Genomic DNA, 93,911 nt, shown 5'->3' on the forward strand with positions numbered 1-93,911 from the left:
ACCGGCCGTCATCACTGACCGGCTTCACGTAATTGAAAGCGACAACGATCAGACAAAAGAAAAAGACGATCAGGCAGCTGGTTAATCCGGCTGCTTTTTTTGAATCCAAAAACAGAATAGGAGAGATTTTTTATGACAATTGCAGTGAAAAAGAGATTAGTTCCGAGTAACAAATACGCCCTGAAATGTCCGAACCCGATGGAGCCGGAGTATATCACCATTCATAACACGGCAAACGATGCATCAGCCGCCAATGAAATCAGTTATATGACCGGTAACAGCGAATCGACGAGCTATCATTTTGCCGTCGATGATAAAGAAGTGATTCAGGGGATTCCGCTGGACCGGAATGCTTGGCATTCAGGTGACGGTACAAACGGAACCGGGAACCGTAAGTCTATCGGCGTGGAAATCTGCTACAGCAAGTCAGGCGGAGCGCGATACCAAGCAGCGGAGGCGCTGGCTATCAAGTTTGTCGCTCAGTTACTTCAAGAGCGCGGATGGGGCGTTGACAAAATCAGAAAGCATCAGGACTGGAATGGGAAATACTGCCCGCACCGTATTTTAGATGCGGGGCGCTGGGATGAAGTGAAAGCAGCCATTGCTACAGAACTTGAACGTCTTGGAGGTAAAAAAGCATCCAAACCACAAAAAACAGAATCAAAGACTAGCGGGGCGACGTACACCGTCAAGAAAGGCGATGTCCTTTCTGTAATCGCAGAGAAAACAGGCGTAAGCATGAAAACCCTACAAAGCTTGAACGGCATTAAGAATCCGAATCTAATCAGAGTCGGCCAGGTAATAAAGCTGACGGATTCGGCCGGCTCTTCAACCAACGGAAAGAAATCATCCTTCCGCCTGCCTGCGGGTATTTTTAAAGTCACAAGCCCGTTGACCCGAGGAGAGGCCGTAAAACAGATTCAAACGGCGCTGGCGGCTCTTCATTACTACTCGGATAAGAGCGCAAAGAACTTTGGAATCGACGGCGCATACGGGCCGAAAACAGCAAATGCAGTCAAACGGTTCCAGTCCATGTATGGACTGTCTGCTGATGGCATTTACGGGCCAAAGACGAAAGCAAAACTTGAAAAGCTATTGAAATGATAAAGCCTCGTCCATTGGACGAGGCTTTTTTGTTGTAAATGGGAGAAATACATAACTTTTAAGCTAGTATTATTCGAAAAATACACTTTTATTGGTGAATATATGGTAAATTCTTTTATGTATGTTATTTCTAATGAAATGAGGGAATTTATTTGGACGAAGCAAAAGGAAAAAGAACAGGGACGGTTGCCAAACCATTACCCCAACCAGCAGTTGACGAACAGCTTAAATCAGTTTTTCAAATCATGACATCGGTCTTAAATGATTCAAATCGAACATACAATTCCGAGAGAAAACTTGATAATGTAGCCATTTTTGTTGATTATGATAACGTTTACTGGTCTCTAATGAATAATTATAGTCATGATCCAGATCATGAATCTGAGGAAAAGAATTTATTTTCAAGGTTATGGGAACGATATGGTCAAGATAATGTACGTTCATTTAGAGTGTATGCAGATTTTCAAAAGTTAAAGAGTAACATGACAAGTCTACAAAAAAAACGTGTTCAAATAAGGCATGTTTATTCAAACGGGAAAGATGGGGATCATCGTAAAAACGCATCAGATATTGAACTTTGTATTGATGCTATTGAAAATACATACAAAGATCCTTCGATAAGTTGTTATGTTTTTGTAACTGCTGATAGTGACATGATTCCTATTATGAGTAGATTAATGTACAAAGGAAAAAGAGTTGAGCTTTTTTATTTATCTAAAACAGCTCCTAAGCATATTGAATTTAAAGAATATGTTCATTTCGCTGAAGATTTAGTGAAGTTACTTGGAATAGAAGAGAAGCAGTATGACCGAAATAAATTATCTATACAACTTCTTAAATGGATAAAGAATTGGCATGCTGAAAATGAAAGGAAAGAACATATATTTTTGGGAGGACCTGCTTTAAGAAGAGATGCTATGAAAGATTTAGCAGCTCCGGGGCAGATAATCAGTGAACTAATAGAACAACTTAAACAGGAGGGGCTAATTTTAGAAAAAGCGAAGAAATTAACACAAGGAACACTCGCTGGGAAAGCAAGAAATGAATTCATTTGCTCTGAGGCAGGATTGAAAAAAATAGATGAGTCCAGCCAAGAACAAGCTAAGGCTTGACATTAATATACATTGGGTATATTATGAATATACATTAGAAACACATACACTTTTGAAATACTTACACTTAAATTACACTTGTATTTTTTTTCACTTTTTATTCACTGAAAAAGCAGGGCTGTTCCCCTGCTTTTTCTTTTTTTATTTAGTTGAAAATCCACCTTTCTTTTTTCTTGTCCCACTTCAAAATGCGCTGCCTCATCAAATTCTTCACAGCAGCACGTATTGCTTGCTCATCTTTCCCGGTTTTCCTTTTCAATTGTTCCATGGAGGGATTTTTCCCGAAGCGGGTCATATTAAAAATAATCCGATACACTTTACGTTCAAAATCGGTCATTGTGTTTCATCTCCTCGGAGACGATTATAAAGAACGTGCGTTCGTGATGCAAACAAACCTGTTATTTTTTAAAAAATAACACAAAAATAACGAAAGTTGCGTCAGAGTCTGAAACAATGCGGTTTTTGTTTCTTTTCTATTCATGATCTCATTAAAAAAATAACGCCGATCGAAAGGATGCGTAAGCGAGCGAAAACCGTGGTAATTATGGGCGGCATGATGTAAAAAATTATGATCCCTGTTTAACATAAGGGTTTTCCAGAGTAACGCCATATCGAAGTCTCTCACAAGTTCAATGAATTTGTGAGGGGCTTTTTTTTATTTCTATCATTCATCTCAAATTACGAATAAATTATTCTCATTTATTCAAGTTAGCATCAAGGCATATGACTTTGTTACAAATCTTTTAAAAGGATTTATGTTCATAGGCGATTTGCTGATTTTTATTCTTTGCATCTTTTGAAGTAAGAGCAGATATTCTTATTTTGTCATACGTTTGCCACCTTTAAATGAAAGTACTTTACTAGCAAAAAATAAGGAGTGGAAACAATGGATGAAATGGTACGAAAAGTACAACAATGGGTAAATCTTGTTTACTTAAACAAGCCAGGTTATGTAAAAATCGATGAAAATGGAAAAACAGGGTGGCCTGTGATTGAGGCTTTGATTACAGGATTACAAATTGAAGAAGGAATTACGTCAACTACTGGAACATTTGGACCAGCTACTATGGCAAAATGCCCCACATTATCAACTGAATCTAATTCTTCGAATGAAAAAACAAGAAATGAAATTATGATTCTTCAAGGTGCATTGTATTGCAAGGGATATAATCCAACTGGTTTTACAGGAACCTATGGTGATGGTACAAAGGCTGCTATAAAAAAATTTCAAACTGATGCAGGGTTGTCTAATCAAGATGGAATTGCAACTCCCATAATCTTTAAAGCGTTATTAAATATGGACGCTTTTGTAAACGTAGGAGATGCCAAAATTCGTAATATTCAACAAGAGTTGAATCGGAAATATTATAAGGTTACTGGCCTTAATCCATGTGATGGTAGATACTCCCGACAAACTAATGAGGCTTTAATTTATGCACTCCAGGTCGAAGAAGGAATAGCAGAACCAACTGGAACATTTGGACCTGCTACAAAATCAAAATGCCCAACAATTTCAATGGGGAGCACAAAAGCTAATTTTGTAAAGCTCTTACAATATGCTTTGTACTGTAATAATCGTAATCCAGGAAGATTTGATGGTATCTTCGATGAAAATATGAGAACAGCACTTATTAACTTTCAAAAATTTTCAGCATTACCTGCCGATGGAGTAGCTGGAATGCAGACCTGGGCATCTCTTTTAGTAAGCAAAGGTGACGAAGATAGGAAAGGAACAGCTTGTGATTGTGCCACACCAATTAATGCTGCCAGAGCAGCAACTTTGAAAGCCAACGGGTATACAACGGTTGGGAGATACCTTACTGGATCGTATCAGATGACGTTGCCTGAATTAGAGACTATATTTGCTGCAGGGCTTAGCGTATTTCCAATTTACGAGAGAAATTCAATTCAAGCTTCTTATTTTACAGAAACTCAAGGGGTATTCGATGCCAGAGCAGCTGTTGGTGCGGCTAAGGGATTTGGTTTTAAAGAAAATACTATTATTTATTTTACAGTAGATTATGACGCTGTTGACGGTGAGGTTACCAGTCGCATACTCCCTTATTTTAAAGCAATTAAAAGGACATTTGCCCAACTCAATAGTGGTTATCAAATTGGTATTTATGGCGCGAGAAATGTTTGTAGTCGCGTGGCCGCAGCCGGTTACTCGGTCAGTAGTTTTGTATGTGATATGTCTTCAGGATTTAGCGGTAACCGCGGCTATTCACTTCCCACTGATTGGGCATTTGACCAAATAAAGACAAGGAGTATAGGTGACGGGCCTGGGAAAATAGAGATTGATAATAATATCTCATCGGGCAAGGATAAAGGCGTTAATTCTATAGTTTATAATAAAGAAAATAGTAACAATTTTGTTTCGACTACAAATAATAAGTTCTTCGATCAATTAAAAGTTTTATATAATACAGCAGTAGATTATGTTACTGAAAAGGAAGTAAATAAACCTAATCCGGTCGGCAATATTACTCAACAGGCAAATGAATTAGTTGCCCAGTATCTAAGAAAAGATGAATATGATGGTTTATTGTGGATTTTAACAGCGGATTTTATTGACTCAGATTTTGTTAAAATAGCTGATAACGTATTGAAGGGACAAGAAAAGAGAATCCTGATAGATCCATTTTCTAAACTGACACTAGATGTCGCACATATGATGGCCACTTTTAATGCAATAATTCATAGTTCTGTAGGAATGATACAAGATCTTGCAGGATGGGCAGGTGATTTAATTACAGTAGGGGGAGACACTGTCCGTTATAATGCTAATTATAAAACAACTTATGATGCTGCAATAGATTTAATAGGAGGTCAAATTGGTACATTTGGAATTCAAGATTTACTAGGAGATGTAGACGCTGTTAACCTTGCTATGAATACAAGTACAGGGATTACCTCACAACCAGTTTACAAGGTATTTGAAGAATACTATAATACCGGCTATAGTAGAAGATACTCTCAATTTTTTAAAAACAGATTTAATAATTCATTTGAAGCAGTTATTAAGGATGCAGAGTACTATTTAAACACCAACAATCCTGTATGTTTGGAATTTAAACATCATTTTAATGTTAAGAATTATACCCAAGAGGATGGTCAAGTAATTGCACAAGCTTTTGCAGATTGCCTTAAACAAAAAATAAAATTTGAATAATTAATTCTTCCCAAAAGTAAATCGCTGTTTTGATTTACTTTTGGGAAAAGCGTTATAATGCATATTGAGGGGGCGCATATCATTGTGATACAGTTAAAGATTATATATAAGGCAGTATTAGTAATTTTAATAAGTGCCTTTTTTTTATTGTTTAATGGATGGTATTTTCATAAATGTATTATTGATCCTCATTACTACCAATTAACAGATTTTTCGGAAGAAGATATTCAAATTTTTGAGCATTTTTATAATATTGATCTACCTTCAAACACGAAGTTTATTAAAGCTGAGCAATTTGAAACAGGGATAGGTAATTATTCTGCGATTTTGTACGTATCATTACCTGCCAAAAAGGTAAAGCCTTTAGTTTCTGACTATTCTTATATGCCTATCTTTTATAACAATAGGTATACAGTATTTTATGGTGTTAATATTACAAGCAGCAATAAGGAAACAGCACAAATTACATTTGGAGCGGACGATGGCTCGCTGAATGGTTCTTTATGGGGTAAGCAAGTAAGGAATCTCTTAGAATCGAAAGGGAAGTATATTGGCGTTTCAGATGAAACTTATGTTATTTCTGCGTTTATAATTAACATCGTTTTTATTGCATTACTTGTTTGGATCTTGAAAAAGGGAAGAAGAACTAGAGTTTGAATTAAGAAATATTTGAACTCACCAGCCATAGAATGTTGATTAGAAATAATTAAGGGGTTTGTGCGTAATTTAAATTTGTAAAGGGGAGAGTTGAGTACTCTGCCAAAAATCGCTTACCCTTAGTTTTTTGTGTGGTAATTGTACTGACACAGGGAACATTAGATCATTTTGTAAATACTTAAGGTTATCTCGGACAAAAAGAGTTTTCATCGCACAGATCTTATTAAATAATAAAACTAAGTCAATTTTAAATGCAGTTCAAGAGTATTATAATAGTCTTGTTTTTTCAGGATATAAGCTATTTTATAAAAATAAATTTAATAGTAATGAAATAATTCGAGACTTCATGCGAGTAATATTATGATTGGAGATAATCCTGATATTACAGCGGCAAGGGTAGCCCTAAGGAGTTCAATGCAAATGGAAGTCCCTTATTATACGGAAGAAAAGGGAGAAATTATTGCAAATGCTTTTGCTGATAAAATATTAGACCTTGTAGCAAGTGAATAGAAAAGTTAGAGTAGAGCACCATACATTTCAAAGCTATGAAACAAACAAGATTTTTTTCAAAAGAATCTTAAATTTGCATTAATATTAATAAATTTCTATCAAACGTATTCGTTTTTCAGGAGAAATATATGGAAAAACCTCTGTTTTTTTAGGAGAATATGTTATTATAACTGTGGATTTAAAATATTAAAAAGAAAAGAGGAATTCTAAAGATGAAAAAGTTAGTAATGACCCTGTTTACAGCAGCACTTTTGGGAGTTGCCATTTTCGCAGGTGGGTCAGAAGCATTAGCTATGGATTCGAAAGGTACAATTAAATTTAAAACAGATGCTAATACATATACGAAAAGCGCTACTTCCATTGTGGTTACTGGTACTTTGGCTAGGGATTTAGATAATGGTTTTTCAGTAATTATATTAAATAAAAAAGGTAAAGTAATTGCCAGAAAAGATATTTTGCATCGTATTGGTTCACGTAATTTTCGTGTGAGTTTTTCAACGAAAAATCTTCCTGCAGGTAAGTATGATGTGCAAGTTGGACAGGAATGGGGAGGAAGATATTGGTCAGGTGAACTAAAACATTATATTACAGTACAGCACTAATACGGCTGTATAAGTATTAACCTCTTGTTGTTAAAAAGTTTAACTTTAGAAATTTGTTTTCTGTGAAATATTAATTTTTCAATAAAGGTATCTTAATCAATTTACTGTACTGATAAAGATACCTTTTTATCTTTAAAAACAACAAGGTCATGAGTGTTTTTCAAAGCTCGTACCGCTAGCCGCAATGTAGTTGTCTTTTAAATGAGAATATCCATTTGCTCCACCTCACCCCGAATCCCAATCCCAGGCTCCCACGAATCAATCAAACGGATTGCTTTCTGATTCGATTCCATCGCTTTCTTATTTTCTCCTTTACGATACAAGAGCTGTGCCATTCCGTAATAGTAATAGATCAACTCAACTTGATTGGCGTTGTGTTTGTCATAGAGCATTTGTTCAAAGGCTTTTTCCGCTTTTTCGAGCTGATCACACTTTACGTAAGCCATGCCTAGGTTGAAATAGGCTTCTATCGTTTTTTCGCCGCCGTATGCGGCGCTGGTTGTGTTTGCCGCTTCGTATAATGTGATGGCTTCTTCGTAGTGAGAGCGGGCGAAACTCAGGTCGCCGCGGACCAGAAGAACCCTGTGCCGGATAATGGGCGAGACGGGCTGATCTTTGATGCCGTCCAGCATTGCTGCCGCTTTGTCCGGTTCTCCGATTTTTAACAGCAGCCTCGATTGCAGGGCGGTTCCCCATACTTTCAAGTCGTCGTGATCCGGCGCGCCTGATTGTTCGAGTATTTTCAGGCCGGCTTCTATCTGCCTGAGAGCTCCGTCTGAATCGTTGACTTCCATCAGCGCCCAGCCTGCTGTGTCGATCCGAAAGTAAGCTTCCCGCGTGTGTTCGCCTGATTGATGGGCGGCATCGGCGGCTTTTAATCCGTATTCGATCCGCAGGGGCAGGTTGATTCTGCTTAGAAAATGGCTGATGCGGATGATGAGTTTGATCAGGATGTCATGTTGTCCGGTTTCACTCGACCATTCGATGACCTTTAGGATGTTCGGCCATTCCTTTTTCATTTGCTCTAAATTCCGTCCCAGCAAGTAGCTCCAATAGACAGAATTGGGCTGTTCCCGCTTTATATGGGTTTCCGCATAATCAATATAATAATGCGCCCAGCGGCTGCGGGCTTCTTTTGCTAATTCGTGATTTTCGGATAAGTGCTGTTCTCCGTAAGCGACAACGGTTTGATGGGCTGCATATTGAATACTTCCTGCGCTTCGTTCCGGCTGTATTAAAGCATATGACCGCATTTGCTCAATCGCGTAATGAAACCGCCGGACGTCTAATCCGGCCGCTTGAGCCAAGCTTTTCTCATCAGGGGGCTTAGCGAAAAAGCAAAGCGTCTGCCATAGTTTTCGTGTGTCTTCATGACATCTGTCCCATGTGCGGCCAAAGAGAACCTCAAACAATTCCAATAATGAGTAGCCTGCTTGTTTAAGTTCTTGAATGAGCTGCGGAGCGGGGATGTCGTCGTCTGACATGTATGCAATGCTCAGTGCCATGGCCTTCGGGTTGCCGGCGGCTGCCGAGATGAATTCATTCTTAAGGTCAGGCGATAGCTCCAGCAGCTGCTCCAGCTTTTCCCGTTTATGCGGGAGGTTGCATGTTTGCAGACAGCGGTGCACTTCTTGATGATAAAAATCAAGGGCATCCGTTTGTTCAAGGCCGCTCAGCTGGATGGCCGCCAGTTCCCCGAGGCCGTCCCGGTATGTCTGTTTTACGTTTTCCCGTGCCGTAAGGAGGACTTTTACGCCTTGCGGAAGGCCGATAATAAATTCGTGAATGTCACGTTCCGCTGTATCGATGCTGTCAACGATCAGCAATACCGGTTTTTCATTTGAATGAGCGGCTAATGCATTGCGGACGACGAACCGTTTTTCGTTGATTGATTTATCGATTTGTTCGGTGCGTCCGAGCTGATAGGCGATCGTGTTTAAAAAATCGCTGAAGCTCAATCCTTTCCAGTCAGCGCTGATCCAGATGATGCTGTTGAATGCCGGCCAGTCTGGTGAACTGCCGGCACAAAGGTAGGCTGCTTCAAGAGCGATCGTTGTTTTCCCCATGCCGGCCCAGCCTGTGATTAAACAGACCGGTGACGGAGACAGCATCCATTGTCGAATCGCCTCTATATCAAAGCCGCGGCCGATAAAGTTTCCCGTCCGGCGTGACGGTAAGTTATGCGTGACGGAGTTTCTTGTAAGCGCATTCGTTTCGTGGCTTGGTCTGTCATGAAACAGCCGCTTTACTGCTTTTTCAACATCGTCATCACTCGGCGCTCCGAATGATCCGTCTTTCCGGAGTATTTTTGCTTTTTTTAGACAAGACGCCGTCCAAACGGGCAATGCGGGTTTGATGACGGGAATGGTGGTGGTTTCCAGAAGGCCGGTCAGCCATTCAGGATCCATATCAGTCTTTTCTATAATGATCCAGACCATGCCGAACAACTTTCCGTCGTCAATTCGTCCGGGAATGTAGTTTGCGCCCATCTGTCCGATCCAGCTTTTGATCGTGTTAGAGGAAACGCCTATTCGGAGTGCGATTTGATCTATATAAGACTGTCCGGATTTTACGTTCTTTGTCCTTTTAATTTTGAAATCAGGATGATGTTTCAGCGATTTGACGGCAGGTGCCAGCAGTTCTGCAAATTGTGCCCGGTTTTCAAGTTCAGCCATTAGCCTGCACCTCCTATTAGTACTATTTTATCAATTCAGTGTTTTTTGTATATGAAAAAATAAAAAGTACAGTGCGGCTGTCCTTTTATACAGCAGGAAAGGCTGTTGTACGTATGGAAAAGCAGATAAAATAGGGGCAGTAATAGAGAAAATAAAAATGTATGCACTTACATTTCAAAGCAGAGAAAGGATTTTGCCAAATGACTCACACAGTGCCTCAAAATATGAAAGCGGCGGTTATGCACAACACGAGAGAAATCAAAATCGAAACATTGCCCGTGCCTGACATCAATCATGATGAAGTGTTAATTAAGGTGATGGCTGTCGGAATTTGCGGATCTGATCTGCATTACTATACAAATGGCAGAATAGGCAATTATGTAGTGGAAAAACCATTTATCCTCGGTCATGAATGCGCGGGAGAAATTGCCGCCGTCGGATCGTCTGTCGATCAATTCAAGGTGGGAGACCGTGTCGCCGTCGAACCCGGTGTCACATGCGGACGCTGTGAGGCGTGCAAGGAGGGGCGTTATAACCTTTGCCCGGATGTACAGTTTTTGGCGACACCGCCGGTTGACGGCGCGTTTGTCCAATATATCAAAATGCGCCAGGACTTTGTTTTCTCGATTCCGGATTCACTATCCTATGAAGATGCGGCTTTGATTGAACCGTTTTCTGTCGGCATTCATGCGGCCTCGAGAACGAAGCTTCAGCCCGGTTCAACGGTTGCGATCATGGGAATGGGCCCTGTGGGGCTGATGGCCGTTGCGGCAGCGAAAGCATACGGGGCAGGCACAATCATTGTGACCGACTTGGAGCCGCTGCGGCTAGATGCCGCGAAAAAAATGGGCGCGACGCATGTCATCAATGTCCGGGAACAGGATGCCGGTGAAGAAATCAAAACGATCACGAATGGCAGAGGCGTTGATGCTGCCTGGGAAACAGCGGGGAATCCGGCGGCATTGCAATCCGCACTGGCTTCCGTGCGCCGGGGCGGAAAACTGGCGATTGTCGGTTTGCCTTCTCAGAACGAGATCCCGCTCAATGTGCCGTTTATTGCAGATAACGAGATTGATATATACGGAATCTTCCGTTATGCGAATACGTATCCGAAGGGAATTGAATTTCTCGCTTCCGGCATTGTGGACACGAAGCATCTTGTAACGGACCAATATCCGCTGGAGCAGACGCAAGAGGCGATGGAACGGGCCTTTCAATACAAAAATGAATGCTTAAAAGTGATGGTGTATCCAAATCGCTGAGTGAACGGGGAGGATCTTTGCATTCTCCCTCTTGCTTATCAAAAATGAAAACGGATTCTTGGGGTGGGAAATAATGATTGAAACAGAAAAAGCAGCGGCAGTAAAGACGAAATATCGCGGCCTGTCCTGGATGGAACGGATCGGCTACGGATTCGGCGATATGTCGTACAATATTATCTTTCAGTTTGTAAACGCATACTTATTATTCTACTATACAGACGTCGGCGGCATTAAGCCTGCGGTCATTGCAGCTTTGTTTCTTATCGTAAGGGTGCTGGACGCTGTTTTTGACCCGATTATGGGCGTGATTTTAGACAAGACGAATACAAGATGGGGAAAGGCAAGGCCGTATCTTTTGTGGGTGGCGTTTCCTTTTGCGCTATTTACGTTCTTATGCTTCACGACCCCTCATTTCGGCGAGACGGGGAATATGGTTTATGCGTACATCACTTATATTCTGCTTGGGATGTCCTTCAGCATGCAGACGATTCCGGTCAACAGCTTAACGGGGCGGATGACGAATTCCGTGGAGGAACGGACGGTTCTGACGACGACCCGGATGATTTTGGTTTATATCGGAATTCTGTTATCGATTTCCTGTGCGACACCGCTTGCGGACGCCATCGGCGGGAAAGATCAGGCGTTTGGATTTCAGATGACGGCGCTCATCTATGCGGCGGTGAGCATCGCATTGAATTTGTTCAGTTTCTTTACTGTGCGGGAACGGATTCAGCCTGAAAAAAGAAAAAAACAAGGAATGAAAAAAACGTTGTCCGTTTTATTCCGAAACAAGCCTTTGCTCATTTTGGTTTCTGCATTTTTGGCGTTTGCGATTGGATTTAACATTAAGCTCAGCACGATGGTGTACTATTTTACGTATAACGTCAGCCATAAGGAATTTGTGTTTTTAGGAACTGTATTATTTTTCGGAGCGGCGCTGATCAGCAATCTGTTTATTCCTTTCTTTTCTGAGAAGCGGGGCCGGAAGCAGGTTATGATCATCACGGCGGCGCTATCGCTGATTTCTTATGCGGGCCTTCAGTTTACATCGTATTCTTCGCTGCCGCTTATTTTCTTTTGGCTTTTCGTTTCGGGATTTTTCACAACGCCTTTAAATACGCTTGCTTGGGGAATGGTTGCCGATTGTGTCGATTATGCGGAATGGAAAACCGGAGTCCGGGCTGATGGCGTGGTGATTTCGAGCATGAGTTTCATCAATAAGCTCGGAGTTGCGTTAGCCGGGTCATTTTCGGCCGTTTATCTCGGAATCGCCGGATATGCCGCGAATACCGATCAGACGGCCTCGTCATTGAATGCGATTAAAAATATGAATGCGCTCATTCCGGGATTGTTCATTCTGCTGTCTATTATTCTTATTTCTTTTTATCCTTTAACTGAAAAAAAATATCAGCAGATGATGTCTGATCTGGAACAAAGGGCTGCCAGATAAGTATACGTAAAATTTAAAATATTCTATGTAAACGGTTGTATTTATGACAGAAAGCACTATACTGAAACTATAATCGAGAATTGATAAATGAGTGTGATAATGTGGGAAGCCAATCTGTTATTTGTATTGGAGAATTGTTAATTGATTTCTTTTGTACCGATGTGGATGTTGATTTGACGGAAGGGCGTAATTTCTTAAAAAGTGCCGGCGGCGCACCGGCGAATGTGTCGGCAGCCATTGCTAAGCTGGGCGGAGACGCGGCTTTCAGCGGAAAAACAGGCAAAGATCCGTTCGGGTATTTTCTGAAGCAGACATTGGACGCCGCACATGTCGATACCTCTATGCTCGTCATGGATGAGAGAGCGCCTACAACGCTTGCGTTTGTTTCATTAAAACAAAATGGGGAGCGCGACTTTGTGTTTAACAGAGGAGCGGACGCTTTGTTCACGCTGGATGATATTGATCTGGAAAAGGTAAACGATGCCAAAATCCTTCATTTCGGGTCAGCGACGGCATTGTTATCTGATCCGTTTTGCTCAGCCTATTTACGGCTGATGTCGATTGCGAAAGACAATGGACAGTTTATTTCCTTCGATCCTAACTACCGTGAGGATTTATGGAAAGGAAGAGTTTCAGAGTTTATAAACACCGCAAAAAAAGCCGTTGCCGTAAGTGATTTTGTGAAAGTCAGTGACGAAGAGCTTGAGATCATCAGCGGTGCGAAGGATCATAAAGAAGGTGTTGCGGTTCTTCATGAGCTCGGGGCCGGCATTGTTGCGGTGACACTCGGGAAAAGCGGTACCCTTCTTTCAAATGGGAAGGATATTGACATCATTCCGAGCATTCCGGTGACATCAATAGACTCAACGGGAGCGGGAGATGCGTTTGTCGGCGCGGCGCTGTATCAGCTGGCGCGCACGGATGAGATTCAGACGGCAGCCGAAGATTTTGCGAAGCTGCGTGATATTGTCTCATTTGCCAATAAGGTGGGGGCGCTCGTGTGCACTAAAATCGGTGCGATTGATGCTTTGCCGAGCTTAAAAGAGGTTGGAGTGACTCTGTAAAATATCGAGGATGCTTCTTGAAAGTCATCGGACTTCGGGAAGCATCCTCTTTATTTAGGTCTGAAACCCTTTTCGATATACGGTATACTTTAGAAAAGCATCCAGTAAATTGAACCGATGTGAAGTACATACAATCACGTTTTTATCAGTTCTGAGTAAAACCAAGTTTCTGCTGCTGCCGTCATGTATAGTGTGACGGCCCATGATATTGAACCGCGGAGGAATGTTTTTCATGAAACATGTTTTTCTTATTGTGCAATGCGCGTTTTCTGTTTTTTGTTTTTTATGTCTCGCCGCTGTGAATTGGTATCAGGGGAGTGAGCTTGTTTCTGATTCGTTTGATTGGAATGATACGGCGAAATTTTCAAAGCTTTTGAATGGGACGGATACGATTACAAGTCCTGAACAGATTTCGCAGCTTGATTTCTTTGTGTATGCTGCGAAACATTATCCGTTAATGAGCGGGTTGATGATCGGGCTGTTTGTTTATTTTTTGTTCTCACTGTATCTGGTCATAAAGAATTTCCGCCGGCACAAATGGGCTGAATGAGACTATTTTCATATAAAAATACATAAATTAAAGAGAAAATGAAACTTTTTTTGAAAAAAACAGTATAGATAACTGTGAACTTGTTACTATTTAATTTTGGGAGGAAAATGAAAAATGAGTATTTTAGGAAGATTTAAAGACATCATGTCAAGCAATATCAATGCGCTGCTGGATAAAGCTGAAAACCCTGAAAAAATGGTTGATCAATATTTGCGGAATCTGAACAGTGATTTAGGAAAAGTGAAAGCGGAGACGGCTTCTGTCATGGCTGAGGAACAGCGGGCGAAAAGAGCGTTAACAGAATGCCAGGCTGATGCCGAAAAGATGGAAAATTATGCGATGAAAGCATTGCAGGCCGGCAATGAAGCTGATGCGCGGACATTTTTGGAAAGGAAAGCGGCTGTTGAATCAAGACTGACCGAGCTGCAGACGGCTTATCAGCTCGCTTCTTCCAACGCGTCTCAAATGCGCAAAATGCATGACAAGCTTGTCGCTGATATCGGAGAGCTTGAGTCGCGAAGAAATGCCATCAAAGCGAAGTGGTCTGTGGCAAAAACGCAGGAGAGAATGAACAAATTGGGGTCCTCTGTGTCAAATGCGGGCCAATCGATGACAGCTTTCGGCAGAATGGAAGACAAGGTCAACCAAGCGCTTGATCATGCCAATGCGATGGCTGAGCTGAACGCGTCTCCGAAAGACGATATTGACGATCTGACGGCTAAATATGACAGCAATCAAAGCAGTGTCGATGATGAATTGGCGGCGCTTAAGCAGAAAATGCTTTTCAGTAAAGATCAATAGACAGCGGGCTGCAGCTTTGTCCGATATAAAGAGAAAGTGAGAGAAACAGAATGATCATTTCTTATAAATGCCCGAACTGCGGCGATGATATGGTCTTTGACAGTTCATCCGGCATGCTGACATGTCACAGCTGCGGGCGGCAGGATCAGATTGAAAGCCTGCCAAAGGAGTATATAACGACGAGATTTTCCGAAAATGAGGCGAACGAGTACCGCTGTGAAAATTGCGGCGCGGTATTAATGACTGAGGCGGAAACGACGGCCACGACGTGCGGGTTTTGCGGAGGAGCCGCCGTTCTCGCCGACCGATTATCGGGAAATCTCGCGCCTTCGATGGTGATCCCTTTTACGATCAGCAAGGAAGAAGCCATGAGCGCTTTTAAAAAGTGGTGCCGAAACGGCCGTCTGACACCGAAAGGGTTTATGACTGCCGATCGGGTGAAGAGCATAACCGGCATGTACGTGCCGTTTTGGATGTTTGACTTAAACAGCAAGGTTCAGGTCAATGCCGTTTGTACGAGAGTGCATCACTATGAAGATGGAGAATACCGGGTGACGGAGACCGAGTATTACAACGCGTACCGCGATATCAATCTTGATTATCTCAAAATTCCGGTCGACGCTTCAGAAAAAATGAATGATGAATTAATGGACAAATTGGAGCCTTACTCATACAGTGAGCTGAAGGAGTTTAATACGGCCTATTTAGCGGGATATATTGCGGAAAAGTACAATTATACCGATGACGATCTCTTTCCGCGGGCGAAGGATAAAATCAGCCATTATATTGATTCTTATATCAGATCCACCTTCTCCGGATATACGACGGCTGACATTACGGATGAGCAGATTCAGACCGATAAAATCAGCAGCTTTTACGTACTGCTTCCGGTCTGGATGGTCAGCTACGACTATGAGCGGGCTGAGCACATTTTTGCGATGAACGGGCAGACGGGCAAGGTTGTCGGCAAACCGCCGATCAGTGCCGGAAAAGTGGCCGCGTGGTTCGGCGGCATAACCGCCGGTGCGTTTTTAGCATTAAGACTCGTCTCACTTATGATAGGAGGCGGTTTTTGATGAAAGTATCGATAAAAAAAGCGTGTCTCTTCTGTTTCGTCCTTTTTCTGATGATGTCTTTTTCTTTACATACATCGGCGTCTGCCGCGGAACAGAAGCAATATGTTTATGACAATGCTCATTTATTAACGAAGGATGAAACGAAGAAACTTGAGGAATTGGCCGGGAAGCTCGGGGCAAAGCGCCATACCGATTTTATCATTCTTACCGCAAACGGAACGGGCGGTAAGGACATCGAGCAGTACGCCGGTGATTTTTATGACAGTCATTTTAGCGGAAGCACGGCGATTTTGACCATTGATATGAAAAAGCGGGAAGTATTTATCTCCGGATATAAAAAGGCGGAGACGTATTTGAATAACAGCCGGCTGAATACGATCAGAAATACGATCTCGTCAGATATTTCCGCAGGCCATTATGAAAAGGCGTTTCAGACCTACATCAAGATGGCTTATAAAGATATGGGGAAAAGCCCGGACGACAAGTCTGACAATCTGCTGCTCACATGGTGGTTTCAGCTCATTATTGCCGCAGCCGCGGCCGGAATCGCCGTCACTGTGATGGTGTACAATTCCGGCGGCAAGGTCACCGTCACCGGCAGCACGTATATGGATCACGATACGTCTGAAGTGCTGAGCCAGCACGACACATATATCCGAACCGACGTTACAAGAGAAAAAAAGCCTGATAAAGATAATGACAATGACGGCGGAGTCACGAGGGGCGGCACGAGTTACAGCGGAAGCAAGGGAAGTTTTTAAATTATATGTAAAGGATTTGAGCATACATGGGTTTTTTCAGAAATCAGTTAGCAAATGTGGTGGAATGGGAAGAATTCAGAGATGACATGGTTTTCTATAAATGGAACAACCGTGAAATTAAAAAAGGCAGCCGTCTGATCATCCGGCCGGGACAGGATGCCATCTTTTTATACAACGGGAAGATTGAAGGGATTTTCCGTGATGACGGCGATTATGATATCGAATCAGAAATCATTCCGTTTCTATCTACACTAAAAGGGTTTAAGTTTGGCTTTAACAGCGGCATGCGGGCTGAAGTGCTGTTTGTGAATACGAAGGAGTTCACCGTGAAGTGGGGCACAAAAAACGCTATCAACATTCCGGCGGCAGGTATGCCGGGCGGTATGCCGATCCGCGCAAACGGCACATTTAACTTCAAGGTCATTGACTACATCGGATTGATTGATAAGGTTGCGGGTGTCAAAGACAGCTATTTAGTGGAGGACATTAAAATCCGGATTACGTCTATTCTCGATCAGCTTTTGATGAAATGGATCACCAGAGAAGGAAAAGACATGTTCAATCTGCAGTCGAATTCCTTTGAAATCGGAAAAGGGATTCAAGAAGATCTTGATATGCAGCTGATCGGAGACGGCATGTCGATTACGGGCTTCAATATTATGAGCTTTAATTATCCGCAGGAAGTTCAGGATATGATTACGAAAAACGCTTCTTACGGCATGGTGGGCGATGTGAACCGCTATCAGCAGATTTCCATGACGGACGGAATGTCATCCGGCAAAATGAGCGGAAGCGGCGCCGCCTCAGACATGGCGGGCATGATGATGGGAATGAATGCGGCAAATCAAATGATGAACCAAATGAACCAAAATCAGCAGAACCAGCCGCAGCAAAATCAAAGTCAGCAGAATCAGGGGACGGCACCGGCGAACGGCTCGGAAGGAGCGGCTAAGCCGAAATTTTGTCCGAACTGCGGAACGAAAACGGAAGGCGCGAATTTTTGCCCGAATTGCGGACAGAAGCTTGCCTGACGATATACGAAAAAGAGGCCTTTTTGGGGCCTCTTTTTTTTGTCATGATTTCATTGTTTGAACGATGAGGGATGTCAGCGCTTTAGACCCCTCAGGTATGAGATGGACGCCGTCCGGTGTGAAGTATTCAGGGTGCTGCAATGCTTTTGCGTGCCAATCGACAAGCGTCACATTTTTCCGTGACTCGGCCTGCCGGCGCAATGATTCGTTTACTTTGCTTTCCCACTGCCGCGGCACACGTGTGTTGACAAGATAGATATCGGCTTTTGAAAAGGAGCTGATCAGTGATTCAATTTGGCTGTTTGTGAAATAGCCGTTCGTCCCTAACTCGATGATGACCGCTTTGTCCGGCTGATTAAATGACGCATATTCCGAAGTGAGCTGGAGTGCTTGAGAGACTTGTCTTCCTACCTTTCCGTCGATGGTGACATGAGGGAGGGACTGCCGCAGGTATGACGCAATGTCCAGCATCACCGAGTCACCGATGGCCAGCACGTCTTGCTGAGGCTGTGTTTGTTTTGGATCAGCCGTTTTTTGAGATGACTGTTCCTTTTTCTCTTCGTTTTTCTTTGTATTTGATTTGTCTGTTGGTTCTTTCTTGTTTTTGTCTGACGCGGTATCCGTTTTTTCGCCGCCGTGTTTTTTCTTGCTGTCATCTTCTTTTGCCGGTTGATCGTGATCGGCCGTCTTGTGCGAAGAGGCGGCGGTTTCTTGCTGATCATTTTGCGCGTACGTCCATTGCGGCTGTTTTTTCTCTTCGGCTATTCCTGACAGCCCGCCCGCAAATACGAGAATGGCGGCAAGAATGAGGCCGAGCGACATTCTGCTGATGACAGAGGACGTCTTCCATTCCAAAAAGCGGTTCAGAAACACGCGGCGTAAAAATGGCCGGAAGCCCGCAGTGCGGATCGGCTGTTCAATGAAATGGTAAGACAGCTCGGCAAGAATGAAAGTGGCGCCGATTCTGACGGCGCAGTGCCAATAAACCGGATTTCCGATTTCCTGCACGGGTGTGCTCAGTACGAAAACCGGGTAATGCCAAAGATAGATTCCGTATGATCTCGTTCCGATCCAGCGAAGCGGCTTCCATGAAAGAACATGTCCCAAAAAGCTGCTCGGATGGCATAAACATGCGACAAGAACCGCTGCGGTGATGCTGATCAAAAGCATGCCGCCCTTGTACAGGAAGGGTTCATATTCATCCGTGTAAAAGACGCAAAGCAGCAGCGCGGCAAAAGCGGCAAGCTCCGTCCCGTGAAGCAGGTGTTTCATGCTGCTCGGCAGCCGTTTGGAAGATAATCGTTTCATCGGCCACACTAAAGCTAAAGCGCAGCCGATCAGCAATTCAAATGAGCGGGTATCCGTCCCGTAATAAACGCGGCTCGGATCTCCGCCGGGCACATACATCATACTCATTACGACTGCCGAACATAACGCGAGGAACATGACCGCGGCCGCAAGCCGGGCCCGTGTTTTACATATGTACATTCCCGCAAGCAGCAGGAAGGGCCATATGATATAAAACTGTTCTTCAATCGCCAGCGACCAAAGGTTTTTTAATGGCGAAGGGGAGCCGAAGCTGTCGAAATAAGAAAGCTGATGAAAGATAAACCACCAATTGCTTATGTAAAAAAGTGAGGAGACCGCATCCCCGCGTACGGTATGCAGGAGCTCGCTGTTAAACAATACGACCCAAATGACCGTCGTGATAATCATGAGATAAGCCGCCGGCAGAAGCCGCCTGATCCGGCGCACCCAAAAATCACGCAAATCAAGGGTGATGGCATTGCCTTGGGCAGGCAATATAATAGATGTAATTAAATACCCCGATAAAACAAAAAAGATATCAACACCAATGAAACCGCCGTCGGCCCAGTTAAAATTCAGATGATATGCGATAACTGCGAGGACGGCAAAGGCGCGAAGTCCATCCAGTCCGGGAATATAGCGGTGATGCAGTGACTTGTCTGACATGGTATTCCTCCAATAATGTGTGCGGAAATTCTCGCTGTTTTGCGGATGGCTATGGCAGATTTCTGTACAGTCTTCCATTTGTTCCGTTAATTAGACGCATTCGGAAGGGGATTTTGTTTCAGAAAAAATGAATGAAATGCTGTGATTTTCTTAAACTTTTCAGCCCCCGTCCGGCGTCTGATATATGAAAAGGGTCCCTTGTGCATCTTGGCTGTTGCGGGACGAAAGAAAAAATCCATGATCTGCGGATATCATGGATTTTTTTCTTTCTTTATCTGATGTAGCGGTCTCCGACAAGCAGCTTGGAGATGACGGAGGTCGGTATTGTAAACTCTGTAACGCCCATATATCCGGGTGCCGCTTCGTATTCATCAAATGAGATGACAAGTTTGTGCTTATCTGTAATATAAAAATTCTGGTCGGCGCGGATGGCTTTAAAAGGCTCCGACATATCATCTTCTTCGACCCAGTATATTTTATTCGGATCTTCTTTCATCTGTTTTTTCATTTGTTCTTTAATATTTTCGCTGATGACTTTAATATAACGGTCATCTTTAAATAAGCTCTTTAACGTAAGCACGGCCTCATTCTTTTTATCAATCGTGATGTAACGGCTTTGCGTATAAGAGGAAGCTTGCGTTTTTTCGATATCACGGCGGATTGAGATCAAATCCGCTGTGTCAGTAACGGTTTCATAATCGCTGTAAATACTGAGGTGGCCTTTTTTGCTTTTTGAGGTCGCCTTCATAAATTCCTGATACAGCTCTTTGCTTTCTTTCATATAATGCCGGTTGATGCTGTCTTCGAGTTTATGATCGGAAAGGCCGGACAGAGCGGGCGTTTTCACATCAATGCTTGATTGGTTCTTTTCTTCCTTCATCTCCGTGAATGTGATGGCTTGGACGACTTTGCCGATGACGGGGATTTTAGACATGGCTTGTGCGGCATCCGGGTTGATATTGACAACGGCGGTAAATAAGACGGCCGCAGCGACTGCCGCGGATGTCGGCCACATCACGATTCGTTTTTTCTTCGGTTTCTGCTGAAGGGCTTTTTCGACAATGCTGTCCAGTTCCTTAGGAATGGGCACACTTTTATACTCTTCTCTTAATTGTTCTAATCTCTTTTCCATTAAGAAAGATCCTCCTTCGTCAGCTGAATGCGCATGAGCTTCAGCCCCCTGTAAAGGCGTGTTTTGACGGTGTTGATGTTTTCCCCCGTGATGTCCGCGATTTCTTCTAATTTCAGGTCTTCAAAGAAACGCAGAATGATAATGGTTTTATATTGATGCGGCAGGTCATCAAGCGCTTCGTGAAGGTCTGTGTCCTTGTAGTGATCTTCCTTTCCTCGGCTTAAAAACTCGATCGTTTCATCATCCATCACTTTCAGTTTTTTCTGTTTGCGGAGAAAATCAATGGCCGTGCGCACTAAAATTTTATAAAACCAGCTTTTGATCACATCGGGGTTTTTGACGGATTCGACCGATGTCAGCGCTTTTTGAATTGATTCTTGAACAATATCTAACGCGTCATCCTTGTTCTTTACGTAACTGTACGCCAGCCGGTAAAAGTCTTCCTTGCGCTCAGTTATGCACGTCACAAGCGACGCTTTGGCTGTTTCGTTCTTCATTGCTTCAAAGGGCTCCTTTTTTTAAAATACGTATCATAGGCTGTTGCCTAAGGATAGACGGGACAGGGTAAAAAATAGTTTGCGCAGAGGGGATCATTTTTAAAAGGAAAAGGAAGGAAAGACGATGAGATGAAAAAAAGAGCCGGAACGGCTCTTTTTTTTCGGATGTGTCTGATATTCAGCTGAACGGTTTAGTTTGGTTTGACTAAGATTTTCACTTGGTTTTTCTCTTTGATTAAAGCGCCGAAGCCTTCTTCAATCAGATCGTCGAGCACGATTTTTTTCGTGACGAGCTTATCTGCTGAGAAGTAGCCCTCTTTCATCAGTGCAAGAACGGAAGGGAAGATGTCACGGTATCCGATAATGCCTTTTACGGTCCGTTCTTTGATGACGATATCGTTCGGATGAATTTCCGCTCCTTTTTCCCAGATGCTGACGATAACCGTTTCACCGGCAATGTTTGTTGACTGGATCGCCTGGCGGAGAACGACAGGAACGCCTGTTACTTCATAAGAAACATCAACGCCGCCGTTTGTGCGTTTAGCGATTTCTTCAACGACATCGTCCGTTTTTGACGGATCAATGATGATAGCGCCGAGTTCTTTCGCTTTTTCCTGACGTTCCGGTGAAAGTTCAACCGCGTAAATATCTGTGGCGCCGGCCGCTTTCAGGGCTTCAATCACAAGCAGCCCGATCGGTCCGCAGCCAAAAACCGCCGCCTTGTCGCCCGCTTTTAATTTGCTTTGGCGGACGGCGTAAAGCGCTACCGCTGACGGCTCAACAAGCGCGCCCTGTTCGTAAGAAAGCTCTTCAGGAAGCTTAAACAGCAATTCTTCGTCAACGGATACATATTCAGAAAATCCGCCGCCGCCTCCAGCTAAGCCTAAGAATCCCATTTGTTCATCAAGGTTATAGGCTCCCTGATGTCCGTGTGTGGCAAAAATCGGTTCCACGACGACACGGTCGCCGACGCTGTAATTTTTGACGCCTTCGCCCACTTCAACGACTTCTCCTGAGAATTCGTGACCCATCGTGACGGGCGCCATTTCGTTTGTTAACGGATGAGGTTTGCCGACCGGAATAAAGATCGGGCCTCCCAAATATTCATGAAGGTCGCTTCCGCAAATCCCGCACCATTTGACTTTAATTTTGACTTTACCCGGTTCTGCTTTAGGTTCATCAATGTTTTCGATTCGAATGTCTTTTTGATTGTGCCATCTTGCCGCTTTCATTGATTATCACTCCTAGTCTGATTGAAACGAGTATAGGTACATGATCAATATGAACCACGGTTAAAAGGAATAAAGTGCCTGCTTCCTAAAGCCTGATTTCTCAAAATATATCATATTATGCAACTATCAATAGGCCTTATAAAAAGTCCATATTGAATGCAGAAATACTCTATGAATATTATAACGCTAATGAATTAAATTTTGTAGTATAATTTACCATGGAATTATATAGAACAGGTAATTGTGCCGTCGTTATGTGCATGTCTCATCACGTTGTAATGAACATGTAAAGTGATTGAAATATTATAATCGTCTTCTTGGTGTATAATTTTGCCTAGAATAAAGAATCAGGAGGACGAAAGCTTGAAGAAGTTATTCTTAGCCTTATTGATTTTAGCAGGAAGCACGCTGGGAGCGATCAGTTACTCTTCTGATGCAAGTGCTAAAAAAGTGAACGGAAATATTACATGGTATAATGGAGTCGGTAAAAAAGGATCTTCCGGTAAAAAACTGGGACACTGGGATTGCGCGACAAAATTAGGATTTGACGTTCCGAGAAACGGAACGAAAATCAGAGCTTATGCGAAAGCAAAACCGAAAAAGGTTATCACCGTATACAAAAATGATGTAGGCCGTCTGCCGAATGCCGTATTGGATGTCAGCCCGAAAGCGTTCAAAGCGCTCGGATATCCATTAAGCAAAGGAAGAGTATCCGGACACTACAGCTATTAAAATAGACCATCTTAAAAAGCAAGGACACTGATTCTTGCTTTTTCTGATTGACGGAGAGATTGATAATGAAGAAGAAACGATGGATCTGGATGTTGCTGGCCGCCGTTTTGGCGGCGGCGGTCATCGCGTCCGTTTTACTGATTAAAGGAAAAAGCGACGGCGGCGGGAAAGCCGTTGTCTCCGGCGGCCATGACAAGCTGCTTGTTTCCATTACAGACAAAGATCTGATGACGAAATATTACGAGGACGGCCGCGTGCTGTACGAGGAAAAGCTTTCGGCATATCCGGCGTTTGCGCTGGATGACGCCCATCAGGTGCTCTATTTTGTCGGGAATAATGACCAAAATGAGATGCGTCTCTATAAGCTTGATCTGAAGACGAAAAAGAAGACGGTGCTTTATAAAGGAACGGCAAGCGCTGACAGTCTGTTTTTATCAAAGGATCTGACGCACATTTATTTCCGTCTCGGAAAAGCGGATGAAGATATTTTCCGTCTCGCATCTTTTGATTTGAAAACGAAACGTTATGAAAATCTGTATCCCGCCGCCGATGAGAAAGACGACAGTGTGAGCAGCTTCTTTTATAACCGCAGCCAAAACGATTTTGCGCTTCTGCATTATTCCGTAAAAGAGGATTATCAAAAAACGGATGAGGCAAATGAGAAGGGGATTGACCCTGAACCGACGAATATCCGGTTTGCAGCAGGAGCGGGCGAACACCTTCAGGATTTGACAAACCTTGAACAGTTTATCAGCGACGTGGCGGTGTCACCGGACGGAAAGAACCTTGTCTTTACATCTTATACACAAAAAGGGACGGAACAAAAAGCGTCCATCCGTCTGATGAATGTCAAAACGAAAAAAGATGAAACGATTATCTCAAACGGGAAGGACTTCGCTCCGCTGATTGATGCCCAGCCTCAGTTTTCTAAAGACGGCAGCATCATTTATTTCATGGCGGAAGCAAAAGGCGCTAAGCGTCTGAAGGATGAAACGGGGCGGAATGCGAAGGTCCGGACCATTTATGCTTATCATTTGGATACGAAAAAATGCGAAAAAGTCTGGGAAAATGACAACGGCATTATCAACAGTTTTTCCGTCATCCAATCATGAAAAAAAACACTCAGCGCCCGCTGGGTGTTTTTTAATGAACAAAGCTGGCTGCGGCTGAGGCGAGCCATTTGAAAAAACGGAGAATCGGAACGGCAAAATGAAGCGTTTCGATGAATGACTGTGCGGCAAGGTTCATTTTCCGCCGTTTTGCCATTTCCTTCAGATCTTTCTGCTGCCGATCGTTTTTCATGTTCAATGCTCCTTTGCATCATAAAAGGACATGATAACGCAAAGGCCTCTCATGAGACATGGAGGCCTTCTCTATGTTGAGACTCGTAAAAGGGAGGTCTAACTTGATGCCGTTTGGTTATTGTTTTGGAGATTTACCAACGAACGGACGCCGTCGATCATTTTACTGCCGCAAAGGGGGCAAGTCGGGGTATCACTGCCGGCAAAATTCTTTCTGCTCCAGCCGATACAGTCCTCTTTTGTGCATTCCCACGTACTGACATCTTCTTTAGGCAGCGGTTCCTGATTACGTTTGTTGTAGTAAGACATAAAGTCACTTCTTCCCTTATGAATTTTCGTGCACTCCTTCATTGTCTCATACTTTTCCCTAATCTCCTAATTCCTTTTTCTATCCAGATTTCCAATGAGGGTGCATCGTCTTCCTGTTATTACAGTATATGCAAATAAGTGTCTTCTTATTTTTTCTTTTTGGATAAATAAAAAAGCCCCTTCTCTAAAAGGGGTGATATTTGTTTACTGCTTATCCGTGACGTCCATCGGTCTCATCATGTCGTAATCTTCATGTTCTAAAATATGACAGTGCCATACGTAGCGTCCGCTGTAAGGAGCGAAGGTCGCCGCGATTCTGATGACCTCTCCCGAGTGCGCCTGCACGGTATCTTTCCAGCCTTTCTCACTTGGAGGAGGCGGGACGGCGGGGCCTGTATACACAATGTCGCCGAATTTGTTATAACGCTCTAAGTCAAAAGGGCGCCGGTCAAGGATTTGGAAGGAAACAAGGTGCAGGTGTATCGGATGTGTTCCCCCCATCGGATTGATAATCGACCAGATTTCCGTTGTGCCGAGCTTCGGCGCTTCTGTCACAGGATCATGCCATCGCTTGTTATTCAGCGTCAAAACGGGCCGGCCGTATTTGTCTTGCGTATTTGTGAGTTTAAGCGTCCTGATATTGTGTATTCTCTTTGATGTCACATTAGGCATTGTTGAAAGATATTTAGGCTTCCGGCTTGTGTCTGCTCCCTTCAGCGGTTTTGTGACGCGGAATTGCATCACATTGGCGTCTGTATCCGGATCGGCGTCGCCCCCGCAGCCGGTGCCGTTCGTTAAAATGATATGTTCTCCGTCAAAGGCGGAGAAATCGATGAGCACATCATACCGCTCTGCCGGGGCTAAGCTGATAGATTGTGTTTTGACAGAGCGGGGAAGCAGTCCGCCGTCAGAACCGATTTGGATAAACTTCCCGCCGTTATTGAGCGAGAGAGAAAATGTTCTCGTATTGGAGGCATTAAGGATGCGGAAACGATATGTCCGAGGTTCAACTTCCATATACGGCCACGCTTTACCATTGACGAGAATGGTATTTCCGCAAAAAAACGGGACGATGGAAGGGTCGGGCAGCGTTTCGGAAGGGTTAGCAGGTCCGCTCGGATAAGACAAGGAACCGTCGTCATTTAATGTGCGGTCCAAAATCATAAGCGGTACGTCATACTCTCCGGAGGGAAGCTTCAGCTGCTTTTCTTTTCGCTCGCGAATGATATACATCCCGGCAAGCCCGGCGTACACATTGAGCCTCGTAATCGCCATGGCGTGATCGTGATACCATAACAGAGCCCCGCGCTGTTTGTTTGGATAATGGTATACCTCTCTCTCAAAATAAGGACCCGTTTCCTTAAAATCCTTTGTGAACCATGCTTCCGGGTAGCCGTCGCTGTCCGGCGGCGTTGCTCCTCCGTGTAAATGGACGACGGTTTTGACATCGGGTTCCTGATGGCCGCTTTCTGAATGGTGAATGGTATGATCCACTGGCAGAAAATGCTTATCCGGAAGGTCATTCATCCATTTAATATAGACGTTCTCATCTTGGTTCACGTCGATCGTCGGGCCGGGAAATAAACCGTTATACCCCCACAGCCGGGTCGGCGGGAGATCGCGGTGCAGCTTGTGAAAGCATTCCTTCATGGTGACTTCATAATACGTGCTGCCGTCTGATTTCTTCTGCGGCTGGAGTGTTTCGATAATCGGCAGTTCATCTGCAAATTTTTCTAGTGCCATTTTTCATCCTGTCCTTATCATTTATTGAAATCCTGTACTACAGTTAATGCTTCCTGGAACAGGTTGGTTAAAAAAACACCCGCCCTTTTTTGAGGGGGGTGTCTGCGGTTATTGCGCAATCCGGCTTTCGGAAGCGCTCTCTTTCGGTTTTTGTTTTTTGCGGAATACATATGAGGCAAGTACCAGCAGAGTAATAAATCCTGTCAGCAGAAATTCAGACCGCATTGAACTGATAAACAGCATAGATAACAAGATGGCGCAAATGGCGATGATCGTCAGGTAGGTTAAGTACGGATAAAACCACATTTTGATTTTAAGAGATTCAGGGTTTGTCCGTTCGATTTTCTTTCTCATTCTCAGATGTGAGACGGCGATGACGAGATAGACGAGCAGTGCGATCGCCCCTGATGAATTGACCAGGAACAAAAATACGGAGTCGGGAGAAAAGTAGTTCATAACAACGGCAATATAGGAGAAAAAGGTGCCGGCGATAATGGCTTGAACCGGTACGCCTCTTTTGCTCAGTTTCATAAAACGCCGCGGCGCTTCATTTCGCTCCGCCAGTGAATACAGCATCCGTGACGTCGTATAAAGCCCGGAGTTCAGGCAGGACAGAACGGCTGTCAGGACGATAAAATTCATGATTTGAGCGGCTGCGGGAACCCCGATATGGCTCAAAACGGCAACGAAGGGGCTTTCCAAAATATTGGCTGAATCCCACGGCAGCAGTGTGACCACAACCGCAATGGAACCGACGTAAAAAATAATGATCCGCCAAACGACTGAGCGGGTCGCCTTTGTGACGGATTCGACCGGATTTGACGTTTCTCCCGCTGCGATTGCGACGATTTCAGATCCCATGAAAGAAAAAATGACAACGACGATGCCGAGCAGAACGGAACTTGGACCTTTAGGGAAAAATCCGCCGCTGCCCGCCAGATTTTCCAGCCCGACCGGTTTGCTGCCGGGAACGATTCCGAAAATGAACGCAAATCCCGCGATTAAGAAGACAACGATCGTCGCTACCTTCACTAAGGAAAGCCAGTATTCAAATTCGCCGAACGATTTAACTGAATAAATATTCGTCAGTGTTAACAGCACGGTCAGAAGCAGACTCGTCAGCCATAACGGAATGCCCGGGAACCAGTACTGTATGATTCCGGCGCCTGCAATGGCTTCAATGGCAATGACGATGACCCAGAAAAACCAATACAGCCATCCGATCGTAAAACCGGCCCAAGGACCGATGGCGTCATGCGCGTACTGTGAAAACGAACCGCTTGTCGGGTTGACGGAGGACATTTCCCCCAGCATTCTCATAATAAAAATCACTAATAATCCTGCTAAAGCGTAGGAGACAATCGCTCCGGGTCCAGTGGAATGAATGACTGATCCGCTTCCGACAAATAATCCGGCGCCGATCACGCCGGCAATTGAAATCATAGTCATATGCCGGGTTTTTAATCCCTTTGATAAAGAGTTAGGCTGATTCATTCTTTGCCTCCTTTTGGTTTGTTTATGCTGAATATTCAGACAAGTATTATTCTATCATAAATGCCACAGGCAGTTGAAAATGATGTAAGAAAATATGACATTTTTTCTCGTCCGTACAGCAGAAAGTGCCGGAAGGAAAAGAAATAATTTTCTGTTATTTCTGTGTTTTAATGGTTTTGAAAGTAATTCCATGAACATGGGTTGGCGAGAATCCTTGATACGATTGGGATGAGAGGGGTTTTGTGAATGAAAATAAGTTTCCTGAGCGCATAAATGTTCTATGCTTACTATTTTTCTGTGGAAAGTGAATCATGTTTCTATAGACCCACTGTGTCCTCGCTTTGTATGATAATGAAGGAAAAATTGAACGGGAAGGAGGATTTTCAGTGGAGAGATATCATGAATTGAAAAAAGGCGAAACCGGAGCGATTGTCAGTATTGGCGCATATGCGGCATTGTCGGCTGTGAAGCTTGTGATCGGTTATTTGTTTCACTCAGAAGCGCTTCAGGCCGACGGTTTAAATAATACGACTGATATCGTGGCATCTGCGGCTGTTTTCATCGGTTTGCGCATCTCTCAGAAACCTCCTGACGAAGATCATCCTTACGGCCATTTTCGGGCGGAGACCGTCGCGTCCCTCATCGCTTCCATTATTATGATGCTTGTCGGAATGCAAGTGCTGTTCAGCGCCGCGCATTTTATTTTTTCCGTTAAAGAGGAAACGCCGGATATGATAGCCGCCTGGACGGCCGCGGGGAGCGCCGTCGTGATGCTGATGGTCTACCGCTATACGAAAGGGCTTGCGAAAAAGGTAAACAGCCAGGCCCTTTCAGCTGCGGCCGCTGATAATAAATCAGATGCGCTCGTCAGTATCGGCACGTTTATCGGAATTTTTGCTTCACAGTTCCATTTGGCTTGGGTGGATACGGTTACCGCGTTTATCATCGGGCTCATCATCTGCAAAACCGCGTGGGATATTTTTAAGGAATCCTCTCATTCGCTGACTGACGGTTTTGATGTCAAACATATTTCTGATTATAAAAAGACGATTGAACAGATTGCGGGCGTCAGCCGTTTAAAAGATATTAAAGCGAGATATCTGGGCAGCTCCGTTCATATTGATGTCGTCATTGAAGTGCCGTCAGATCTGAACATTAAAGAGAGTCATGAGATCGCAAATGAGGTAGAACGCAAGATGAAAGAGGAACATGCCATTGACCATTCACACGTTCATATGGAGCCTCTCCAGCTGAAATAAAGCTTCCTTTCTAAAGGGAGCTTTTTCCTTTTTCAGACTGGAAACAATTCGCTGGAAACGTTTTTTTATACTGTTTATATTTTGTGGTAAAGTTAGGTTACGATAATTGAAATTTGAGAGATGACTAGGAGGAGAAGAATGGCTTATAAAGAAGAGCTGCATCCGCTGCTGGAGAAAGCCGTTGAGCATATTGAAAACATCATCATAGGAAAACGGGATATCGCCATACTCAGTCTGGCCGCCATTCTCGCAAAAGGGCATGTGCTGCTGGAAGACGTGCCGGGAGTCGGAAAAACGATGATGGTCCGCGCTTTGGCCAAGCTGATCGGAGCTGACTTTAAGAGGATTCAGTTCACGCCGGATCTTCTGCCGTCAGATGTGACGGGTGTCTCTATTTATAATACGAAAACGATGGAATTTGAATACCGCCCGGGACCGATCATGGGGAATATCGTGCTGGCTGATGAAATTAACAGAACCTCTCCGAAAACGCAGTCTTCCCTGCTTGAGGCAATGGAGGAAGGGAATGTCACGATTGACGGAAAGACAATGCGGCTGGCTGAGCCGTTTTTCGTCATGGCCACACAAAACCCGGTTGAATATGAAGGAACGTATCCGCTTCCCGAAGCTCAGCTTGACCGGTTTTTATTTAAGCTGCGCATGGGCTATCCGACTGCCGAGGAAGAGCTTCAAGTTCTGTCTTTGCAGGAAGGGCGCAATCCGCTTGAAACAATCGAGCCCGTCATTTCTAAAGAACAGTTTATCAGCCTTCAGCAAAAACTGGAGCAGGTGCGGGTGGATGATGGAATTAAAGCGTATATCGTCGGCATTACTCAGCATACCCGCCGGCATCCGTCCGTACATCTGGGCGTAAGTCCGCGCGGTTCAATCTCATTAATGAAAGCCGCGCAGGCGTACGCGCTGCTTCATGACCGCGATTACGTCATTCCTGATGACGTCCAGTATTTGGCTCCGTATACGCTGCCGCACAGAATGATCTTGACCGCCGAGGCGAAATTTAACGATGTGACCCCGGAAGCGGTTATAGAAGACATCATGCAAACGGAAAAAGTGCCCGTCCAAAGGATGTCGGTCCGCTAATGAGAAGGAAGATGCATTGGCTTCTATATGGCTGGAAGCTGCTTATGTTGGCCGTACTGACGGCGGCTGTCTTTTCTTATGCCATGTTTCAGGGCGGATTTGTGAGCTGGTTTTTATTTTATGCGTTTTTGCCGTTTACCGTTTACGCCGGGCTGGTCGCTGTGTACCCGCTGCGGGCGTTTCAGGTGACGCGTGACGTGTCCTCCGCCCAGTTAACCTCAGGCGACAGGCTGTCTGTCACCATCAGGCTGACGAGGCGCCTGCCGTTTCCGCTGACATATATGGTCATTGAAGATGTGATGCCGGAAACGCTTGGCGAGAGGCGCAGTGCGAAACAGCTCGTGTTTCCGTGGTTTCAAAGGAAGCTGACGTTACAATATGAGCTGCCGCAGGTGCCGCGCGGAGAGCATCATTTACATACGATAAGAGTGCGGACGGGAGATGTTCTCGGGCTTTTGGACAAGACGGCGTCGTTTTCCGTTATGGATACGGTTCTGGTTTTCCCGGCGTACGGGTCTGTTCACTATAAGCCGCAGGCCGCATCCGGAGAAGAGGGTGCGGCTGCCGGCGCTCCGTTTCAGGTACACCGCTCCGCAATGGCTGCGAGCGTCAGAAATTATCAGCCGGGCGACCGGTTTTCCGCACTTGACTGGAAAACATCGGCGCGGCGAAATGAGCTGATGACGAAGGAATTTGACCCGCTGCAGAGTGTGAATATGATTCTCCTTTTGGACTGCAGGCCGTCCCCATCGTTTGAAGCCGCGGTATCAGCTTCGGCATCCCTGCTTTACACGGCGCTTGTGAAGGGCTCTCCCGCAGGATTTATTTCATTGGGGAGCGACCGGACCGTATTTCCCGTCCGGGAGGGAGACCGGCACTTCAGAAAGATGCTGCGTTACCTGGCATCAGCTTCAGAATCGGAAGAAGCCGATGCAGGCGGGCGTTTAGGAAAAGAGCTGGCGGAGCCGCGCGTCCGTAAAGCTTCCATTGCCGTCGTGACGGGCAGTCTTACAGAAGACCTTCTCAAACAGGCTGAGCCCGGCCGTGCTGACATGACGGTGTTTTTGGCGAAAGAAACGAATGCCGCGCTTTCTGAGAAAGAACGGAAACTCGCTCTCATCTTCGCTCAAAAAAATATTAAGGTGCAAATGATCAGGGACAAACGGGTGTCCCATGTTGTTTAGAAAGAGAGGTGGCGCGCCATGCCGCATGACGAGAACCAGGGAAGCAGGCTGAGTCTGCTGCTGTTTTATTTTCTCGCTTTTTTATTGTTATGGGAATGGCTCAGGCCGCTGCACAATTTTACAGATACAAAACATACCGGTTTTTTCATCGTTTTTATCGGTTTGGCATTTCTGCTGTCATTCTTCCGGATGAGGTGGTACGTCACCGTGCCGTCCTGCATTCTGTTTACGTTGATCAGTATTTACATCCTGTTTTATAAAGGTTCGGTTTTTCAGCCGGAATGGCTCGTTTCTTTTTTGCGGGACGTGATGCAAAATGCCCGCCACATCGGGTCCGGAAGATGGAATGACATGAATCCGTCATTCCGCACATTGCTGTTTTTTGTGCTTTTATGGCTGCTCGTGTATTTGCTGCATTACTGGGTGATCTATCAGCGGAAAATATTATTCTTTTTTATCATGACGGTGGCGTATATCACCGTGCTTGATACGTTTACTCCTTATGATGCCGCGTACGCCGTCATCCGGATCGTCTTTATCGGCTTTTTGATGATGGGGCTTTTGTATATGGAGCGCATCCGGCTTACGGAACACATAGCGTTTAAAAAAAGATTGATACTCAAATGGTTTCTGCCGCTGATGCTGTTTATCTGCGCTTCCGTCGTGTTCGGTCTGGCGGCTCCGAAATCAGACCCGAACTGGCCGGACCCCGTGCCGTTTCTTAAAAAAATAACAAACCACAAAGAAGTGCCCGCCGCCGAAAGCAAAATCGGCTACGGCAATCATGATGAAACATTGGGCGGCCCTTTTCAGCAGGATGATACGCCGGTTTTCACATGGAAGGGAAAAGAACGGGCGTACTTCCGGGTGGAAACGAAGGATACATACACGGGGAAAGGCTGGGTGGAGACCGATCAGGGCATGTCCTATAAACTGAACGGCGGCAACGTGGAAGATATATGGTTTGACCGGAGTGTGCAGACGAGACGGTATACGGCACAGGTGTCCATTGATGAAAATTATCTCTATAATCACGTCATGTATCCGATCGGCGTCTCCAATATTAAACCGAAGCACTCGATTCAGCTTGAAATGAACGGAAACACCGAGCAAATTACGCCGGTCAGTGAACAAGTGGGCAACATCCGCAATATGGGACGGTACACGGTGACTTTTCAGGCGCCCGTCTTTAAGCTGAATGATCTCAGAAAAGTGAAAGTGAAACGATACCGTGAGCAGAATCAATTCAATGACCGGTATTTACAGGTCCCCGACAGCCTTCCGAAAAGAGTGAGACAGCTTGCGGACAGACTGACGCGGGATCACCATAATATGTTCGATAAAGCGAAGGCGATCGAGGATTATCTCGGATCTTCCGCATTTTCGTATAATACACAGGATGTCGCGGTTCCGGAGCACAATCAGGATTATGTCGATCAATTTCTGTTTGAAACGAAAAGAGGATATTGTGATAACTTTTCATCGGCAATGGCCGTGCTGCTCCGCTCTGCGGGAATCCCCGCCCGTTGGGTGAAGGGCTATACATCCGGCGAATATAAAGGGGCAGGCGACCATAACGGCCACATTTATGAAGTCACAAACAACAACGCCCATTCGTGGGTAGAAGTGTATTTTCCCGATCAGGGCTGGGTGACGTTTGAGCCGACAAAAGGCTTCACCAATCCGACGGAGTTTACGTCAGAGCAAAATCATACGGCGGCAAAAGACAGCGGAGGCTCAGCGGGAAATTCGGATGAACCGTCTGACAAGCAGCGTCAGGAAACAAAGCCGGAAAAAGAGGAAAAGCCGAAAAAGCGGGATCACAGCGCGGCACCGCAGCCTGTGATCCGCAACAAAACCGCGGCACAGCTATGGCCGTATGCAGCCATCGTCATCGTGATTTCAGCCGCGGCGGCACTCGCCTGGGTGCTCCGGGCGCGCTGGATTCCGCACGTTACAGCAGCCAGATTGAAGCGGCGTACGGATGAAGACGTCTTTTTCGACGCATATGCCGCGCTGCTCCGCCAGCTGAAACGAAAAGGATTCAGCAGGGGAGACGGAGAAACACTGCGCGATTTTGCCGCGAGGATTGACGAGGCGTACCATACAAACGACATGTCCGAGCTGACGCTGCTCTATGAGCGGGCCTTATACCGCAGGGATAATGCAGCGGAGCTTTGGAATGAATCGGGACAGTTGTGGGAAAATATAATTAAAACAAGATAGTCTTGACCGCATATCGTCCTGTTGTTAGAATAAATGAATGTTAAATGGGAGCCCGGGAGCGTTAAAAAGCCGGGCTTCCGGACAAGTCTTGCGCGACAGAGGGCTGAACGTTTGTCCTCCGTTTTTTCTGTGTCAAAAACTTAGAGGAGATTAGGTGACAACCATGACGAAGTTAGTGAATGAAATGATTCTTGTTCTTGATTTCGGCAGTCAGTATAACCAGCTGATTACCCGCCGGATCCGTGAATTTGGCGTATATAGCGAGCTGCACCCCCATACGTTGACAGCTGAGGAAATCAAAGAAATGAATCCAAAAGGAATTATCCTTTCAGGCGGACCGAACAGTGTATATGATGAAGGATCTTTCCGCTGTGACGAAAAAATCTTTGAACTAGATATTCCTGTATTAGGCATCTGCTACGGCATGCAGCTGATGACTCATTATCTCGGAGGAAAAGTCGAGGCGGCAAGCCAGCGCGAATACGGAAAAGCCAACATTCAGATTCAAGGAACTCCTGACTTGTTCAAAGATCTTCCGGAAGAACAAGTTGTCTGGATGAGCCACGGCGATTTGGTTGTAGAAGTTCCAGAAGGCTTCACTGTTGACGCAACAAGCCATCACTGTCCGAATTCAGCGATGAGCAAAGCGGACAAGAATTGGTACGGCGTTCAGTTCCACCCGGAAGTGCGCCACTCTGAATACGGCAATGATCTTCTGAAAAACTTTGTATTCGGCGTTTGCGATTGTGAAGGCAAATGGTCAATGGAAAACTTTATCGAAATCGAAATGCAAAAAATCCGTGAAACAGTCGGAGACAAGCAGGTTCTTTGCGCGCTAAGCGGCGGTGTTGATTCCTCTGTTGTGGCTGCTTTAATTCATAAAGCGATCGGCGACCAGCTGACTTGTATTTTCGTCGATCACGGCCTGCTTCGTAAAGGCGAAGCGGAAGGCGTCATGAAAACGTTCAGCGAAGGCTTTAATATGAATGTCATTAAAGTTGATGCGAAAGACAGATTCTTAAACAAGCTGAAAGGTGTTTCTGATCCTGAGCAAAAACGCAAAATCATCGGCAACGAATTCATTTACGTATTTGATGATGAAGCGGACAAGCTTAAAGGCATCGATTATCTAGCGCAAGGAACGCTTTACACGGATATTATCGAGAGCGGTACTGCAACGGCGCAAACGATCAAATCGCATCACAATGTCGGCGGACTTCCTGAAGATATGCAGTTTGAACTGATCGAGCCGCTGAACACCCTTTTCAAAGACGAAGTGCGCGCGCTTGGCACAGAGCTCGGCCTTCCGGATGATATCGTATGGCGTCAGCCGTTCCCGGGCCCTGGACTTGGCATCCGCGTACTCGGCGAAGTAACGGAAGAAAAACTTGAGATCGTTCGTGAATCAGACGCGATTCTGCGTGAAGAAGTGGCGAACCACGGCCTTGAGCGCGACATCTGGCAGTACTTCACGGTTCTTCCTGACATCCGCAGCGTCGGCGTCATGGGAGATGCGAGAACGTATGATTACACAATCGGTATCCGTGCCGTAACATCAATTGACGGCATGACATCTGACTGGGCGCGTATCCCTTGGGATGTGCTTGAAGTGATTTCAACACGGATCGTCAACGAAGTGAAACACATCAACCGCGTCGTGTATGACATTACGAGCAAGCCGCCTGCAACGATTGAGTGGGAATAGTCAAAAGAAGCTTAGAATCCTTGGTTTATAAGGGTTCTAAGCTCTTTTTTCTTTTATAGCAACAATTGATCCAATATTATTAATTGAACCGTGAATTTTAAAGAAAAAGTATTCCACAATGGGATAATAATTAATGTTGTTTTAGAATAAAGTTTGTTCAAATTAAGCAAATTAAAGAAACCCTCTATTCAAATACAACCATTTCTCCGACATCTATAAATTCAAATCGCTTATAGATATTTTTTCCATCCTCTGAAGCCTGTAATACAACTGGTTTTTGTTTATCCTTTGTTTGCTTTAGAAGAAATTGAAACATTTCACTGCCAATTCCTTTACCTCTAAATGTTTCTTTTGTCATCACATCATAAATACCATAGCTATCTTTGGTTTCTATTAATAAACCGGTAGTTACAGGCATTTCATCTATGCATCCAATAAACATCTGAACTTCTGAACCTAATTTTACTTGTGAAAACGTATTAAAATAACTTTCTAGTGCATCTTTTTCTGGTGTACCCTCAAATAAGCTCGTGAATATGTCTATATATTTTAAAAGTTCTTCATCATTTTTCACAGCAGTAATCATAAGCTGATGGGAAATTCTTTGCCCAACATTAAGAGTATTTTCAAGTTTCATCATTACATTACGTTCCGCTTCTTTTAGATCATATTCTTGTATAAGTTTTGTCCAATCCTCAGTTAAATACTGAGCATCAATCCAAATACTAAAGGGATATTTTTTATATGAAAAATTATCGATTCCATGTCTGATCTTAACTGTATTTTTGATATTTGGAGATTTCGGTAATATTACATTGAATGTATCAGTGGGGATTTTTGTATTTGCTATGATGAAATCTTCTTCCTTTGTAAGCTCTCCGCTAACTGTATGGGTAAATGATTTTAATTTTTCTTCCAAATTGTTTATGACTAATTGTTGATTTGTAATCATGTTTTTGCACCTTTCAATTCGATTTAGTGCGCTTTTTTTATTATAAGGTCAACTAAAACACTAAATCACAGTATTTACCCCCTCCCATAATATTCAGAACACGGGGGAGCAATATTTTTAATGGTAACTTCTAAATCAAGGAACTACAAACCCCAAAAGGCTTGATATTCAATAAATTAATTCTTATAATGTTTAGAAAGCATTGAATGGGAATAAATCAAGATAAAAAAACGTCTCTTTTAAAAAAGAGGCGTTTTTTTTCATCTTTTTGAAACCGTTTTGCCCTGATTCATATCTAACAGCATAGGAGGTGGATAAGGTGAAGGAAGAACGATTGATCAAAAAGGCGAAAAAAGGTGATGCCGCAGCCTTTGAAAAACTAATCACAGCTCATCAGGAGACTTTATATAAAACAGCTTATCTCTATTTGCATCACAAAGAAGATACGTTGGATGCAGTGCAGGAAACGGCTTACAAGGCTTTTCTTCATATCGCGCAGCTGAAGGAGCCGAAATATTTTAAAACGTGGCTGATCCGGATTTTGCTTCATACGATTTTTGCGATGAGGAAAAAGCACGGAGACGTCATCCCGTTTGAGCCGCAACATGATACGCGCGCGGAGAATAAGAACATTGAAGAATACATAGATCTTCGGAATGCCCTGGAAACGCTTGACGAACATATACAGCTGACCATTCAGCTTTATTATTTTCAAGATTTCTCGATTGCTATGATCGCTGAACAGACCGGTATGGCGGAAGGCACTGTAAAAACGCATCTGCACAGGGCGAGAAAAGCATTGAAGCAGGAGCTGGAAAAGGAGGATAAACATATATGGAAAAGCATCAAATGAAGCAATTGTATCAGGACATTGACGTGCCGAAAGCTGAATTGAAAAACGTGATACACAGCGCCGCTGTCCGTGCCGGAAAAGAAGGCGCCGTCAGACGGAGATGGGGACGAAAAGTGATAAACGGACTCGCGGTTGCTGCTGCTTTGTTTATTCTGTATCTGTCCTCAGGTTTATTCATGCCCTCCGTTAACACGGCTATGGGAAACATTCCTGTTGCCGGACAAATTTACAGTCTGTTTCAGGATAAGGCAGGTTCTGCGCTGTTTAAAAGCAATTTGGTGACAAAACTGAATGAGAAAGCGGAATCACGCGGGATTACGGTGACAGTGAAAAGTGTGTATTACGACAGCGGACAGCTCGTTTACAATTTTACCGTTGACAATTTGAAATCAGATGAGGAGAGCATCTCTTTTCAAGTTGATTATAAAGATCCACGGAATATGTTAGCAGAGGATTATGACAGCAGTGATATGAAAAAAATGAAAGACGGGCGGTACGCTGGGCAGCTTCGCCTGTTCACGGACGGCTCAAAGCTGAAAGACGGTGATAAGCTTCCGCTTGTCATTACACAAATCAAGGATATCCCCGGAAACTGGCGCTTTACACTACCTATTAAAAAACAAAAGTCCGTTTCTCTTGAAGGGACGAAAGCTGTGAATGTAAATCACGGATTATACCGCTTTTTCGATATCCGGGCGGAAAACGGAGCGATGGGATCGGCTCTCCTGTATTCTATCGACTTCTCTGATGCAGCTAAAAATGATACCATCTCGATTGATGAGGCAACGGATGATGCCGGAAACCATTATGAAATGAAGGCGTCGAATATTGAACTTGGCGGCAGAAAGAATCTTCGTGGCGGCGGGAAAAGAATACGCGGCCAAACTCAATTCAGCAAACCGATAGACCCGAAAGCGAAAACACTTTTCATAAAGGGTGATATAAAATCAGAATCAGAGCCTGGAGAAATTGTCCCTTTGAAAACAAAACTGCCTGTCAGTTATGAAACGAAACATCATCATGTCGGCATTACCGTCAAAAAGATCAAACAGCAAGGCAGACGGGTGATCGTCGATTATCAATTCACAGGAATTAATTACAGCAAAGCGGATAAAGATCAGCTGATGAATGTCGGTGAATCAATCGGTCTCGGCAATACGAAAAAAATGAAAACCTGGCCATCACTTGATGAGTATGAAAAAGGCTATTATCTGAAAGGGAATAAGGCGAAAGTCACGAATCTTAAAACGGGTGAAATGGAATCCGTTTTTGAATTAGATGATTCATCCGATAAAGACTATTCATTGCGCGGTTTCTCATTCGATTCATATGCTTTGTACGTCAATCAAACGGTTATGAACTTGCTGGCGGATGACAAGGGGATCACATTCGCGGTGCCGGTTCGGCCTGCGGACGGAAAATGATGTCTGGAAGGCGGCTTTTGCTGTCTTCCATTTTTGGTCAATTAACGAATAAACCAAATTTTTTTAACGGGATTGTTCGTTTTTTTATTGAGTTTTCAAAATTGAATTGATACAATAGACTCAGAAATCAAATATGCAGATATCGTATAATGGCGGGGATATGGCCCGCAAGTTTCTACCAAGCTACCGTAAATGGCTTGACTACGGATCAATCTCAATCGTTTGATATAAATAATCCATTCTTATTTATTCAGACTGAACGTATGTAGTCAAGCGTCCCAAATATATTTGGGGCGTTTTTTATTTGGCGGATAACGGGCAGAATAAATGGGAGAGAATGAAGGAGGCAATTGGCTTGAAGCAATTTTTTCAGTTTGATGAGCTGGGGACAAGCTATCGTAATGAAATCATCGGCGGTTTAACGACCTTTTTGTCAATGGCGTACATTCTGTTCGTCAATCCGCTGACATTGTCTTTAAACGGTGTGAAAGGATTTCCCGAAGCATTAAAAATTGATCAGGGCGCGGTGTTCACCGCTACAGCCTTGGCGTCTGCGGCCGGCTGTATTTTAATGGGGCTCATTGCAAAGTATCCGATCGCGATTGCGCCGGGTATGGGATTAAATGCGTTTTTTGCTTTCTCTGTCGTCCTCGGCATGGGGATTTCATGGCAGGCTGCGCTTTCCGGCGTCTTAATTTCCGGAATTATCTTCGTGGCGCTTTCGCTGACGGGATTGCGGGAAAAAATCATTAATGCGATTCCGCCTGAGCTGAAATTAGCGGTCGGCGCGGGTATCGGTTTGTTTATCACATTTGTCGGTTTGCAGGGTTCGGGCATTATTGAAGCAAACTCATCGACTTTGGTGTCTATCGGCAATATTCACAGCGGCCCTGTGCTGCTGACGGTTTTCGGTGTTATTGTGACGGTCATTCTGATGGTGCTTCGCGTAAACGGCGGCGTATTTATCGGAATGCTTCTGACGGCGGTTGCCGGCATGGTCTGCGGACTGATTCCGGTTCCGACGCACATTGTCGGCAGCGTGCCGAGTCTTGCGCCGACTTTCGGACAGGCGTGGATGCATCTTCCGGATATCTTCTCCGTCCAAATGCTGATTGTCATTTTAACTTTCTTGTTCGTCGGGTTTTTCGATACGGCCGGAACGCTGGTGGCTGTAGCGACACAGGCCGGGCTGATGAAGGAAAACAAACTTCCGCGTGCGGGAAGAGCGCTTCTGGCAGATTCGACATCAATCGTTATCGGAGCCGTACTCGGTACGTCTACAACGACTTCTTATGTTGAATCCAGCTCAGGCGTTGCGGCGGGGGCGCGCTCCGGCTTCGCGGCTGTTGTGACGGGCATTCTCTTTTTGCTGGCGATGTTTTTCTCGCCGCTTCTGTCAGTTGTCACCACGAATGTGACGGCTCCAGCTTTAATTATTGTCGGCGCGCTGATGGTGGCGCCGCTCGGTAAGATCGCCTGGGATAAATTCGAGGTGGCTGTGCCGGCATTCTTAACGATGATTATGATGCCGCTGACGTACAGCATTGCGACGGGGATTGCGATCGGTTTTATATTCTACCCGATTACAATGATCTGCAAAGGAAAAGGAAAAAGCGTTCACCCGATTATGTACGGGCTGTTCGTCATCTTTATCCTGTATTTCATCTTCTTGAAATAACGGAAAAACCGGCTGAGTTAAGCCGGTTTTTTGTTTTTGTCCTATTCCGTAAAACCAATACATACTATAAAACGTCATGTGGGTGTCCGGGTGAAGAAAATCGCTTGACTGTTTAAGGACGCTTCGGTACCTTATATAAGTGTTTTATTTTCTTGTTTAACAAATTCCGCCGTATTTTTTTGATAGGAGTTGCTGACATGACGGAAGAAAGAAAAGAAACGTTGGAAGAAGAAAAACAGCATCAGGGAACTGATGAAGAACCGCTGTCGAGAATGTCCAGAAAAGCGGGACGTTATCAAAAGCAAAAGAAAAAAGAAAAAGAACGGCGCCCGGCTCCGGCTTTTACGGAAAAACTCGCTTCTGCATGGGCCGCGGTCAAACGTTATTGCCGTTTCGCGCTGCGCATTTTGACATCACCGGTGAAGGTCGTTGGGGAAGACGGCTTTTCCCGCTTTAAATATGCTCTTATTTCAATGCTTGTATTCAGTATCTTTTTCTCAATCGGAAATTGGTTTCAGCTGAGGGCAAGCCAGCAAAGGCCTCTCGGATACGGGGAGCGGCATCATACGTTTTTTGACGGCTTTACCGTCGTTCTCGTGTATACGCTCGTCTTTTTTGCCGCTGCGGCGGGCGCGGTCTGGCTTGTATCACGCTATATGATGAAACAGAAAATCACGATGCGGGATGCGGCCGCGGGGGTCGGATCGCTTTTGGTTCCGGCTGTCGCCTGCTCTATCGTGTGGATGATTTTCGCGATATTGAATCTGCCGGTCATCACCGTGGTGTTTACGGCGCTGACCTTGTTTCTGGCCGCCTCGGCGATGGTGCAGTTTGTGCAGATTCTATACAAATCGGCTGAAAAGCCTGCGGCTGACGTGATGTACTGTATTTCCGCGGCGGTTATCATCATGCTCGTTTTTACGGCTGTGACATGGCCGCTTATTTCAGAGTACTTTACTGCTTCGCTGATCCCTTTATAAGTCGAAATTTGTCTTTCACAATGTTTACAAATTTTTCTAATAAAGCGTGTTGTTTTGAGGACCCGGCCGAGATATGATGAGAGCAACAGCAATTCGAAAGCGGCACTACTCTTTATGATTCGGAAAGGGATGATGAAGATGGCCCCGTTGTTGCGAGAAGCCATTAATCGGAAAAAACAGCACCTGAGGACAAAACTGATCCGCTCAGGGTTTTATCAAGACCATGTTCAGGAACTGTCCGGGTACACGCTGAGTGAACTTGAGAAGGAATATGAAGCCGTCAAACGATTGAAAAAAGCCGAGCTTCACTGATAAGAGCTTGAAAGTCTGCCTTGCGGGGCGGGCTTTTTTTTCTTTTGAAAATGATGAAAAGAGGGTAAACTATCCTTAATTGAAGGATTGATGCTTTTCAAAGTATCAGAGGAGGGGAATCAGTGATGCAGACGATTTTATCCAACAGTATAGGTATGGTTCTCATTATTCTCATCATTAACATTATATATGTCTCTTTCTTTACGATCAGGATGATTCTGACATTAAAGGGACAGCGCTATTTCGCCGCAGGCATCAGTACGATTGAAATCCTTGTGTATGTGACCGGCCTGAGTCTTGTGCTCGGCAATCTGAATCAAATTCAAAACGTCATTGCCTATGCGCTCGGCTACGGCCTCGGCGTCATAGTGGGAATGAAAATTGAAGAAAAACTGGCGCTCGGCTACATAACAGTCAACGTCATTACGAAAGAGCTTGATCTGGACCTGCCGAAACAGCTCCGGGAAAAAGGATACGGGGTTACAAGCTGGGTTGCGGGCGGACTTGAAGGAGACCGGACCGCCATGCAGATTCTGACGCCGCGCAAATATGAGCTTCAGCTTTATGATACGATTAAAACGCTTGATGAAAAAGCGTTTATCATCGCTTTTGAGCCGAAAGCGATCCACGGCGGATTCTGGGTGAAAGCAGTGAAAAAGAGGAGAATTAAGGAATGACAAAGCCAAAGAAGAAACGGTTTGAAGTAACGGAACATGAAACGATTGATACCATTCTCACTTTAATGAAGGAAGAGGGCTATATGCCCGTCCGGCGGATGGAAGAGCCGATCTTTACAGAAAAGAAAGAAAATGGATCAATTCAAGTCGTTCCTTGCGGGAAAAAAATCGTATTTGAAGGGAAATTGATCTAAACACGAACATTAAAAGAAAGAATTTTTATATCGTTCGATAATGTCGTTGACATTATCCAAGTCCGTTGTTAAGATAAACATGAAATCAAAACACGACCTCATATAATCTTGGGAATATGGCCCATAAGTTTCTACCCGGCTGCCGTAAACGGCCGGACTATGCAGGAAAGTGATAAACAGCTGACATGGATATCGCAGAAGCGAACGACTGACGATACGCGCGCCATGCCCGGTTTGTATTGCTTCCTCATAGTTGCAATATAAGCCGGGCTTTTTTTTCTGAAAAACAAAGCATGAGAAGGTGGGAACAGAATGCAGCCGCTAGCAGGAATCATCATGGGAAGCACCTCCGATTGGGAGACAATGAAACATGCATGCGACATACTTGACGAACTTCACATTCCTTATGAAAAACAGGTGGTATCCGCGCACCGGACGCCTGATTTGATGTTTGAATATGCAGAAAGTGCCAGAGACAGGGGCTTAAAAGTCATTATTGCCGGAGCCGGAGGAGCGGCGCATCTGCCGGGAATGACGGCGGCCAAAACGACGCTGCCGGTGATCGGCGTACCGGTTCAGACAAAATCGCTTAACGGGCTTGATTCTCTTCTGTCTATCGTACAGATGCCAGGCGGCGTGCCGGTCGCGACGACTGCGATCGGGAAAGCGGGCGCAGTGAACGCGGGTCTGTTAGCCGCGCAAATTTTGTCGGCATTTGACGATGCCATTGCGGATAAACTAGAGGCGAGAAGAAATGCGACAAAACAAACGGTGCTGGAAAGCAGTGATCAGCTTGTCTGATAAAAAAACGATTTATCCCGGCGCCGTCATCGGCATTATCGGAGGCGGACAGCTCGGAAAAATGATGGCTGTCGCCGCAAAACAGATGGGCTATAAAGTTGCTGTCGTCGATCCCGTGAAAGACTCGCCATGCGGACAGATCGCCGATATTGAGATTACCGCCCAGTACAATAACCGTGAAGCGATTCAAAAATTGGCCGGAGTCAGTGACATCATTACGTACGAATTTGAAAATATCGATTACGAGGCGCTCAACTGGCTCAAAGAACATGCATATCTTCCCCAGGGAAGCGAGCTGCTGCTCATCACCCAAAACAGGGAAACGGAAAAAAAGGCGATCCAGTCAGCAGGCTGTCAAGTCGCGCCTTATCGGATCGTAAACAGCGGACGGGAGCTTGAGGAAGCCGTTCAGGCACTGGGGCTCCCGGCGGTGCTGAAAACATGCCGCGGCGGATATGACGGCAAAGGCCAATTTGTCATTAAGGAAGAAGGACAGACAGATGAAGCGGCTGTGCTGTTAGAAAACGGCACGTGCATACTTGAAAGCTGGGTATCGTTCCGGATGGAGCTTTCCGTTATCGTGACGAGATCGGTGCACGGTGAGATTTCAACCTTTCCGGCTGCTGAAAATATCCACAAAAATAATATTCTGTTCCAAAGCATCGTGCCCGCGAGAGCGGAGGAAACGGTTCAAAAGCGGGCAGAGGCGCTTGCCGTTCAGCTCGCGGAGAAATTGGAGCTTGTCGGGCCGCTTGCGGTGGAAATGTTCGTCACGGAAGACGGAGACCTTTTGATCAATGAACTGGCGCCGCGTCCTCACAACTCCGGGCATTATACGCTCGACCTTTGTGAAACGAGCCAATTCGAACAGCACATCAGAGCGGTCTGCGGACTTCCTCTCGGCAGAACCGATCTTCTCAAACCGGGAATGATGGTGAATCTGCTCGATGATGAAGTGAAGCTTGCAGAGGAGCATACGGAGCTTTTAAAGGAAGCCAAACTGTACCTGTACGGAAAACATGAGATTAAAAAAGGCCGCAAAATGGGGCATATGACATTTTTGCGGAAGCCTGATGAAACATGGATTCAGGACATCACGAACATATGGATGAAAAGAGACGGAGGACGAGCATAATGATCGAACGTTATTCAAGACCTGAAATGTCCGCGATCTGGACGGACGAAAACAGATACCAGGCATGGCTGGAAGTCGAGATTTTAGCCTGTGAAGCCTGGGCTGAGCTTGGCGTCATTCCGAAAGAAGACGTCAAAGTCATGCGCGAAAACGCGTCTTTCGACATCAACCGCATTTTGGAAATCGAGCAGGATACGCGTCATGACGTCGTTGCATTCACCCGCGCGGTTTCAGAATCATTAGGCGAAGAAAGAAAATGGGTTCACTACGGCCTGACGTCAACAGATGTCGTGGATACCGCTCTTTCCTATCTATTAAAACAGGCGAATGAAATCTTGCTCAAGGACATTGAGAGATTTGTTGACATTATAAAAGAAAAAGCGAAAGAACATAAATACACGGTCATGATGGGCCGCACGCACGGCGTACACGCGGAACCGACGACATTCGGCCTGAAACTCGCGCTTTGGCATGAAGAAATGAAACGCAACCTTGAACGTTTCAAGCAGGCAAAAGAAGGGATCGAAGTCGGGAAGCTTTCCGGCGCGGTCGGCACATATGCAAATATTGATCCGTTCGTAGAACAGTATGTCTGTGAAAAACTCGGCCTGAAAGCGGCGCCGATTTCCACTCAGACATTACAGCGCGACCGTCATGCGGATTACATGGCGGCACTGGCTTTGATCGCGACGAGCATTGAAAAATTCGCAGTGGAAATCCGCGGTCTGCAAAAGAGTGAAACACGTGAAGTGGAAGAGTTTTTTGCAAAAGGACAAAAAGGTTCATCGGCTATGCCTCATAAACGGAATCCGATCGGGTCGGAAAATATGACGGGCATGGCGCGCGTGATCCGCGGGTACATGCTGACGGCATACGAAAATGTACCGTTATGGCATGAGCGTGATATTTCTCATTCATCAGCTGAGCGCATCATTCTTCCTGACGCGACAATCGCGCTGAATTACATGCTGAACCGATTCAGCAATATCGTCAAAAACTTAACGGTATTCCCGGAAAATATGAAACGCAACATGGACCGCACACTCGGTTTGATCTATTCTCAGCGCGTGCTGCTTGCTTTAATCGACACGGGTCTGCCTCGTGAAGAAGCATATGACACGGTTCAGCCGAAAGCGATGGAAGCATGGGAAAAACAAGTGCCGTTCCGCCAGCTTGTCGAAGCGGAGGAAAAAATCACGTCCCGTCTCACACCGGAACAGATTGCCGATTGCTTTGACTACAATTATCATTTGAAAAATGTCGACTTGATCTTTGAGCGTTTAGGTTTATAGAAGAAGCCAGCCGGAGGCGGCTTCTTCAGCCGCCATAGATTGAATATTCCCAACATTCGGGTTAGGAGGCCTTCCGTGAATATTGTGAACAATAATCTTCTTTATGAAGGAAAAGCGAAACGGATTTATCAAACTGAAGACGAACAGATTCTCCGCGTGGTCTACAAGGATTCCGCAACAGCCTTTAACGGTGAGAAAAAAGCGGAGATCAGCGGAAAGGGCCGTCTGAACAATGAAATTTCAAGCCTGATTTTCAAACATCTGCACGCCAAAGGAATTGACAACCACTTTGTGGAGCGTGTTTCAGAATCAGAGCAGCTTATCAAAAAAGTGAGCATCATTCCCCTTGAAGTCGTGGTCAGAAACATTGCCGCCGGAAGCATGTCGAAACGTCTCGGCATCCCGGAAGGAACTGAGCTTCCGCAGCCGATTATCGAATTTTACTATAAAGATGACGCACTCGGCGATCCGCTCATCACAGAAGATCATATCTGGCTTTTAAAAGCGGCGGCTCCTGAGCAGGTGGAAACGATCAAATCGATTACAAAACAGGTGAATCAAGAGCTGCAGCATATTTTTGAAGACTGCGGCGTCAGATTAATAGATTTTAAGCTGGAATTCGGCTTAGACGCAGAGGGACGGGTTCTTTTAGCGGATGAAATTTCTCCTGACACGTGCCGTCTGTGGGACAAAGACACAAACGAAAAGCTCGATAAAGATTTGTTCAGACGGAACCTGGGAAGCTTAACCGACGCATATGAAGAGATTTTCAAAAGACTGGGAGGCATTTCATAATGTATAAAGTGAAAGTTTATGTCAGCTTAAAAGAAAGTGTGCTCGATCCTCAAGGAAGCGCGGTGCAGCATGCATTGCACAGCATGACCTACAATGAAGTGCAGGATGTGCGCATCGGAAAATATATGGAGCTGACGATTGAAAAATCTGACCGCGATCTTGACGCGCTCGTGAAAGAAATGTGTGAAAAACTCCTTGCCAATACAGTCATTGAAGACTACCGATATGAAGTTGAGGAGGTTGTCGCACAGTGAAATTTGCGGTGATTGTGTTACCCGGCTCCAACTGTGATATTGATATGTTCCACGCCGTAAAGGACGAACTCGGCGAAGAAGTCGAGTATGTCTGGCACGAGGAAACAAGCCTTGACGGATTTGACGGCGTGCTCATCCCCGGCGGGTTTTCATACGGCGACTACTTGAGATGCGGCGCCATCGCCAGATTCGCAAACATCATGCCGGCCGTGAAAAAAGCGGCTGCCGAAGGAAAACCGGTTCTCGGCGTCTGCAACGGATTCCAGATTCTGCAGGAGCTCGGACTTCTGCCCGGCGCGATGAGACGCAACAAAGATTTAAAGTTCATCTGCCGACCGGTTGAATTAATCGTGCAGAACGGCGGCACGTTATTCACATCTTCCTATGAAAAAGGACAATCGATTACGATTCCGGTTGCCCACGGCGAAGGCAATTTCTACTGTGATGACGAAACGCTTGAAAGATTAAAAGAAAACAATCAAATCGCCTTCACATACGGCGGCGATATTAACGGAAGCGTCAGCGGCATTGCCGGCGTCGTGAATGAGAAAGGCAACGTATTAGGCATGATGCCTCACCCTGAGCGCGCAGTCGATGAACTGCTCGGCAGCGCAGACGGTCTTACATTGTTCCGGTCTATCGTGAAAAATTGGAGGGAAACTCATGTCGCTACTGCTTGAACCAAGTAAAGAACAAATAAAAGAAGAGAAACTCTATCAGCAAATGGGTGTCAGTGATGACGAGTTCGCACTCATTGAATCTATTATCGGAAGATTGCCGAACTACACGGAAATCGGGATTTTTTCCGTCATGTGGTCAGAGCACTGCAGCTATAAAAACTCAAAACCGGTTTTACGCAAATTCCCGACTAGCGGCGAACGCGTGCTGCAGGGTCCCGGAGAAGGCGCGGGAATCGTTGACATCGGTGACAATCAGGCGGTCGTGTTCAAAATTGAATCTCATAACCATCCGTCAGCGATTGAGCCATACCAAGGTGCTGCGACGGGAGTGGGCGGCATCATCCGTGACGTTTTCTCAATGGGCGCCCGTCCGATAGCTGTATTAAACTCTCTTCGATTTGGTGAGCTCACTTCACCTCGTGTGAAGTACTTGTTTGAAGAAGTAGTGGCGGGAATCGCGGGATACGGAAACTGTATCGGAATTCCGACGGTCGGCGGAGAAGTGCAGTTTGACGCAAGCTATGAGGGCAATCCGCTTGTCAATGCAATGTGCGTCGGCTTAATTGATCATAAAGATATTAAAAAAGGCCAGGCGAAAGGTGTCGGCAACACGGTCATGTACGTCGGCGCTAAAACGGGCCGCGACGGCATACACGGCGCTACTTTCGCATCAGAAGAAATGTCAGATTCATCTGAAGAAAAACGTTCCGCGGTGCAGGTCGGCGATCCTTTCATGGAAAAACTTCTCCTGGAAGCATGCCTTGAAGTCATCCAATGCGACGCCTTAGTCGGCATTCAGGATATGGGGGCGGCCGGTCTGACAAGTTCGAGTGCTGAAATGGCAAGCAAAGCCGGCTCAGGCATTGAAATGAACCTTGATCTCATTCCGCAGCGGGAAACAGGTATGACCGCTTACGAAATGATGCTTTCCGAGTCTCAGGAACGCATGCTTCTCGTCATTGAACGCGGACGTGAACAGGAAATTGTCGATATTTTTGATAAATATGATCTTGAAGCGGTTTCCGTAGGTCATGTTACGGATGATAAAATGCTCCGCCTCCGCCATAACGGAGAGGTTGTTTGCGAGCTTCCGGTCGACGCGCTGGCGGAAGAAGCGCCTGTATACCACAAGCCGTCAGCAGAACCCGCGTACTACCGCGAGTTTCAGGAAACGGAAGTTCCCGCGCCTGAAGTAAAAGATGCGACAGAGACGCTTTTTGCCCTGCTGCAGCAGCCGACAATCGCCAGCAAAGAGTGGGTGTACGATCAATATGACTACATGGTGCGCACAAATACGGTGGTCGCTCCGGGATCTGACGCGGGAGTGCTCAGAATCCGCGGCACGAAAAAAGCGCTGGCGATGACGACGGATTGCAACGCCCGTTATTTATATCTTGATCCAGAAGAAGGCGGGAAAATCGCAGTTGCCGAAGCAGCGCGCAACATCGTATGCTCCGGCGCCGAACCGCTTGCGGTCACGGATAATCTGAATTTCGGAAACCCGGAAAAACCTGAAATTTTCTGGCAGATCGAAAAAGCGGCCGACGGCATCAGCGAGGCGTGCAATGTTCTCAGCACTCCCGTCATCGGCGGTAACGTATCACTTTATAATGAATCGAACGGAACGGCGATCTACCCGACGCCTGTTATCGGCATGGTCGGCTTAATTGAAGATACCGCTCATATTACGACACAGCATTTCAAACAAGCGGGGGATCTTGTATACGTGATCGGCGAAACAAAACCTGAGTTTGCCGGAAGCGAACTGCAAAAAATGACAGAAGGCCGCATTTACGGCAAAGCGCCGCAAATCGATCTTGATATAGAGCTGTCACGCCAAAAAGCATTGCTTGACGCGATTAAAAAAGGCTTCGTTCAATCCGCGCATGACGTATCAGAAGGCGGCTTAGGCGTAGCGGTTGCAGAAAGCGTCATGACGACGGAAAACCTTGGCGCCAACGTAACTGTAGAAGGGGAAGCGGCATTATTATTCTCTGAATCTCAATCCCGCTTCGTCGTTTCGGTGAAAAAAGAACACCAAGCGGCGTTTGAAGCGGCTGCGGCTGATGCGGTTCATATCGGTGAGGTAACGGCTGACGGACTTCTGGCGATTCAAAACCAGGACGGACAACAATTGGTTCACGCGCAAACGAAAGAACTTGAGCGCGCGTGGAAAGGAGCTATTCCATGCTTGCTGAAATCAAAGGCCTGAATGAAGAATGCGGTGTGTTTGGCATCTGGGGACATGAAGAAGCTCCGCAGATCACATATTACGGCCTGCACAGCCTCCAGCACAGAGGACAGGAAGGCGCGGGAATTGTCGCAACTGACGGTGAAAAACTGACGGCGCATAAAGGACAGGGGCTTATTACCGAGGTTTTTCAAAACGGCGAACTGAGCAAAGTGAAGGGAAAAGGCGCGATCGGGCACGTTCGTTATGCGACGGCAGGCGGAGGCGGATATGAAAATGTTCAGCCGCTCCTGTTCCGTTCACAAAACAACGGCAGCCTCGCGCTCGCCCATAACGGCAACTTGGTCAACGCCACACAGTTGAAGCAGCAGCTTGAAAACCAAGGGAGCATCTTTCAGACTTCCTCCGATACGGAGGTGCTGGCTCATCTGATTAAACGCAGCGGACACTTTTCGCTGAAGGATCAAATCAAAAATTCACTATCTATGCTGAAAGGCGCTTATGCCTTTTTAATCATGACTGAAACAGAAATGATCGTAGCGCTTGACCCGAACGGACTCAGACCGCTGTCAATCGGCATGATGGGCGATGCTTACGTCGTCGCATCAGAAACATGCGCATTCGATGTGGTCGGCGCGACATACCTTCGCGAGGTAGAGCCGGGCGAAATGCTGATCATCAATGATGAAGGCATGAAATCAGAGCGTTTCTCCATGAATATCAACCGTTCCATATGCAGCATGGAGTACATTTATTTCTCAAGACCTGACAGCAATATCGACGGCATTAACGTGCACAGCGCCCGGAAAAACCTCGGAAAAATGCTTGCCCAGGAGTCCGCGGTTGAAGCGGATGTCGTCACAGGCGTGCCTGATTCCAGTATTTCTGCGGCCATCGGCTATGCCGAGGCAACGGGCATCCCGTACGAACTCGGTCTCATTAAAAACCGTTATGTCGGCAGAACGTTTATCCAGCCGTCACAGGCTCTCCGTGAGCAAGGCGTCAGAATGAAGCTGTCCGCCGTCCGCGGTGTTGTCGAAGGAAAACGGGTCGTCATGGTTGATGATTCCATCGTGCGCGGGACGACAAGCCGCCGGATTGTCACAATGCTCAGAGAAGCGGGAGCGACAGAGGTGCACGTCAAGATCAGTTCACCGCCGATCGCTCATCCGTGCTTCTACGGCATCGACACATCAACCCATGAGGAGCTGATCGCTTCCTCTCATTCTGTGGAAGAAATTCGCCAGATCATCGGTGCTGACACGCTTTCTTTCTTAAGTGTAGACGGATTGTTAAAAGGAGTCGGCCGAACATTTGAAGACACCAATTGCGGACAATGCCTCGCTTGTTTTACGGGCAAATATCCGACGGAAATTTATCAGGATACAGTGCTTCCTCACGTAAAAGAAGCGGTGCTGACAAAATAAAATGTGAAAATGACATAAAGGCAGCGGGAATTCAGGCTGCCTTTCTCTTTCTGCCTTTTAAGGAGAAACGAATTGACAAGGAGTGATAGGGATGTCTGATGCTTATAAAAATGCCGGAGTTGACATCGAAGCCGGATATGAAGCCGTCAAACGAATGAAAAAACACGTGGAGCGCACGAAAAGGCTCGGCGTTATGGGAAGCCTGGGCGGTTTTGGCGGAATGTTTGATCTGTCAGAGCTTCCGTATCAAAAGCCTGTTTTAATTTCCGGAACAGACGGTGTCGGCACCAAGCTGAAACTCGCATTTTCCATGGATAAGCATGACACGATCGGCGTCGATGCGGTCGCGATGTGTGTAAATGATGTGCTTGCCCAAGGAGCGGAGCCGCTGTTTTTCCTTGATTATTTAGCGGTCGGCAAGGCCGATCCGGTAAAAATTGAGCAGATCGTTCAGGGCGTGGCGGACGGATGCGAGCAGTCAGGATCAGCGCTTATCGGCGGTGAGACGGCGGAAATGCCGGGGCTGTATACGGCTGATGAATACGATATTGCGGGCTTTTCAGTCGGCGTCGCGGAAAAAGACGAAATCGTCACCGGTGAACATATCGAAGAGGGGCATCTCTTAATCGGACTTACTTCAAGCGGCCTTCACAGCAACGGGTTTTCCCTTGTGAGAAAAGTGCTTCTTGATGACGGCGGACTTGATTTGGATACTGTCTATGAACCGTTTGCGCGTCCTCTCGGAGAAGAATTGCTGGACCCGACGAGAATATATGTGAAGCCGGTGCTCAAGGCGGTGAAAAGCGGTAAGGTGGACGGCATGGCGCATGTGACAGGCGGAGGATTCATCGAGAACATCCCGCGGATGCTGCCGGACGGATTGAGCGCGGAAATTGATCACGGATCATGGCCGATCCCGCCGATTTTTCCGTTTCTGCAGGAGCACGGCAAGCTGAAAGAAGAAGAAATGTTCAATGTCTTTAATATGGGCATCGGTTTTGTCCTTGCCGTTAAAGAAGAGGACTTGACAGAGGTTATCGACATGCTTGAAGCTCAGGGCGAGAAGGCTTATTTGATCGGCCGGGTCAAGCGGGGCGAAGGCATTTCTTTCGGCGGTGCGGCTCTTTCATGAAAAAGTTTGCGGTATTTGCTTCAGGAAACGGATCGAACTTCGAGGCCATTGCCAAACGCATGAGAGAAGAGAAGTGGGATGCGGAGCTCTCGCTTCTCGTAACGGATAAGCCTCAGGCAAAGGCGGTGGAAAGGGCGGAGGCTTTACACATTCCGTCATTCGCCTTTGAACCGTCATCTTTTGAAAACAAAGCGGCCTTTGAACGGGCCGTTATTGAACAGCTGCGCCTGCACGGGGCGGAATTAATCGTTCTCGCCGGCTATATGAGACTGATTGGAGATACGCTGCTTGAAGCATACGGGGGCCGCATTATTAATATACATCCCTCGCTTCTTCCGGCATTCCCTGGGATTGACGCTGTCGGACAGGCGTATCGGGCCGGTGTGAAAGTGGCGGGCATTACCGTTCATTACGTCGACGAAGGCATGGACACCGGACCGATTATCGCGCAAAAAGCATTCGAAATACAGGAAAACGATACGCTTGAAGACATAGAGCATACAATACACGAGCTTGAGCACAAATGGTATCCGAGCGTTGTGAAACAGCTGCTGGGACTAAATAACAGAGGTGAAAAGGCATGACAATCAAACGCGCACTAATCAGTGTTTCTGATAAAACAAATCTCGTACCTTTCGTAAAGGAACTGACAGAGCTCGGCGTCGAAGTCATTTCGACCGGAGGAACAAAAAAACTTCTTCAGGAAAACGGTGTGGATGTGATCGGCATTTCAGAAGTGACCGGATTTCCTGAAATTATGGACGGACGGTTAAAAACGCTCCATCCTAATATTCACGGCGGACTGCTTGCCGTAAGAGACAATGAAGAGCATATGGCGCAGATCAATGAGCATGGCATTGCCCCCATTGACCTTGTGGTCGTCAACCTTTACCCGTTTAAAGAAACGATTTCGAAAGAAGACGTAACATACGATGAAGCGATAGAAAACATTGATATCGGCGGACCCGGCATGCTGCGCGCCGCATCGAAAAACCATCAGGATGTGACGGTCATCACAGATCCGGCCGATTACAGCTCCGTGCTCAATGAGATTAAAGAACACGGCGGCGTTTCGCTTAAAAGAAAACGCGAGCTTGCGGCCAAAGTATTCCGCCATACCGCGGCATACGACGCATTAATCGCTGATTACTTAACACGCGAGGCCGGTGAGAAAGACCCTGAGCAATTCACCGTTACATTTGAGAAAAAACAATCGCTCCGCTATGGTGAAAACCCTCACCAAGAGGCTGTTTTCTATCAAAGCGCACTTCCCGTCTCCGGTTCCATCGCGGCGGCAAAACAGCTTCACGGCAAAGAGCTTTCTTACAACAATATTAAGGACGCAGATGCGGCCGTTCAAATCGTCCGGGAATTTACAGAACCCGCAGCTGTTGCCGTTAAACATATGAACCCGTGCGGAGTCGGTACGGGAGCTTCAATTGAGGAAGCATTCAATAAAGCGTATGAAGCTGATAAAACCTCCATTTTCGGCGGCATCATCGCGCTGAACCGTGAAGTTGATCAGGCAACGGCTGAAGCCCTTCACGGCATCTTTTTAGAAATCATTATCGCCCCTTCTTTCAGTGAAGAAGCGCTGAACGTACTGACGGCGAAGAAAAACCTTCGTCTGCTCACGCTTGAAGTGTCCGCATCAGGGAAGAAAGAAAAACAGCTGACATCCGTACAGGGCGGTCTTTTGATTCAAGATTTAGACGTCCATGGATTTGATGACGCCGACATCAGCATCCCGACAAAAAGAGAGCCGAGCGAGCAGGAATGGGAAGATTTGAAGCTGGCTTGGAAAGTCGTCAAACATGTGAAATCCAACGCGATCGTTCTTGCAAAAGACCATATGACGGTCGGTGTGGGAGCGGGACAGATGAATCGCGTCGGTTCAGCTAAAATCGCCATTGAGCAGGCCGGAGAAAAAGCAAAAGGCAGCGCGCTCGGATCAGACGCGTTTTTCCCGATGCCGGATACAGTCGAAGAAGCCGCAAAAGCGGGCGTCACGGCGATTATCCAGCCAGGCGGATCGGTCCGCGATGAAGATTCGATTAAAAAAGCGGATGAATACGGGATCGCCATGGTATTCACCGGCATCAGACATTTCAAACATTAAGAGGGGGAACGAAGCGTGAATGTATTGATTATCGGAAAAGGCGGCAGAGAGCATACATTGGCTTGGAAAGCGGCGCAAAGCCCGCTTGTTGACACGGTGTACGCCGCGCCCGGAAATGACGGTATGGCAGACTGCGCGACGCTGGTCAACATTGAAGAAAGCGATCATGCCGCACTCATTGCGTTTGCGAAAGAACATCGTGTCGGGCTGACGATTATCGGCCCCGAAGTTCCTCTGATTGAAGGGATAGCCGACGAGTTTGAAAAAGCCGGACTGCTTGTTTTCGGACCGTCTGAAAAAGCGGCAATCATTGAAGGGAGCAAACAGTTTGCCAAGGATTTAATGAAAAAATACGGCATTCCGACGGGGGAGTATGAGACGTTTACTTCATTTGAAGAGGCGAAAGCATATGTTGAGCAAAAAGGTGCTCCGATTGTCATTAAAGCGGACGGGCTTGCCGCCGGAAAAGGTGTCACGGTCGCGATGACGGAAGAAGAAGCGATTGAATGCCTGCACGATTTTCTTGAGGATGAGAAATTCGGGGAGGCGAGCGCATCTGTTGTCATTGAAGAGTTCCTCGCCGGCGAAGAATTTTCTTTAATGGCGTTTGTAAAAGGGGAGACCGTCTATCCGATGGTAATCGCTCAAGATCATAAACGCGCCTTCGATGGAGACAAAGGGCCGAATACGGGCGGAATGGGAGCCTACTCACCGGTGCCGCACATTTCCGATGATATCGTCAGAAGCGCAGTCGAAACGATTGTGAAGCCGGCGGCAAAAGCAATGGTCAAAGAGGGGCGCTCCTTCACGGGCGTGCTGTACGCGGGGCTGATTCTGACGGAAAACGGATCAAAAGTCATTGAATTCAACGCGCGCTTCGGAGATCCGGAAACACAGGTTGTCGTGCCGAGAATGGAATCCGACCTCATTCAGGTGCTCTTAGATCTTCTGCATGAGAAGGATGTTGACCTAAGGTGGAAGGATACGGCCGCCGTCAGCGTTGTGCTGGCTTCCGAAGGCTATCCGGAAGGCTATGCGAAAGGCACTCCGATCGGCAGTTTGACGTCCGCTGAAGACGGGATCGCTGTTTTTCATGCCGGAACGAAAAAAGACGGCGGACAATTTGTTACAAACGGCGGCCGGGTCGCCAATGTCACGGCATTTGCTGAGACATTTGAAGCGGCGAGAGATAAAGTGTACAGCGCCGTTTCAGGGCTGACAAAACCCGGACTGTTTTACAGAAGCGACATCGGCGCCCGTGCGCTGAAAGCATCGCAGCGATAAAGAGGAAAACCCCGCGTCATATCAGATGCGGGTTTTCTTCTGAAAAGACGACTAAGACTGTCGGCTTGCCGTGTGACACGCAGTCATCGATGAAGTCCTCCGGCGTATAGACGGATTCTTCTTAGACTCGCGGGACAGAAGAAATTAAATAACAAGCCGAAACGGCTTGTTATTTTTCTTGCTGATGGCTGTCATCCTGATTCATTCCGGTTTGGAACATATATGTCGCCGGACAGAAGCGGAGGATGCCGGACGCCGCTTTCATCGCACCCATCATCATACAGAAGAGATGCATCTTGTACCAAGGTTTTCTCGTGTATTTCGCTGACGCAGCAGACAAAATGGTGAGGCCGCAAGTGATGCGCATAACGGCATTTAATAAACTGATATTCGGTTTCATCATTTCAGCTCCCTTAGAAAAAGTTTTTCATTCATCTTCAATAATTTGTAACGTTTTAGCCGTGCGATAATTGTGCGGATGTGATACGATGGGTCTAATATAAGCGAAGGAGAGTATGTGAATGTCCGAACGTACCTTTAACTGGAAAAATAAAGACATCAGATCACAGGCGGATGTTGTAGACTCAAAGCTGCTTCCAACGCTACTTTTACGGGATGCTCTCGTATTAAATCCTTTTTTAAAACAATGGCTGAAAAAGAATGTCTGGATTTACGGAGACCGAATTGTATATGTTGGTGATGAGCTTCCTGATGCAGCAGAGCACATTCATACCATAAATTGTGAAGGAAAATACATTGTGCCAGGTTACATTGAACCGCATACACATCCTTTTCAAATATATAATCCCCAAACGCTCGCCGAATATGTGTCTCAATTCGGAACAACGACGTTTGTTAATGATAACTTGTTTTTTCTTTTGCACAGCGGTAAAAAGAAAGCGCTTACTATATTGGAGGAACTGAAAAAACAGCCGGTGCAATATTTCTGGTGGTCCAGATATGATCTGCAGACTGAAGTGCTGAATGAGGATCAGCTTCTTTCTTTTGATGTCCGCAAGCAATGGATTGAGCACCCGGATGTCATTCAAGGCGGAGAATTGACCGGATGGCCGCGCCTCATGGACGGCGATGACTTGATGCTTCATTGCATGCAGGCGACAAAAAAACTGCGCAAGCGGATAGAAGGGCATTTTCCCGGAGCCTCTGAAAAAACACTGACGAAGATGAAACTGTTCGGAGCTGATTCCGACCACGAGGCGATGAATGGCGACGAGGTGATGAGACGGCTTGAATTGGGCTACTATGTTTCGCTCAGACATTCATCCATCCGCCCTGATTTGAGAACGATTTTGCAGGATCTTCATCAAAAAGGCTTCCGGCATTATGATCATTTCTTCTACACGACGGATGGAGCGACGCCGAATTTTTATAAAGGCGGCATGACGAATGAATTAATCAAAATCGCTTTGGAGGAAGGGGTTCCGGCGATTGACGCCTACAATATGGCCTCCTTTAATATCGCGAAATATTATCAGATGGATGACTTTCTCGGTGTGATCGGTCCGGGCCGGCTTGCTTCATTGAATATTCTTGATGACCCGATGAATCCGGACCCGGTCACGGTGATCTCCAAAGGCATCCTGCTGAGGGAAGACGGCCGAAATATGAATGCGTTTACAGAAACGGATTGGAAAAAGGGCGGTCTTGTCCCTCTTGAGCTTTCATATGATATGACGATGGATGATTTACAGTTTTCAATGCCGATGGGTGTGATAATGCGCAACGCGGTCATTATGGAGCCGTATATGATTGCGATTGATAATTCTGTTGACCAGCTTTCTTTTGATCATGATGAATGCTATCTCACGCTTCTCGATAAGCATGGAAAATGGCGGGTCAATACAATGCTGAAAGGTTTTGCCGATCGGGTGCAGGGTTTTGTCAGTTCCTACACGACAACCGGAGATATTATCGCTGCCGGAAAAAATAAGGAAGATATCCTGCTCGCTTTCTCACGGATGAAAGAAATCGGCGGCGGAATCGTGCTTGCCGAAAACGGGAAGATTCTTCATGAGATTCCCCTCGCCTTAAACGGTTCTGCATCTGCGGAGAAGTATGAAGAAGTGCTTGAGAAAGAGCAAAAACTGAGGATGTTGCTGGAGGAGCGGGGCTACCGATTCTGCGATCCGATCTATACGCTGCTCTTTTTGCAGAGCACACACCTGCCTTATATCCGCATTACGCCGAGAGGAATATTCGACGTGATGAAAAAAACTGTACTCTTTCCATCGATAATGCGTTAAAATATAAAAGCAGGGAGCCGACATATGAAAAGATGGAAAACCGTTTGTATGCTTTGTTTTGCGTTTTTGCTGCTTGCCGCCTGCCGGCAGAACAATGCCGATCAGGTGCAGCCGAAAGAAGCGGAAGCTCCTTTAACGGGGCTGAAAACTGAGCAGAAGCTTGCAGAACGCCGTCCGATTGCAGTCGCAGTGAACAATCATCCGAAGGCGAGGCCCCAATCCGGGCTGTCAAAGGCGGATGTTGTCATCGAAGCGCTCGCGGAGGGCCGGATTACGCGGTTTCTCGCGATTTTTCAAAGTGAGATGCCGGAAACGGTCGGGCCTGTGCGGAGCGCGAGGGAATATTTTGTCACGCTCAGCAGCGGGTTTAACAGCATATTTGTCCATCATGGCTGGAGTCCCGGCGCAAAAAAGCAGCTGAAGTCCGGAGCTTACGATTATATAAACGGTTTGGATTTTGACGGAAGCCTGTTTTGGAGAGCCGATTTCAGCAAGCCGCCCCACAATTCCTACACGTCGTATGACAATATCAGGAAGGCGGCGGAACAAAAAGGATACAAGCTGAACGGAAAAACAGAACCGCTCCCATTTCAGACATCAGATGCAAAACCAGGAAATGAAACCTACAATATTCGGATAGATTATGGAACACAAAACATTACAAATCTTGTCGAATACGATTATGATAAAAAAGCTGATGCTTATACAAGAAGCTCTGATGGTGTGAAAGCGACAGACCGGGAGACCGGAAAGCCTTTAGCCATGCACAACATTTTTATTGTTGAAGCCGGCCATCGCATGACAGACAAAGATGGAAGGCGAGCCATCGATATTCAGTCAGGGGGGAAGGGCCTCCTGCTTCAGCACGGCGATGTTATGGAGTCAGACTGGGAATATAAAGACGGCCGTATTCTGCCCGTAAAAGGCGGTGAGATTCTTCCGTTTGTGCCAGGAAAGACATGGATTAATATCGTGCCTGATCTCGATGCAGCTTCCATTAGTAAAGGAGAAGGTGTTTGACGATGCAAATCGATAAATTACGCGGAAAAGAACTGGACCAGTTATTTTTATCTATTTTATCGCTGAAAGATCTGGAGGAATGCTATCGTTTCTTTGACGATCTTTGTACGATTAATGAAATCCAATCGCTGGCGCAGCGTTTGGAAGTGGCGAGAATGCTCCGCGAAGGGAATACGTATCACAAAATTGAAAGCGAAACGGGTGCTTCCACAGCGACGATTTCCCGGGTGAAGCGCTGCTTAAATTATGGTAACGACGCCTATGAAATGGCGCTTGACCGCGTAAACAAAGGAGAATCCTCCTCAGCTACGTAAAAAACCGCTCTGCCGATGACGGCAGGCGGTTTTTTTATGCGTGCTGATTCAAAAGGCCGGGAAGTTCCCTCAGGCTTCCGTCTTCCTCCCGGTATACGATGTGTTCAGCTGAGAAATGAATCGGTGAGCTGATGCCCGCCGCCGCGGCGAGGTGAAACAGCCCTTCACGCAACGAGAGCACGTAGTTGCAGACGCGGTGCTGTTTATCTTCGATACTGAGCGCGCGCTGAAGTTTTGGATCGGTTGTCGCCACTCCGACAGGACAATGATTGGTGTGGCATACTTGAGCGCGAATACAGCCGACTGAAAACATCATTCCCCGGGCAATATTGACAAAATCCGCGCCTAACGCGAGGGCAACGGCAATCTTATCCGGAGTGAGCAGCTTTCCGGATGCGAAAATTTTCAGCTTATCTCTTATCCCGTATGTCTTCAAAAGACCGTCAACAAGGGGAAGGCCGGTCAGAATCGGCAGGCCGACGGAATCCGCCAGCTCATGGAAAGAAGCTCCCGTTCCCCCTTCACTGCCGTCAATCGTAATAAAGTCGGGAAGTTTGCCTGATGAACTCATACAGGAAATAAGGTCTTCAAGGTCTTTGCGGCTGCCCGGGACAATTTTGATACCGACCGGTTTTTCGCCGACAGTCCTTAATTTCTCAATGAAATCAAGCATGTCCGGAACATTTGAGAACTCGTTGAAGCGGTTTGGGCTGTCAATGGATTGTCCGGGCTGCACATTTCTGATGGCGGCAATTTCTTCGGTTACCTTTGAACCGTCAATATGCCCGCCTCTTGCTTTCGCCCCTTGTGCAAGCTTTAATTCAAAGGCTTTAATCTGCTCGAGGCGGCTTTTTTTCTTGAATTCTTCCCACGAAAATTCTCCATCTTCGGTGCGGACGCCGAACAGCCCGGGGCCGATTTGGCAGATAATATCCGCGCCGCCTTTCAGGTGATACTCAGACAGGCCGCCTTCGCCTGTATTCATCCATGTGCCGCCGGCCTGGTGCAGCCCTTTTGACAGGGCGGTGATTGCCCTGTCGCCAAGTGAGCCGTAGCTCATCGCTGATTGTCCGATTAACCCTTTCACATAAAACGGCTTCTTGCATGTGTCGCGGCCGATCACTTGCACATCGTCCGGATGCAGGTAATAAGGGTCCGCTTTTGCTTTTTCGCGGTGTTCGCTGCGTTTCAGCAGGTTGTCTTTGTCAATCTTGTATACCATCGTGTCGATCTTCGGCGTCTGATCTGCGCGCAGCTCCTCCCTTTGTTTCGGGAAGAGGGCGTTACGGATATAATAGCCCGGCTGATCGAAATCCCGTTCTGAGCCGAAGCCCATCATTCTGCTCTTATACTTTCCGGACATGACCGTCTGTTCATATTCTCTCCGGGAAAACGGCTGTTCTTCGTTATCATTGCTGAATAAATACTGCCGCAGCTCAGGTCCGATTTTTTCAAATATATAGCGCAGTTTTCCCGCTGCGGGATAATTGCGCAGCACTGAATGTTCTTCCTGCTTTTCGTCTCTTATGTATATCCAGAGAAACAATGCGGCGGGAACTAAAATAATAAAAATCAATATACAAATCAGTACGATAATGGCTTGTTCCATTGAGATCAGACTCCTTGTCTTTTTTCTCTTTGACATTCCACATATTGTCTGTTTTCAAACATAGCCGTTTCCCGTCCGGCGGAGCGCAATCTTTTTTTGTGAATCAGGTGAATGACGTCTTTTTCCGTTTTTCCGGGCCAAACGAATTTGTTATAATGTTTAAATGGCAAGAAACGAATGGAGGAACGAAAACGCATGTACGATGTTAACGAGTGGAAGCATGTTTTTAAACTCGATCCGAATAAAGATTTACCGGATGAACAGCTGGAACGGCTTTGTGAATCAGGGACTGACGCCATTGTGATCGGAGGAAGCGACAATATCACCGAGGACAATGTGCTGAGACTGATGTCAAAGGTGCGGCGGTTTTTAGTGCCGTGCGTACTTGAGGTGTCGACGATTGATTCCATTGTGCCCGGGTTTGATCTTTATTTCATTCCGAGTGTGCTCAACAGCAAAAAGGCGGACTGGATTGTCGGCATGCATCATCAGGCGATGAAAGAATACGGAGAGCTCATGTCAATGGAGGAAATCGTGACGGAGGGCTACTGCATCGTCAACCCTGATTGTAAGGCGGCCGCTTTGACGGAGGCGGATACACATATAGAAACAGAAGATATTCTCGCCTATGCGCGGGTCGCGGAACATTTGCTTCATCTCCCGATTTTTTATCTGGAATACAGCGGGATGCTGGCGGACATAGAAACGGTGGAGAAAACGAAGGCTGTGCTGGACAAGTCCGTCCTGTTTTACGGAGGCGGCATTAAAGACGCGGAAACGGCGGAACGGTTCGGCCGTCATGCCGATGTCATCGTTGTCGGAAATGCCGTATATGAAGATTTTGATCAGGCGCTTAAAACGGTGGCGGCTGTAAAGACAAAGTAGCCAAGCGGACGAAATTGATTTATGATAGAACATATGTTTGATAGGCGGTGAACGGATATGAATTACATTAGCAATCAATTATTAAGCGGATTAAATCCCGTTCAGCAGGAAGCGGTCAAGACGACGGACGGTCCGCTGCTTCTGATGGCGGGCGCGGGAAGCGGAAAAACACGTGTGCTGACGCACAGAATCGCATACTTAATGGCGGAAAAACACGTGGCGCCATGGAACATTCTGGCGATTACATTTACAAATAAAGCCGCCAGAGAAATGAAGGAGCGGGTAGAGAGCATTCTCGGACCCGGCGCGGATGAAATCTGGATATCCACCTTCCACAGCATGTGCGTGCGGATTCTGCGCAGGGACATTGACAGAATCGGCATCAACCGAAATTTCTCCATTCTTGATACGGCTGATCAGCTTTCCGTTATTAAAGGGATTCTGAAAGAGCGGAATATCGATCCGAAAAAGTTTGATCCGAGAAGTATTTTAGGGTCCATCAGCAGCGCAAAAAACGAGCTGATCGAACCTGAGGAATTCGCAAAAACGGCCGGCGGCTACTACGATCAGGTCACGAGTGACGTGTATACCGATTATCAGAAAAAACTGCTGAAAAACCAATCGCTCGATTTTGATGATTTAATCATGACGACGATTAAGCTTTTCGAGCGTGTGCCGGAAGTGCTTGAGTTTTATCAGCGCAAATTCCAGTACATTCACGTAGACGAGTATCAGGATACGAACAGGGCACAATACCTGCTTGTGAAGCAGCTTGCGGCCCGTCTTGAAAATATCTGCGTCGTCGGTGACTCCGACCAGTCCATTTACAGATGGCGCGGGGCGGATATCGCGAATATCCTTTCCTTTGAAAAAGATTATCCGAGCGCAAACGTGATTTTGCTCGAGCAAAACTACCGCTCAACAAAGCGGATTCTGCAGGCGGCTAACGAAGTGATCAAAAACAACTCAAACCGCAAGCCGAAAAACCTGTGGACGGAAAATGACGAAGGCATCAAGCTTTCTTATTACAGCGGCGACAATGAATTCGGCGAAGGCCAATTCGTCGCGGGCAAAATTTATGAGCTGCACAGCTCGGGCCGGCGGAAGCTTTCCGATATCGCGATTTTATACCGGACAAACGCCCAGTCGCGCGTCATTGAGGAAACCCTTTTAAAATCCGGACTGAACTACAATATCGTCGGCGGAACCAAGTTCTACGACAGGAAAGAAATTAAAGACATTCTCGCATACCTGCGCCTTGTGTCAAACCCGGACGACGACATCAGTTTTACGCGGATCGTCAATGTGCCGAAGCGGGGCGTCGGCGCAACTTCGCTAGAAAAAATCGCTTCATATGCGGCGATGAACGGAATGTCAATGTTCCAGGCGATCAAACAGGTTGATTTCATCGGCGTCAGCGCGAAAGCGGCAAACGCGCTTGACGGCTTTGGCGCGATGATTGAAAATCTGACGAACATGCAGGATTACCTGTCCATTACGGAACTCACGGAAGAAATTCTCGAGAAAACGGAATACAGAGAAATGCTGAAGGCCGAAAAATCAATCGAAGCCCAAAGCCGCCTTGAAAATATCGACGAGTTTCTTTCCGTGACGAAAAACTTCGAACAAAAAAGCGAAGACAAGTCTCTCGTCGCGTTTCTGACTGATTTGGCGCTGATTGCGGATATTGACCAGCTCGACCAGAAGGAAGAGGAATCAGGCGGAAAGGATGCCGTCACTTTAATGACACTGCACGCCGCTAAGGGGCTTGAATTTCCTGTCGTGTTCTTAATGGGCATGGAAGAAGGCGTGTTCCCGCACAGCCGCTCCCTGATGGAAGAAGCCGAGATGGAAGAAGAACGCAGGCTCGCATATGTAGGCATTACGAGGGCGGAAGAAGAACTGTATTTAACGAATGCCAAAATGCGCACCTTATTCGGCCGCACCAATATGAATCCGGAATCCCGCTTTATCAGGGAAATACCTGGCGATTTATTGGAGAACCTAAATGAGAAGAAAACACCCCGCATGCAGCCGGGAAGAAAAGTGCAGCCAAAACGCGGGCCCGTATCCCGTCCCGTTTCCTATGCGAACAAAACAGGCGGCGACTCGCTCAGCTGGGCGGTCGGCGATAAAGCGGGCCATAAAAAATGGGGCACCGGAACGGTTGTCAGCGTAAAAGGAGAAGGCGAAAGCACCGAGCTTGATATCGCATTCCCGAGCCCAGTCGGCGTGAAGCGTCTGCTTGCCGCTTTTGCGCCGATTGAAAAGCAGTAACCTGAAGAGGAAAGGAAGAACATGATGGACAAAGAAACAGCGAAATACCGGGCAGAAGAATTGCGCCGCACCATCGATCAGTACAGTTATGAATATTACACCTTAGATGAACCGAGCGTGCCGGATTCCGAGTACGACAGACTGATGCAGGAGCTGATTGCCATAGAGGAAGAGCACCCGGAACTCAGAACGCCTGATTCGCCCACACAGCGGGTCGGGGGAGCGGTGCTTGAATCGTTTCAAAAGGTGCAGCACGGCACGCCGATGCTCAGTCTCGGCAACGCATTTAACGATGATGATCTCCGCGATTTTGACCGCCGCGTCCGTCAGGCTGTCGGTGACGGCGTCGCTTATAATGTGGAGCTGAAAATAGACGGTCTTGCTGTTTCTCTCCGTTATGAAGACGGCTATTTCGTCAGAGGCGCGACAAGAGGAGACGGAACGACGGGCGAAGATATCACGGAAAACTTAAAAACGATCCGCAACATTCCGCTGAAAATGAAACGGAATCTTTCCATAGAAGTGCGCGGAGAGGCGTACATGCCGAAACAGTCATTTGAAGCGCTCAATGAAGAACGGCTGAAACATGAAGAGGAGCCGTTCGCCAATCCCCGGAACGCGGCTGCGGGCTCACTCAGACAGCTCGATCCGAAAATTGCAGCGAAACGAAATCTTGACATCTTCGTCTACAGTATAGCGGAGCTTGACGAGATGGGTGTGGAAACACAGAGTCAGGGCCTGGATTTTCTGGATGAGCTCGGTTTTAAAACAAACCAGGAACGGAAAAAATGCGCCACGATAGATGAAGTCATTGAAATGATCGAAGAGCTGCAGGCGAAGCGGGCCGATCTCCCGTATGAAATTGACGGGATCGTCATCAAAGTCGACTCGCTCGACCAGCAGGAAGAGCTCGGGTATACGGCAAAAAGCCCGCGCTGGGCGATTGCTTATAAATTCCCGGCGGAAGAGGTCGTGACAAAACTGCTCGATATCGAACTGAATGTCGGAAGAACGGGCGTTATTACGCCGACCGCCGTTCTGGAACCGGTAAAAGTAGCGGGAACGACGGTCTCAAGAGCATCCCTTCATAACGAAGATTTAATTAAAGAGAAGGATATCCGCATTCTCGATAAAGTGGTCGTCAAAAAAGCGGGCGACATCATCCCTGAGGTCGTCAATGTCTTAATCGAACAGCGGACCGGGGAAGAAAAAGAATTCAATATGCCGACCAGCTGCCCTGAGTGCGAAAGCGAACTTGTCCGCATTGAAGGAGAAGTCGCGCTGCGCTGCATCAATCCGGAATGTCCGGCGCAGATCAGAGAAGGCCTGATTCACTTTGTCTCACGCAACGCGATGAATATTGACGGACTCGGAGAACGTGTCATCACACAGCTTTTCCGTGAACATCTCGTCCGTAATGTCGCTGATTTGTATAAGCTGACGAAAGAGCAGGTCATCCGGCTCGAGCGGATGGGGGAAAAATCAACTGACAATCTGATCAGCTCCATCCAAAAGTCGAAAGAAAATTCGCTGGAACGCCTGCTGTTCGGTCTCGGCATCCGTTTTATCGGCTCAAAAGCGGCCAAAACACTCGCCATGCATTTTGAAAGCCTGGAAAATCTGAAACAAGCCACGGAAGAAGAGCTGCTTGCGGTGGATGAAATCGGCGAAAAGATGGCCGATGCCGTTATCACCTATTTCCGCAAAGAAGAAATGCTTGAGCTATTGAATGAACTTGAGGAACTCGGTGTGAACACACTCTACAAAGGCCCGAAAAAAGTAAAAGCGGAGGACAGCGACTCTTATTTTGCCGGCAAAACCATCGTGTTGACCGGAAAGCTTGAAGAGCTGTCCAGAAATGAAGCCAAGGCGCAGATTGAAGCGCTCGGCGGAAAGCTGACGGGATCTGTCAGCAAAAAAACAGACTTGCTGATTGCCGGAGAAGCGGCCGGAAGCAAGCTGACAAAAGCGCAGGAATTAAACATTGAAGTATGGAATGAAGCACAGCTATTGGGAGAGCTAAAGAAATAAGAGGAGTGTTTTCTATTGAAAAAGATGTTGGCATTGGCGGCGACGGCAACGGCGGCAGTACTCATGCTGTCGGCCTGTTCGCCGAGTTTCGGGGGGAACAAAGAGGAAGAGATCACGCAGAAAACGGCAAAGTCTTCTGAAAAAGCGATCATACCGAAATATAATATCTCTGATTCCTACTATAAAATGGTGCTTCCGTTTAAGGCCGGAAAAGCGCGCGGCCTGACCGCGGACCGGCTGAACACGAGGCTGGACATCGATGAATTCGAGACGGGTCTGATGCGGCTCGCTCAAGACACGTTCCCGACGGATGACTATTTGTATCAGGAAGGCCAGTATTTAGATGAGGACACGGTACTCAGCTGGCTTGACCGCAAAAAAGAAGGCAGTGATCTGAAAAAGGCGAAAAAGGCAGATTCCAATTTTCAGAATCTCGGCTTAAATCCCGTGCTGCCAAGCTCGGGATCGGCAAAAGAGAAAAATGAAAACAGCCCGATTTACTTAGCGTCCATGCTTGAGCAGGATTACTTAGTAAGAAAAGATAAAAATTCCATCCAGCTTGGCGGTATCATGATCGGTCTCGCTCTCAACTCTGTATACTATTACCGTGAAAACACAGGTGATCCGCAGCAGGAAGTGGAGCTCAGTGACAAAACAATCCGCAGCCACGGTGAAGAAATCGCCCAGGAAGTCGTTAACCGCCTTCGGAAAATGGATAACCTGAAAAATGTGCCGATTACCGTCGCCCTTTATAAACAAGCGCCGAAAACATCAATCGTACCGGGGAATTACATTGCAAAAACAGAAGTCAAAGCCGGCTCATCCACCATTTCAAACTGGGATGATGTCAAAGAAAAGTACGTCTTCTATCCGGCGGATACAGACACGGCAAAGAAATACCCTGATGATTCCGAAGTATTTAAACGCTTCAAAAACGCCATCGACAGCTACTTCCCGAATTACACCGGAGTCGTCGGAACGGCAATGTACGAAAACGATGAAATGAGAAAAATGAAGATTGAAATCCCGATGCAATTTTACGGGAAAAGCGAAGTCATCGCCTTCACCCAATACTTAACAGGTGAGCTGATGGATTATTATTCAAAAGGCTCAGTTGATGTCGAAATTAACATTACCTCGTCTGACGGGCAGGAAGCGTTGATCGTCCGCAATGCGGGTGACAAAGAACCGACCGTCCATATTTACGATTAACCAAGATGCCCTTGTTCATTTCTGTATGAGCAAGGGTTTTTTTATTGTGAATATCGTTGGAGCGAGGAATGAGGTATGTTAAGATATTTGTATAATCAGGAATTAACAGGAAAACACATTTCATTTCTAAGCGGATGTTACTAATCTGCTGTGAAAAAAGAAGGGCAGGAATGTTGATGAATGACATTTGCTGAGTACACACACCGCCTACAAACGTTATGAAAAGGGTGAATCAGCATGCATAAAGATATTAAAGCGATTTTTGAGGAAGATAAGGTGCTCGCTGAAGCAGGTGAAATATACGGCTTTACCAAGTTTCAATTTATTGCGGACGCAGAGAACTACGTATATGAAATTGTGAAAGATAACGAACCTTATATTTTAAAAATTACGCATACGATCAGAAGAACACCGGAATATATTCTCGGAGAAATGGAATGGCTTCATCATCTGGCAAAGGGAGGGCTTTCAGCAGCAAAGCCGATTCCTTCATTAAATGGCAAAGATGTCGAAGAAGTGCCGGATGGAAAAGGCGGAGCGTTTTTAGTAAGAGTCTATGAAAAAGCGCCCGGACGCAAAGTGGAGGAATCAGACTGGAACGGAACTCTGTTTTACCAGCTTGGAAAGTACACGGGGAACATGCACCGGCTGACAAAAAGCTACCGTCTGAGCGATCCGACATATAAAAGGCAGGAATGGGATGAAGAGGAGCAGCTGAAGCTGAGAAAATACGTGCCCGCAGATCAGCATCTCGTATTTGAGCGGGCGGATGCTCTAATGGAAAAACTGCGCCGTTTGCCGAAGAACCCTGAAAACTACGGCCTTGTGCACGCCGATCTGCACCACGGCAATTTCAATTGGGACAACGGAAAAATCACTGCATTTGATTTTGATGATATCGGCTACAATTGGTTTGTGAATGATATCAGTATTCTGCTGTACAACATGTTGTGGTATCCGGTCATCCCGTATGAAGACAAGGCCGCGTTTACGGGTGAATTCATGACTCACTTTATGAAAGGCTACAGGGAAGAAAATGACCTTGATCCCGCCTGGCTTGAACACATCCCGGATTTCCTCCGGCTGCGTCATATGCTGATCTACGGATTATTGCATCAGGCGTTTGACCTCAATTCACTCGGGGACGAGGAACTTGAGATGCTGAAAACCTTCAGGCGCGATATCGAAAATGAAACCCCGATTACGGAGTATAACTTTTCTGCATTCTTATAAATAGAAAAACGCCGGCTGAATCCAGCCCGGCGTTTTTTTATAGCGTATCACACTTCACTCCGACGACACCTTGAATTTCTTTAATATCATAATAGACGTCAGTGGTGTAGCGGTTTTTATGAACACTGACTTTCACTTCCATAATCGGAAATTCTTTTTCGCCCAGATCATCAATCCGGACGGAGTGAATGCGGAGCTGTTTGCTTTTCATTTCCTTTAAAATCTCGGTCATTTTGTCTTTATCGGAAAGAGACATTCTCACGCGGATATCTTTTTCCTTCAAGCGGTTGGGACCGATTTTTCTGATCAGCCACGGAAGAAATTCGACGCTGATCAGGATAAACAAGAGGCTTGCGAACGCCTCTTTATAAAAGCCGGCGCCTGTAGCCAGACCGAGCCCGGCTGCGCCCCAGATGATGGCCGATGTCGTCAGGCCGGATATGACGTCATTGCTTTTACGCAGGATCACGCCCGCGCCAATAAAACCGACGCCGGAAATGATTTGGGCGGGAAGGCGGAGCGGATCCATCATGATTCGGTAATATTTTGGGAAATGATATGCCGCATTAATGCTGACGATCGTCAGCATACAGGAGCTGACGGCGATGACGATACAGGTTTTCAGTCCGAGCGGTTTGTTTTTCAGCTCGCGTTCAAGACCGATGATCATGCCGATCAGCGTGGCAATGCCCAGCTTTAATAAAATGTCTGGTTCGATAGGCCAGCTCAATTTGCACAGCACCTCCGCAATTTTTCTTATAATAAATTGATATGATTTTCTCACAGTATTTATAGCAGGACAAGTGCGGAAGAAAAAAGCCGTCAGGGATAAAATCTGACGGCTTTTTGTCTATTTCTTGTTTTTCAAAAGAGCTTCCATCCGGCTGAACAGCTGATAAGAAGCATCGGCCGGTTTTTTGGTCAGCAGGCTGACGGCAATACCGGCAATCAGACTGAGGAAGAACCCCGGAATGATTTCGTATACGCCGGTTGAAGCGGCAAGCCCTGTCGTGATCCAGATTAAAACGGCCGCGGCCCCGGTAATCATCGCCGCAAGCGCTCCCCATTCATTCATCCGTTTCCAGTACAGACTGAGCAAGAGCGCCGGGCCGATAGCCGAACCGAAGCCTGCCCACGCATATCCGACCAGATCAAGAATGGTGCTGTTCGGATTCATGGAAAGCAAAATGGCGATAACGGCCACGATCAATACCGACAGGCGTCCGGTCATGACCAATTCTTTATCGCTCGCTTCCCGTCTGAAAAAGGCGCGGTATAAATCTTCCGTAATGGCGCTTGCCGTTACGAGAAGCTGTGAGGAAATGGAACTCATGATCGCCGCTAAAATCGCGGACAGCAAGAAGCCCGTAATCAGCGGATGGAACAAGATTTTAGAAAAAATAATGAAAATCGTTTCCGGATCTTTTACGGAGACTCCGAAGTGATGAGAATACGCAACCCCGATAATCCCGGTAAGCAATGAACCGACAACTGAAATAACCATCCAGCTCATCCCGATTCTGCGGGCGGGTTTTAAATCTTTCACTTCTTTAATCGCCATAAATCGTACGATGATATGAGGCTGGCCGTAATAGCCGAGTCCCCATGCCAAATAAGAAATAATGCTAATGACGCTCGCGCCTTTAAAGATATCCAATAGTTTCGGGTTAACGGCGTTGATCGAATCAATCGTCGTTGAAACGCTCCCGAGCTGGGTAAAAGCAACGATCGGCACAAGCACTAATGCCGCAAACATGATCGCTCCCTGTACAAAGTCAGTCAGACTGACAGCGAGGAAACCGCCAAACAGCGTGTAAAGCACAACAACACCGGCCGTTAAAAACAAACCGAATTTGTAGTCGGCGCCGAATGCCGATTCAAATAACCTGCCTCCGGATACCATCCCGGACGATGTGTACAGTGTGAAAAAGATCATAATAATCACGGCGGAAACAATTTTCAGCAATGATGACGAGTGGCGGAACCGTTTATCGAAAAAATCGGGAATCGTAATCGCATCATCCGCAACTTCCGTGTAAGCGCGCAGCCTCGGAGCAAGCAGCAGATAATTTGAATACGCGCCGATCGTCAAACCGAGCGCCAGCCATAAGGTCGATAACCCCGTTGCGAACATTGCGCCGGGAACTCCCATCAGCATCCATGCGCTCATATCGGCCGCACCTGCGGACAGCGCCGTTACGAACGGGCCAAGTCCTCTTCCGCCCAGCATGTAATCATTAATATTCGTTGTCTTCCTGAATGCGTACCAGCCGATTAACAGCATGGCAGCAAAGTAAATGCCAAGAGATATAATTAATTCAATACTCACGTTTTTGGACCCTCTCTTCTTTCATGTAAATGTTGCATCACCTCTGCAGATTAGTAGTGCCGGAATATGCGCCGGCGATCCAGCCTTTAGTCATCATTCCATGCGGATCGCATGATTTAGTGCTGGCTATGGTTACTAAACCTAACAAAGTATCCCCGATCAATCAACTCTCGAAACCTGGCCCGCTCAAGGAAAAAATCCCCGCCAACATAGAACAGCTTAGAGATGAAAACGCTACCAATGAATTATAAAAGTAAAAATTTTCTGACATATAATTCGTTTCTCTTTCTCCCCGATTTAGGATAAAATAGAGAGGGTTTCATCATGCCTCAGAAGGCGGCGTTTTGTTGCTTTAGAGGGCTCGTTTTTGATATGATCAGTATTATATGACGAAACGGAGAATTATGCGGAGGTGGATCTTATGTCACGAATTTCTATAGAAGAAGTAAAGCATGTCGCTCATTTGGCGAGACTCGCCATTACGGATGAAGAAGCTGAAATGTTTACAGAACAGCTTGACAGCATCATCTCGTTTGCCGAGGAGCTTAATGAAGTGGACACGGATAACGTGGAACCGACAACACACGTGCTGAAAATGAAAAACGTAATGAGAGAAGATGAAGCGGGTAAAGGCCTTCCGGTCGAGGATGTCATGAAAAATGCTCCCGATCATAAAGACGGCTATGTCCGTGTGCCATCTATTCTGGATTAAAGGAGGGAGACAGTATGTCATTATTTGATCACAAAATCACAGAACTGAAACAAATGATACATAAAAAAGAAATCAAGATTTCCGATCTTGTCGATGAATCTTACAAACGGATCGCATCCGTGGATGATAAGGTGCAGGCGTTTTTACAGCTTGATGAAGAAAGAGCCCGCGCTTACGCGAAAGAACTTGACGAAGCGGTTGACGGACGGTCTGAACACGGTCTTCTCTTCGGAATGCCGATCGGCGTCAAAGACAACATCGTGACCAAAGGGCTTCGCACCACATGCTCAAGCAAAATCCTCGAAAACTTCGATCCGATTTACGATGCGACGGTTGTGGAGCGCCTTCAAGCCGCTGAAGCCGTAACGATCGGAAAGCTGAATATGGACGAGTTCGCGATGGGTTCTTCTACTGAAAACTCCGCGTACAAAGCGACGAAAAACCCTTGGAATCTCGATACGGTTCCCGGCGGATCAAGCGGCGGTTCCGCAGCTGCGGTTGCCGCGGGCGAAGTCCCGTTTTCACTCGGATCTGATACGGGCGGCTCCATCCGCCAGCCGGCTTCTTTCTGCGGCGTCGTCGGATTAAAGCCTACATACGGACGTGTGTCGCGTTACGGTTTGGTCGCTTTTGCGTCTTCACTGGACCAGATCGGGCCGATCACAAGAACCGTAGAAGATAACGCATTCCTTCTTCAGGCGATTTCAGGCCCGGACAAAATGGACTCTACGAGCGCCAATGTCGAAGTGCCGGACTTTCTTTCTTCATTAACTGGCGATATTAAAGGCTTGAAAATCGCCGTACCGAAAGAATATCTCGGAGAAGGCGTCGGCAAAGAAGCGAAAGAATCGGTTTTAGCCGCTTTAAAAGTGCTTGAAGACCTCGGAGCGACATGGGAAGAAGTATCTCTGCCGCACAGCAAATACGCGCTTGCGACGTATTATCTGCTGTCTTCTTCCGAAGCGTCTGCAAACCTTGCGCGCTTTGACGGCATCCGCTACGGCTACCGCTCAGACAATGCGGACAACCTGATCGACCTTTATAAACAGACACGCTCTGAAGGCTTCGGCAACGAAGTGAAGCGCCGCATCATGCTCGGCACCTTCGCGCTCAGCTCCGGCTACTATGACGCGTATTACAAAAAAGCGCAAAAAGTGCGCACGCTTATTAAAAAAGATTTTGAAGACGTATTTGAGAAATACGATGTCATCGTCGGACCGACAACGCCGACACCGGCATTCAAAATCGGCGAAAAAACCAGCGATCCGCTCACAATGTACGCCAACGATATTTTAACGATCCCTGTCAACCTCGCGGGTGTGCCGGGAATCAGCGTGCCGTGCGGATTTGCGGACGGACTGCCGCTCGGACTGCAAATCATCGGAAAACACTTCGATGAAGGCACTGTATACCGCGTCGCTCATGCTTTTGAGCAGGCAACAGATCATCATAAAGCGAAACCTGAACTGTAAGGGGTGAAATGAAGTGAACTTTGAAACGGTAATCGGACTTGAAGTCCATGTGGAATTAAAAACAAAATCTAAAATTTTCTCAAGCTCACCGACGCCATTCGGCGCGGAAGCGAATACCCAAACGAGCGTCATCGACCTCGGCTATCCCGGCGTGCTGCCCGTTTTGAACAAAGAAGCGGTCGAATTCGCGATGAAAGCCGCAATGGCTTTGAACTGCGAAATCGCAACGGATACGAAGTTTGACCGGAAAAACTATTTCTACCCGGACAACCCGAAGGCATATCAAATTTCTCAGTTTGACAAGCCGATCGGCGAAAACGGCTGGATCGAAATCGAAGTCGGCGGAAAAACGAAAAAAATCGGCATCACCCGTCTTCACCTTGAAGAAGATGCGGGAAAACTGACGCATACGGGCGACGGCTATTCCCTCGTTGACTTCAACCGCCAGGGCACGCCGCTTGTCGAGATTGTATCTGAGCCGGATATCCGCACACCGGAGGAAGCTTACGCATATCTCGAAAAGCTGAAATCAATTATCCAATACACAGGTGTTTCCGACTGTAAAATGGAAGAAGGTTCACTGCGCTGTGACGCCAACATTTCCCTCCGTCCGATCGGCCAGGAGAAATTCGGCACAAAAACGGAGCTGAAAAACCTCAACTCTTTCGCATTCGTGCAAAAAGGCCTTGAGCATGAAGAAAAACGCCAAGAGCAGGTGCTTCTGTCAGGCGGAGTCATTCAGCAGGAGACGCGCCGCTACGATGAAGCGACGAAAAAAACCATTTTGATGCGTGTCAAAGAAGGTTCGGACGACTATCGTTATTTCCCTGAGCCTGACCTTGTCGAGCTCTACATTGATGACGAATGGAAAGAACGCGTAAGAGCAACCATTCCTGAGCTTCCGGATGAGCGCCGCAAGCGTTATATCGAAGAGCTCGGCCTGCCGGCTTATGACGCAATGGTTCTGACGCTGACGAAAGAAATGGCTGACTTCTTCGAAGAAACGGTCAATAAAGGCGCAGAAGCCAAGCAGGCATCAAACTGGCTGATGGGTGAAGTCTCAGCTTACCTGAACGCCGAACAAAAAGAGCTTGAGGATGTCGCACTGACTCCTGAAGGCCTTGCCGGCATGATTAAGCTGATTGAAAAAGGAACCATCTCGTCCAAAATCGCGAAGAAAGTCTTTAAAGAATTAATTGAAAAAGGCGGCGACGCAGAAAAAATCGTCAAAGAAAAAGGCCTTGTGCAGATTTCTGACGAAAGCGTGCTTCTGAAGCTGGTAACAGATGCGCTTGACAGCAACCCGCAGTCAATTGAAGACTTCAAAAACGGAAAAGACCGCGCGATCGGCTTCCTTGTCGGGCAGATTATGAAAGCCTCAAAAGGACAGGCCAACCCGCCGATGGTCAACAAGATCTTACTTGAAGAAATCAAAAAACGATAAAAAAAGCAGCCGCCTTTAAGGGCGCTGCTGACATGGAGACCGGTAAGCGCCGGTCTCTTTTTTTTATAAGCTGAAATAGGTTTCAATGGAAGCCCGCAGCATTTCAATCTGCTCATTTCCGCTGCCTGCCAAGTTGGACAGCATTCCTTTAATAATCGGTTTTCGCGGCTCTTCTTTTGCGCATTCCTCTTCAATGACTTCAAGCGATACGAGGACGTCCTCAGGCAGCTCCTGCTGTGCTTTTATCTTTTGAATATCCGCAAGCAGTCTTTCTCTGTCCGCCGCGGGCTGAGTGAAGATATCCTCAGGCAGCAGCGGATCGGGATTGTCTCTTATCAGCCCCGTAATCAGATCATCGATTCTGGCAATCAGAAAGGCCGCCACGTTTTCCGTCCGGAATGCCGTATGTTCATTAAAAATCAAGAAATGAATATAGGAGCTCACAATTCCTTGCGCCATAACGGACGCATCCGCTAAAAACGGTGTGACGGCATCTCCGTAAACGGAGAGCAACGCATCCCGATACAGCATGTTAAATTGAATATTGGCCTCATGAAAATACTGTTTGACCTTTTGATTTTCAGGAATGACCTTTTCGCTCAGCAAGAGGATGATAAAGTCCTTGTGTTCCATAAATTCCTGGAATTGATATGCGATTTGTTTTCGGAATACGTCCTTAGGCGGTTTATGTTGATGTTCTGTTTTGATTTTCTTTATTTCTTCCATAGACATGCCGATGTAATACTCACATGCTGACAGCAAAAGGTCTTCTTTTGATTTGAAATGGAGATAGAAGGCTCCTTTTGAAATTCCGCATTCGCCGGCGATTTCCTGAATGGTTGTTGAAGAAAACCCTTTTTTGGCAAATAAATGGATGCCTGTTTTTATGATTTTCTCTTTTTTTTCGTTCATGACGTGCTTCCCCTTAATCCTGAAAAATTTAGAAAAATTTACTGCCTTATTAGTTGACGATGTTGAGTTATACCGTTTAGTATTATATAGAATGACCAGTCAGTCAATAAAAATTAACGGAGGACATGATGAACCACATTATTAACTTTGTACTGAAGAACAAATTCGCAGTTTGGCTGATGACGATTATCGTTACTGTAGCAGGGCTGTATGCCGGTCTGAATATGAAGCAGGAATCCATACCGGACGTCAACATGCCTTATCTCTCAGTAAATACGACTTATCCCGGAGCTGCTCCGAGTCAAGTTGCGGATGACGTGACAAAACCGATCGAGCAGGCGGTGCAGAATTTAGAAGGAGTGAGCGTTGTAACGTCCACATCCTCTGAAAACGTCTCATCGGTTATGATTGAATATGATTACAACAAGGATATGGACAAGGCGAAAACCGAAGTCGCTGAAGCGCTGGACAGTGTCAGCCTTCCTGACGACGCGAAAAAACCTGACATTTCCCGTTACAGCCTCAACTCTTTCCCGATTTTGACGCTCAGTGTGACAAGCGGCAAAACCTCGCTTGAAGATCTGACCAAAAATGTGGAAAACACTCTCGTTCCTAAGCTTGAAGGCATTCAGGGCGTTGCGTCCGTGCAAGTTTCCGGACAGCAGGAAGAGCAGGTGGAATTCTCTTTCAAAGACAAAAAAATGAAAGAGTACGGACTTGATGAAGATACCGTCAAGAAAGTGATCCAAGGCTCTGACGTCAATACGCCGCTTGGATTGTACACGTTCGGCAACAAAGAAAAATCAGTTGTCGTTAACGGAGATATTACGTCAATTAAAGATCTGAAAGATATGAGAATTCCGGTCACATCTTCTTCTGCCGCTCAAGGTCAAACGGGCGGAGCCGGTGCGGCATCTGCGGCGGACGCTCAGGCTATGCAGCAGGCACAGCAAAGCGCGGCAGCAGGGGTGCCGACAGTCAAGCTTTCTGACATTGCCGACATTAAAGATGTGAAAAAAGCTGAATCCATTTCCCGCACGAACGGAAAGGACAGCATCGGAATTAATATCGTAAAAGCCAATGACGCCAACACGGTAGAAGTGGCCGATGCGATTAAAGATGAACTGAATCAATACAAAAAAGACCATAAAGGGTTCAAGTACAGCTCGACTCTTGATATGGCAGAGCCGATTACAGAGTCGGTGGATACGATGTTAAGCAAAGCGATTTTCGGCGCGATTTTTGCGGTCGTGATCATTCTCTTATTCTTAAGAGATATTAAATCAACGATGATTTCTATCGTTTCCATCCCGCTGTCACTGCTGATTGCGCTTCTTGTGCTGAATCAGCTTGATGTCACATTGAACATAATGACGCTCGGTGCGATGACGGTCGCCATCGGACGGGTAGTCGATGATTCGATTGTCGTGATCGAAAACATTTACCGCCGCATGAGGCTGAAAGATGAACCTTTACGCGGGAAGCAATTGGTGCGTGAAGCGACGAAAGAAATGTTTAAACCGATCATGTCATCAACGATCGTAACCATTGCCGTATTCCTGCCGCTTGCCATGGTCGGCGGACAGATCGGCGAACTGTTTATGCCGTTTGCATTAACAATCGTCTTCGCGCTTGCCGCATCGCTGTTGATTTCGATCACACTGGTGCCGATGCTTGCGCACAGCTTATTCAAAAAATCGCTCACAGGCGCGCCTGTTAAAGCGAAAGAGCATAAGCCGGGCAGATTGGCCAATTTCTATAAAAAAGTGCTGAATTGGTCATTAAGACATAAATGGATTACATCTATCATCGCGGTTCTGATGCTTGTCGGCAGTTTGTTCCTCGTACCTCTGATCGGCGCGAGCTACCTGCCTGCGCAAGCGGACAAAACGATGCAGCTCACATACACGCCTGAACCGGGCGAAACGAAAAGCGAAGCTGAAAAAGCTGCGCAAAAAGCGGAAGACATGCTGCTTAAACGCAAACATGTCGATACCGTTCAGTATTCATTAGGCTCGCAAAGTCCGCTCGGCGGAAGCTCAAACGGCGCATTGTTCTACGTGAAATACGAGGATGACACGCCTGATTTTGACAAAGAAAAAGACAATGTCTTAAAAGAAATCAAAAAAACATCCAGCCGCGGCGAATGGAAATCACAAAATTTCAGTTCGTCAGGCAACAACAACGAATTAACGTACTATGTGTACGGAGATTCAGAGTCTGATATTAAAGGCACGGTCAAAGACATCGAAGGCATCATGAAAAAGCAGAAAGATCTGAAAGACGTCAACTCAGGCCTTTCCAGCACATATGATGAGTACACGTTCGTCGCTGACCAGGAGAAACTCAGCAAGCAGGGCCTGACGGCTTCGCAAATCTCCCAAGCCCTGATGTCCCAAACGTCACAGTCTCCTTTGACAACGGTGAAAAAGGACGGCAAAGAGCTTGATGTGAACATCAAAACAGAAAAAGACCAGTATAAGAGTGTAAAAGAATTAGAGGATAAAACCATCACATCGCCTGCAGGCCAAGAAGTAAAAATCGGCGATGTGGCGAAAGTGAAAAACGGCACGACATCCGATACCATTTCCAAACGCGACGGCAAAGTGTACGCTGACGTAACGGCAACCGTCACTTCTGACAACGTCACGAAGGTGTCATCGGCCGTTCAAAAGAAAGTTGACAAACTGGATCACCCGGACAATGTATCGATTGATACCGGCGGTGTATCAGCGGATATTGCTGATTCCTTTACGAAACTCGGCTTAGCGATGCTTGCCGCAATCGCCATCGTGTACCTCGTTCTTGTGATCACGTTCGGCGGAGCATTAGCGCCGTTTGCGATTCTGTTCTCGCTTCCGTTTACAGTCATCGGCGCATTAGCCGGACTGTATGTATCCGGAGAGACGATCAGTCTGAATGCCATGATCGGTATGCTGATGCTGATCGGAATCGTCGTCACAAACGCGATTGTCTTAATTGACCGCGTCATCCATAAAGAAGCGGAAGGCTTATCGACGAGAGAAGCGCTCCTGGAAGCCGGCTCTACGAGATTGCGTCCGATTCTGATGACGGCGATCGCGACAATCGGCGCCCTGCTTCCATTGGCATTGGGCTTCGAAGGCGGAAGCCAGGTCATTTCTAAAGGACTCGGTGTCACTGTTATCGGCGGTTTAATCAGTTCGACTCTGCTTACCCTTCTGATTGTGCCGATCGTATATGAAGTATTAGCGAAATTCCGTAAGAAAAAACCTGGAACGGAAGAAGAGTAAGACAGCGGGCCTTGGCTCCTTAAACGGAGTCGGGGCCTTTTTTCTTCTGGCAATTCCTGTACATATTGTTGCGATTTTCTCAAGTCATAGTATAATTAAAGGTTGTTAGTGTTAATAATGGATCGGATACTCTTAAGTAGGATGATGAGATAATGAAACGTGCACGCATAATATACAATCCGACTTCAGGACGGGAGCTTTTTAAGAAAAATCTTGCCCAGGTCCTGCAAAAATTTGAACAAGCCGGTTATGAAACCTCCACCCATGCCACCACATGCGCGGGGGATGCCACCAACGCCGCAAAAGAAGCCGCTTTGCGGGAGTTTGACCTGATTATCGCAGCCGGCGGAGACGGAACGATTAATGAAGTCGTCAACGGCCTTGCACCGTTAGACAAACGCCCGACACTCGGTATCATTCCGGTCGGCACGACAAATGACTTCGCCAGAGCGCTGGGCATTCCGAGAGAGAATGTACTGAATGCCGCTGATACCGTCATTAACGGCGTAGCCCGCCCGATCGACATCGGACAGGTGAACGGTCAGTATTTTATCAACATCGCCGGCGGAGGCCGTCTGACGGAGCTGACGTATGATGTGCCAAGCAAACTGAAAACGATGCTCGGACAGCTTGCTTATTATTTAAAGGGAATGGAAATGCTGCCTTCACTTCGACCGACAGAAGTCGAGATTGAATATGACGGCAAGCTGTTTCAAGGCGAAATTATGCTGTTTTTAGTGACGCTGACCAACTCGGTCGGCGGATTCGAGAAACTGGCCCCTGATTCCAGCCTGAATGACGGCATGTTTGATTTGATTATTTTGAAAAAAGCCAATCTCGCGGAGTTTATCAGAGTCGCGAGCATGGCGCTCAGAGGCGATCATATTAACGATCAGCACATTATTTACACAAAAGCGAACCGTGTGAAAGTCAATGTATCAGAAAAGATGCAGCTGAACCTGGACGGCGAATACGGCGGCATGCTGCCGGGCGAATTCGTGAACCTGTACCGGCATATTCACGTCATCATGCCGAAGGAGAAAGCGGAACAGCTGGATGATTAATACGCGGACAAAATCCTAAAACAGTATTCGTTTTAGGATTTTGTCATCTTTTCAGCGTGATCGGAAACCTTTGAAGGCTGACATTGAATTTGAAGGTTTGCCAGCACGCTGAAACAAGGCTATTGGTAAAACTAGAGGTGATTATAGATGAAAATGAAACCCCCGATAGAAAAAAATGAATACTATGATGTGACATTTGAGGATTTGACGCACGAAGGAGCGGGCGTCGCAAAGGTTCAGGGATTCCCGATCTTCGTGCCGAACGCCCTGCCTGAGGAAAAAGCGCAAATCAAAGTGACACGCGTCAAAAAAGGCTTCGCTTTCGGCCGCTTGATTGAACTGAAGGAAGAAAGCCCGCACAGAACGGATGCCCCGTGCCCAATCTACAAACAATGCGGCGGCTGCCAGCTTCAGCACATGACCTATGAAGGCCAGCTCTTGTTTAAACAGAAACAAGTCAAAGACGTCTTAGAACGGATCGGCAAGCTGGCCCTGTCCAACGTCACCGTGCACCCGACACTCGGCATGGAAGACCCTTGGAACTACAGAAACAAAGCGCAGGTGCCGGTAGGAGAAAGAGAAGGCGGACTCGTCGCCGGATTCTATCAGCAAAGAAGCCATGACATCATTGACATGAGCGCCTGCATGATCCAGCAATCCAAAAACGACGAAGCCGTTCAAGCCGTCAAAGATATTTGCGCCTCATACGGCGTCAAAGCCTACAACGAAGAACGCCACAAAGGCTGGCTCCGTCACATCATGGTGAGATACGGCGTCGTCACGGGCGAAATGATGATCGTCTTCATCACAAGAACAAGCGATTTTCCGCACAAAGCGAAAATCATCGAAGACATCACGGCGCAATTCCCGCACGTCAAATCCATCGTGCAGAACATCAACCCAAATAAAACAAACGTCATCTTTGGGAACGAAACAAACGTCATCTGGGGCGAAGAGTACATCTACGACCTCATCGGAGACGTCAAATTCGCCATCTCCGCCAGATCGTTCTATCAGGTTAACCCGGAGCAAACAAAAGTGCTCTACGACAAAGCGCTTGAGTACGCGGAGCTGCAAGGAGAAGAAACCGTCATCGACGCCTACTGCGGCATCGGAACGATTTCTCTCTTCTTAGCGAAGCAGGCGAAGAAAGTATACGGCGTCGAAATCGTGCCGGAAGCCATTGAGGATGCAAAACGCAACGCTGAGCTGAACGGCATCACGAACGCAGAATTCGCAGTCGGAGAAGCGGAAACCGTCATTCCGAAATGGTATGAAGAAGGCATCACGGCCGACACCCTCGTCGTTGACCCGCCAAGAAAAGGCTGCGACGAAGCCCTCCTGCGGACAATCATCGACATGAAACCGAAGCGGGTGGTGTATGTGTCCTGCAATCCAGGCACCCTTGCAAGAGACCTGCGGGTGCTTGAGGATGGCGGGTATCAGACGCTCGAAGTGCAGCCGGTGGATATGTTCCCGCATACGAATCATGTGGAGTGTGTGGCGTTGCTAAAATTAATTAAATAAGAAGCAGGTGGGTTCGAGAATCGATAAAAAATTCTTGGACTTCATCTGCTTTTATTTCAATTGTCTCAATAAAGCTGTGAAGTATTTCTGGAGGTAATTCTTGAAATTCATAAAAGTATCTAACTGTTATTTAATTTCATCGAAGACTAGTTCATCGTTATTGGTTTCAAGAGAAGATTTCATTTACTGGTTTTAGAATTGATACTGTCCGTCTGGTTATTGATATCGCTGACACTCCATCATTATCTGATTTGGATATTTTTTCGCCAATTCAAGGATATGCAAAATTTCCTGATTGTCCAAAACGATGTTAGATGTTTTAAGTCATTGAGAATGACTTGTAGTGATCACAGCTGATTTCTAATATTAATAATTAAGAGTAGTAATAGACACTATTTCGCTCAGGATTGATGAAACAATGTGTCAATAGCTCTGCAATTTTATTTAAAAATGTAGTAACACAATTTGAATACATAAATTTTTCTCTATTATTTTTTAATAATCTAAGTAGTTAGTATAAGAGCCCCTTATATAAGCGGATTTTTTCAAAAAGTCAGAATGTTTGTAGTGTTTGACCTCTCATCAGATATTGGGGTTTTTATGCCTCACCTCTTTACTTTATAGGGATACTCCATAAAATTTGGATGCTTACTAAGAAAAAGAAACATGTGGTAGCAAATGAGAGGGAGATTTTTATATGGTATTACTTTTTGTTGTACAAACTCTTATAATAGTAGGTAATGATATCTATTTTGATGAATCAGTGAATAGGTGATATGAGCGAAAAAATGCTCAGTTATTACAATGAGATAAGCATCCTTAAAACCTGCTCAAATTATCTCAATCTAGCTACATGAAAAGTAGATTCGAAAAAAATTATTAAATGAGGTATATAACATGATTAACTTCCAAGATAAAGTAAGCTTCATTTGGTCAATTGCAGAGATTTTACGTGGGCCATATAAGCCAGAAGACTACGGTGAAATTATTTTGCCATTAGCTGTATTACGCCGTTTTGACTGCGTGTTAGAAAGCACAAGAGAAGAAGTGTTAGTGAAAGCAGAGCAGTATCCAAATATGACAGATGAAGCACGTGAGCAGATTTTAAATCGTGTTTCTAAGCAAAACTTTCACAACATAAGTAAGTATGATTTTAACAAGCTATTAACAGACGCTGATAATATCGCTGATAACTTACGTGACTATATAAATGGTTTCTCGAAAGTGGCTCGTGATATCATGGAGCACTTCGACTTCGATCGCCAAATCGATAAGCTTGATCAAAATGACTTATTATACTTAACGATTAAACGTTTTAGTGAAATCGATTTACATCCAGAAACAGTTTCAAACATTGAGATGGGTTATGTATTTGAGGAACTAATTCGTCGTTTCAATGAGTATGCAGAAGCAGGGGATCATTACACGCCACGTGAAGTTATTCGCTTAATGACACATTTGTTATTTTTACATGATGATGCGAGCATTTTAACGAAACCAGGTTTAACACAAACATTGTATGACTGTGCAGCTGGTACAGGTGGTATGGGTTCAGTTGCCCAAGAATATTTACTTAATCAAAATCCAACAGCACATTTAGAATTTTTCGGCCAAGAGATTAACCCTGAATCCTATGCAATTTGTAAGGCAGACTTACTTATTAAAGGTGAAGATGCACGTAACATTCGTTTAGGAAACACGTTATCAAACGATCAATTCCCACATGATACATTCGATTACTTAATTTCAAATCCACCGTACGGAGTGGACTGGAAATCATATGAGAAGGCAATTAAAAACGAACATGAGAAACAAGGTTTTGATGGTCGCTTTGGCCCTGGTACGCCTCGTACAAGTGATGGGCAGCTATTATTCCTCATGCACTTAATCTCAAAAATGAAGCCAGTCACAGTAGAAAATCCACAAGGCTCTCGTTTAGCCATTATTATGAATGGTTCGCCGTTATTTACAGGTGATGCAGGTTCTGGTGAAAGTGAAATTCGAAAGTATGTGCTTGAAAACGACTTAGTAGAAGGTATTGTGGCATTGCCGAACGACCTTTTCTACAACACAGGCATTGCAACGTACATTTGGATTTTAACGAACAATAAAGCACCTCTACATAAAGGGAAAGTACGGTTAGTCAATGCCGTAGACTTCTCGAAAAAAATGAAAAAGTCGATGGGGAGCAAGCGTAACGAAATTACGGAAGAGCAAATTAACGAGATTGTTCGTTTATACGGCGATGCACAGCCAAACGAGTACGTGAAGATCTTTGATAATGAAGACTTCGGCTACGCAAAAATTACAGTCGAACGTCCATTACGCTTAAACTTCCAAGTAAGTGAAGAGCGTCTTACACGTGTTGTAGAGGAAAAAGGCTTTGCCAACTTAGCAACTTCAAAGAAAAAAGGCGATGCAGGTCACTTTGAAATCGAAGAAGGTAAAAAACTGCAATCGCAAATTTTATATGTGTTACGCACGTTAGCAAGTGATACAGTATATAAAAATCGTGACGAGTTCACTAAAGTAGTAAAAGAGGCATTTAAGCAAGCTGGTATTACTATCGGAGCACCAGTTTTAAAAGCAATTTTAGCTGGTCTGTCTAAAAAGGATGAAACAGCTGATGTATGTATGAAAAATAAGACAGATATCGAACCAGATACGGATTTACGTGATACTGAGAACGTACCGTTAAAAGAAAACATTTATGACTACTTTGCACGTGAAGTATTACCACACGTACCAGATGCATGGATTGATGAATCAAAAACAAAAATCGGCTATGAAATTCCATTCACTCGCCATTTCTACAAATACACAGCATTACGCAGCTCAGCAGAAATTATGGACGAGATTCGTGCATTAGAAGCGGAGATTGCTGAGCAGTTGAAGAAGGTGATCGGGTGAGTAGAGAGTTAAAAGATTCAGGAGTAGAATGGATAGGAAAAATACCCGCAAACTGGTCTGTTGAAAAAATTAAGTATACAACGTATGTTAAAGGTAGAATTGGTTGGCAAGGTTTAAAATCTGATGAATTCACCGATGAAGGACCTTATTTAGTTACAGGAAAGGATTTTATCGGAAAAAATGTTAATTGGGAAAGCTGTCATCATATTTCAAGGGAAAGATATCATGAAGCCCCACCTATTCAACTTAAAGAAAATGATTTATTAATTACTAAAGATGGAACTATTGGTAAAACAGCTATTGTTAGAGATATGCCAGATAAAGCTATTTTAAATAGTGGCATTTTTGTAACGAGATCAGCTAAATATGAAGTTGATTTTATGTATTGGATGCTTAATTCTCAAGTCTTTGATAAATATATTAAATTCTTTGAAACAGGTTCTACAATTAAACATTTATATCAAGAAACATTTGAAAACTTTTCTTATCCTTTACCTACACGATTAGAACAAAAAAAATAAGTTTATTTTTAAACCGTAAAATTAAACTAGTAGATGAAGTTATTAAAAATAAGGGAAACATGATGACACTTTTGGAAAAACAAGGCCAATCCATCATCACAGAAGCTGTTACAAAAGGTTTAAATCCGAATGTGAAAATGAAAGATTCAGGTGTTGAGTGGATTGGTGAGATTCCTGAGCACTGGGAAGTTACAAAAATTAAGTATACTACCTATGTAAAAGGACGAATAGGTTGGCAAGGTTTAAAGTCGGATGAATTTATTGATGAAGGCCCTTTTTTAGTAACTGGAACAGACTTTTTACAGGGATATGTGAATTGGGATACTTGTTATCATATTAGCGAGAAACGATATAATGAAGCGCCTCCTATTCAATTACAGGAAAATGATTTATTGATAACCAAAGATGGTACTATTGGTAAATTGGCTATTGTAAAAGAAATGCCATATAAAGCAATCTTGAACAGCGGTGTGTTCGTTACAAGACCATTCCATAATAAATATTTATCTAAATATATGTATTGGCTATTAAGTTCAGCTATTTTTGATAAATATATTAAATTTATGGAAACTGGTTCAACAATTAAACATTTATACCAAGAGACATTTGTTAATTTTTCTTATCCAATACCATCAACAGTTGAACAAACCGAAATTTTAAATTACTTAGATATTAAAATTGGTGAAATAGATAGTATTAAATCGAATCTAGTGAAGCAAATCGAAAAACTAAAAGAATACCGCCAAGCTCTTATCTACGAAGCAGTAACAGGCAAAATCGACGTACGTGATATGGAACTTGATGAAGTGAGGTGAATTGTAATGGCGATCGATACTACAGAAACAGGTTTTGAGACAAATATCGAATTAGCATTAATCGCGAATGGCTATAAAAAGCGTGTGTTAGGAGGTGCGGCAAGTAGTTCTTTCAAGCAGCATGCGATTGATGTTGAAGAGCTATTTGCATTTTTAGAAGATACGCAGGAAAAGCGGATGCGTACGTTAGAGAAATCGTATGGTCCTACTTATAAAGAACAAGTGTTAAAGCGCATTAAAGATCAGCTACATAAACAAGGTTTGGTTGAATGTTTACGTAAAGGGATTAAAGATCGTGGTGTCACATTACAACTTGCGTATAACCAGCCACCCACCGATATGAATAAAACATTAAATGAGCAGTATAGGAAAAACCGTTTTAATGTTGCTCGCCAAGTGTTTTACAGTGATAAGCATAACAATAGCTTAGATATGGTGCTGTTTTTAAACGGTTTACCACTTGTAGTGATGGAGCTGAAAAATCCATTAACAAATCAAACAGTTGAAGATGCGATGAAACAATTAAAGAATGATCGCGATCCACGTGAGCAGCTATTTAAATTTAATGAGCGTGTTGCTGTCTACTTTGCCGTTGACCCAGATGAAGTGTTTATGACAACAAAGCTTAATAAAGGCAAAACGTACTTCCTCCCATTTAACAAAGGCAATAATGGAGGGAAAGGCAATCCGTTAACTTATGGTGACAACTATCGAACTCATTATTTATGGGAAGACATTTTAGCACCTGATAGCTTACTCGATATTATATATCGCTTCATCTTTATTAAGAAAGACGACATTAAAGATTCAAACGGTGAAACAATAGGTGAGCGTCAAATGCTCATTTTTCCTCGTTTCCATCAGCTTGATGTTGTACGTAAGTTAGAAGCAGATGTAGCACAAAAGCTTGTCGGTCAAAATTATTTAATCCAGCACTCTGCGGGATCTGGTAAGACGAACTCGATTTCGTGGCTTGCACACCGTTTAGCTAAGCTACATAACGAGGAAAATGAATCGATCTTTAGTAGTGTGATTGTGATTACCGATCGCCGAGTGTTAGATAAGCAATTGCAAGACGCAGTGTATCAGTTAGAGCATAAAGCAGGAATGGTGGAGCCAGTCGATAAAAATTCAGAGCAATTAGCACGTGCTATTAATAGTGAAACACGCATTATTATTACAACGCTCCAAAAGTTCCCGTTTATCTTGGAAAAAGTAGCGGGCTTAGAGCGAAAAAAATATGCAGTTATTATCGATGAAGCGCACTCATCTCAAGGTGGTAAAGCATCTACTGCCTTAACAAATGTTCTATCAGATAAGACGTTAGAAGCAGCATATGAGGAAGACCGGATTGCCGAAGAAAACTTAGTTGATGTAGACGAGAAAATTGTAGAAGCCATTTTGAAAAGTGGGAAACAGGATAACGTATCGTTTTTTGCATTTACAGCGACTCCCAAGCCCAAGACGTTAGAAAAGTTTGGTACGGTTGGTATTGATGGTAAGCCAGAGGCCTTTCATCAATACACAATGCGACAAGCAATTGAAGAAGGTTTTATTTTAGATGTCCTTGAAAACTATACGACTTATAAAACATTCTGGAAAATTGCAAAGACAGTTGAAGATGATCCGGAGGTATCAAAAAAACAAGCTACGAAAAAGCTAGCACAATACGTATCACTTCATCCACATAGCATTGCACAAAAAACAGAAATTATTATCGAGCATTATCGCAATTTCGTACAGCGCAAAATTGGCGGCCGTGCAAAGGCAATGGTGGTAACAGCGAGCCGTTTACATGCAGTACGTTATAAAATTGCTTTTGATAAGTATATTCATGAAAAGGGATATAACGATTTAAAAACAGTTGTGGCGTTCTCAGGTACTGTAAAAGACGGTGGAATAGATTATACGGAGCCGGACATGAACAGTTTCTCTGAAAAAGAGCTACCTGATAAATTCAATTCAGATGAATTTAAGGTATTGCTTGTAGCTGAGAAATATCAAACGGGATTTGATGAACCACTGTTGCATACGATGTATGTAGATAAGCCATTAAGTGGTATTAAAGCGGTGCAAACTCTATCTCGTTTAAATCGTACTTGCCCAGGTAAAGAGGACACATTCGTACTCGATTTTGTAAATGAACCAGAGGTTATGAAAGCTTCGTTTCAACCATATTACGAATCAACAAGCTTATCTGAAATTACGGACCCAAATATCCTTTATGATATGCAGGCTGACATCGAGCCTCATCAAGTATTTAAGGAAGATGAGGTACAAAGGGTTAATGAACTTGAAGTAACAGACGGCGTGAAAAAGTCAACTAAGGCGCAAACAGAGTTAAATGCAATTCTTGACAAAGGTGTAGAGCGATATAAAAAGCTTTCAGAAGAAGAACAGTTTGATTTTAAACAAGCTGCAACAAAATTTATTCGTACGTATAGTTTCGTGCTACAAGTTGTAACGTTTATTGATCTAAGCTTACACAAACAATATATTTATTTAACATACTTGTTGCGCAAACTACCTCGTACAACTGGTGATAAGGACGTTTATTTAGCTGATGATATCGCACTTGAATACTATCGCAATCAAAAGGTATTCGAAGGAAGCATCGAGCTGGAAAAAACGGGAGGCATTGAACTTGATCCACAGAAGCATGGTGCTGGTGGTGTAGCTGAAGATGAGAAGGTGCGATTATCAAGCGTGTTAGAAAAGTTAAATGAGCGCTTTGGTACACAATTTACAGAAACAGATTTTCTTTCTCGTGAACAAGTGAAAGAGGACATGTTGAATGATGATGATCTCCGTCAGAAAGCGAAAAACAATACAAAAGAAAACTTCAAATTTGCTTTCGAAAAAACATTTATGAATTTTGTTATCGACAGAATGAGTAGCAACCAGGAGTTCTTTATGAGGATTTTAGAGAACGATGAGTTTAAGGCTTATATTATGGAAGATATGATGAATGAAGTTTACGGAGAAGTGAATGGTTAGCTTTTTAATTTGGACGGAGTTATGATTTTAATCTTTTAAGGTTAGTCTTGGCTCCGTTACTTATATTATTTACAGAAAGGAAGTTTTTATTGACGCATTATTACGATCCTAATAAGGTTGATATTTCGTCTATTACTATTGATGATAGGCAAAATATTATACCGGGTGTAAATTTAAGATATAGCTTATCAATTCCTTTTAAAAATCGAATGGAAGGTATTATCGTTACAGTAATATTAATGAATCCATCGGAAGCTGATTCAAATATTTCAGATAGAACTGTAAATAAATTAATTGATTTTTTCTATTGTTATACCCATGAGAAAATTCAAGTGAAAAAACTTTACGCAGGAAATGTTATACCTATCTATGCTCCAAATCCAGCAGACACCTCAGCAAAATTGAAAAGTATTCACGGTGCAAATCTATTAAATCATGTTCAAAAGAATAATATTAATACAGTTAGTTCAATGATAAATGATTCAGATATAGTTGTCCTTGCATGGGGGAAACCAAATGTGAAAACTGTACACAACCTTTATTACTATTCTCAAGTATATAAAATCATAGAGGTAATTTCGAATACTGATAAAAAAAGATATTTTTGTATTTAATATGGGAAATACAAACACAATCTTAACAGAACATGGCGACCCGAGACATGCTGGACGGTCAGCAACTTTAATTGATTTAATCAAAATAGATATTAATGAATTATTGGGGTTAGTGTGAAGGAGGGGAATCCGTGGATACAATCGAAAAGATTTTAGTATCAAAAATAGCCCAGCAGAGAAGGGCTGAGCTATTAAATAGATTATTCTTCTTCCGAATTGAGATAGCGTTCCAAGAACTCCCTGTTTTTCTTACCAGTAGGAACCATACCTAAGTGTTTATATTCCCAAACAACTTGACGTTGAGTACCGCTTAATTCTGATGAAATAACATCTTCATAATCATAGTCGATTGAAAATTTTCCAGTATGCTCTAGCTTGAGTGTAAAGTTAGCCCACACATCTGAGTTATTCGCTTTCCATTCATCTCTTAGTTCATCAAATACATCTTGTAGTTCGATTAACAAGTCATCATAAATATTTTTTGCATTAAAGAAAAAGTATAATTTTCTAGAGTCAGCTAAAATCTTTGCATATAGAGAAACTTTATTCCATTATGCTGGAATCAGTTCATAAATTTGTTCCGCTAGCTCTCGATATAATTTACTACTCTTTTATTTTTCAATCTCTTTTAATCTCGCGACTTTATCATCTCTATCCCATTTGAGAGTTGCTATATCAGTTTAATGGTTTGATAGACTACTCATCTTTATAGTTAAGAACAATTCTTACGACTTGCTCCGCTGTGTAATTTTCATTGCTCCAGAATATTAAATCGCTTGGTGCCGGATGAGGTACATTTTTCTCTAATAAAGCAAGATATTCACTGACTTTCTCATCATCTAATGTTGGGTTCATTATTTCCTTTACAAGAGAGATTAATTCTTCTTTTGTCAGATTATCCATTTTTATACTCCCTTTAGAGAATAATTCGTTTATGACATTTGGATATTCTCTTATTTAATACAGCATTACCATGTTATTATAAAAATTAAATTGGATTTTCAGGATAGTCTTCTAAGTATTTTTTTATTAATTTTTGTAATGATGAATCCTTAGGTTCTTCCCCTAAACATTTAAATTTCCAGATGATAAGCTGATCACTGAAACTATAATCTGTCCTAAACCAATCTGTATAATCAAAGTTGACAGTTAATTTTCCTGGTCTCTCCAGGCTAAGAGTGAAGGAGTAAAATAATTCTTGGTTATGATCTTTGAAAACATCTCTCATTTTTTCGCTGAGTTTAAATAATTCCATCTCATACTGATCGAATTCATTTTCGTCAATATCAAATTCGAACGGAATTTCAAGACTGTACTTAAAATGATTAGGTTCATTTTGAGAATTATAAAAAAAGTAAGTGCCTCCGCCTGTCTCTGAAATCTGAGCATAGAACAAAAATTTCTCCCATGGTTCTGGTATCATTTCGTTAACGGTTTCAGCCATGCTTCTATATAATGCATTTAATTCATTTTCCAACAAGAATCAGCCTCCAGCATTATAATTGGTAATTTGTAAGGATCATTTGTATCAACAAAACCCCCAATAAAGGAGGGGGAATTTTAATTTTGAGAATTTAGATACTGTTCTAAAAAGTATTTTAAAGGCTCACTCTTAGGATATATTCCTACATTTTTATAAGTCCAGATTGTTTGTCTTTGAGAGATGGTGTATGGAGATTGAAGAACGTCTTCATAATTATAATCTATTGAAAATTCTCCGCTTATCTCCAGATTAAGTGTTAGATTAGTCCATATATCTTGATTGTTTTCTTTAAATTCATCTCGTAATTCCTCGAATAAGTCATGCAAGTCAAATAATAGCTCCTCATAAATCTCCTCACTGACATGATAGTGTTCGGGGATATTATGAGAATATATAAAATCTTCACTATGTGGAGTATTGAAATAAAAGAAAACCTCAGATGAATCGTCGAGAATTTCAGCATAAAGAATAACTCTTTCCCATTCAGATGGAATGATTTCGTTAATGCTTTCTGCTATCTGTTGATATAATTGCCCCATTTTTTTTGTCTCCATATTAACCTCCGGCCTGATTTTTGATTCTCATAAGTTTAGCTTCTTGATCACCAATTTTATATTTCACCCTAAAAGCAGTGGGTCTTAATGAATCACCTTTATACAATGCATTAATTTCAACTGCTACTTCTTGGGGAGGGTCTGTTTGCAAAGCTGCTGCCCAATCTTGCTCCATTTTGTACCATTTCCCGCCGCTCCTATTAATCTGGGAATTCATCGGCACGATATTGTCGAATTGGCCTGAGCCTTTGAATTGGGTGGCGATTAGGTGGCCTCCGTCGTCATCTGTCAGACGGTCTGGTTTACCTGCTTTTGACTGCGCATATTGGTTGCGTTTTGCTTCTCCCAGCTGCAAGTCTGCTTTGACACTTGTAATTCTACCATAGTTGTCAGTGGTGTACGTGTAGCCTTCTTTTGTTTTGTAGATGACATTCGGCTTCAATACTTTCTTTCTGGTCCATTTCGCAAAATGCTCGCCGTATTTGACTGTTACCGGCGGTACATGCGGTGCCGGTGTCCGTCTGCCGCTTGCGGAGGTTCCGTACGGTTTCGGCAGTACCACTTTGGCGAATGCTTGCAGTGCTTCTTTTAAACTTTTGATTGACTGTGTTGTAAGGCACTCCTTCGGCGGTGCATGGAGTGGATGATAGTGAAGAATAACCTCAAGTTATAGTTACTTTGTTTGTGAGAGAACGCCCCTCCTTTTGTTTATCTATAGATGTTTATAGTCTTTTAGGTTTTACACGCAAACAAAAAAGGCCTCTGAAAAAAAGAGAGCCTTCTTCTAGTCATCCTACTTTTTATCTTCTTCCAAGTAGTATGAATAACCATCTAATAAAATCTCTACATTATGAAAATGTAATTCTGAATTATGTTTTATTATGATTTTTTCTTTTATACATAGGAAACTGCTCCAATAAATTTAAATGAATAGTTTTTTGCGTTTATTTCTTTCTCCCTGCCGTCATATTCAAAATTATATAAAAGAACAGCAGCATTGATTTGATCAGGGAGTGTGGTACCTACTATGTCTTCGAAACGAGGTAAGATGACACTATCGTATGAACAGCCGTCAATTAGTGCAGGTAAATTGTTACGACTATTTTCATGTGCAACTTTTTCTATAAAATCTTCATCTAAATCATCGATATCTATATCAAAGTCAATTAAAAATTGGGAAGGAAGAAAATCACCCTCATCTTCATTGTAAACTAATTCAACATATTTACTTAATGATTCATTATCCTTTATACTTCCGATCCACAATGATACGTAATTTTGACGTTCCATATAAACCTCCTATTATTTAATCCTCAATCCTTTTGGCAGGGCTTCCACTCCACCTTTAAGTCTATAGTTTGCCCAATTATTCAACCTTCGGACAAATATATTATAGTTTAGAGATGAATCAATAATTCCTAGCAATTCATTATGGGCAGCTGTAGAGCCCAATCCCCCGTGTTTACCAACAGGATTTACGAACTCAACTTCGTTTATGGCAGTTCTTAAATCTCTTATTTGTTCCGCTGTAATATTCCAATGTTTAAAGGTAGGAGCTCGGGAAACTAAATGCCATTCGTGCATGCCGCCGGGTGCTCTTAGTTGTCTTTCAATTGCTCTTCTAACTCTTTTATCTGCCCAAAGTTCATCAAGTTGTTTTGTGGTTAATGAGTTGAACCAATTATTAAATTCACCACTTTTTACTGTAGGAACTATTGTTTTTCTAGGTTTCTTTACATTCTGGGTTTTTATTATCTCAGTTTCTTGTAAAGCTTTCGACTTCTGTCCTTCAATCTCTTTCTTCAAAAGCGGTGTATTCTTCACATTATGCGTATTCTCAATATCCTGGACAATTCCTGCAAAAGCTGGTTGATTTCCTTTTGATAATGAATTGGTGAAATCTTTAGTTTTCTGGATACCTGTCTTCACATGTTTTGCAGCCGCTTTTTTTCCGGCTTCCAAGACGTTATCCACTTTGGCGGCGTCTGTTTTGGCGAGCTTGCTTGATACTTTTACAGCTGAGCCGGAACCTTTGAGCCCGACGATGCTCCCGATGGCGTAAGTGATGTAATGGGATCTTGAATACGCATCACCGTTAACCATTTTATCATTCCATGAGTCCGCCAGGTTTGTCCATATGATTTTTGCGTAGGAGGGCGTGTTCAATACAGCTGATATGGTTTTAGCGACTTTTTGTTCATCAGAGAGATGGTAAAAATCCCATGCGCCGACAGCCAGATCTTTGACGCCGGTTATGGTGTCTTTTCCAACATCATAAAGGCCGACGCCTATTCCTTTGACGATATCCCAAGCTGTTTCTCCGACTTCTTCGAGCTGTTTTGCTTGTTCAAGCTGCATCACATATTCCACCTGAGCAGGTTCAAGGTTTTCATAGCCGATCTTCTTCGCGATTTCCAAATACTCATCCGGATCGGTGACACCAGCGGCCAGCTTTTTCTTCAGATCCTTGATTTTCCGCTCTTTCGCTTCTTCCTTTTTAATCGTCAAATAAGCATCCGAATGTCTTGCGATATCGCCTTTTTT

Annotated in this window: 80 protein-coding genes, 3 pseudogenes and 2 riboswitches; of the genes and pseudogenes, 60 read left to right on the forward strand and 23 right to left on the reverse strand. The window is 45.1% G+C overall.

The window, feature by feature from the left end; translation table 11 throughout:
* From BGM27_RS20550 to BGM27_RS14225, 3 genes and pseudogenes are all read left to right on the forward strand, one after another.
* Nucleotides 1-85: pseudogene (locus BGM27_RS20550) on the forward strand (phage holin family protein); the annotation flags it as partial.
* 47 nt (nt 86-132) lie between these two features.
* Nucleotides 133-1,104 (forward strand): N-acetylmuramoyl-L-alanine amidase, encoded by a 972-nt coding sequence (locus tag BGM27_RS14220; RefSeq protein WP_020953917.1) that lies wholly within the window; start codon nt 133-135, stop codon nt 1,102-1,104.
* Nucleotides 1,105-1,256: 152 nt separating this feature from the next.
* Nucleotides 1,257-2,216 carry an NYN domain-containing protein gene (locus BGM27_RS14225; RefSeq protein ID WP_020953919.1) on the forward strand — a complete coding sequence of 320 codons (960 nt, stop codon included), beginning with the start codon at nt 1,257-1,259 and terminating at the stop codon, nt 2,214-2,216.
* Between the two features lie 145 nt (nt 2,217-2,361).
* Here the strand turns inward: BGM27_RS14225 and BGM27_RS14230 are convergent, their stop codons facing one another.
* Nucleotides 2,362-2,553: a hypothetical protein gene (locus BGM27_RS14230; RefSeq protein WP_041482286.1), complete on the reverse strand. Its 192-nt coding sequence runs from the start codon at nt 2,551-2,553 to the stop codon at nt 2,362-2,364.
* 549 nt (nt 2,554-3,102) lie between these two features.
* Here BGM27_RS14230 and BGM27_RS14235 point away from each other — a divergent pair.
* From BGM27_RS14235 to BGM27_RS14250, 4 genes are all read left to right on the forward strand, one after another.
* Nucleotides 3,103-5,388, forward strand: a complete 2,286-nt coding sequence (locus BGM27_RS14235; RefSeq protein ID WP_007408861.1) for a glycoside hydrolase domain-containing protein — start codon at nt 3,103-3,105, stop codon at nt 5,386-5,388.
* A 57-nt stretch (nt 5,389-5,445) separates the two neighbouring features.
* Nucleotides 5,446-6,045 carry a hypothetical protein gene (locus BGM27_RS14240; RefSeq protein ID WP_007408862.1) on the forward strand — a complete coding sequence of 200 codons (600 nt, stop codon included), beginning with the start codon at nt 5,446-5,448 and terminating at the stop codon, nt 6,043-6,045.
* A 360-nt stretch (nt 6,046-6,405) separates the two neighbouring features.
* Complete coding sequence (locus BGM27_RS14245) at nt 6,406-6,555, forward strand: hypothetical protein (RefSeq protein ID WP_012116970.1); 150 nt, start codon at nt 6,406-6,408, stop codon at nt 6,553-6,555.
* A gap of 212 nt (nt 6,556-6,767) precedes the next feature.
* Nucleotides 6,768-7,157, forward strand: coding sequence for a hypothetical protein (locus tag BGM27_RS14250; protein WP_007408864.1), 390 nt, complete (start codon nt 6,768-6,770; stop codon nt 7,155-7,157).
* Between the two features lie 197 nt (nt 7,158-7,354).
* Here the strand turns inward: BGM27_RS14250 and BGM27_RS14255 are convergent, their stop codons facing one another.
* A complete protein-coding gene (locus tag BGM27_RS14255; RefSeq protein ID WP_020953920.1) occupies nt 7,355-9,832 on the reverse strand; it encodes an NB-ARC domain-containing protein in 2,478 nt (825 codons plus the stop codon).
* A 200-nt stretch (nt 9,833-10,032) separates the two neighbouring features.
* Between BGM27_RS14255 and gutB the strand changes: the two genes are divergently transcribed.
* From gutB to BGM27_RS14295, 8 genes are all read left to right on the forward strand, one after another.
* On the forward strand, nt 10,033-11,094 hold the full coding sequence (gutB, locus tag BGM27_RS14260; protein WP_007408865.1) for a sorbitol dehydrogenase: 1,062 nt from the start codon (nt 10,033-10,035) through the stop codon (nt 11,092-11,094).
* Between the two features lie 73 nt (nt 11,095-11,167).
* Nucleotides 11,168-12,544, forward strand: a complete 1,377-nt coding sequence (locus tag BGM27_RS14265; protein WP_020953921.1) for an MFS transporter — start codon at nt 11,168-11,170, stop codon at nt 12,542-12,544.
* A gap of 101 nt (nt 12,545-12,645) precedes the next feature.
* On the forward strand, nt 12,646-13,608 hold the full coding sequence (locus tag BGM27_RS14270) for a carbohydrate kinase family protein (protein ID WP_020953922.1): 963 nt from the start codon (nt 12,646-12,648) through the stop codon (nt 13,606-13,608).
* Between the two features lie 232 nt (nt 13,609-13,840).
* A complete protein-coding gene (locus tag BGM27_RS14275) occupies nt 13,841-14,158 on the forward strand; it encodes a YjdJ family protein (RefSeq protein WP_007408869.1) in 318 nt (105 codons plus the stop codon).
* 114 nt (nt 14,159-14,272) lie between these two features.
* A complete protein-coding gene (locus BGM27_RS14280; protein WP_007408870.1) occupies nt 14,273-14,959 on the forward strand; it encodes a PspA/IM30 family protein in 687 nt (228 codons plus the stop codon).
* A gap of 50 nt (nt 14,960-15,009) precedes the next feature.
* Nucleotides 15,010-16,035, forward strand: coding sequence for a TFIIB-type zinc ribbon-containing protein (locus BGM27_RS14285; RefSeq protein WP_007408871.1), 1,026 nt, complete (start codon nt 15,010-15,012; stop codon nt 16,033-16,035).
* Nucleotides 16,035-16,796: a TPM domain-containing protein gene (locus BGM27_RS14290; protein WP_007408872.1), complete on the forward strand. Its 762-nt coding sequence runs from the start codon at nt 16,035-16,037 to the stop codon at nt 16,794-16,796. The genes BGM27_RS14285 and BGM27_RS14290 overlap by 1 nt, the downstream gene beginning before the upstream one ends.
* A 26-nt stretch (nt 16,797-16,822) precedes the next feature.
* Nucleotides 16,823-17,827 (forward strand): SPFH domain-containing protein, encoded by a 1,005-nt coding sequence (locus tag BGM27_RS14295; RefSeq protein WP_007408873.1) that lies wholly within the window; start codon nt 16,823-16,825, stop codon nt 17,825-17,827.
* Between the two features lie 42 nt (nt 17,828-17,869).
* On the opposite strand, the gene BGM27_RS14300 is transcribed toward BGM27_RS14295, so the two are convergent.
* The 4 genes from BGM27_RS14300 to BGM27_RS14315 all read right to left on the reverse strand — a co-directional run bounded on the left by BGM27_RS14300 (nt 17,870) and on the right by BGM27_RS14315 (nt 22,662).
* Nucleotides 17,870-19,801, reverse strand: coding sequence for an acyltransferase family protein (locus BGM27_RS14300; protein WP_007408874.1), 1,932 nt, complete (start codon nt 19,799-19,801; stop codon nt 17,870-17,872).
* Between the two features lie 271 nt (nt 19,802-20,072).
* Nucleotides 20,073-20,933, reverse strand: a complete 861-nt coding sequence (rsiV, locus tag BGM27_RS14305) for an anti-sigma-V factor RsiV (RefSeq protein WP_007408875.1) — start codon at nt 20,931-20,933, stop codon at nt 20,073-20,075.
* Nucleotides 20,933-21,430: an RNA polymerase sigma factor SigV gene (locus BGM27_RS14310; RefSeq protein WP_003155802.1), complete on the reverse strand. Its 498-nt coding sequence runs from the start codon at nt 21,428-21,430 to the stop codon at nt 20,933-20,935. The genes rsiV and BGM27_RS14310 overlap by 1 nt, the downstream gene beginning before the upstream one ends.
* A gap of 191 nt (nt 21,431-21,621) precedes the next feature.
* On the reverse strand, nt 21,622-22,662 hold the full coding sequence (locus BGM27_RS14315; protein ID WP_007408876.1) for a 2,3-butanediol dehydrogenase: 1,041 nt from the start codon (nt 22,660-22,662) through the stop codon (nt 21,622-21,624).
* A gap of 363 nt (nt 22,663-23,025) precedes the next feature.
* Between BGM27_RS14315 and BGM27_RS14320 the strand changes: the two genes are divergently transcribed.
* Nucleotides 23,026-23,394 (forward strand): RlpA-like double-psi beta-barrel domain-containing protein, encoded by a 369-nt coding sequence (locus BGM27_RS14320; RefSeq protein WP_007408877.1) that lies wholly within the window; start codon nt 23,026-23,028, stop codon nt 23,392-23,394.
* A gap of 65 nt (nt 23,395-23,459) precedes the next feature.
* Complete coding sequence (locus tag BGM27_RS14325; RefSeq protein ID WP_007408878.1) at nt 23,460-24,506, forward strand: TolB family protein; 1,047 nt, start codon at nt 23,460-23,462, stop codon at nt 24,504-24,506.
* 31 nt (nt 24,507-24,537) lie between these two features.
* Here BGM27_RS14325 and BGM27_RS14330 read toward each other — a convergent pair whose 3' ends face one another.
* The 4 genes from BGM27_RS14330 to gabP all read right to left on the reverse strand — a co-directional run bounded on the left by BGM27_RS14330 (nt 24,538) and on the right by gabP (nt 28,241).
* Nucleotides 24,538-24,696 carry a hypothetical protein gene (locus BGM27_RS14330; RefSeq protein ID WP_003155794.1) on the reverse strand — a complete coding sequence of 53 codons (159 nt, stop codon included), beginning with the start codon at nt 24,694-24,696 and terminating at the stop codon, nt 24,538-24,540.
* Nucleotides 24,697-24,794: 98 nt separating this feature from the next.
* A complete protein-coding gene (locus BGM27_RS14335; protein ID WP_007408879.1) occupies nt 24,795-25,004 on the reverse strand; it encodes a cold-shock protein in 210 nt (69 codons plus the stop codon).
* A gap of 204 nt (nt 25,005-25,208) precedes the next feature.
* Nucleotides 25,209-26,747 carry an outer spore coat copper-dependent laccase CotA gene (cotA, locus tag BGM27_RS14340; RefSeq protein WP_015416957.1) on the reverse strand — a complete coding sequence of 513 codons (1,539 nt, stop codon included), beginning with the start codon at nt 26,745-26,747 and terminating at the stop codon, nt 25,209-25,211.
* 108 nt (nt 26,748-26,855) lie between these two features.
* On the reverse strand, nt 26,856-28,241 hold the full coding sequence (gene gabP / locus BGM27_RS14345) for a GABA permease (RefSeq protein ID WP_007408881.1): 1,386 nt from the start codon (nt 28,239-28,241) through the stop codon (nt 26,856-26,858).
* A 386-nt stretch (nt 28,242-28,627) separates the two neighbouring features.
* On the opposite strand from gabP, the gene BGM27_RS14350 reads away from it, so the two are divergent.
* The 5 genes from BGM27_RS14350 to guaA all read left to right on the forward strand — a co-directional run bounded on the left by BGM27_RS14350 (nt 28,628) and on the right by guaA (nt 35,716).
* A complete protein-coding gene (locus BGM27_RS14350; protein ID WP_007408883.1) occupies nt 28,628-29,500 on the forward strand; it encodes a cation diffusion facilitator family transporter in 873 nt (290 codons plus the stop codon).
* Nucleotides 29,501-29,638: 138 nt separating this feature from the next.
* Complete coding sequence (locus tag BGM27_RS14355; RefSeq protein WP_007408884.1) at nt 29,639-30,601, forward strand: AAA family ATPase; 963 nt, start codon at nt 29,639-29,641, stop codon at nt 30,599-30,601.
* Nucleotides 30,601-31,785 (forward strand): DUF58 domain-containing protein, encoded by a 1,185-nt coding sequence (locus BGM27_RS14360; RefSeq protein ID WP_007408885.1) that lies wholly within the window; start codon nt 30,601-30,603, stop codon nt 31,783-31,785. The genes BGM27_RS14355 and BGM27_RS14360 overlap by 1 nt, the downstream gene beginning before the upstream one ends.
* Before the next feature lie 18 nt (nt 31,786-31,803).
* The gene (locus tag BGM27_RS14365; protein WP_007408886.1) at nt 31,804-34,011 is read left to right on the forward strand and encodes a DUF4129 domain-containing transglutaminase family protein; all 2,208 of its coding nucleotides are present in this window, start codon (nt 31,804-31,806) and stop codon (nt 34,009-34,011) included.
* Between the two features lie 163 nt (nt 34,012-34,174).
* A complete protein-coding gene (guaA, locus tag BGM27_RS14370; protein WP_007408887.1) occupies nt 34,175-35,716 on the forward strand; it encodes a glutamine-hydrolyzing GMP synthase in 1,542 nt (513 codons plus the stop codon).
* A 184-nt stretch (nt 35,717-35,900) separates the two neighbouring features.
* Here guaA and BGM27_RS14375 read toward each other — a convergent pair whose 3' ends face one another.
* Nucleotides 35,901-36,668, reverse strand: a complete 768-nt coding sequence (locus BGM27_RS14375; protein ID WP_007408888.1) for a GNAT family N-acetyltransferase — start codon at nt 36,666-36,668, stop codon at nt 35,901-35,903.
* 319 nt (nt 36,669-36,987) lie between these two features.
* Between BGM27_RS14375 and BGM27_RS14380 the strand changes: the two genes are divergently transcribed.
* From BGM27_RS14380 to purD, 19 genes are all read left to right on the forward strand, one after another.
* Nucleotides 36,988-37,521, forward strand: a complete 534-nt coding sequence (locus tag BGM27_RS14380; protein ID WP_007408889.1) for a sigma-70 family RNA polymerase sigma factor — start codon at nt 36,988-36,990, stop codon at nt 37,519-37,521.
* Nucleotides 37,503-38,945, forward strand: a complete 1,443-nt coding sequence (locus tag BGM27_RS14385; RefSeq protein WP_007408890.1) for a DUF4179 domain-containing protein — start codon at nt 37,503-37,505, stop codon at nt 38,943-38,945. The genes BGM27_RS14380 and BGM27_RS14385 overlap by 19 nt, the downstream gene beginning before the upstream one ends.
* 122 nt (nt 38,946-39,067) lie before the next feature.
* Nucleotides 39,068-39,169, forward strand: a riboswitch (purine riboswitch).
* Between the two features lie 131 nt (nt 39,170-39,300).
* On the forward strand, nt 39,301-40,623 hold the full coding sequence (locus BGM27_RS14390) for an NCS2 family permease (protein ID WP_007408891.1): 1,323 nt from the start codon (nt 39,301-39,303) through the stop codon (nt 40,621-40,623).
* Nucleotides 40,624-40,820: 197 nt separating this feature from the next.
* Nucleotides 40,821-41,603 carry a hypothetical protein gene (locus tag BGM27_RS14395; protein WP_007408892.1) on the forward strand — a complete coding sequence of 261 codons (783 nt, stop codon included), beginning with the start codon at nt 40,821-40,823 and terminating at the stop codon, nt 41,601-41,603.
* Nucleotides 41,604-41,741: 138 nt separating this feature from the next.
* A complete protein-coding gene (locus tag BGM27_RS14400) occupies nt 41,742-41,915 on the forward strand; it encodes a Fur-regulated basic protein FbpA (protein WP_003155777.1) in 174 nt (57 codons plus the stop codon).
* A 122-nt stretch (nt 41,916-42,037) separates the two neighbouring features.
* Complete coding sequence (locus BGM27_RS14405; RefSeq protein WP_007408893.1) at nt 42,038-42,592, forward strand: DUF2179 domain-containing protein; 555 nt, start codon at nt 42,038-42,040, stop codon at nt 42,590-42,592.
* A complete protein-coding gene (locus tag BGM27_RS14410) occupies nt 42,589-42,786 on the forward strand; it encodes an NETI motif-containing protein (protein WP_003155772.1) in 198 nt (65 codons plus the stop codon). The genes BGM27_RS14405 and BGM27_RS14410 overlap by 4 nt, the downstream gene beginning before the upstream one ends.
* Before the next feature lie 78 nt (nt 42,787-42,864).
* Nucleotides 42,865-42,966, forward strand: a riboswitch (purine riboswitch).
* A 132-nt stretch (nt 42,967-43,098) separates the two neighbouring features.
* The gene (purE, locus tag BGM27_RS14415; RefSeq protein WP_007408894.1) at nt 43,099-43,587 is read left to right on the forward strand and encodes a 5-(carboxyamino)imidazole ribonucleotide mutase; all 489 of its coding nucleotides are present in this window, start codon (nt 43,099-43,101) and stop codon (nt 43,585-43,587) included.
* Nucleotides 43,541-44,722, forward strand: a complete 1,182-nt coding sequence (gene purK, locus BGM27_RS14420; protein ID WP_020953924.1) for a 5-(carboxyamino)imidazole ribonucleotide synthase — start codon at nt 43,541-43,543, stop codon at nt 44,720-44,722. Before purE ends, purK begins: the two co-directional genes overlap by 47 nt.
* Nucleotides 44,722-46,014 carry an adenylosuccinate lyase gene (purB, locus tag BGM27_RS14425; RefSeq protein WP_007408896.1) on the forward strand — a complete coding sequence of 431 codons (1,293 nt, stop codon included), beginning with the start codon at nt 44,722-44,724 and terminating at the stop codon, nt 46,012-46,014. The genes purK and purB overlap by 1 nt, the downstream gene beginning before the upstream one ends.
* A gap of 75 nt (nt 46,015-46,089) precedes the next feature.
* Nucleotides 46,090-46,809: a phosphoribosylaminoimidazolesuccinocarboxamide synthase gene (gene purC / locus BGM27_RS14430; RefSeq protein WP_007408897.1), complete on the forward strand. Its 720-nt coding sequence runs from the start codon at nt 46,090-46,092 to the stop codon at nt 46,807-46,809.
* A complete protein-coding gene (gene purS / locus BGM27_RS14435) occupies nt 46,809-47,063 on the forward strand; it encodes a phosphoribosylformylglycinamidine synthase subunit PurS (RefSeq protein ID WP_003155758.1) in 255 nt (84 codons plus the stop codon). The genes purC and purS overlap by 1 nt, the downstream gene beginning before the upstream one ends.
* Nucleotides 47,060-47,743 carry a phosphoribosylformylglycinamidine synthase subunit PurQ gene (purQ, locus tag BGM27_RS14440; protein ID WP_007408898.1) on the forward strand — a complete coding sequence of 228 codons (684 nt, stop codon included), beginning with the start codon at nt 47,060-47,062 and terminating at the stop codon, nt 47,741-47,743. Before purS ends, purQ begins: the two co-directional genes overlap by 4 nt.
* Nucleotides 47,727-49,955, forward strand: a complete 2,229-nt coding sequence (gene purL, locus BGM27_RS14445; RefSeq protein WP_007408899.1) for a phosphoribosylformylglycinamidine synthase subunit PurL — start codon at nt 47,727-47,729, stop codon at nt 49,953-49,955. The genes purQ and purL overlap by 17 nt, the downstream gene beginning before the upstream one ends.
* A complete protein-coding gene (gene purF, locus BGM27_RS14450) occupies nt 49,931-51,361 on the forward strand; it encodes an amidophosphoribosyltransferase (protein WP_007408900.1) in 1,431 nt (476 codons plus the stop codon). Before purL ends, purF begins: the two co-directional genes overlap by 25 nt.
* A gap of 91 nt (nt 51,362-51,452) precedes the next feature.
* Nucleotides 51,453-52,493 carry a phosphoribosylformylglycinamidine cyclo-ligase gene (purM, locus tag BGM27_RS14455; protein WP_007408901.1) on the forward strand — a complete coding sequence of 347 codons (1,041 nt, stop codon included), beginning with the start codon at nt 51,453-51,455 and terminating at the stop codon, nt 52,491-52,493.
* Complete coding sequence (purN, locus tag BGM27_RS14460) at nt 52,490-53,077, forward strand: phosphoribosylglycinamide formyltransferase (RefSeq protein ID WP_007408902.1); 588 nt, start codon at nt 52,490-52,492, stop codon at nt 53,075-53,077. The genes purM and purN overlap by 4 nt, the downstream gene beginning before the upstream one ends.
* Nucleotides 53,074-54,612 (forward strand): bifunctional phosphoribosylaminoimidazolecarboxamide formyltransferase/IMP cyclohydrolase, encoded by a 1,539-nt coding sequence (purH, locus tag BGM27_RS14465; protein ID WP_007408903.1) that lies wholly within the window; start codon nt 53,074-53,076, stop codon nt 54,610-54,612. The genes purN and purH overlap by 4 nt, the downstream gene beginning before the upstream one ends.
* A 15-nt stretch (nt 54,613-54,627) precedes the next feature.
* Entirely contained in the window at nt 54,628-55,896 is a 1,269-nt protein-coding gene (purD, locus tag BGM27_RS14470; RefSeq protein WP_007408904.1) for a phosphoribosylamine--glycine ligase, read from the forward strand.
* A 169-nt stretch (nt 55,897-56,065) separates the two neighbouring features.
* Here purD and BGM27_RS14475 read toward each other — a convergent pair whose 3' ends face one another.
* Nucleotides 56,066-56,296, reverse strand: a complete 231-nt coding sequence (locus BGM27_RS14475; RefSeq protein WP_007408905.1) for a YgaP family membrane protein — start codon at nt 56,294-56,296, stop codon at nt 56,066-56,068.
* A 121-nt stretch (nt 56,297-56,417) separates the two neighbouring features.
* Here BGM27_RS14475 and BGM27_RS14480 point away from each other — a divergent pair, with 121 nt between their 5' ends.
* The 3 genes from BGM27_RS14480 to BGM27_RS14490 are packed head-to-tail and all read left to right on the forward strand — an operon-like array spanning nt 56,418 to nt 59,494.
* Complete coding sequence (locus tag BGM27_RS14480) at nt 56,418-58,160, forward strand: adenine deaminase (protein WP_020953926.1); 1,743 nt, start codon at nt 56,418-56,420, stop codon at nt 58,158-58,160.
* Between the two features lie 24 nt (nt 58,161-58,184).
* On the forward strand, nt 58,185-59,180 hold the full coding sequence (locus BGM27_RS14485; RefSeq protein ID WP_007408907.1) for a DUF3048 domain-containing protein: 996 nt from the start codon (nt 58,185-58,187) through the stop codon (nt 59,178-59,180).
* 2 nt (nt 59,181-59,182) lie between these two features.
* On the forward strand, nt 59,183-59,494 hold the full coding sequence (locus BGM27_RS14490) for a YerC/YecD family TrpR-related protein (RefSeq protein ID WP_003155745.1): 312 nt from the start codon (nt 59,183-59,185) through the stop codon (nt 59,492-59,494).
* A 34-nt stretch (nt 59,495-59,528) separates the two neighbouring features.
* Here the strand turns inward: BGM27_RS14490 and BGM27_RS14495 are convergent, their stop codons facing one another.
* The gene (locus tag BGM27_RS14495) at nt 59,529-61,103 is read right to left on the reverse strand and encodes an FMN-binding glutamate synthase family protein (protein WP_007408908.1); all 1,575 of its coding nucleotides are present in this window, start codon (nt 61,101-61,103) and stop codon (nt 59,529-59,531) included.
* Nucleotides 61,104-61,298: 195 nt separating this feature from the next.
* On the opposite strand from BGM27_RS14495, the gene pcrB reads away from it, so the two are divergent.
* From pcrB to BGM27_RS14520, 5 genes are all read left to right on the forward strand, one after another.
* The gene (gene pcrB, locus BGM27_RS14500) at nt 61,299-61,988 is read left to right on the forward strand and encodes a heptaprenylglyceryl phosphate synthase (protein WP_003155740.1); all 690 of its coding nucleotides are present in this window, start codon (nt 61,299-61,301) and stop codon (nt 61,986-61,988) included.
* 57 nt (nt 61,989-62,045) lie between these two features.
* Nucleotides 62,046-64,265, forward strand: coding sequence for a DNA helicase PcrA (gene pcrA / locus BGM27_RS14505; RefSeq protein WP_007408910.1), 2,220 nt, complete (start codon nt 62,046-62,048; stop codon nt 64,263-64,265).
* 24 nt (nt 64,266-64,289) lie between these two features.
* Entirely contained in the window at nt 64,290-66,296 is a 2,007-nt protein-coding gene (gene ligA, locus BGM27_RS14510) for an NAD-dependent DNA ligase LigA (protein WP_007408911.1), read from the forward strand.
* Nucleotides 66,297-66,311: 15 nt separating this feature from the next.
* Nucleotides 66,312-67,508 (forward strand): CamS family sex pheromone protein, encoded by a 1,197-nt coding sequence (locus BGM27_RS14515; protein WP_007408912.1) that lies wholly within the window; start codon nt 66,312-66,314, stop codon nt 67,506-67,508.
* A 237-nt stretch (nt 67,509-67,745) separates the two neighbouring features.
* Complete coding sequence (locus BGM27_RS14520) at nt 67,746-68,741, forward strand: phosphotransferase enzyme family protein (protein WP_007408913.1); 996 nt, start codon at nt 67,746-67,748, stop codon at nt 68,739-68,741.
* Between the two features lie 37 nt (nt 68,742-68,778).
* Here the strand turns inward: BGM27_RS14520 and BGM27_RS14525 are convergent, their stop codons facing one another.
* A complete protein-coding gene (locus BGM27_RS14525) occupies nt 68,779-69,471 on the reverse strand; it encodes an MgtC/SapB family protein (protein ID WP_003155735.1) in 693 nt (230 codons plus the stop codon).
* 120 nt (nt 69,472-69,591) lie between these two features.
* Nucleotides 69,592-71,070 (reverse strand): sodium/proline symporter PutP, encoded by a 1,479-nt coding sequence (gene putP, locus BGM27_RS14530; RefSeq protein WP_007408914.1) that lies wholly within the window; start codon nt 71,068-71,070, stop codon nt 69,592-69,594.
* Nucleotides 71,071-71,491: 421 nt separating this feature from the next.
* On the opposite strand from putP, the gene gatC reads away from it, so the two are divergent.
* The 3 genes from gatC to gatB are packed head-to-tail and all read left to right on the forward strand — an operon-like array spanning nt 71,492 to nt 74,698.
* Nucleotides 71,492-71,782, forward strand: coding sequence for an Asp-tRNA(Asn)/Glu-tRNA(Gln) amidotransferase subunit GatC (gene gatC, locus BGM27_RS14535; RefSeq protein ID WP_003155732.1), 291 nt, complete (start codon nt 71,492-71,494; stop codon nt 71,780-71,782).
* Between the two features lie 14 nt (nt 71,783-71,796).
* Nucleotides 71,797-73,254: an Asp-tRNA(Asn)/Glu-tRNA(Gln) amidotransferase subunit GatA gene (gatA, locus tag BGM27_RS14540; RefSeq protein ID WP_007408915.1), complete on the forward strand. Its 1,458-nt coding sequence runs from the start codon at nt 71,797-71,799 to the stop codon at nt 73,252-73,254.
* A 13-nt stretch (nt 73,255-73,267) separates the two neighbouring features.
* Nucleotides 73,268-74,698 carry an Asp-tRNA(Asn)/Glu-tRNA(Gln) amidotransferase subunit GatB gene (gene gatB, locus BGM27_RS14545; protein ID WP_003155730.1) on the forward strand — a complete coding sequence of 477 codons (1,431 nt, stop codon included), beginning with the start codon at nt 73,268-73,270 and terminating at the stop codon, nt 74,696-74,698.
* Nucleotides 74,699-74,761: 63 nt separating this feature from the next.
* Here gatB and BGM27_RS14550 read toward each other — a convergent pair whose 3' ends face one another.
* Nucleotides 74,762-75,610 carry a TetR/AcrR family transcriptional regulator gene (locus tag BGM27_RS14550; RefSeq protein WP_007408916.1) on the reverse strand — a complete coding sequence of 283 codons (849 nt, stop codon included), beginning with the start codon at nt 75,608-75,610 and terminating at the stop codon, nt 74,762-74,764.
* A gap of 128 nt (nt 75,611-75,738) precedes the next feature.
* On the opposite strand from BGM27_RS14550, the gene BGM27_RS14555 reads away from it, so the two are divergent.
* The 8 genes from BGM27_RS14555 (at nt 75,739) to BGM27_RS14585 (ending at nt 89,330) form a co-directional block, all read left to right on the forward strand.
* On the forward strand, nt 75,739-78,882 hold the full coding sequence (locus BGM27_RS14555; RefSeq protein ID WP_007408917.1) for an efflux RND transporter permease subunit: 3,144 nt from the start codon (nt 75,739-75,741) through the stop codon (nt 78,880-78,882).
* Between the two features lie 152 nt (nt 78,883-79,034).
* Nucleotides 79,035-79,946: a diacylglycerol kinase gene (locus BGM27_RS14560; protein WP_007408918.1), complete on the forward strand. Its 912-nt coding sequence runs from the start codon at nt 79,035-79,037 to the stop codon at nt 79,944-79,946.
* Between the two features lie 147 nt (nt 79,947-80,093).
* Nucleotides 80,094-81,473, forward strand: coding sequence for a 23S rRNA (uracil(1939)-C(5))-methyltransferase RlmD (rlmD, locus tag BGM27_RS14565; protein WP_007408919.1), 1,380 nt, complete (start codon nt 80,094-80,096; stop codon nt 81,471-81,473).
* Between the two features lie 897 nt (nt 81,474-82,370).
* Entirely contained in the window at nt 82,371-84,383 is a 2,013-nt protein-coding gene (locus BGM27_RS14570) for a type I restriction-modification system subunit M (RefSeq protein WP_007408920.1), read from the forward strand.
* Nucleotides 84,380-84,904, forward strand: coding sequence for a restriction endonuclease subunit S (locus BGM27_RS20560; RefSeq protein WP_268030800.1), 525 nt, complete (start codon nt 84,380-84,382; stop codon nt 84,902-84,904). The genes BGM27_RS14570 and BGM27_RS20560 overlap by 4 nt, the downstream gene beginning before the upstream one ends.
* Nucleotides 84,905-84,963: 59 nt before the next feature.
* Complete coding sequence (locus BGM27_RS20565; RefSeq protein WP_254122876.1) at nt 84,964-85,719, forward strand: restriction endonuclease subunit S; 756 nt, start codon at nt 84,964-84,966, stop codon at nt 85,717-85,719.
* Between the two features lie 6 nt (nt 85,720-85,725).
* Nucleotides 85,726-88,716 carry a type I restriction endonuclease subunit R gene (locus BGM27_RS14580; RefSeq protein WP_007408922.1) on the forward strand — a complete coding sequence of 997 codons (2,991 nt, stop codon included), beginning with the start codon at nt 85,726-85,728 and terminating at the stop codon, nt 88,714-88,716.
* A gap of 89 nt (nt 88,717-88,805) precedes the next feature.
* The gene (locus tag BGM27_RS14585) at nt 88,806-89,330 is read left to right on the forward strand and encodes a DUF1643 domain-containing protein (protein WP_007408923.1); all 525 of its coding nucleotides are present in this window, start codon (nt 88,806-88,808) and stop codon (nt 89,328-89,330) included.
* Nucleotides 89,331-89,530: 200 nt separating this feature from the next.
* Here BGM27_RS14585 and BGM27_RS14590 read toward each other — a convergent pair.
* The 7 genes and pseudogenes from BGM27_RS14590 to BGM27_RS14620 all read right to left on the reverse strand — a co-directional run.
* Nucleotides 89,531-89,905, reverse strand: a pseudogene (locus tag BGM27_RS14590) (immunity protein YezG family protein).
* A gap of 121 nt (nt 89,906-90,026) precedes the next feature.
* Complete coding sequence (locus tag BGM27_RS14595) at nt 90,027-90,233, reverse strand: bacteriocin immunity protein (RefSeq protein ID WP_007408925.1); 207 nt, start codon at nt 90,231-90,233, stop codon at nt 90,027-90,029.
* 85 nt (nt 90,234-90,318) lie between these two features.
* Nucleotides 90,319-90,807 (reverse strand): immunity protein YezG family protein, encoded by a 489-nt coding sequence (locus tag BGM27_RS14600; RefSeq protein WP_032865236.1) that lies wholly within the window; start codon nt 90,805-90,807, stop codon nt 90,319-90,321.
* A gap of 83 nt (nt 90,808-90,890) precedes the next feature.
* Entirely contained in the window at nt 90,891-91,367 is a 477-nt protein-coding gene (locus tag BGM27_RS14605; protein ID WP_007408927.1) for an antitoxin YezG family protein, read from the reverse strand.
* Nucleotide 91,368: 1 nt separating this feature from the next.
* Nucleotides 91,369-92,025, reverse strand: a pseudogene (locus tag BGM27_RS14610) (DNA/RNA non-specific endonuclease); the annotation flags it as partial.
* Nucleotides 92,026-92,261: 236 nt separating this feature from the next.
* Nucleotides 92,262-92,657, reverse strand: coding sequence for an immunity 22 family protein (locus BGM27_RS14615; RefSeq protein ID WP_007408929.1), 396 nt, complete (start codon nt 92,655-92,657; stop codon nt 92,262-92,264).
* A gap of 12 nt (nt 92,658-92,669) precedes the next feature.
* On the reverse strand, nt 92,670-93,911 hold a 1,242-nt coding region (locus BGM27_RS14620), incomplete at its 5' end, for a hypothetical protein (RefSeq protein ID WP_254122878.1).

This window comes from Bacillus sp. FJAT-27001, assembly GCF_019039175.1.
Classification (GTDB): Bacteria; Bacillota; Bacilli; order Bacillales; family Bacillaceae; genus Bacillus; species Bacillus velezensis.

What these genes read in the sequence shown, in the direction of transcription:
- BGM27_RS14220 (WP_020953917.1), top strand. Translation starts at nt 133, where the DNA reads ATGACAATTGCAGTGAAAAAGAGATTAGTTCCGAGTAACAAATACGCC.
- BGM27_RS14230 (WP_041482286.1), bottom strand. Translation starts at nt 2,553, where the DNA reads ATGACCGATTTTGAACGTAAAGTGTATCGGATTATTTTTAATATGACC.
- BGM27_RS14235 (WP_007408861.1), top strand. Translation starts at nt 3,103, where the DNA reads ATGGATGAAATGGTACGAAAAGTACAACAATGGGTAAATCTTGTTTAC.
- BGM27_RS14240 (WP_007408862.1), top strand. Translation starts at nt 5,446, where the DNA reads ATGCATATTGAGGGGGCGCATATCATTGTGATACAGTTAAAGATTATA.
- BGM27_RS14245 (WP_012116970.1), top strand. Translation starts at nt 6,406, where the DNA reads ATGATTGGAGATAATCCTGATATTACAGCGGCAAGGGTAGCCCTAAGG.
- BGM27_RS14250 (WP_007408864.1), top strand. Translation starts at nt 6,768, where the DNA reads ATGAAAAAGTTAGTAATGACCCTGTTTACAGCAGCACTTTTGGGAGTT.
- BGM27_RS14255 (WP_020953920.1), bottom strand. Translation starts at nt 9,832, where the DNA reads ATGGCTGAACTTGAAAACCGGGCACAATTTGCAGAACTGCTGGCACCT.
- gutB (WP_007408865.1), top strand. Translation starts at nt 10,033, where the DNA reads ATGACTCACACAGTGCCTCAAAATATGAAAGCGGCGGTTATGCACAAC.
- BGM27_RS14265 (WP_020953921.1), top strand. Translation starts at nt 11,168, where the DNA reads ATGATTGAAACAGAAAAAGCAGCGGCAGTAAAGACGAAATATCGCGGC.
- BGM27_RS14275 (WP_007408869.1), top strand. Translation starts at nt 13,841, where the DNA reads ATGAAACATGTTTTTCTTATTGTGCAATGCGCGTTTTCTGTTTTTTGT.
- BGM27_RS14280 (WP_007408870.1), top strand. Translation starts at nt 14,273, where the DNA reads ATGAGTATTTTAGGAAGATTTAAAGACATCATGTCAAGCAATATCAAT.
- BGM27_RS14285 (WP_007408871.1), top strand. Translation starts at nt 15,010, where the DNA reads ATGATCATTTCTTATAAATGCCCGAACTGCGGCGATGATATGGTCTTT.
- BGM27_RS14290 (WP_007408872.1), top strand. Translation starts at nt 16,035, where the DNA reads ATGAAAGTATCGATAAAAAAAGCGTGTCTCTTCTGTTTCGTCCTTTTT.
- BGM27_RS14295 (WP_007408873.1), top strand. Translation starts at nt 16,823, where the DNA reads ATGGGTTTTTTCAGAAATCAGTTAGCAAATGTGGTGGAATGGGAAGAA.
- BGM27_RS14300 (WP_007408874.1), bottom strand. Translation starts at nt 19,801, where the DNA reads ATGTCAGACAAGTCACTGCATCACCGCTATATTCCCGGACTGGATGGA.
- rsiV (WP_007408875.1), bottom strand. Translation starts at nt 20,933, where the DNA reads ATGGAAAAGAGATTAGAACAATTAAGAGAAGAGTATAAAAGTGTGCCC.
- BGM27_RS14310 (WP_003155802.1), bottom strand. Translation starts at nt 21,430, where the DNA reads ATGAAGAACGAAACAGCCAAAGCGTCGCTTGTGACGTGCATAACTGAG.
- BGM27_RS14315 (WP_007408876.1), bottom strand. Translation starts at nt 22,662, where the DNA reads ATGAAAGCGGCAAGATGGCACAATCAAAAAGACATTCGAATCGAAAAC.
- BGM27_RS14325 (WP_007408878.1), top strand. Translation starts at nt 23,460, where the DNA reads ATGAAGAAGAAACGATGGATCTGGATGTTGCTGGCCGCCGTTTTGGCG.
- BGM27_RS14330 (WP_003155794.1), bottom strand. Translation starts at nt 24,696, where the DNA reads ATGAAAAACGATCGGCAGCAGAAAGATCTGAAGGAAATGGCAAAACGG.
- BGM27_RS14335 (WP_007408879.1), bottom strand. Translation starts at nt 25,004, where the DNA reads ATGTCTTACTACAACAAACGTAATCAGGAACCGCTGCCTAAAGAAGAT.
- cotA (WP_015416957.1), bottom strand. Translation starts at nt 26,747, where the DNA reads ATGGCACTAGAAAAATTTGCAGATGAACTGCCGATTATCGAAACACTC.
- gabP (WP_007408881.1), bottom strand. Translation starts at nt 28,241, where the DNA reads ATGAATCAGCCTAACTCTTTATCAAAGGGATTAAAAACCCGGCATATG.
- BGM27_RS14355 (WP_007408884.1), top strand. Translation starts at nt 29,639, where the DNA reads ATGGCTTATAAAGAAGAGCTGCATCCGCTGCTGGAGAAAGCCGTTGAG.
- BGM27_RS14360 (WP_007408885.1), top strand. Translation starts at nt 30,601, where the DNA reads ATGAGAAGGAAGATGCATTGGCTTCTATATGGCTGGAAGCTGCTTATG.
- BGM27_RS14365 (WP_007408886.1), top strand. Translation starts at nt 31,804, where the DNA reads ATGCCGCATGACGAGAACCAGGGAAGCAGGCTGAGTCTGCTGCTGTTT.
- guaA (WP_007408887.1), top strand. Translation starts at nt 34,175, where the DNA reads ATGACGAAGTTAGTGAATGAAATGATTCTTGTTCTTGATTTCGGCAGT.
- BGM27_RS14375 (WP_007408888.1), bottom strand. Translation starts at nt 36,668, where the DNA reads ATGATTACAAATCAACAATTAGTCATAAACAATTTGGAAGAAAAATTA.
- BGM27_RS14385 (WP_007408890.1), top strand. Translation starts at nt 37,503, where the DNA reads ATGGAAAAGCATCAAATGAAGCAATTGTATCAGGACATTGACGTGCCG.
- BGM27_RS14395 (WP_007408892.1), top strand. Translation starts at nt 40,821, where the DNA reads ATGACGGAAGAAAGAAAAGAAACGTTGGAAGAAGAAAAACAGCATCAG.
- BGM27_RS14400 (WP_003155777.1), top strand. Translation starts at nt 41,742, where the DNA reads ATGGCCCCGTTGTTGCGAGAAGCCATTAATCGGAAAAAACAGCACCTG.
- BGM27_RS14410 (WP_003155772.1), top strand. Translation starts at nt 42,589, where the DNA reads ATGACAAAGCCAAAGAAGAAACGGTTTGAAGTAACGGAACATGAAACG.
- purE (WP_007408894.1), top strand. Translation starts at nt 43,099, where the DNA reads ATGCAGCCGCTAGCAGGAATCATCATGGGAAGCACCTCCGATTGGGAG.
- purK (WP_020953924.1), top strand. Translation starts at nt 43,541, where the DNA reads ATGCGACAAAACAAACGGTGCTGGAAAGCAGTGATCAGCTTGTCTGAT.
- purB (WP_007408896.1), top strand. Translation starts at nt 44,722, where the DNA reads ATGATCGAACGTTATTCAAGACCTGAAATGTCCGCGATCTGGACGGAC.
- purS (WP_003155758.1), top strand. Translation starts at nt 46,809, where the DNA reads ATGTATAAAGTGAAAGTTTATGTCAGCTTAAAAGAAAGTGTGCTCGAT.
- purL (WP_007408899.1), top strand. Translation starts at nt 47,727, where the DNA reads ATGTCGCTACTGCTTGAACCAAGTAAAGAACAAATAAAAGAAGAGAAA.
- purF (WP_007408900.1), top strand. Translation starts at nt 49,931, where the DNA reads ATGCTTGCTGAAATCAAAGGCCTGAATGAAGAATGCGGTGTGTTTGGC.
- purM (WP_007408901.1), top strand. Translation starts at nt 51,453, where the DNA reads ATGTCTGATGCTTATAAAAATGCCGGAGTTGACATCGAAGCCGGATAT.
- purN (WP_007408902.1), top strand. Translation starts at nt 52,490, where the DNA reads ATGAAAAAGTTTGCGGTATTTGCTTCAGGAAACGGATCGAACTTCGAG.
- purH (WP_007408903.1), top strand. Translation starts at nt 53,074, where the DNA reads ATGACAATCAAACGCGCACTAATCAGTGTTTCTGATAAAACAAATCTC.
- BGM27_RS14475 (WP_007408905.1), bottom strand. Translation starts at nt 56,296, where the DNA reads ATGAAACCGAATATCAGTTTATTAAATGCCGTTATGCGCATCACTTGC.
- BGM27_RS14480 (WP_020953926.1), top strand. Translation starts at nt 56,418, where the DNA reads ATGTCCGAACGTACCTTTAACTGGAAAAATAAAGACATCAGATCACAG.
- BGM27_RS14485 (WP_007408907.1), top strand. Translation starts at nt 58,185, where the DNA reads ATGAAAAGATGGAAAACCGTTTGTATGCTTTGTTTTGCGTTTTTGCTG.
- BGM27_RS14490 (WP_003155745.1), top strand. Translation starts at nt 59,183, where the DNA reads ATGCAAATCGATAAATTACGCGGAAAAGAACTGGACCAGTTATTTTTA.
- BGM27_RS14495 (WP_007408908.1), bottom strand. Translation starts at nt 61,103, where the DNA reads ATGGAACAAGCCATTATCGTACTGATTTGTATATTGATTTTTATTATT.
- pcrB (WP_003155740.1), top strand. Translation starts at nt 61,299, where the DNA reads ATGTACGATGTTAACGAGTGGAAGCATGTTTTTAAACTCGATCCGAAT.
- pcrA (WP_007408910.1), top strand. Translation starts at nt 62,046, where the DNA reads ATGAATTACATTAGCAATCAATTATTAAGCGGATTAAATCCCGTTCAG.
- ligA (WP_007408911.1), top strand. Translation starts at nt 64,290, where the DNA reads ATGGACAAAGAAACAGCGAAATACCGGGCAGAAGAATTGCGCCGCACC.
- BGM27_RS14520 (WP_007408913.1), top strand. Translation starts at nt 67,746, where the DNA reads ATGCATAAAGATATTAAAGCGATTTTTGAGGAAGATAAGGTGCTCGCT.
- gatC (WP_003155732.1), top strand. Translation starts at nt 71,492, where the DNA reads ATGTCACGAATTTCTATAGAAGAAGTAAAGCATGTCGCTCATTTGGCG.
- gatA (WP_007408915.1), top strand. Translation starts at nt 71,797, where the DNA reads ATGTCATTATTTGATCACAAAATCACAGAACTGAAACAAATGATACAT.
- BGM27_RS14550 (WP_007408916.1), bottom strand. Translation starts at nt 75,610, where the DNA reads ATGAACGAAAAAAAAGAGAAAATCATAAAAACAGGCATCCATTTATTT.
- BGM27_RS14555 (WP_007408917.1), top strand. Translation starts at nt 75,739, where the DNA reads ATGAACCACATTATTAACTTTGTACTGAAGAACAAATTCGCAGTTTGG.
- BGM27_RS14560 (WP_007408918.1), top strand. Translation starts at nt 79,035, where the DNA reads ATGAAACGTGCACGCATAATATACAATCCGACTTCAGGACGGGAGCTT.
- rlmD (WP_007408919.1), top strand. Translation starts at nt 80,094, where the DNA reads ATGAAAATGAAACCCCCGATAGAAAAAAATGAATACTATGATGTGACA.
- BGM27_RS14570 (WP_007408920.1), top strand. Translation starts at nt 82,371, where the DNA reads ATGATTAACTTCCAAGATAAAGTAAGCTTCATTTGGTCAATTGCAGAG.
- BGM27_RS20565 (WP_254122876.1), top strand. Translation starts at nt 84,964, where the DNA reads ATGATGACACTTTTGGAAAAACAAGGCCAATCCATCATCACAGAAGCT.
- BGM27_RS14580 (WP_007408922.1), top strand. Translation starts at nt 85,726, where the DNA reads ATGGCGATCGATACTACAGAAACAGGTTTTGAGACAAATATCGAATTA.
- BGM27_RS14595 (WP_007408925.1), bottom strand. Translation starts at nt 90,233, where the DNA reads ATGGATAATCTGACAAAAGAAGAATTAATCTCTCTTGTAAAGGAAATA.
- BGM27_RS14605 (WP_007408927.1), bottom strand. Translation starts at nt 91,367, where the DNA reads ATGGAGACAAAAAAAATGGGGCAATTATATCAACAGATAGCAGAAAGC.
- BGM27_RS14615 (WP_007408929.1), bottom strand. Translation starts at nt 92,657, where the DNA reads ATGGAACGTCAAAATTACGTATCATTGTGGATCGGAAGTATAAAGGAT.